The organism is Shewanella frigidimarina NCIMB 400, from assembly GCF_000014705.1.
GTDB classification, from domain to species: domain Bacteria; phylum Pseudomonadota; class Gammaproteobacteria; order Enterobacterales; family Shewanellaceae; genus Shewanella; species Shewanella frigidimarina.
Map to the genome: position 1 here is coordinate 1,499,170 of NC_008345.1, position 115,343 is coordinate 1,614,512.

Below are 115,343 nucleotides of genomic sequence, written 5' to 3' on the forward strand. Positions count from 1 at the left end.
AAATGGATGTGGCAGTAGTATTGTCTGAAAAAAATCGTAACCCAATAGGCGTGGTTGATAATCATGTTTTAGCTTTTTGGCACAGTCCATTTTTAAATACCGCAGCAGAACGAGCAGCAGATAGAAGCTTACTGAATAAACGTGTACATCAAGTGATGGTGCATAAAATGAATATGATTATCGATCATACCATTTTGAATGATGCCAAACTGACGATGGAAAAAACTAATGCCAGCTATTTAATCGTCCAGAATGATAAGCAACAAGTTATTGGTATGTTGACCTGGCGAATTTTAGCGGCAGCATTACTCAATCGATAACGTCATTGTGAGATGACTCAATATAACGCTGTTTCAGGACCTCATAAAAATCATAACATTCCACAGAATTCATAGTGCTTATGGCAACAAAAAAGGCTCCTAGGAGCCTTTTTTAGATTATTGTTGGATAATATAATTAATCAACAATGCGTAATAGTTCATTGATACCCACTTTACCGCGAGTTTTAGCATCAACTTTTTTGACAATAATCGCTGCATATAAGCTGTATGTGCCACACGCTGATGGTAGGTTACCTGATACGACAACCGAGCCAGCAGGAACACGACCGTAATGCACTTCACCGGTTTCACGATCAAAAATTCGCGTGCTTTGACCAATGTAAACGCCCATTGAAATTACGCTGCCTTCTTCAACAACAACACCTTCAACGATTTCGCTGCGAGCACCAATAAAACAGTTGTCTTCAATAATGGTTGGACCTGCTTGTAATGGCTCTAATACACCGCCAATACCAACACCGCCAGACAAGTGTACGTTTTTACCTATCTGCGCACACGAACCAACAGTGGCCCATGTATCAACCATAGTGCCTTCATCAACATAAGCACCAAGGTTAACGTAGGATGGCATTAATACCGTGTTCTTACCAATAAATGAGCCTTTGCGAACCGTTGCTGGTGGCACAACTCGAATGCCTTCTGCTTTGAAACGGGCTTCATCATAATCGGCAAATTTTTGCGGAACTTTGTCGAAATATTTGGTGTCGCCACCTTCAATCACGCCGTTATCAAAAATGCGGAAAGACAGGAGTACGGCTTTTTTAAGCCATTGGTGTACATGCCATTCTCCGTCAATCTTTTCAGCAACGCGTGCTTGGCCTTTATCGAGCATATTGATCACGGTTTCAACATCGGCGCGAACACTAGGTTCTACGCTTGAAGGTGAGATATCTTGACGTGTTTCGAATGCTGCTTCAATGCGTTGGCGTAAAGCCTCCATTGTTTTCTCCCGGTATTAAATGATTAGTAGCGTAAATTTATGGTTTAAAATTAGTTAGATGATTTTAACGCCAGTGTTAGCGCATCAGATAATTGTTGCTGTTGTGGCTCATCTAGGGCCGTTCCACTTTGGTTTTGTAATATGAAAAAATCTTCTGCACGTTCGCCAATAGTGGTAATTTTGGCTGCTAATAATGTCACGTTGCAACGATAGAGCGTATCACCGACTTTGGCTAATAGGCCTGGGGTATCGAGGGTGATTAATTCCATCATACTTGTACCATGGCGAGCACTGGGTAAGAAACTCACATGAGTCGCAACATTAAAAGGTTTCATGATCCGGGCTAGTTTTCTAAACTTCGGCAGTTTTGGATTTTCACTGGCCAAGGCTTTTTCAAGTGCTTTACGAATACTTTGAATGCGTGACAATTGGATAATTGGCTCGCCATCTTGTTCTAAAATCACAAAGGTGTCGAGTGCATAGTTATCTTTTGATGTCATGATATTAGCGTCATGAACATTGATATTTTTGTTGTCTAAAACGGTCATGACGGTGGCAAACAGTTTTGGTTTATCTTTGCTATAGACAAAAAGCTCCGTCCCACCCCGCGTTGTATGTTTAGACATTAACACTAATGGTTCGTCGTGATGATGTTTTAGAATAGCCTCTGCATGCCAAGCCACTTGGGTTGGCTGATGACGTAAAAAATAGTCAGATTTGAATCGAGACCAGAGTTCATCCATGTCTTTTTCTTTGAGGCCACGACGAATAAGTTCTTTTTTAGCTTTGGCTTGGATCTCTTTTACGCGTGCTTTAGCATCGATAGGTTTTTCTTTTCCCCGAGCTAATACTCGTTGAGTTGAAAAATACAAGTCGCGTAATAACGAGCCTTTCCAGTTATTCCATGTTTTCTCATTAGTGGCACAAATATCGGCTACTGTGAGGCAATATAAATAACTTAAGTGCGCTGCATCGCGTACTTTTTCAGCAAATAGTGCAATCACTTCAGGGTCTGAAATATCTCTGCGCTGAGCGGTGATTGACATCACGAGGTGATTTTCAACTAACCAAGCCACTAAGCGACCGTCATGATCATTCATGCCATGTAATTTACAAAAATCGATGGCGTCTTTTGAACCTAATTTGCTGTGATCGCCGCCACGGCCTTTAGCGATATCATGAAAGATGGCCCCGAGGACTAATAGGCCTTTTTTCGGCAACTGATTAATTAAGATGGCGCCTAGTGGAAATTCATCTTTTTGTTCAGCCTGTGAAAAGCGGTCAATATTGAGCAGTAATCTATGGGTGTGTTCGTCAACCGTATAGGCATGAAATAAATCAAACTGCATTTGGCCTTCAATCTTGCGCCAAGCCGGTAAGTAAGACGATAAAATCCCGTGTTGATGCATGAGTGAAAGCGCGGTAATACCTCGGGGATGTTTTAATATCTCCATAAACACTTTACGACAGGCGGGATTTTCTTGTAAGGGTGATGTTAGAGCTCTACGGGCATTGCGCAGTAATCGTAACGTTGGCGCGTAAATTTCTTGAATGTTAGAGTTTTTCGCCACCAGTAGAAATAAACGTAATATTTCTTCGTTTTGGCGGCTAAATAAATCGTCATCTAACACTTCAATATAACGCCCGCGACGTTGATAAGCCTCACTTATCGGCTGGATTTCTAGTGCTTGAGTGTGACCTAATGTTGCACGCTTAAACAATTGCAGCAGCATTTGATTAAGCTCCATCACCCGGCGAACCGTACGATAGTAGCGTTTCATCATTTGTTCGACGGCTAATTGAGTTGCATCTTCGTAACCTAATAAACTGGCTATTTGTCGCTGTAAATCAAACAATAATCTGTTTTCGTTGCGATTAGCGGTGATGTGAAGTGCAAAACGGATTTCCCACAGAAAATTTTGGCATTCAATTAATTCTGCCAATTCTGCTGGTGATAAAAAGTCGTGTTCAACAAGCTCTTCAAGCGTAGCTGCATCAAAGTGGCGCATTGCGACCCATGCGATGGTTTGAATATCACGCAATCCGCCGGGGCAGGTTTTAATGTTAGGTTCTAAATCAAAGGCACTGGCTTTACTATGGCGAGCAGTTTGTTCATCTTTCTTGGCGTTATAAAAGTCATAAGAGGGCCAAAAGTCTTGTTGGCGAATAGCATCGTATAACACGTCAAATAGATATTCATTACCTGTGAGCAATCTGGCTTCAATGAGATTTGTGGCAATGGTGATGTCTGCTTTACCTTGCTCAATGGTTTGCGCAATTGTGCGGACACTGTGGCCTATTTCAAGCCCAGTATCCCAAAGGTAAGTAATGAATTGACCCAGTTTAGTTTCAGTCTCAGGTGATAGTTGTTCATCGTCGACCAAAAAAAGTAAGTCAATATCTGAATAAGGATGCAATTCACCACGACCATAGCCACCAACGGCAACTAAGGCAAGATGGTTATTATGTAAGCCAAAATCTTGCCAAGTTTGTGTTAGTAAAGCATCAACAAATTGACTGCGGTGTTTAACAATATCAGCAATAGGGTGTTTTGCAGTGTACTGCTCAACTAAGCGCTGGTTTAAGTCAATTAATGCGTTTTTGGCGGCCAGCGCAGTATTCATTGATATCCTTACTAATTTGAGTCTTTAGTGATTAATGATACGTGGAAAGTCTTCTTCTTCACGCAACGTTAGCACTTCTACACCTGTTTGGGTCACTAAAAGTGTGTGTTCCCATTGTGCAGAGTTTTTACTATCAGAAGTTGTGACAGTCCAATTATCACTTTTATCCAACACAGTAGTATGACGACCTGCATTGATCATTGGTTCAATCGTGAAGCACATACCGGGTCTTAACACGGTCTTGTCATTATTTTTATAATGAACAACTTGCGGTTCTTCGTGGAAACCTGTGCCAATACCATGACCACAATAATCTTGTACGATGGAGTACTTATCAAGCCCTGTTTTACTTGTTTTGATGAATTTTTCGATGGTTGTACCAATTTCGCCTAATTTTAAACCAGGACGCACTTTACGAATGGCTAAATACAAGCTTTCTTGGGCAATGCGGCTCAAACGTTTGTCTTTTGCTGATACTTCACCGATTAAAAACATTTTCGAAGTATCACCATGATAACCGTCTTTGATGACAGTAATATCTAGGTTAATCATATCGCCATCTTTCAACACGTACTCAGAAGGAATACCGTGGCATACGACTTCATTTACCGAGGTACAAATAGACTTCGGAAATCCGTGATAATTAAGCGGTGCAGAAATAGCACCTTGCTCTTCGGTGTATTTAGCACAAATTTCGTCTAACTCATTTGTGGTCACTCCAGCCTTAACATGTGGAGCTACCATTTCTAATACTTGCGCCGCTAATTTACCCGCTGCACGCATTTTTTCTATCTCGTCTGCATTTTTGATCACAATACTCATGAAAACTCTCTATCTTTTTGGCGGTCAAAATAGGCTTGTTTTATCCAAGGATTTTACGGCAAAAATTTGTATTTACATGCCGTTTATGGTATAAAGCGCGCCGTTATGTGTAAGATCGTTGTTGTACGGTTCGAGTTAATACAATGTCAATCGCTGCTTTTTTAGCAAGGTATACATTGTGTTCGGCAAATCGTAAAATATGGCGGTCATTATACATGGCAATTAACTTAAATACTAAATCACACACGTATCGACACATTTTTCGGGGTGCTTTCTCATTCTTAACAGAAGTTAGAAAGTCGAAACATGGGATGCGTGGAGGTCTAACCCCTTACATTAAGGTAAATACAATGACTACTGTTTCAATGCGCGACATGCTACAAGCTGGTGTTCACTTCGGTCACCAAACTCGTTACTGGAACCCTAAGATGAAGCCTTTCATCTTCGGCGCTCGTAATGGTGTACACATCATCAACCTTGAGCATACAGTACCAATGTTCAACGAAGCTCTAGCTTTCATTAGCAACATTGCTTCTAAGAAAGGTAAAGTATTATTCGTAGGTACTAAGCGCGCTGCTGGCGAAGCTATCAAAGCATCTGCACTTTCTTGTGATCAGTATTATGTTGATCATCGTTGGTTAGGCGGCATGTTAACTAACTGGAAAACTGTTCGTCAGTCAATCAAGCGTCTTAAAGAGCTAGAAAGCCAGTCTGTAGACGGTACTTTCGACAAGTTAACTAAGAAAGAAGCGTTAATGCGTTCACGCGAATTAGACAAGTTAGAAAAGTCTTTAGGCGGAATCAAGAACATGGGCGGTTTACCTGACGTATTATTCGTTATCGGTGCTGACCATGAGCATATCGCGATTAAAGAAGCAAACAACCTAGGTATTCCAGTTGTTGCAGTTGTTGATACCAACTCTGCACCAGACGGTGTTAACTACATCGTTCCTGGTAACGACGACGCAATGCGTGCTATCCGTTTGTACACTTCTTCTGTTGCTGCAGCTGCTAACGCTGGCCGTGGTCAAGATTTAGCTGTTCAAGCTGAGCAAGACGGTTTCGTAGAAGCTGTTTAATAAGGCGTGATGATTATCATCCCCCTTATTTGCCAATAAGATAATTGGTGAACAGGGGCCTTTTGGCCCCTGTTTTATAAATGCAATATTAGACGAATTAAATTAGAGGATTTAACAATGGCAATTACTGCTGCCCAAGTTAAAGAACTTCGTGACCGCACTGGCGCTGGCATGATGGACTGTAAGAATGCACTGACTGAAACTGACGGTGACATCGAACTAGCGATTGATAACATGCGTAAAAGCGGCGCTGCGAAGGCTGCTAAAAAAGCAGGTAACATCGCTGCTGACGGTACAATTCTAATCAAGAATGGCGAAGGTTTCGCTGCACTTTTAGAAGTTAACTGTCAAACTGACTTCGTTGCAAAAGACTCAAACTTCCTAGCATTTGCTAACGCAGTGCTTGATGTTGCTGCTGCATCTAAAGTGTCTATCGAAGACTTAAAAGCACAGTTTGAAGAAACTCGTGTTGCGCTTGTAACTAAAATCGGTGAAAACATCAACGTTCGTCGCGTTGAGTATATCGATGGTGCAAACCTTGCGTCTTACCGTCACGGTGATCGTATTGGTGTTGTTGTTGCGGGTGAAGCTGATGAAGAAACACTAAAGCATATCGCAATGCACGTAGCTGCTTCTAAGCCAGATTTCGTAAACCCTGAAGATGTGCCTGCTGAACTTGTAGAAAGAGAGCAAGCGCTTCAAATCGAAATCGCGATGAATGAAGGCAAGCCTGCTGAAATCGCTGAGAAGATGGTTGTTGGTCGTATGAAGAAGTTCACTGGTGAGATCTCTCTTACTGGTCAAGCTTTCATCATGGAACCAAAGAAAACTGTTGGCGAAGTTCTTAAGTCGAAAGGCGCTACAGTAACCAGCTTTATTCGTTTAGAAGTTGGTGAAGGTATCGAGAAGAAAGCAGAAGATTTCGCTGCTGAAGTAGCTGCGCAAATCGCCGCTACTAAAAAAGCGTAATCGCTTTAATCTAAATACCCTAAGACCGCAGCAACCGCTGCGGTTTTGTTATGATCAGGATGAAAATTATGAGCACCAATCCAAAACCAGCGTTTAGACGTATTCTGCTTAAATTAAGCGGTGAAGCATTAATGGGTGAAGAAGGCTTCGGCATTGACCCTAAAGTACTTGATCGTATGGCACAAGAAGTGAAAGAGCTTGTTGAACTTGGTATTCAAGTTGGCGTGGTTATTGGTGGTGGTAATCTATTTCGTGGCGAAGGCTTAGCAAAAGCTGGTATGAACCGCGTGGTGGGCGATCACATGGGTATGTTAGCAACCGTAATGAATGGCTTAGCCATGCGTGATGCCTTGCACCGTGCATATGTTAATGCCCGTCTTATGTCTGCTATCCCACTTAAAGGTGTGTGCGATGATTACACTTGGACAGAAGCAATTAGCCTATTAAAGTCTGGTCGTGTGGTTATTTTTGCTGCCGGTACGGGCAATCCTTTTTGTACAACCGATTCTGCAGCATGTTTACGCGGTATTGAGATTGAAGCTGAAGTGGTACTAAAAGGCACCAAAGTAGATGGTGTATACTCAGCAGACCCAATGAAAAACCCTGAAGCGGTTAAATATGACACGCTTAGTTTTGCCGAAGTCCTTGAATCAGAATTAAAAGTAATGGATCTTGCTGCATTTACTATGGCACGTGATCATAATATGCCGATTCTTGTATTCAATATGAACAAGCCAGGTGCACTTCGCCGCGTTATTATGGGTGAGAAAGAAGGTACGATTATTAGCAGTAAACAACCTGCTTAATCACCGACACAGAAAATATTTATATTATATAATTTAACTGTTTGAGCGGTTTTATTGCATGTGTCATTCTTAGGCTAATGCTCAAACACACATGAATTTGTGACAAAAAGGAAATTATTGTGATTGATACTATTATGTTAGATGCGCAAGAGCGCATGAGTAAATGCGTTGATGCGACTAAAAACCAAATGGCGAAAGTTCGCACCGGTCGTGCACACCCAAGTTTATTAGATTCAATTCAAGTGTCTTGCTATGGCTCTATGTCACCACTTAAGCAAGTGGCAAACGTGGGTGTAGAAGATTCTCGTACGTTAACAGTAAACGTGTTTGATAGATCGATGGTTCAAGCGGTAGAAAAAGCAATCATGAGCTCTGACTTAGGTTTAAACCCTATGTCTGCTGGTGCGACTTTACGTATCCCGTTACCTTCGTTAACTGAAGAACGCCGTAAAGACTTCATTAAAGTGGTACGTAACGAAGCGGAAAATGGTCGTATTGCCATTCGTAACGTTCGTCGTGACGCAATCAGTGAAGTGAAAAAGCTTGAAAAAGCAAAAGCATGTACTGAAGATGATGTTCGCCGTAGTGAAGATGAAGTGCAAAAGCACACTGATTCATCAATCAAAAACATCGATCAAATTCTAGCAGCGAAAGAAAAAGAGTTGATGGAAGTATAATCTCTCAACTTAGACGCTAGAGTTAACACGCCGTGTAAGGGTATACTACACGGCGTTTGTTTTTATAAAGGATTGTCGTAGATGTCGTCTACAGTTGAGTTTGAATCAGACCCTAAAGCCGATTCGGAGCAAATGACTTCGCAATTGTTGCCGGGACAATTATCTGATGTAGTAAAACAATCTCTGCCCAAACATGTTGCGATTATTATGGATGGTAATGGCCGTTGGGCACAACTGCAGGGTAAAGCTCGGGTTTTCGGTCATAAAGCCGGTGTTAAAGCTGTGCGCCGTGCGGTAAGTACTGCAAGTCAACTTGGTATTGAATCACTAACCTTGTTTGCATTTTCAAGTGAAAATTGGCGCCGACCAGATAAAGAAGTCAGTTTGTTGATGGAATTGTTTTTTACGGTGTTACAACGTGAATTGAAATTGCTCGACAAAAACCAAGTTAAGCTCAACATTATTGGTGATACCAGCAGGTTTTCTAATCGTTTACAGAAACAGATTGCCGGTGCTCAAGAGAAAACAGCAAGCAATACTGGTCTGATATTAAATGTGGCAGCGAACTATGGCGGACGTTGGGATATCTTACAAGCTGCACAAAAATTAGCCGAAAAAGTTGAAAGTGGCGAAATCACCAGCAGTCAGATGACCGAAGAAGCATTAAATGAACATTTGTGCATGCAAAACCAGAGCGAAGTTGATTTAATGATCCGTACAGGCGGTGACTACCGCATTAGTAATTTTGTTTTATGGCAGGCCGCTTATGCCGAGTTGGTGTTTACTGACACCCTATGGCCTGACTTTGATGAGCTAGCATTTCGTGATGCTATTGCCATTTTTGCCAGTCGGCAGCGCCGTTTTGGTTTGACGGGTAGTCAAATTGAAGAGATACGCGCAATATAAATATTAAGAGGATTAGTTTTTGCTAAAACAACGAATAATAACAGCATTGTGGTTAATCCCAATTGTACTCGGGGCAATATTTTTACTTCCAGCAAACTTGTTTGCTTGGGTGTTAGTGCCAGTGTTTTTAATTGCAGCAAAAGAGTGGGGCAGTTTCATTGACCCAAGCTGTAATGTCACCCAGTGGTCTTTTACTGCTACCCTGGGTCTGTTAATGATAGCGCTTAATTTATCAGTACCCATAGATGTGTTGTGGTTTAAAGGGCAATTACATCCTATTTATCTAGCCATCATCACTATCGGTGTATTTTGGTGGATAGTCAGCAGCGCATTGGTGTTCAGTTTTCCTAAAAGTGCCAAAATATGGAAAGACAGCCCTATGCTGAAATCCATGTTTGGCCAGTTAACTCTCATCCCGTGTTTTGCCTCTTTAATCGCACTCAAATCGTTAAGCAGTAACGTTCATCCCTATTATGGTGGTGCATTAGTGTTTATCGTTATGTTAGTGGTTTGGGCGACTGACACCGGTGCTTATTTTGCTGGGCGTAAGTTAGGTAAACATAAATTGATGCCGAGTGTGAGTCCTGCCAAGACGCTTGAAGGTTTAGCCGGTGGTTTAATTACCACTATGGTTGTAGTTGCGGGCATTATGTATGTTGCGCCAGAACAAGAGCTAGGCTTACTTATTGTGGTGACACTCGTTACGGCTCTGGCTTCTGCTTTTGGTGACTTGTCTGAAAGCATGTTCAAACGCGCTGCAAACATTAAAGATTCTGGCACCATTTTACCTGGTCATGGTGGTATTTTAGACCGTATCGACAGTCTGACTGCAGCATTGCCAGTATTTACCTTTATCTACATTGCCATGTGGATGTGATGCCAATGCAAAATATGGTGATTTTAGGGGCTACTGGCTCAATAGGCGCTAGCACCTTAAGTGTGATGGTAAATAACCCTGCCGATTTTCATGTCTATGGATTAGTGGCCAATGCCAGTGTTCAAAAAATGCTGGCCTTGTGTATTACCCATCAGCCTGAGTATGCTCATATGGTGGATGAGAACGCCGCTATGGAGCTTAAATCATTATTACCTAATCACTGCGTTACTCAAGTGACTACAGGTGCTGAGGCGTTAAATGCGTTAGTGACCGACAGTCGTACCGATACCGTTATGGCGGCTATTGTTGGCGCTGCGGGTTTAGTACCGACATTTGACGCTGTTAAAGCAGGTAAGCGGGTGTTGCTAGCCAACAAAGAAGCACTGGTTATGTCGGGTGAGTTATTTATGCACACGGCTAGAGCATCAGGTGCGACAGTGCTACCTGTCGACAGCGAGCACAATGCCATATTTCAATGTTTACCAACCAATGTCCAAGCGCAACTCGGTTATTGTGACTTAAGTGCCAATGGCATATCACATATTTTATTAACAGGTTCTGGTGGACCGTTTTTAAACACTGATTTAGCCACCTTAAGTGCGATGACACCTGCTCAAGCTTGTAATCACCCTAATTGGTCCATGGGGCCTAAAATCTCCGTTGACTCAGCCACGATGATGAATAAAGGCTTAGAGTTTATCGAAGCGCGTTGGCTGTTTAATACGCAAGCTGAACAGCTCAAAGTGGTGATCCATCCTCAAAGCGTGATCCATTCAATGGTGCAATACCGTGATGGTTCTGTTATTGCGCAAATGGGCAACCCCGATATGCGCACTCCTATTGCTCATTGTATGAGCTATCCGCAAAGAATTGGCGCTGGCGTTGAACCTTTGGATTTTTTCAAAGTCGGACAGTTAAGCTTTTGTGAACCTGACTTTGATCGTTTTCCATGTTTACGCTTAGCGATGCAAGCGTGTGAGCAAGGGCAAGAAGCGACCACAGTATTGAATGCAGCTAATGAAATTGCTGTCGATTCATTTTTAAAAGGCCGAATTCGTTTTACTGATATTGCTAACGTTAATTATCGTTGTTTAGACTCGGTGCAACAAACACGTTTAGACAGTATTGAAGATATATTACAGCTTGATGAGCAAGCACGTGCCACGGCAGTGTCCGTTATCAGCACACTAAATTAATTCAGGGAAATAATGATAGATTTTTTTTGGAGCTTGGGTTCATTTATCGTCGCATTGGGTATTTTGATTACAGCCCACGAGTATGGCCATTTTTGGGTTGCCCGTCGTTGTGGCGTTAAAGTCGAGCGTTTCTCTATCGGTTTTGGCAAAGCGATTTGGCGTAAAGTGGGTAAAGATGGCACTGAATATGTTGTCGCTATGATCCCCTTGGGTGGTTATGTCAAAATGCTTGATGAACGCGTTGAAGACGTCCCAGCCGAGCTAGTCGACCAAGCCTTTAATCGTAAAACGGTTTGGCAACGTATTGCGATTGTATCTGCAGGCCCTATTGCCAACTTTATTTTTGCTATAGCAGCGTTATATGTCATGTATCTTATTGGTACTCCGTCGATTAAGCCGGTCATTGACAGTACTAAACTAAATAGCCCAGCTAGTGTTATTCAGTTGGTTGAACCACAACAAATTATAGCGGTATCAGGACAACCGGTACGTACTTGGGAAGAAGTTAATTTAGCCTTAGTAGGTCATATTGGTGATGACAGTATTGAGTTATCCCTAGCACCATTACCAGAGTTGTCTGGCATGGATATGCCAGTTCGCACCGTAAAACTCGATACGCGAAATTGGATATTTGATCCAGAAAAAGAGTCGCCGATAACTGCACTCGGTTTGGGGATATTTCGTCCAGGGATTGATCCAACGATAGCGGCAGTGAGTAAAGACAGTGCGGCAGAGCAAGCGGGCATTAAGATTGGCGATAAACTCGTCAACATCAATGGCACTCAATACAGCGATTGGAATGCGTTTGTTGATGTGGTACAAAGCTCTGCCAATAAAAATATTAATATGACATTGATGCGTCAAGGTGAACTTATCAATGTTGATGTTGTGCCAAAAGCACAACAAAATTCTGATGGTAAAACTATCGGAATTGTTGGAATTAGCCCAACCCAAGCCCAATGGCCTGATAATATGCGCTTTGAGCTTGAGTATGGCATAGTAGATTCTGTTATCGCTGCAACTGACAAAACATGGCAACTCGTTGTCGTCAGCTTCAAGATGATTGGAAAATTATTTACCGGCGATGTGTCGGTGAAAAACCTTAGTGGTCCTATTTCGATTGCACAAGGCGCAGGCGCCAGTGCAAGTTACGGCTTAGTGTATTTTCTAGGGTTTATCGCGCTCATCAGCGTTAACTTAGGCATTATTAATTTAATGCCTCTGCCAGTGCTCGATGGGGGACACTTGCTGTATTACTTTGTAGAAGTGATTACTGGTAAGCCTGTACCCGAAAAGGTACAGGAAATAGGATTCAGGTTTGGCGCAGCTTTGCTGCTAATGTTGATGGGCGTAGCCTTATTCAACGATTTTGCCCGACTCTGAGCAAGGACAGACTAATAATTAGAAGTGCTCTATGAGATTTAATAAAATTTTTGCCTCGATGTTATTCGTCGGCGCGTCTTTTTCAGGGAATGGTTGGGCAGAGTCTTTCCAACCTTTTGAAGTGACCGACATCCAAGTAGAAGGTTTGCAACGAGTTGCTCTCGGTGCAGCACTATTGAGTTTACCTGTGAAAGTAGGTGATACAGTAGATGAAGTTAAATTACAGCAAGCGATTAAGAGCCTTTACGGTTCAACCAATTTTGAAAACATCAGTGTCAGTCATGAAGACGGTATACTCTATGTAACGGTTAAAGAACGTCCAACTATCAGTATTATCTCGTTTGACGGTAATAAAGATATCAAAGACGAGCAGTTACAAGAAAGTCTTGACGGTTCTGGTGTTAAAGCTGGCGAATCACTTGATAGAACCATGTTGTCTGGCATTGAAAAAGGCCTGCAAGATTTCTATTACGGTGTGGGTAAATACGGTGCCAAAGTTGAAGCGCAAATCATCAACTTACCTCGTAACCGTGTTGAGCTTAAATTTAAGTTTACCGAAGGTTTAGCGGCTGAAATCCGCCAAATTAACGTGGTTGGTAATACTGTATTCTCAGATTCTGAGCTCATCAGTATGCTTGAGCTTAAAGACTATGTGGCATGGTGGGATTTGTTTGGTGAGCGTCGCTACCAAAAGCAAAAGCTACAAGCTGACTTAGAAACCATTAAAACCTATTACCACAATCAAGGCTATATTCGCTTTGAAGTGACTTCAACACAAGTGGCGATGACACCAGACCGTAAAGGTTTGTACATCACTATTAACGTGAATGAAGGTGAAAAGTACAAGGTGAAAGAAGTTAACTTAATTGGTGACCTAATGGGCCGAGAAGAGTTAATGAGATCTATTTTGCCAATTAAAGCGGGCAATATGTACAACGGTGCGGATGTGACATTCACCGAAGAAATGTACAGCAAATACCTTGGCCGCTTTGGTTATGCTTATCCTGAAGTAAAAACCTATCCTGAAATTGATGATGAAACCAAAGAAGTGGTACTCAACATCAATGTTAAACCGGGTAAGCGCGTGTATGTTCGCTCAATTAACTTCACCGGTAACACAGTTACTAAAGATGAAGTTATGCGCCGCGAATTACGCCAAATGGAAGGTGCATGGTTGAATTCTGCTCAAATTGAACAGTCTAAGCTACGCCTTAACCGTTTAGGTTATTTCGAAACGGTTGATGCTGAAACCATTCAAGTACCAGGCAGTGACGATTTAGTTGATGTCGCAGTAACTGTGAAAGAGCAACCGTCAGGTTCGTTCAACGCAGGTGTCGGTTATGGTACTGAATCTGGTGTGAGCTTACAGTTTGGCGTTGAACAAAATAACTTCCTTGGTACTGGTAACCAAGCTGGTTTTAGTGTCAACACTAACAAATACTCAAAAAGTGCCAACTTGTCTTATACCGACCCATACTTCACTAAAGACGGTGTCAGTTTAGGTGGTAGCGTTTACTGGAATGAGTTTGATGCTAATGAGGCTAACCTTGAGCGTTATAAGAATAAATCTTATGGTGTTGCATTAAACTCAGGATTCCCGATTAACGAATATAACCGTTTGAACGGTGGTATTGGTTATCGTCATAATACTATTTCAGAAATCTCTGCTTATGAACAAGCATTGCGTTTCTACAATGTGTATCGTGAAACGGATGATCCTAATTCAGACTTAAGTTTTGATAACTTTGAATTGAATGCCGGTTGGTACCGCAGCACACTTAACCGTGGTACGTTCCCGACAGATGGTTCGTCGCAACGTTTAAGCGGTAAAATGACCGTGCCAGGTTCTGACTTACAGTACTTTAAAACGGATTTTGACACCAACTTCTACTTCCCACTGACACCTCAGCATGGGTTTGTATTATTGGCTCGCGCCCGTTTAGGTTATTCAAACGGTTATGGTCAGTTTAACGACAACGATCAAATCTTACCGTTCTGGGAAAACTATTATTCTGGTGGTAGCAGTTCGTTACGTGGCTTTAAGTCTAATTCAGTAGGCCCTCGTTCGTTCTATTTATACCGTGGTAGTGAGCAATGTGCGCCTGATGTTTCAGGTGATGGTTGTAGTTTGCCAGGTGACCCAAATACCATTCAGGTGAGTTCAGGCCGTTCAATTGGTGGTAACGCCATTGCAACAGCAAGCTTTGAAATGATTGTTCCGACACCATTCCTCGATGAAGCTTACACTAACTCAGTGCGAACAAGTTTCTTCGTTGATGCAGGTAACGTATGGGATACTGAGTTTGATTATGACTCATATCGGACTTTACCCGCGGATCAGTTCTCTAAGTTAGAAGACTATAGCGATCCAGAGCGCTTACGTGCCTCATGGGGTATGAGCGTGCAGTGGCTATCGCCAATGGGGCCTATGGTATTCAGCTTAGCTTGGCCACTGAAAGAATATGAAGATGACGAGACAGAGATTTTCTCGTTCAATATTGGCAAAACGTTCTAAAACTAATACACTCGGCAGGTTTTGCTGATAACAACAAGTTTAACAAGGAGTCTACTTTGAAAAAGATGGTAAATCGCGCATTAATTACATTGGCATTGTTTGCTACCCCTATGCTAGCCCAAGCGGAAAAACTCGCAGTGGTTGATATGGGTGAAGTGTTCGAGCAGTTGCCACAGCGCGAGCAAATTTCTAAATCATTAAAAGCTGAGTTTGGTGATCGTGTTGCTGAAGTCCAAAAAATGCAGGAAGAAATGCGTTCTTTGGTTGAAAAGCAACAACGTGACGGCGCCTTAATGAGCGATTCACAAAAGACTGAATTAGTACGTAAAATGGAATCATTAAAGTCTGAATTCCAGTTGAAAGGCAAAGCACTAGATGAAGACATGCGTCGTCGTCAAGGTGAAGAGCAAAACAAACTATTAGTTCAAGTTCAAAAAGCGATTAATACCATTGCTGGTAAAGAAAAATACGACATGGTGCTACAACGTGGCGCAGTTATTTTTGTTAAACCAGAAGCTGACATCAGCAGCAAAGTGGTAGAAGCCTTAAGCAAAGGCAAATAATAAGTATGAAAGTGACTTTAAAAGAGCTTAGCCAACTATTGGGTGCAACGATTAAAGGTGACGCAACACTGGAAATAACCAGTGTCGCTACCCTTGAAGATGCAACCCAAGGCCAACTCTCTTTTTTAGCCAATAGTAAGTACCGTGCTCAGCTTGAGGCAACTCAAGCTAGTGCGGTATTGCTGAGCGAAAAAGAAGCAAGTTGTTATCATGGTAATGCCCTTATTGTTAGCGATCCTTACGTAGGATTTGCTCGAGTAGCGCAATTACTAGATACCACCCCAAAAGAAACGCCTGGTATTCATCCTTCAGCTCAAATAGATACATCAGCCATTTTAGGTGACGGTGCCGCTATTGGTGCAAATGCGGTGATAGGTGCGAATGTTATTTTGGGTGAAAATGTTCAAATAGGTCCAGGTTGTGTGGTGGGTGAATCCAGTATTATTGGTTCAAACACGCGTCTTTGGGCTAATGTAAGTGTTTATCATAATGTCCATATTGGTCATGATTGCATCGTCCATTCAGGGACGGTAATTGGCTCTGATGGTTTTGGTTATGCCAATGAACGCGGTAACTGGGTTAAAATTCCACAAACAGGCGGCGTTCGGATTGGTAATCATGTTGAAATTGGCGCATGTACTTCTATTGACCGTGGTGCGTTGTCGCATACCGAGATCCACGATGGTGTGATTATCGACAACCAAGTTCAAATTGCTCATAATGTCGTTATCGGCCAAAATACCGCAATGGCTGGTGGCTCTATTATTGCTGGAAGTTCTACCATTGGTAAATATTGTATTATCGGTGGTGGTAGTGCTGTTGCTGGACACCTTAGTGTCGCTGATGGTGTACACATATCAGGCGGAACGAACGTGACCAGTGTTATCCGTGAAAAAGGTGTGTATTCGTCCGCAACCATCGCAATGGAAAACAAATTATGGCGTCGAAACACTGTTCGTTTCCGTCAATTAGATGAATTATTTAGCCGAGTTAAAACCCTCGAGAAAAGTGCTAAGGGCTCAGAATAATTGTAATTCTGCCTTATTTAAGGAATGTAGTGTGTCAAACCAATTAAACACCATGGATATTAAAGAGATACTTAAATATCTACCTCATAGATATCCATTTTTGTTGATCGATCGTGTATTGGACTTTACCGTAGGTGAGCACTTACATGCGATTAAAAATGTCACCATTAATGAGCCTTTTTTCCAAGGACATTTTCCTATACAGCCTGTTATGCCTGGCGTGCTCATTTTAGAAGCCATGGCACAAGCAACGGGTTTACTTGCCTTTAAAACCATGAGTACAGAGCCGTCTCCAGAGGTGCTGTACTATTTTGCTGGTATCGATAAAGCGCGTTTTAAACGTGTTGTTGAGCCAGGCGACCAAATACATTTTCACGTTAAAATGATTAAAGAGCGTCGCGGTATTGGTGTGTTTGTTGGTGAAGCCTTGGTTGATGGTGAACTGGTTTGTTCTGCTGAAATCATGTGTGCACGTAGAGAGATTAAGAAGTGATAGATAAATTAGCGTTTGTTCACCCAACAGCCAAAATTGGTAATAACGTCACTATTGGTCCTTGGACCTACATTGGTGAAAACGTTGAAATCGGCGATGACACATGGATAAGTTCTCATGTTGTGGTTAAAGGTCCAACGGTTATCGGTAAAGGTAATCGTATTTTTCAATTCTCTTCAGTTGGTGAAGAGTGTCAAGATAAAAAGTACGCAGGCGAACAAACTCGCTTAATTATCGGCGACAATAACATCATTCGTGAGTCGGTTACCATTCACCGAGGTACGACTCAAGATAAAGGTGAAACTCGCATCGGTTCTAACTGTCTGTTTATGGCGTATGTTCATATTGCCCACGACTGTTTTGTCGGTAATAACGTTATCATGGCTAATAATGCTTCAATTGCCGGTCATGTACATGTTGGTGATTGGGTTATTTTGGGCGGCATGACTGGTGTGCATCAGTTTGTACACATTGGCGCGCATGCCTTTACCGCAGGTGCTTCACTTATTTTGCAAGATGTTCCCCCATTTGTAATGGCTGCTGGTTCTCCTGCAGTACCACGTGGATTAAACTTAGAAGGCTTAAAACGCCGTGGTTTTACCAAAGAAAACCAGCGAGCAATTTTGAGTGCGTATAAAGCGGTTTTCCGTAAGAGTTTAACCATTGAAGAAGCTAACGCTGAATTAATTGAGGCCGCTGAAAAAGACATCAATGTGAAAGCATTTATGGAATTTATCAACCACTCTGCTCGTGGCATTATTCGATAGACGGAAACAATGACCAACTCTCCTTCAAAAGTATTCGCCATTGTCGCCGGAGAAATCTCCGGCGATATTTTAGGTGCCGGTTTAGTTAATTCACTCAAAAAACGCTATCCTGATGCGCGCTTTATCGGCATTGGTGGCCCTCGAATGCAAGCTCTAGGGTTTGAAAGTTTATTTCCAATGGAAGAACTGTCGATCATGGGCTTAGTCGAAGTGTTATCACATTTACCTCGACTGCTGCATATTCGTTCAAGCCTAGTGAAACAAATTACTGAATTAGCGCCAGACTGTTTTATTGGTATTGATGCGCCCGATTTTAATATTGGTGTAGAGCTTAAATTAAAAGCCAAAGGGATTAAAACAGTCCATTACGTCAGCCCGTCAGTATGGGCTTGGCGTCCAAAACGTATATTTAAAATTGCTAAAGCGACCAATATGGTGTTGTCGCTATTGCCGTTTGAGAAAGCGTTTTACGACCAACATCAAGTGCCTTGTACTTTTGTTGGGCATACACTTGCGGACGATATTCCGATGCACAGTGATAAGCTAGCTGCTCGGCAATTATTAGGATTAGATCCTAATGCTGAATACTTGGCGGTATTGCCTGGTTCCAGAGGCGGTGAGCTAAAGCAATTAGCTGAGCCGTTCGTCAAAGCAGCTCAATTAGTTAAGCAAACCTTTCCAGACATCAAATTTGTCACCCCAGTGGTTAATGATGCTCGTCGACAACAGTTTCTTGCTGCACTTGAGGAGTTTGCTCCCGATTTAGAAGTCACTATTGTTGAAGGCCAATCTCGCGAAGTCATGGCTGCTGCTGATTGTATTTTATTGGCATCTGGCACAGCGACTTTAGAGGCCATGCTGGTTAAACGTCCTATGGTTGTGTCGTATCGGGTCAGCCCAATTACGTATGCCATCGCGATTAAAATGATGAAAATCAAAAACTATTCGTTGCCTAATTTGCTCGCAAACGACACCATTGTGCCAGAATTGATGCAAGCTAATTGCCAGCCACAGTTAATTGCCGATGCGATAATCAAGCAGCTTAATCAAGATTTTGCACCGCTAAATACCCGTTTTGAAGAATTACATCAATTGCTAAAGTGTAATGCCAGCGAGCGAGCGGCAGATGCTGTAGTAGCATTATTACAAACGCCGTAACCTGACTAGGATAAGCTAATATGTCGACATTATCGGTTGTGATAAAAGATATTACCCCTGAACAAGTAGCCATTATTTCACAAGGGCTTGTTGCTGGTGTTGATGAAGTCGGGCGTGGTCCACTGATTGGTGATGTGGTCACCGCCGCGGTGATATTAGATCCGAATAAACCGATTGTTGGCCTCAATGACTCTAAGAAGCTCAGCGAGAAACGTCGTAATGCTTTGTATCAACAGATTATGGATAACGCGCTAAGTGTCAGTGTTGGCCGTGCTAGCCCTGCTGAAATCGATGAGCTGAATATTTTGCATGCCACCATGCTGGCCATGCAGCGCGCAGTAGCTGGGTTATCCATTTTGCCTGAACGAGTACTGGTTGATGGCAATCGGGTACCGGATTTTGGTATTGCTAGTCATGCGATAATTAAAGGCGACGGCTTAGTGGCAGCGATTAGTGCAGCATCCATTATTGCTAAAGTCACTCGTGATGCCGAAATGGATACGTTAGACAGTCAATATCCACAGTATGGCTTTGCTAAACATAAAGGTTATCCAACCAAAGCACACTTTGAAGCGCTAGCCTTATATGGTGTGTTGCCTGATCATCGTAAAAGTTTTAAACCTGTTGCGGACCGCATTTTACTCCAAAATACATTTTGATCATGACCAGATTAAACGAGTTTATCGTTGGATAACGTCGCTTAGTTTGGTAGTCTAAATCCCGCATTTTCGTGTTGTTTCATTCATCTTTTTCGAAGAAAAAATATTCTATGTCCGATCCTCGTTTTGTTCATTTGCGCGTCCACAGTGATTATTCAATGTCAGATGGCGTTGCTAAAGTTAAACCTATTATTGCTGCTGCTGAAAATCAGGGGATGGCAGCAATAGCGTTAACTGATCAAAACAACTTTTGTGGTTTGGTTAAGTTTTATGGTGCTTGTAATGGTGCGGGAATTAAGCCGATCATTGGCGCCGATTTTTGGGTGCAAACCCCTGGATTTGAAAAAGAATTCTGTGCCTTAACCATTATCGCGATGAACAATGAAGGTTACCAAAACCTGACCCAACTGATCAGTGAAGCCTATCTTCGCGGTCATGTTGATAACCGTGTGGTGATCGACCAAGATTGGTTAGTCAAATACAACAGCGGTTTGATCATTATCTCGGGGGCCAAAGATGGCGATGTCGGCAAAGCATTATTAAAAGGTAATCAAAACCAAGTCGAGTCGTTGATTGCCTTTTATCAACAACACTTTGAAGACCGCTATTACCTAGAGCTTATTCGTACTGGCCGAGCACATGAAGAGCGCTATTTACACATGGCGGTTGAGTTAGCATCAATAAAAGGTTTACCTGTTGTTGCCACCAACCAAGTGGTGTTTTTAAAACAAGATGATTTTGAAGCCCATGAAATCCGGGTCGCTATTCATGATGGTTTTACTTTAGTCGATCCACGTCGCCCTAAAACCTATAGCGATCAACAATATCTGCGCACCGAAGATGAAATGATTGCATTATTTGCTGATATTCCGTCAGCAATTCAAAACAGCGTTGAAATAGCGAAACGCTGTAATGTCACCATTCGCCTAAATGAATACTTTTTGCCTAATTTCCCTACCGGTGACTTATCCATTGAAGATTTCTTGGTTAACGTGTCCGTTAAAGGCTTAGAAGAACGTCTTGAGTTTTTATTTCCAAACCCACAAGTTCGAGCCGAAAAGCGGGGCGAATATGACGAACGTCTCGAGATTGAATTAAAGGTAATTAACCAGATGGGTTTCCCTGGTTACTTCCTTATCGTGATGGAGTTTATTCAGTGGGGCAAAGACAACGGCATTCCAGTTGGTCCCGGCCGTGGTTCTGGTGCGGGATCGTTAGTCGCATACGCGCTTAAAATTACCGACTTAGATCCACTAGAATACGATTTACTGTTCGAACGTTTCTTGAACCCTGAACGTGTATCCATGCCCGATTTCGACGTCGACTTTTGTATGGACCGACGCGATGAAGTCATTGACCACGTAGCAGAACTATACGGTCGAGAAGCGGTATCACAGATTATTACCTTTGGTACCATGGCGGCCAAAGCCGTTGTGCGCGATGTTGGCCGCGTATTAGGTCATCCTTACGGGTTTGTTGAACGTCTAACTAAATTAATCCCCGCAGAACCAGGGATGACATTGGCGAAAGCCTTTGAAGTTGAACCCGCGCTGCCTGAAGCCTATGACGGTGATGAAGACGTTAAAGAGCTTATCGATATGTGTCGCCGCTTAGAAGGGGTAACACGTAACGCGGGTAAGCATGCCGGTGGTGTGGTTATCGCCCCGACTCGAATTACCGACTTTGCACCGTTATATTGCGATGCCGAAGGCTTAAACCCCGTTACACAATTTGACAAAAATGACGTTGAAACTGCTGGTCTGGTTAAGTTCGATTTCTTGGGCTTACGTACCTTAACCATTATTGATTGGGCATTGCAGATGATTAATCCGCGCCTGATTAAAGAAGGTAAAGACCCCGTTAGTATCGAAGCCATTCCGCTTGCCGATCCTGCTTGTTTTAGATTACTGCAACGCTACGAAACAACCGCGGTATTCCAGCTGGAATCTCGCGGTATGAAAGACCTGATTAAACGTCTGCAACCCGACTGTTTTGAAGACATGATTGCGCTCGTGGCACTTTTCCGCCCAGGTCCTTTGCAGTCAGGCATGGTTGACAACTTTATTGAACGTAAGCACGGCCGTGAAGAAGTGTCATATCCAGATGCTGAATATCAGCATGAGTCACTAAGAGAGTTATTGTCACCGACCTACGGCATTATTTTGTACCAAGAGCAGGTGATGCAGATTGCTCAGGTATTGTCGGGTTACACCCTAGGCGGCGCGGATATGCTCCGTCGTGCAATGGGTAAGAAAAAACCTGAAGAAATGGCCAAGCAGCGCGGCACGTTTAAAGAAGGTGCAATTAACAACGGCGTCGACGGCGACTTGTCGATGAAAATCTTCGACTTGGTGGAAAAGTTCGCCGGTTACGGTTTTAACAAATCGCATTCTGCCGCTTATGCACTGGTGTCGTATCAAACGTTATGGTTAAAAACCCATTTCCCATCGCAGTTTATGGCCGCGGTAATGTCTGCCGACATGGACAACACCGACAAAATCGTCACCTTGGTTGATGAATGTGAACGCATGGGCTTGCCGCTAATTCCGCCTGACGTAAACAAAGGCTTATTCAAGTTTACGGTCGATGACGACCTCAATATTGTTTATGGTATCGGTGCGATTAAAGGCGTGGGTGAAGGTCCGGTAGATTCTATTTTAGAAGCCCGTAAAAATGGACCGTTTACCGACCTGTTCGATTTTTGTGCTCGAATTGATTTGAAAAAGCTCAACAAGCGAGTGATTGAAAAGCTTATCCTTGCAGGCGCCTTAGACACATTAGGCCCGCATCGAGCATCAATGATGGCGACCTTGCCTCAAGCGATTAGTGCAGCGGCGCAACATGCTAAAGCAGAAGCGACTGGTCAAAATGACATGTTTGGTTTACTCAATAGTGAACCTGAAGACAGTAAGCAAAACTTTGTCCATTGTACTCCGTGGCCAGACAAAATTTGGTTGGAAGGTGAGCGCGAAACATTAGGGCTTTACCTTACTGGTCACCCCATTAATCAGTATTTAAAAGAACTTAAGCAATACACTAATGGCCGCTTAAAAGACATTCACCCAACCGAGCGCGGTAAAACCGTTAAAGCGGCTGGTCTAGTGGTGGCTACGCGTGTGATGATCACTAAGCGTGGCTCAAAAATGGGCTTAGTCACATTAGATGACAAAAGTGCTCGCCTAGAGGTGATGCTATTTACCGAGCCGTTTGAGAAGTTTGGTCATATGCTTGAAAAAGACCGCATTCTTATTTGTGAAGGTGATGTCAGTTTTGATGATTTCTCTGGCGGCAATCGCATGAACGCCCGTAATATCATTGAAATTGGCGAAGCACGCAGTCACTTTGCCAAAGCGGTTGAAATCAATGTTCATGGCGATGATGTCACGCCTGACTGGTTACAAACCTTTGAGCAAACATTAACACCGTGGCGTAAGGGCGCCGTGCCTGTGGTGATTAACTACACCAAACAACAAGCCAGCGGCAAAATCGTGTTAGGTGAAGAGTGGCGAGTTAACCCTAGTGATGAGTTAATGTTAGCCCTCGAAAGCATGCTTGGTTCAACTAACGTCAAAATCGTGTTTAATTAGGCGCGCATCATGATTGAAAAGTCTTCGTTAACAGAGCAAATAAGTGCACCACAACTGCTAAGTTTGCTCGAACAAGCGATATTACCCCTTTATCAAATGAGTGTGGTTAAAGGTGAGTCATCGCCTAAGTTAGTACTGGCTTACAGTGGCGGCGTTGACTCAGAGGTGCTCGCGTGTGGATTAAGTGCCTTGGCACACAAACATCCGCATATTGCTTGCCTGCTTATTCATGTTCATCATGGGCTAAGTGCCAATGCTGACATTTGGGTACAGCACTGTATCACTCGAGCCAATCATTATCAGCTGCCAGTGCAGATTGAGCGAGTTAAGGTTGAAAAGGGCCCTCGGCAGAGTCTAGAGGCGCAAGCCCGCGATGCTCGTTACCAAGCATTTGACCGTTATCTTAATCCCGGTGACATTTTACTGACCGCCCATCATCAAGATGATCAACTTGAAACCTTATTACTCGCGTTAAAACGTGGTCAAGGCCCAAAAGGGTTGGCGGCAATGGGGGCGATACAAGCTTACAAGCAAGCTTGGCTAGTTAGACCGTTATTGGATATCAGCCGCGATCAAATAGAGCAATTTGCGGCGCAAAAACAACTATCCCATATCGAAGATGAAAGTAACCAGGACGACAGCTTTGATAGAAATTTTTTACGCCTGGATATCATTCCAAGATTAAAACAGCGTTGGCCAAGTATTGCGACCACCGCAGGGCGTAGCGCCGCATTATGTGCCGAGCAGCAACAGGTTATTGATGACGAAGTGAGTCATCGCTTACCCGAGTGGTTAATAGTGCCAGGCGATACAAATGCATTAATGACCGAATCAACCGGGTTTAAACTCACCGGGTTTGGTCAATTGAGTGCCGCTTGGCAAGCATTACTGTTTCGCGGTTATTTAATTTATTGTGGCGTTAATTTACCGTCGCAAGCACAATTACAGCAGATCCTGTCACAACTGTTAGCGGCTAAAGACGACGCTAATATATCGATTCAGTGGGGCGATTATCAGGTTAAACGCTTTGCTGGTATCGCTTATGTTGTTAGCCATAAAGAGCTCGACGCTATTGATGCAAGTGCAGTGCAACAACAATTTGAGCAACTGCTTAAAGGCGAGCTGCAACAAACAGTGTGCCGAGTTGGGCACAAGCAATGCCAGATCGGTCTGCAAATCGCCACAGACAATACGCCGCTTCTTGCTTTACCGAATAATACCGTTGTGAGCATACGTTTTGGCGCTGCAGGTTCAATTAAATGCCAGCCACAATTTGCCACATCACAACGGCAAAAAGCGCGCGAATTAAAGAAATTGTGGCAAGAATGCAATATCCCGCCATGGCGAAGACCACAAATCCCGTTAGTTTTTTATGGTGACACCTTAGTGGCCGCCGTTGGTTTATGGGTCGACAAACGCTACCTTGCCCAAACCGGTGATCAAGGGATTTGTATACCGCTTTTGAACACCCGATGAAAAGTGATTACGGTAGATCAAGACAGTAACAAGCGGTAACCGTCGGTCAAGACGATCACAAGCGATAACAAGCGATAACAACGAGTAAAGCGCTAGGTGCTAGGCCGCTTCGCGACTAGATGCGATAAAAGCGGTAGTACTGCTGATGGCTTCAGACTATATTATTGAATTCGGCCTTTATTGCCGCTAAGCGTTCTAGCAGGACGAAGTCCACTCTCGTCCCTAGCATCTGTTACAATAAATTTTCTTAATACTCAACAGAGGATGTTGTCTGTGAATACCTTTCGTTTATTAGCCGTGTTTGGTGTGTTGCTTCTGCCAAGCGTAAACGCTACCCCATTTCAATTTGATCAAAAAACCTATCGTCAAGATGTGCAAACCTTAGCAAGTGATGAATTTGAAGGCCGTGGGCCGTTATCTCATGGTGAAAAACTGACGGTTGAGTATTTAGAAAACGCCTACAAAGCAATGGGACTCGCTCCAGGTTTTGGTGACAGTTATCGTCAAGCTGTGCCAATGGCTAAAATTACTGCTGATCAAACAATGCAGCTGAGTATGGGCGATTTAGTGTTTAACAACGGCACTGACTTCACCGCACGTACTGAACAAGTTCAGCCTCAAGTGAGTGTAGATAACAGCGATGTAGTGTTTGTTGGCTATGGTATTAATGCGCCGGAATATCAATGGAATGATTACGCCAACATTGACGTTAAAGGCAAAACCGTGATTATGCTGGTCAATGACCCAGGCTTTGCGACTCAAGATCCTGCCATCTTTAAAGGCAATGCCATGACCTATTATGGCCGTTGGACTTATAAGTATGAAGAAGCAGCAAGGCAGGGCGCCAAAGCGGTGTTTATTGTCCATGAAACCGCACCCGCAGCCTACGGTTGGAACGTCGTTGAAAACAGCAACACTAATACCAAATACACTTTAGTTGATGACCACAAAAACCAATCACACATTGGCGTCATGGGCTGGATCCAACACCAAACCGCGCAAAAAGTGTTTCAAGCAGCAGGCTTAGACTTTGATAAAGTAAAACTCACCGCAGCAAAAGCAGGTTTTAAGTCTATAGCACTTAAACTCAAAGCCAATTTAGCAGTAAAAAATACCATTGAATTAGCCACATCCTATAACGTAGCAGGGCTGATACCAGGTACCAGCCAAGCCGACGAATGGTTGGTCATGCATGCCCATTGGGATCATTTAGGTAAAACCGTGCAAGACGGTAAAACAGTAATTTTAAACGGCGCTGTCGACAATGCCTCTGGCGTGGCAGGTGTGTTACAACTTGCTAGTCATTTTAAAGCACAAAACAAAGCACCTAAACGCTCTATTCTGTTTACTGCATTTACCGCCGAAGAAACCGGCCTTATTGGCGCGCAATACTTTGCTGCCAATCCTCCGGTACCGACTAAACAACTGGTATCGTTTTTAAATATAGATGGCATGAATGTAGGCAAAGGTGTTAATTACATCCTGCGTTATGGCCAAGGCGTATCAGAACTTGAAACCTATTTAGATGATGCCGCCAAAGCACAAGGCCGCACCGTAAAGGCTGATCCTCGTCCACAAAATGGTTTAATGTTCCGTTCAGACCATTTTGCTTTAGCACAACAAGGCGTCCCCGGGTTAATGTTCATGAGCTTAGGCGACACCGACCCAGACTACATTGCCCATAAGTACCATCAAGGCGCAGACGATTACGATGCCAGCTGGAATTTAGGCGGGGTAGAGCAAGATCTAGCTTTAATCAGCGACATCATTGAAAAGCTAGCCAACAACAACGACTGGCCAAAATGGATTGAAGATTCAGACTTTAAAAAGCGTCGAGCGACGGACGGTAAATAACCGTAGTGTATTTTTATTTGAAATGGCCTACGGCCACAAAGGTCGTGGCGCTTCGCCCACACCAGACTATTTCAAACTTCGTTTGAATTAAGATCGCAAGGTTCCACCCTACATGGGCTGATACATATGGCCTGCGGCCACCAACGTCGTGGCGCTTCACCCACACCAGACCAAGAGGAAACCAACGGCTGTTCCCTCTTGGAACTCCCAGCCGCCCCGCAACATTTTCGCTATTTACAAAACAACAGCTGCGAAAAGGTCGCCATGGGGTCAGATTTAACTTTGATCGGCATTTGTAGACGGCTTCGGACTTATTCGAAAATGCTAACGCTTCCGATGGTACATCCTGTACCGCGAAAGCTAGCCTGACATCCATGTCATGCTCACGCTATTTTCTTCAACGTGCTCAAGTTCAAAGTTGAATCAAATCTATTGACAAAAAAGTGTTTAAGTTTAACTAAAACAGTTGGTTAGGTTTGTTTCGTTACGCATTGCAACCAACCATTTTAGTCCGCTTAACGCGGTGTTGAACGAAGCCGCTGCACGGAGCCAAATGACGCTTCAATTGGACGTATAATCCTCATTGAAATCGTTGGGCTTAAAGATGTAAGATAGAAATACAATGAAAAGGAATTTCAATGAAAAACTTATCTACTACTCGATATCAATTGACTCTAAACTGCTCTGTAGCCCATAGCCAGCATCAAAAAAAGCAAATTCCTATAGCATAAGCGTACCAATTAACCTGGACTCGGCATCGGCCAAGTCCAACAAGCGATTTGTGCCATGTAAACGGCGCAACTCACAAATACTAAAACGTTAGGCTTCTCAGCGTTCAATCTACAAATGGAGGTGATCATGACAGAATCTAAAAAACATCATTATGTCCCTCAATCTCTACTTAGAAATTTCAAATACGATAAAAATAAAATATTTGTTTTTGATAAAAAAAGAAAAGTTAGCTATCCCTCCTCAATAATAGATGCAGGTAGTGAGAATCATTTTAATACTGTTGTGCGAAATGGAGAAAGATTAAACTTTGAAGCATTGTTTCAAAAAAACGATGATGACCTAGCATGTTTAGTTGAAAAAATAATAGACAATAGAAACACTCATTGCTTGACAGTTCTAGACAAGGAAAAATTACTTAGCGTTGTAGTCGTTCAAATAATAAGAACGAAAATGTATAGAACTTCAATGAAGTCTGTTTCTGAACAGTTAATGCGACAATTTTCAGAGAAAGAATGGGATTTAGATTTAGAAATACCAACGGAAAATGATGTTAGAGAATCATCACTTTCATCATATAAATATTTTAAATCTCAAATGGAGGCAATTAGCGGAAAGGTAGGGTTCCTCATTCGAAGCAATACTAATGAAGATTTCATAATTTCAGACAATCCAATTACCCGTCATAATACATTCCCATATGGAGGGGTTGGATTATCATGTCATGGTATTGAGGTATACTTTCCTATTTCACCTAATCTAACTTTCGCATTGTATTGTCCTACCATTATAAAGAAAATGAATTCCTACGTAGTATATCAACCTGAAAGTCGAACTAAAACATTATATCAAAGCATACTAAAAGGAATCGACACAGGGGTTCCCGTAACATTAGGTAAAACCACATCTAAATTTTTAAACTCACTACAAGTGAGTAATTCGTCCAGATTTTTATATTCTAATTCTAAAGATTTATTTTGTAATGCTAATGAAATAATTAATAAAAACCCAGACCTTGCTGAAGTCAAAACACAAATTACTGTAGGTGAAATGGGGAAAGCACCTATAAATAATAAAATGCCAGATGGTGAGTGGGTGGTAATTCATAGTACACATGATCATCATATGTTCCCTGTTTTTAATGTTTCTAATGAAATTGGTGATTTTAAATTTAGTATTAAAAGAAACAACGATATTGAAGGGGTTTTAAGCTCTATGAATATCAAAGAGATTTCATTATTCAAAAATGGCTCTGAAGTTTCTCATATGAAGGATGTGCGGTTAGAATTTAGTATAAAAAACACGTCAGAATTAATGATTAAGGTTTTACATAAACTAGACTTTTTAAATAAGATTATAGCTAGTAAAAAAGAAGCCTAACACATATGAGCCTTCCACCAGTCAATAGGCGAGCCTAACTTATTTGACTGCTTTTGCAGTCAAATTAAAATCAATCAACAAATTCATCTACTTCGTCTGTCATTTAGCTGTCAAATCATCGTTTACAGCAAACACATATAGAGGCTCTCTTAGTGCGATCTTATCGCTGCCTGACTCTTTTCAATCCGTTGAAATATCAGGGGCACTAGACATTTATCGGTTAACCCTAAGATGGCACTATTCAAGTCAGAGGTGCTTTTTGCACAGTTAGTTTCAGGCTCATTTAGGGTGTAAACGACTTTGTTGATTGTATTTATCAATGCGCGCCAATAAGGTGTCTAATCAAGGCAATGTAGCTTAAATAGCATTTGGCATAGTGATGATGGTGAGAAGTCATTGCTTCATTAGCCACATCATTCACGGTCATGCTCGCTTCTCTTTTTAAGAGTATCTAGTTAGACGTTCAGCTCACCTTATTGCGCGACTTATCCTTTTAAGAATCGTTGTTCATCAAACACCGTTTTGTTCTTCAGCATGAAATAGACGCAGCGACCAAGCTTATGTGCCAGTGCAGACAACGCCTTTGCTTTACTCATTCGTTTTTGTAATCGATTAAGGTAGTTACGTGCTTTGTCATTGCCTCGCAGGTACAGCACCGCTGCTTCTGAGAATGCCCATTTCAAATGAGCATTACCGATTTTATTGCCATTGGTGCCATAGGTTTTACCCGCTGATTCTGCTTTGCATTTGACCAATCGAGAGTATGAAGCAAACTTTTGTACTGATTCAAATCGGCTGATATCACCGATTTCATAGAGGATTGTCAGTGACAAAATCTTGCCAATACCTGGTACTGTTTTCAGTAATTCTAAATAGACGGGATTATGGTTTTTGGCCTGTTTTTCAATGAACCATTCAACCTGTGCGAGTTCCTTTGCATAACAATCAAGTAGTGCCATGTCTAAATCAATGTTGCGTTGGACGATAATGTCTTGATATTGCTCGCGAAGTTTTTGTCTTGCAGAGATGTTTTTAAGGTTAAGTTCAGTGGCAGGTAAATTGTATTGGCTGTTGGTGTTAACCACATGACCTTTGAGCATGGCCCCGTGACGGACAATCTTCATTCTTCGGCGCAGTAGATCACGAGCTGCGCGCATTTCACTTGGATAATCATAAGCTATTGGAAAGTTACCACCACGCAGTAGTGTGGAAATTTTAAAGGAATCGACTTTATCATTTTTGGTTTTACCACCGTGAATCGCCTTCATATAAAGCGCATGACCTAAGATAAAATCAATCCCAAGTTCAGCACACCAGTCTGACACCCAATACCAGCAATGCATGCACTCAACCCCGACAATTACATTGCCGATATAAGGTTCTAGAATGAGTAATAAGTCATCTTTACTGGCACCTATCTTGTTATGAGCTACAACTTCCCCTTTAGAATCAATGATACAGACATAAAGTAAACGTGCATGTAAATCGATACCACAGTAGTATGGATGTGAGTTATTATAAAATCTCATTGAGCTTTCTCCTGTTGGTTTAGTCACCTTAAGCATACCGCTGATGCGGCTTGCTAGGGAGGGGGCTCAATGAGTATCAAGTTGTTAAACAAGGACAAAAAACAGTTGGTTTTTGCTCCTTCGTCGCTAATTTTAACCAACTGTTTTTTGCCTGTTAACAGGGCGTTAGTATAAATTCACCATACTTATCCTAATGTGAATTATTGAATGTTGAGTTAAAGATCTAACTCATTTCTGTCCAAAAACGAGTTAGTTTTTTATGAAAATGCATAGATTCAACTCTGAACTTGAGGCCGTTGAAGAAAATGACGTGAGCTAGCCAAGGATGGCGAGCTAGCTTTCGAGGGGAAGGGACGCCCCATCGGAAGCGTTAGCATTTTCGAGTAAGGCCGAAGATGGCTAAATACGAGGTCAGAAGCTGGATTAATTTCCGTCGCAATTTTTTCGCTGCTGTTGTTTGGTTAAAAAGCGAAAATGTTGCCGGAACGGCAGGGGTGATCCAAGAGGGGATTGCTGTTGATCCCCTTTTGGCCCGTGCAGGGTGGAACCTTGCGATCTAAATTCAAACGAAGTTTGATAAATCGGGTGTGGGTGAAGCGCCACGACGTTAGTGGCTGCTTGCCATAAAAAGCTTAATCATCTTAAGCCAAAGATGATTTAACCACTAAACAAGAAACCTGTTTCTGCTTCCCATATTGCATCACTTGCGCCAGCTCTGACTGACTAATTGGTACATACGCCGCATTAATCGCATCCTTTTGTGCTTCAACAAATGGGTCGTGAATAAACATAAACTGCTCGTTGTAACCGCTCAACACCACCCAATGCGGGCCTTTCTCACCATTAAAGCGATAAGTACTTATCATCAGCAAAACGGCATAACCACAATCTATCCAATTACGAAGTTGAGCCAAACTTGGTGAGGTATTGTGGATCTCAATACCTTGCGAAATCAATTGTTGGCAAAAGTCGTCATGCACAATCGTGATGACGGCTTTTTTATTACTATCACGAACGCTATCAATAAAAGGAACCGAGGTTGATTGGCTGTACATTTCAATCTGTAAGCCACGCTTAATTGCTGCTAAGGCTAAGCCATGAACACTGCAACCGCCGTGGCCGCTGGTCATAAAAATAGTGGTGGCTTCGCGCCAAATGCTCAGCTCATCAACTCGACTTGGATTATATTGCGGCTTTACCGCACTCATGGCCATCATTAAGCAGGCCGCGCCACAGGTAAATGGGGTGGTTTGTACATACAAAGGCATCTTGATGACTTTGCTTGGCCCTGGTGGGTCTAGGCGTTTGTGCATACGCACGCCATCGGCCAAGTCATCATAATAATGCACTAAGGTCTTTAGGACTTTATAACCCATTTTTAAATAAAGATTTTTGGCGGCGATATTGTCGTTTCGTACTTCTAGGCGTAATGTAATGAAACCACGCTCGACCACCGTGTGCTCACATTGTGTGACCAGTTCAAAGGCAATGTTGCGGCCTCTAAATTCGCTTGCAACGGCAATAGAGTACAACCTGGCTAGCCGAGTACCACGATGAAACAGCACCAGAGCATAGCCTGCAAGTGTGCCGTCTATTTCGGCCACTAATAAGCTGTCCAGAGGTGAATTGATAAAGCGTTTCATCTGCCGAGAACTGATTTTATCGCCACTAAATGCATTGTTTTCGATGTGGTTTAGTTGCGGTAAATCGCTGGGGGTTGCTTGACGAATAAGCATGAGTCGGCTCGAGTTGGCAAAACATGATAGTGGCTTAATTTACGCGCTAAACCGCACAAGAGGCAACAGATATTTATGGCTCATTTTTTAATTGTCACCGACGATGTTAATGATTGGCGTCCCTATTTGCCCAGTGACCATATGGTCACGGTTCATGATTATTTAGAAATGGGCGCATTTGCAGATCAAAGCGCCATGCAAGTGATTAACTTGTGTCGCAGTTATGATTATTTAAGCACAGGTTATTATTGCTCGCTCATGGCGGAAGCTCGCGGGCATCGAGTGATCCCTCGGGTAATGACCATTAATGATTTATCTCAGGACCGCTTTTTTAGTTTGCCGCAATCAGGCCTAGATAAGTTGCCAGAGTCGGTGAATGAAATCAGCATGAAGCTGTATTTTGGCTATTGTGATAATCCGTCGCTAGACAAGCTTGCGCGTAAAATATTTGAGCGTTTTACTGTGCCTGTATTACAGGTGAGTTTGTTAAAAATGTCAGGTAAATGGCAAGTTAATACCATTGAACCGGCTGCGTTTCAGGATTTAACCGAGCCAGAACAAGATTTATTTGCCAAGTATCTTGAAGTGTTTTCACAAAAAGTATGGCGTTTACCGAAACCGTCGAAACGTTATCGTTACGAAATTGCCATGCTGGTGGATGAGCATGAGAAAATGCCGCCATCAGATAAAGCCGCGTTAAAGTTATTTACTAAGTCGGCTAATCGTATTGGCATGGATTTAGTCCAAATTGGTTCTCATGATCTGGCTCGGTTAAGTGAATTTGATGGTTTGTTTATTCGCTCAACCACTAATATCAGCAACTTTACTTATCGGTTTGCTAAAGCGGCTGAGCAACTTGGGCTAGTGGTAATGGATGATCCTGAATCCATTATGAAGTGTACTAATAAGGTGTTTTTAACCGAGCTATTAAACAAACATAAAGTACCCGTACCCAAAAGTTTGATCTTTAAAGCCTCAGATAAAAACTGGGCCGATAATGTTATTGATACCATAGGATTACCAATTGTACTGAAAGTACCCGACGGCGCATTTTCGCTCGGGGTTGTTAAAGTAAAAGACCGTGAAACCCTACTCGAACAAGCGGCGATAATCTTTGAGCACAGTGCGTTAATTTTAGCGCAGGCGTTTATGCCAACCGATTATGACTGGCGTATCGGCGTGTTAAATCGCCAACCTATTTATGCCTGTCGTTACTTTATGAGTCGCGGTCATTGGCAGATTTACCAACATCATCAAAGTGGTCGCGTCAGTAGTGGTGATTTTGACTGTATCGATTTGAAGATGGTGCCACAAAATATTGTCGATGCAGCGGTTAAAGCATCTAATTTAATTGGTGCAGGCTTGTATGGTGTCGATTTAAAAGAAATCGATGGTAAAGCTTATGTGATTGAAGTGAACGACAATCCGAGTATTGATCATGGAGTAGAGGACTTGTTTTTAGGTGATTTAGTGTATGACCGCATAATGACTGAATTTTTAAGGCGTATTCAGCTTCGCGGCATGTAATTACCAGGCAATAATCAACCAATAAAAAAGACCTGTTAAGGTCTTTTTTATTAATTAGTTGTTAGTACTACATAGATAGAAGATTGTGCTAATTAGCACAAATTCGGTAGCAGTTGCGTCCGGCAGCTTTCGCAGAATACATGGCTTTATCGGCACGCTCATATATATTTTCGGCTTGTTGCTGCGGTTTTGACTCCGCAATGCCTAAACTGCACTGAATGTTATATTCGGTAAGTTCTGAATGTTTTGGCATCATATCAATGATACGTTGGCATACTATTGCAGCGGCCTGGGCATCCCCTTGGGTAACGATCACAAACTCATCACCGCCAATTCTAAAGGCTTGGTCTGTATTACGAATGGCTTCATTAATTAACGCGGCAAAGCCCACTAATACATAATCACCTACTTTATGGCCATGCGCATCGTTAAGTTGTTTAAATTTATCTAAATCTAATACAATCAAAGATACTTGGCCTTGTTGGCGATTAGCTCGCGCTAATGCGATGTCGATTGCCTGGCGGTAATAATAACGATTACCTAATTGGGTTAGTGCATCAAACATGGCTTGATTAGACATATTTTGATACTTCAACGCATTATTCAACGGTTGAATTAATATGCCTTCAAGTTGCCCTAAAGTGTGTTTTTGCGCCGAACTAAGTGGTACAGACAACTGATAGGTTATGATAAACGTATCTTGGTTATCGTTAATAGTACGTTGCAGTTCAATACCGTAGTGACGTCCCCAAACAAACTTTTGTTTGTCTAGGCTCAATTGTAGTCCTTTAATCGGCAAATGTTGTCCTAGGATTTTGCCGAAGCAGGCAAAAACTGTCCGAGGATCTAAACTTCCATGTAGTTGTTGAATCACTTGAATAAGGTCCAGTTCGGGTTCCATATTCAAGTAAGCGTCTGAACGGTACCAGTAATCTTCAGGATATAATTCTGTCGCTATTGAAAAATCCATTATATTGGTTCCAGTACGTTACAACTAATTACCGTATTAATAGCAATAATCGTGCCTATGAAAAATTTTCTATAGTTATTAATTGGTTGTTGTTTTACTGTAGTACTAACAAACCCTTTTATTTCCCTTTTGACAGTTTTTTGACAAGGAGCCAAAGCGACAATGGAACACAGCATTTTTATCCATATTTTGTTGATGCTTGTGATTGCTATTGTGGCGATTGCATTGTTACGTCGACTCGGCTTACCGGCCATTCTAGCTTATTTACTCACCGGGGTTGTCAGTGGCCCCAGCGGTTTTCATTGGTTTACCCAATTACAAATGCAATCAGTGGCAGAGTTAGGCGTAGTGCTACTGATGTTTACCTTAGGACTGGAGTTTTCGGTACCAAGGTTGTGGGCAATGCGCCGAACCGTTTTTGGTCTGGGTAGCGCCCAAATGCTGGTAACGGCCTTTGTGGCAGGCGGTATAGCCATGTTGGTTGGGCAAAACTTAGTGGCAGCGGTGGTGATTGGTTCGGCTATTGCGTTGTCGTCAACGGCCATTGTGTTGAAGCTGCTTAATGAACAAAACTGGTTAAGGCGCAGGCACGGCGAGCTGTCGGTCAGTGTGTTGTTATTTCAAGATCTAGCGGTGGTGCCGCTATTGATTTTAATGCCACTACTCGCGAAAGGCGGCGCTGAAATGAGCTTCAACAGTATCGCGTGGGGATTACTTACCGGTATTTTGGCATTTCTAGGGTTAATGTCATTTGGTAAATGGATATTGCCACGTATTTTTGACGAAGTGGCACGATCACGTTCAAATGAGTTATTTGTACTGTCGACCTTAGTGGTGGCTTTGGTGACTGGCGCGTTTACCCAATGGCTTGGATTGTCGATGGCATTAGGAGCATTTATTGCTGGGATGTTGCTTGGCGAAAGCCAGTATCGACGCCAGTTAGAGGCTGACATCAGGCCATTTCGTGATTTATTAATGGGTTTGTTTTTTATTTCCATCGGCATGCTGCTGGATTTCAATCTAGTGATGCAATATTGGTGGCAAGTATTATTGATTTTGGCTGGGGTGGTACTCACCAAAATATTAATCGTGCACGGTTTGCTCAAGCTTGTGGGTGAAAATACTAAGGTATCACTCAGTACCGCAATCAGTTTGGGTCAAGTCGGTGAGTTTAGTTTTGTGTTACTGGCATTAGCAGTTAATTATCAATTACTCGATACCGAAGTGAGCACTGTGTTAGTGGCCGTAGCGGTGATCTCTATGTCAATGGCGCCTTGGCTTATTCGCCACAGTGTTGATATTGCCAAAAAGGTTAGCGGCAATAAGCTGCCACCTAAAAATGAACCGATTGAAATTGTATTGCCTCATGCTGATGAAAGTGATGTGGTACTGATTTTAGGTTACGGCCGAGTAGGGCAAACGATTGCACGCTTTTTGAAAACAGAAGCTGTGCCTTATATGGTGCTTGATTTAGACCCCACCAGAGTGACAGAAGCGAGAGCCGCAGGCGAAAATATTCATTTTGGTGATGCTTGCAGAATGGCGCTATTGAAGAAGATGGGCATTCGCCAAGCGAGCTTAGTGGTGGTGACATTTTGCGAACCAAGGCAATCTGAAGAGTGTTTAGCAGTGGCGCGTAAACTGGCTCCCGATGTAAAAATATTGGTGCGCACTCGCGATGATGCCAACTTACATGAGCTTAAAGAAGCGGGGGCGACTCAAGTTATCCCTGAATCACTTGAGGGCAGCTTAATGTTGGTGTCGCAAGTGTTGTTTAAATGTGGTGTCCCCTTAGCGCGGATTATTAAACGCTTGGAATCTGAACGACGTAATCATTACCAATATTTACACGGTTTCTTTTCAGGCACCGAAACTGATTTCACCTTAGATTTACTCCATGCCGTGTCACTAGCTTCAGGCGCTAGTGCGGTGGGGAAAACCGTTGCAGACATTCCATGGCAAGCTTTGGATGTTGAGCTTAGAGCTGTGCGGCGTAAAGGCGAGGAAATCGATCCCCCTCCACCGGAGTGGATATTAAGGCGTAACGATATTTTAATGCTGGTGGGTAAACCGCGCAGTATTGAGAAAGCTGAAGAGTATTTACTGCAAGGTTAAATATAGCTTCATATGATTCTACCAAGCACCATGCTGATAAGTGATGGTGCTTTTTATTTTATTTATTTTGCATCCAATATTAGCTTTGGTTCGTATAAACACTATTGGGGCTTTTTTATCAATATATGCGCAATTAGCCTGTATCAACTATATCGAACCATCATGGGGAAACGTGGCAGATTATGGATCAAGACACATTACTTAACTTATTAAGTGCTAGTGCAGATGGAGATAAACAAGCGTTTGCTGATTTATATCAATCTACCAGTGGCCAGTTATTCGCGGTTAGTTTAAAAATGCTCGGTCGACGTGAGTTAGCCGAAGAGGTACTGCAAGAAGCCTACGTAAAAATTTGGCATAACGCGACAGAATATCAACACGGAAAAGGATCGGTTCTCACGTGGATGATCAGTATTGTTCGTTACCGAGCCTTAGACATGTTGCGTTATCAAAAGGTCAGAAAGGAAGATCCACTTGAAGATGGCCAAGAAGCCATTTTTGAAGAGCATATCAATGATGACGGGCCTCAGGTTCATAAAAATAAACTCGACCAGTGCATGGGAGAACTCGAGCCTCAGCAGAAACAAGCAATTCATCTCGCTTACTATAATGGTTTATCGCATCACGAAGTTGTGGGGCACTTAGATTTACCATTAGGCACTATTAAGAGTTGGATCCGTCGTGGTTTACAACAATTACAGAGGTGTTTATCGTTATGAATTATCGTGATCCTCAATTAAAAGACGCATTAGCAGCAGAATATGTGCTTGGTACATTGCGTGGCCAAGCTAGACGTCGGTTTCAAAAATTAATGATGCAAATTCCCAGTCTGCGTGAAAGCACTTGGTTATGGGAGCAACATTTACATGGCATGAATCAATTGTTAACGCCGATAACCCCAGATGAACGGGTTTGGCAACAAATCAGTATGTCGCTAGGGTTTGTTGATAATGTGGCCCAAGCACCATCGCCAGAAACCTCAAATGTGGTGCCTATGGCAACACGTAACCGTTTATGGAAGGGATTGGCTTCAATGGCAAGCGCAGCAGCCATTGTTATGGCTGTTTTAGTTGTGAATAATCAGCCTGTACCAGTTGCTACATCGCAGCAAGTTGCGGTAGTGCAAAGTGCACAATCTAAAGCATTATGGCTGATTGAAGTCACCTCCAATACGATTGAAGTGCGCTCTACCAGTAACCTAAAGCCACTGGCGAATAAAGACTATGAGTTATGGATGGTGGCTAAAGGTGTCGAAAATCCAATTTCATTAGGCTTACTGCCTAAGTCAGGCAAGTTAACATTGGTGAAAAATAGTCAATTTGATGACATGGATATAGTGGCTCTGGCGGTGAGTTTAGAGCCTTTGAACGGCTCACCAAATGACTTACCAACAGAGGTATTGTATACCGCAGAGCTAGCAATTTTATAAAGCCTTAATGATAAGGTGATGCTTCAAAGCATTGATGTGTTACCCCGCTGACATTTAAGCGGCCAATAGTGAGACTATTGGCCGCTTTTTTATGGCTGCAACTATCTATTGGATCCATTGGCTATCGATGAATCATCGGTTAACGGGAAATTGTATAGAGGGGTTGCATTGAAAGGACCATATTGATTGTTCATTATGCAGGAATTAACATTTTCATTAAATTAGTAAAAATAGTTTATTTATAAATCATTTAAATTCAGTGTGTTAATTTTTTATTTAATTTATTTCAACAATAGTTGCTAAAACCTGCATCCAAAATGGAACCTGAGCCGTTTACTGATATGACTCTACTACATAACAAGGAAATGGTCATGAAAGTACTAAAAATATCCCTAATCGCCAGTATCGTATGCAGCACTTTATTAGGCGCTAATGCATTTGCGTCAAGTCACCGAGAAGCACCCAATATCACTCGTTTTCCAACATTAGACTCTACCGACTTCTACGCCTTTAATAGCTATGAAGCAGGACGTGAAGATTACGTCACTCTTATCGCCAACTATATTCCACTGCAAGATGCCTACGGCGGACCTAACTATTATGCGATGGATCCTGCTGCGGTATACAGCATTCATATCGATAATGATGGTGATGCTATAGAAGATTTAACCTTCCAATTTAACTTTACCAATGAACTTGCCAATAATAATCAAGGTATTGCGTTAACGGTTGGTCCTGCTGACAATCAACGTAGTGTGTCAGTACCGCTTAAAAATATTGGTGGCATTACTGCTGCGGATCAAAGTGCGGCAAACTTTAGCGAGTCGTATGAGTTAACACTTGTTAAAGGACCACAAAATAGTGGTAGCGCAACAGCGTTAACCAATACTTCAGGGGCGATGTTCCATAAGCCGCTGGATTACATTGGTAATAAGAGTTTCGGTGATAGCAGCGCGTATGCAAGTTATGCGGGTCAATTCATCTACGAATTTAATCTCGATGGTTGTGCAAGTCCTGGCAAAGTGTTTGTTGGCCAACGTAAAGACCCTTTCGTGGTTAACTTAGGCAAAACCTTTGATTTGGTCAACTATGTGCCTGTAGAAGGTGATAGTGCACCGGGCGCTGGCGACCAAGGTGGATTTCCAGGTGGCATCACTCAATCTGTTGATAATGATGATTTGATGGATAAAAATGTCACAGCTATTTCAATTGAAGTGCCAAAGTCTTGTTTAACCACTCAAGGCAACGGCACCATTGGTGCATGGACTACCGCCAGTTTACCGCAAGCGCGTATTTTAAATCCAAATGCCAAAGTTGGTAAAACTGAAGTCAACGGCGGTGCATTAACTCAGGTATCTCGTCTGGGTAACCCGCTAGTGAATGAGTTAGTGATTGGCTTAAAGGATAAAGACACCTTTTCGACTTCACATCCTAAAGATGACACTCAGTTTGCTGACTATGTAACACACCCGAGTTTACCAGAGTTGCTTAACATTCTATTCAAAGACGCGGTTAATCAAACGTTGGGAACAAACATTGAAACGTTAGCGCCAACTAACTTCCCTCGTACCGATCTTGTTACTGCATTTCTAACTGGTTTTGCTGGTGTTAACCAACTTGAAATGGTGACTCCTTCAGAAATGTTGCGTCTTAATACCGGTATTCCTGCAAAATCACGTGATATGCAGTCCGCTTTTGGTGTTGCTGGTGATGATTTAGCCGGTTTCCCAAATGGTCGTCGTCCTGGTGATGATGTGGTTGATATTGCACTGCGCGTGGTAATGGGACGTTTATGTTACCCCATCCCAGTCAATGGTACAGACACTGATTTAGGCCTTTGTACCAGTGATGATGCCAGCGTTGGTAACGTGCCATTTACAGATGGTGCCCCTGTTGACGCGACCATGATGATGGATCACTTCCCTTACTTAGCGACGCCGCTTTCGGGCTCAAAATAAGGAACATAAAATGAATACTTCTTTACGATATGCGACGCGTCAAGCGCTTAATAATCTCGCTAAACCAGTGGTATTAATCAGTGTGCTCAGTGGCGGTTTTTTAGCTGGTTGTAACTCAGATGATGATGCGATGACCATGGTTAAAAACAGTGCGCCAATGGTGAACAGTATAATGCTCTCCACTGTGACTGAAACGCCGGTGACAGAACAATTGATAGCCACCGACAAAGACGGTGATGCACTAACGTTTACTGTGATGAATGAACCCACGCTTGGTACGGTTAGCTTAATGCCAAACGGCGAGTTTACTTATACTCCCGTCAATGAAGTGACTGGCATGGACAGTTTTACCGTTGCTGTGACCGATGGGGTAAACGACCCTGTCGCGGCAATGGTGAACATTTCCATTGATGCTGAGCAAGTGATGTTTTCAAGCTTAAGTCGTCAGGCATTTTTACAACCAAGCCAAGCTGCACCTATACGTATTAATGGCCGCGTGGTTGAAGATGATGTATCAACGGCTGATTTTTACAACGACTTATTACTAGATTAATAGCGCGAGTTCTATTAGCTAGCTTAAGTTTATAATAGGACGAAATATCTATCTTATTCATCCTATTAATTATTATCTCAGCTGAGAGGTAATGACTAATTAGATCGATATTCATAGCCAAGGATGGCATCAAGGAGGCGTTATGCAAGTGATATCAGGGCGATTAACACCAATGATTAAGTACCTAAAGTTTTACCTTAACATTCAATTTCACATCAATCTTGTGGTGGTTACCAGTGTATTTTTTTTGATGGTAGGTAATAGTATTGCGGCGCCATATACGCCAAAAGATACCAGTGAAGTTATTGCGACCTGGAAAGTGTTTAATGCTACCGATAAGCAAATGAGCTTAGACGACATCAGTAATTTTATAGAACAAGGACAATATCCTGGTGAAGCTGATTATCGCTATGGTCGTGCAAAAGCTTGGTTACAAGCCAAAATGGCCAATGCCAGCCCCGATGCGCAGACCTATTATTTATATGCTCGAGTATTACAGCATCAACACCAATTTGATCGGGCGATAAAGGCGTTAGAGCGCTCCATTGAATTAAAACCGACTGCGATAAATAGTTGGTTATTAAAAGCCAATATTCATCTGGTACAGGGCGATATTGTTGGTGCAAGGCAAGCGTGTTTAACCCTAATAGGTAAAGCCGATATTTTATTAATTTCTACCTGTGCATTGGAGGTCGCGAGTCAAAATGGCAAGTTAGTCGAAAGCTATCAAGAGTTAGCTCGATTGTATCAATTATATCAGCCTAATGATGAACCAGAAAAACGTTGGATAGTGCAAATTCTTGCTGACATGGCATTTAAGCAAGGTATGGCAGAAGAAGCATTGAGTTATTTAAATCAATTAGATATGGACAATGCTCCGGTCAGTTTGTTAGCGTTATGGTCTGATATTGAGTTGGCATTGAATCAACATCAACAGGTGTACGACACTCTCTCCAGTATTGTTAGTCGAAATGCTGTTCAAGACGACGCACTATTATTGCGCTTGGCGATAGCGGAAAAATCCCTTGGCAATACTGTTAAATGGCAATGGAGTTTTGCCCAAAGAGTTAAACTGCGTGAGCAAAGACAAGACAGTTTACATGCATTCGATCTGGCAAAATATTATTTAAATGTTGATATACAGCCCAAAAAAGCTCTTTACTGGGCCAACATAAACTGGCAGGTAGCACGTCAAGACAATGATCGGATACTTTTAGAGCAGGCTAAAGCATTGTTGAGAAAGACTAAAAATGATAAAAAGTCAGTACAAGTCAGTCGAAATCTCTCTGTCGACCATGTAGTAAGTTAAGGATAAACCAGTGAAGGCATTTACACGTTTTTTTTCGGTGATGAAAGGTGGATTATTACTGCTAATGTTGCTGTTCAGTCAGAGCAGTTTAGCCCATCAAATGAGCACCAGTTATTTGTCTGTTCATTTAGATAAATACGGACAAATTCAAGGCGATTGGCAAGTGCGCTTTTTTGACATAAACCAGGTTGTCCCTATTGATGATAACCAAGATGGCGAGCTTGCGTGGGGGGAGCTGCAAGCTCATCAAATTGCGATAGTAGATTATTTACGTTCATCTTTGGCAATCAGCCGAGAGCAAGATTGTCCACTGAGTTTTAACCCAACGCAGCAAGTTGACCAGCATTTTAGTGAAGGTTATCTAGTCAGTTCATTTCAGGCTGAATGTGATAGCCCCGGAGTGTTGACCATTAATTATCAAGCTTTCTTCAATATAGATACTGATCATAAAGTTATTACCACCATTGCCACGCCCGATCATCAATACACGCGAGTGATCAGTAACGATAACCCGATCATATTGATTAATTTAGCTGAAAGTCAGTTCAGCGATACATTTACTGAATATGTTTACCAAGGTGTAATTCATATTTGGAAGGGCACTGATCATATCTTATTTTTATTAGCGTTGTTGTTAACCTGCGTATTGGTGCGTGAACAACAGAAATGGCACGCGATAGATAAGCCTAAGCAAATATTTAAAGATACCGCGTGGATTATTACTGCCTTTACTTTGGCACATTCGGTAACGTTAACCGCCACCGCATTGGGGCTTATTAATTTTAGTAGTCACTGGGTTGAGCTGGGCATTGCATTGTCGGTATTGTTTGCGGCACTAAATAATGTGTGGCCGATTGTATTGCGTTTAGGTTGGATTACGTTTGCGTTTGGTTTGTTACACGGCATGGGATTTGCCGGAGTATTAGGCGAACTTGGCTTGCCTGAAAATCAAAAACTATTAGCGATTCTTGCGTTTAATGTTGGCGTTGAAATCGGCCAGTTGGCGATTTTAGCGCTAGTGCTGCCTGTATTGATGTTTCTACGCCATACACTTTGGTATCGACATTGGGGCATGCAGCTCGGTTCAATTGCGATTGGGCTCATGGCGATTCAGTGGTCTGTAGAACGTTTTTAGTGTTTGCCAATGAACTAGTCAGCTTTGGATAGTGGCTAGTTCATTGAGATTGTATTGCCCAAGTACCCTTGTATTCGACCGTGGCTAACTTATGCTCGGCTTACATTTGGCATATGTTCTATTTATGTTTGAGACGGTGTACAAATAACCGACGTCAGTAGTCATTAGTCAGACATTCGCCCACCTTAAATTCCTCTTGGTAATATCTCCCAACGACTCAAGTTTAAAATTGGCTTTAGTGGTAAGCAAACTTTTGTGTATGTTAATTCGTATGATGATACAGATTATTGCTGTATCTGAGCTTTAGCGACCACCCAATATGTGTAATCGCAATAATATAGCGTGTTTGAACGAGTTATTTGTTCGAAAGATCAGCAAAGCCTAGATATTGCCTGCTTTCTTCCATAGAATGGCAAGTTAACTTTTTTATCAGCAGCCATTGTTTATTTTGCTGCGGTTTTATTAGGTGTATTGATGTCGGCGAAACTGTTTAATCTCCCCATTAAGCTTTCATTAGAGATGATTGCGAAACTGTTTTCGGCCACCCAAATTCAAAAAGCGCAAAACTATTTGATCCAAGGTCGAGTTCTAGAAGTTACTGCCAGCAGTAATAATCATGATATTGAGGCCTATGTAGAAGGCTCTGCTGCTGAACCCTATCGTCAAGAAATCACTCTGGTTAATGTTAATCACAAAATTGTGATGCGTTCACATTGTACTTGCCCTGTTAGAACAAACTGCAAACACGTAGCTGCTGCGATGCTGGCACTGGTCGATAAAAAACCGGTTGAAGAGCAACGTATCCACCAATGGTTACGCCAACTTGACGAGCAAAAAACGGTTGCCGAATTTGAGGAAGAGGACGAAGAAAAAGATCGCATTATTTATGTGTTATCCAATGATCCTCATGGTATTTTTGTCGAATTTAAACGCAGTAAATTAAATAAAAAAGGCCAATACAATAAAGGCAGCAAGCTGGCATTAGCCGATATTCGCTATAGTATGCCGTGGTGGATAGACCCTGAAGATAAACAGATTATCAGCTTGTTACTGTCATCAAATAATCATGGCTCTAAAATTTATATTGAAGGTGAGATTTCATTTTTAGCACTGACTAAAATGCTCACAGCCGAAGTGTGTTTTTGGGAAGAAAACCGTATTCCCCTGACATGGGCTAAATCTGTTGTACCTGAATTTGTCTGGTGTGAAATTGATAAAAAACATACCCAAATGCAAATGCGCATGCCTGGGCTGGATAATTGGGAGTTTATTGCTACCGAGCCACCTTTGTATGTTGAATTAGACTATTTGCATCTAGGTAGAATAGAAACTGATTTACCAGTTAAAAAGTTAAGTTTATTGCAACACATGCCGCCAGTGCCCTTGGCTCAAGTAGATGCCATTAGTCATAAAATGCTCCAGCATTTTTCACCTAAAACGGTGCCTGTTCCTAGTGAAATTGATTTTTGCGAGATAACAGACTCACTGTTAACACGCTTAACCTTTACGCGTGAGCTCATTGCCAACAACCCGATTCTGCAACCGGTTATTCGTGTTGATCATTGTTACGGTGAAATTACCTTTAATGCATCGACTAAACCCGAACGCATAAGCTTAGTCAAAAAAAATCAAGTTCAATATCAAGTGCATAGACATGTCGAGCAAGAACTCGCGGCATTACAGTCATTAGCGGATATAGGCTTAGTGACGCTTGAGCCAGACGCTACGCTGGCCAGTTCACAACAACCCTATTATGTCAGTGTCGGGTTATTACCCGAGTCGATTTTTGAATGGTCTGAATTGACCGAAAATGGTCTTGATGCATTAACTGCCCTGGGGATGGAGATTCATTTTGATGATGACTTCGACTTACAAATTACCGATGCACAGTTAGATGTCGACTTAGTTGACGATGATGAGTCTGGCTGGTTTTCATTATCGCTCAGTGCCGACATCGATGGCCAAAGTGTACCGTTATTAGCCTTAGTTGCCCGTTGGTTGCAGCAAAATGGTGAGCCGGCAGACGATGATGAATTGTTATTACCTGGCCCTAACGGTGGTTTTATTAAAATAAAAGCCAAAACCATTAAGCCGCTGATTAGTATTATCCAAGAATTATTTAATCGTCATTCTGGTGATGTCATTTCGATACCACGCAACCGTGCGCATATTTTGAATGATTTATCTGCCAGTGACGTGCGTTTGCTTAATGGCGAACGTGTGCGCAATTTAGCCGCCAAACTCGCAGAGTTTAAAGGGGTGGTTCCGGTTGAGTTACCTGATGGCCTAAATGCGACATTACGTGATTATCAAAAACAAGGTTTTGACTGGTTGTGTTTTCTTAAGGAATATCAACTAGGTGGTATTTTAGCCGATGACATGGGCTTAGGTAAAACCGTACAAGCGTTGGCATTTTTACTCAAAGCCAAGCAAGACGCTACCGAGCGTCGCACCAGTTTAATTGTTTGCCCCACTAGCTTAGTGGGGAACTGGTTAAAAGAAGCCAATAAGTTTGCTCCGTCGCTGAATGTGGTGGTGATCCACGGCAATAAACGCCAACCTTTATTAGATCAAATTAATCAGTTTGATGTGGTCGTGACAACCTATCCATTAATGTTACGTGATGAAGCCATTTATTGTGAATATGTGTTTGAGCATATTATTTTGGATGAAGCACAACAAATTAAGAATGCCCAAGCAAAAGTCACCCAAGTGATTAAAACTCTAAGAGGTCGATTCCGCTTATGTTTATCGGGTACGCCGCTTGAAAACCATTTAGGCGAATTAAAATCATTGATGGATTTTTGTTTGCCAGGTTTATTAGGTCAGCATACCTACTTTAATAAGCAGTTCCGTGGTCCGATTGAGAAGCAGGCCGATGTTGAAAAGTCGCAGTTACTGAGTCAGCGTATTGCTCCCTTTATGCTGCGCCGCACTAAAAAAGAAGTGGTGTCTGAATTACCTGAAAAAACCGTGATTATTCAAACTCTGGAACTTGAAAGAGATCAACGTAATTTGTATGAGTCTATCCGTTTAGTGATGGAGAAAAAATTGCGTGAACTGTTTGCCAAGAAAGGGGTGTCGAGCAGTCATATTGAGTTTTTAGATGCATTGTTGAAATTACGTCAAGCCTGTTGCGACCCACGTTTAGTGAAGCTTGAACAAGCTCAACAAGTTAAAGACAACGCAAAAATGACCTGGTTAATCCAAAACCTGCCTGAAATGATTGAAGAAGGTCGTAAAATCCTTATCTTCAGCCAATTTACTGGCATGTTAGCGTTGATTGAAGACGAACTAAAACGCTTAACAATTAGCTACAGTAAATTAACGGGACAAACTCGCGACCGTCAAACCCAGATTGATGCTTTTCAAGAGGGGGATAACTCGGTGTTTTTGATCAGTTTAAAAGCGGGTGGAACCGGGCTTAACCTCACTGCCGCAGACACGGTTATTCATTTTGACCCGTGGTGGAACCCTGCAGCGGAGCGCCAAGCGACCGATCGTGCTCATCGTATTGGCCAGTTAAACCCGGTGTTTGTTTATAAACTGATTGCCCAGGGCACCGTTGAAGAGAAGATTCAAGAAATGCAGCAGCACAAACAAGGTTTGGCTGACAGTATTTTATCTGATGGGACTCAAGGTCCATGGCAGGGCAGTGCGAACGATTTATTAGCATTGTTGAGTTAATCGTTGCGTTAATAGTTGAGTTAATGACACGGAAATCACTTGAACTAGCGTGTAGATTCGCGAAGCTCAAGTGATTTAGCGGTTATCAATTACCCTAGATGAACTCGATAACATTGGCTTAAAAACGTTGGCTCGATACATTTTGGCTCAATAAGCTTTGACTCGATACACTTTGATTAAATAAGTATGGACTCGAAAATGGAGATGAACCTTGGTTGCGGTGTACTTTAAACGTGGCTCATCAGCGCCAAGAAAACGGCGCTCATCCCGTGCAACTCCTGCTGAGCATACTGCTTATTTTGAACAGGTATTTGCCGAGCTTCGGCTTCATCCTGAAAAAATTGCTATTGTTAGACATAATATTGCTGAGTTTCAAGCTCAACCTTATTTGAAAAAAGGCCTGCACACGGCAATTGATCGGTTACTGTTGGTGTTTGAAGACGATAACGACATCGAACTGTTATATCGCCAAGTAATGAGTGATGATATTGGCCAACGGGTAAGACGCTACCCGCTGATTTTTAAAGGCATCATTTCAATAGATTCAAATGCTGTGTAATCTCATTCAGCGAGTGCTTTATCAAATATAAGCACTAGTGCCATGAGCGTTCAATAAAGCTACCCGTCAGTCGTTTAATAAATGGTTATGCCAAATAGCTTTGCGCTATTCTTGTTCACTTTGCCATTATTAATAACGATGTTGTTTACTGCGCCAAAACCATACAGCACAGCAATCATGCCGTTGCCATTAAATACCTAAACCGATTATCTATATTTTGCCTATAACCCTATTGTCATTGCTCTTTTAGCTTGAGTCCTTTGACCGCTTTTAGTCGTTCCCCCGATACCGTGGTATCTAAAATATTCGTTAGGTTAATTTACCGGATGGCACACTTCGCTTAGCAGCAATTATTTCGTTGTATTTATTTAGCTGTAATTATTGCTAGTAGTCATCATATGGCTACATATTAGCCATATATTTGAGCGAAATAGGATTGAGCGTTAAACAATATTCATATTGTGGATAAAATACTCAAAATATTTACGTTTGATGGTAATAATAGTTGAGTCGTAATGTTCAAGATGCTTGGGTTCATCTTTTTAACTAATTGAAGCTATGCTGATAGTGATAAATATTATCTCAACGAGGTCGTTTAAATGATCTTTACTAAAGTCATCTTCGATTAATACCAGCTTTGAATAACATCACCCTAGATTAATATCCTAGGGACAGATCCGTTATTAGTACGATGTTGTGAAACTATTTTGTGAATTTTTAATAAGGAGTTTCAATATGTTAAGGATTGCTAATGTACTTTTCAATTTACCCATAAAACAAATGATTGATGATCGTTTTTCTTTGAAAATTTTAGTAAATCTCGTGGTATCACTGTTTTTAGTTTCATCGGTAAATATTGCTTATGCAGAAACGCCAGTATCCAAAACTGATGGCAAGTCGTTCTCCCATGACAGCGTCGTAGACGTTGCTCGAAAACTGTCCCAGACTCCCTTTATTGAACCGAAAAAAGCCCCTGAAGCGCTGGCTAAAATAGACTATTCAACCTATCGACAAATTAATTTCCAACAACATGCTGCTATTTGGGGCAATGCGCCCACGCCTTTCTCAATACAACTATTTGCTCCCGGGTATATTTATAAACAGTTAGTTGATATTGACGTGGTCGAGAATGGCAAATCATTTCCGGTAGAAGTCTCTGAATCATCCTTCAGAGTGCCAGATGAATCAATTGGCAAATTACTGGAGCAAGTTGGCAAATATGCAGGGTTTCGTTTGCATTACCCAATTAATCGCGATGATTATAAAGATGAATTCCTTGTGTTTCAGGGCGCCAGTTATTTTCGCGGAGTATCTAAAGGGCAAGCGTATGGGATATCTACCCGCGGACTTGCCATCAATGTTGCCGATCCTAAAGGTGAAGAATATCCTTTGTTTAAAAAGTTCTGGATTGAACGTCCATCCAGCCATCAAAAGGCGATTGTGGTCCATGCGTTACTAGACAGTGTAAGCGTGGCGGGTGCATACCGTTTTGCTATTTACCCTGGCGATCCGACCCGAATGGGTGTCGATGTTAAGCTTTTCCCAAGGCAGGATGTTAAGAATGTGGGTCTGGCACCGTTAACGTCAATGTTTATGCATGGCGGCATAGATCGCGCTGATACTGCTGATTACCGTCCAGCGGTACATGACTCTGAAGGCTTGCTAATGGAAAAAGGCAATAGTGAGAAAATTTGGCGGCCACTGAATAATCCTCGTGGATTACAAGTGAGTTCTTTTATGGATGAGAATCCTAAAGGATTTGGTTTAATCCAGCCACATCGAAAATTAGATTATTATCAAGATCTTGAAGCAAATTATCATCTTCGTCCATCTGCGTGGGTTGAACCAACAGGTGATTGGGGCAAGGGCAGAGTCGAACTGGTTGAGATCCCATCGGATTCTGAAGCCAATGACAATATTGTTGCCTATTGGAAGCCAGAACAAGGCTTGAAAAAAGGTCAGCCATTCACTTACTCATACCAATTGACCTGGGTGGACCAGATCCCTAAAACCGAAGGCAAAGTAAAAGTGGTTCGAACTGCTGGGGGCCGTAAATTATCGACAGATAAAAATGAGATCGTTATCGATTACAGTCACATTAATGCCAACGATGTCAGTCATATTCGTGTCGATGCCAGTATCAGCAGTGGTGCTATTTTAGAATCACGTATTGAGTCTAATCCCAGTGTTGATGGTGCCAGAGTTTTTATCACGTTCGATCCTCAAGATGCTGAGGTTGCAGAGTTACGTGTACAGCTAAGCAACAAAGATAAACCGCTTGGTATGACATGGCTGTATCGATTTACTGCAGAGGACTGGCCTTTATGATAGCAAATGATGCTCAAATTACTGATCATGGTGAACGTGCATTGCCTGACGAATCGCCACTGTTAATGAATCGTCATGAGGTTTCTGAACCGGGTCATAGATTAACTCCGAATCAACAAACTGTGTGGTTTACGCTGCGCACATTTGTTGCACAGTTATTTGTGTTTATGGTTACAGCAAGCTTATCGACTTATGGCATAAGAGAAATGTATTTGGTGCTTAACACCAATGCCATTACCAGTTTGCAAATGGTTTTTTTGGTGTTGTTTAGCATTAACTTTCTGTGGGTTACTTTTGCTTTTTCACAGGCACTATTGGGTTTTCTGTTGCATCTCAAACCGCGCCTGATTAAAGAGAATGAGACAGAACCCGATTTCAAAACGGCGGTATTGCTACCGATTTACAATGAAGATCCGCTGCGTATTCGGGCCACAATAGAGGCGATGAGTGCAGATTTAATCGCTACCGCACCGGGTAAATATGCTTTCTTTATTCTCAGTGACACTAATCGAGCAGATGCATGGATTGCTGAGGAACAGACTTTTCTGGATCTTATCAATAACAGCCAACCACAGTGTCCGGTTTATTACCGTCGTCGTCACCAAAACAGTGAACGTAAAGCCGGTAATATCGGCGACTGGGTTCAGCGCTGGGGCGGTGATTATGAGGCAATGATAGTGCTTGATGCTGACAGCATCATGAGCGCAAAGTCGATGGTGACATTATCACGTCGTTTAGCTGGCGCACCTGGCGTCGGTCTTATTCAAACCTTACCGACACTGGTGTTTGCCAATACGCTTTATAGCCGTTTACAACAGTTTGCCAATCAATGCTTTGGTCCTATTTATGCCGAGGGTTTGTCGGCTTGGCATGGTTTGTCATCAAACTTTTGGGGCCACAATGCCATTATTCGCACCAAAGCATTTGCTGAGTCCTGTCATCTGCCTATTCTGTCCGGTAAAGCACCTTTTGGCGGCCATGTATTAAGTCATGACTTTATCGAAGCGGCGTTGCTGCGTCGTGCAGGTTGGGGTGTACGTTTTGATACCGATATTGAGGCTTCATTTGAAGAAGCTCCACCGTCGTTAATTGATGTGATGATCCGTGATCGACGCTGGTGTCAGGGTAATTTACAGCATTCAGCATTTATGTTTGCTCGCGGTTTTTCATTGCCGACGCGATTGCATCTTTTGTCTGGGGTGATGTCTTACCTGAGCGCCATTTTTTGGTTAGCGCTAATTATGGTCGGGCTTGCGATTGCGGTTCAGGCGGCATTTATACGTCCGGAGTATTTTGCTAATCCATCGCTGTTTCCAACCTGGCCAGTGTTTGATTCTGAGCGCGCGTTAAGTCTGTTTGTGGTGTCAATGGCCATTGTGCTGGCACCTAAAGCATTTGGCTGGTTTGCTGCCTTGATTAATATTCCGCGGTGTTTACAATTTGGCGGGCCAATACTGTTAACTCTGAGTACCTTGTTGGAAATGGTCATGTCTGCTCTGTATGCACCTATTCTGATGGTGTCGCAGTTTGGCGTGGTGTTGTCTATATTTCGAGGCAAAGACAGTGGCTGGATGCCACAATCTCGAGACGATGGTGCATTGAGCTGGATGTCAGTAATGCGTGCTCATCTTGGTCATACCGTGTTTGGGGTTGCGCTTGCTTTGACCGCACTATCGCTCAGTACAGAACTCTTTTACTGGTTATTACCGATTACGATAGGGTTGATGCTATCGATCCCTTTGTCGTGGTTAAGCGGCGGCGCGAGACGAACTAAATGGATTAAAACAGTCGGATTACTGCGAGCGCCTGAAGAAAAAAAACCAGTTAACATTTTGGTTAAAGTGAAGGAAAACGAGGCTAATTTGCCCCATCTTCGACACATACATCCGTTCAGTCGGTTGGTTAATAATCCTTTATTACTTAAATGGCACCTTGCTCAGTTACCAGACGTAGGTGAACAAAAACCGACGTTTTATGCCCCTAGAATTATTGCGGAATGGAAATTAAATCATGCTGAAAGCTTACCGCAATTAGAATCATGGTTGGAACCCGCAGAGGTGATAGCATTATTAAGCAATGCGGATTATCTACAGAAATTGAAAATAATCGGTAACTAATTTCTATCACTCGTCTTTGCTACACGTACTAAAAAAGCCCCTCTATAACGCGTTATAGAGGGGCTTTTTAGTACTTAATACTCAGCAATTAAGATTAGATTTAGGTTCCAGAGCATCATTTAGCGCGAGCCATTGCTGATGTTACTGCATTATTTATGTTGAGCCATCACTCGGATTGCAAACTCACTTGGTCCGGCCAAAATAGCCCGGCCTACTGCCACTAAATCGACTTGCTTCGTCGCTAAAATCGTTTCGATGTAATCAATACTTTCAATGCCGCCGACACCAATTACTGCAGCGGTGGTTGTGCCTGTCAGCGGTGCTGCATCTTCAACTAAAAAGCCCTCGCCGCGTTTGTCTTTAGGGCGATTCCAGCCACCAATGCCTGATGAAACATTAAGTATTTCAACCCCCGCATCAACTAGCCATTGGCTAACGTGGCCCATATCGTCATGAGACAAACCACCAGGGTAACCGTCTTGCCCAGGAATACGCGTCATTACTGCTAATCTTGGCGCCGCTTGTTTTATTTTACTGACTATTTCGAGCAATATTCTGGCGCGATTTTCAAGGCTGCCACCGTATTGGTCTTGGCGTTGATTTGTGAGTGGAGATAACCATTGATTAATACCGTAACCATGGGCGCAGTGCAGCTCGACTAAATCAAACCCTGCTTTATCCGCTCGAATAGCACCATTAACAAAGTCTTGTTGCCAAGTCTCGATATCATCCAGTGTCATGGCGCGAGGAGTGGGTAATACACGATCGTATGCTGGCACGGTTATGCCTGACGGCCCCATAATATCTGCGCTAATACCTGCACTGTCTTTGCCGCCGCAATGGGTAATTTGTAAGCCTGTTTTTACCCCTGCATTATGTAACGTTGTGGCAATTTGGTTCAAACCGGGTAAGCAAGTATCATCATGTGCCCCAAGCTGATTAGACTCACTTCGTCCTGCTAAGTTGATGTGGCTGTATTCCACCATCACTAACCCTGCACCAGACTGGGCTAAATTATGGTAATGATTGATAGTTGTTTCGGTGGCTAGGCCATTTAAGTCTGCGGTTTGTGACGCCATTGGCGGCACCACTAAACGGTTTTTAAAGGTCAGTCCGTTTGTCAAAGTCAGTGGGGTAAAGCGTAACGCGGTCATTGCAACATCCTATATATTTATGGCGATCAATATGCCAGCAATCAACATAATACTGCCTGCAGTTCGATTCATTATCGTTGCCGCTTTAGGGGAGGTAAATACCTGTTTTGCACTTGACGCCAAATAAGCATAAGTGAGATTAACGGAACCAAATGCCAAGGTGGCTGTGGCGAGTATGATCATCACATCGGTAAGGTCTACATGGGCCATTGGCACAAAAGCAGGAAAAAAGCTGACGTAAAATATCAACGCTTTTGGGTTGCCCACGGCAATAAGCAGCCCCGTGATTAAATTTTTAAATTGGCTCACTTTCGGTATTGTCGCTAATTGAACACCTTTGGCGGTTGCACGCAACATACTGAAACCTAACCAGCATAAATAAAGCGCACTGGCGTACTTTATCAGCTCGAAAGCAGGGCCCATGGCATTGGCAATGGCGGCCAAACCGAACAAGGCTAATAGGATATAAGCAAAATCTCCCATCAGCACGCCAAGGGTAATAAATGCGCCATGCTTAAACCCATTTGAAAATGCTCTTGATACCACGGCAAATACAGCCGGACCCGGCAGTATCGCCAAAATTAACATAGTGAAAAATAATGCAATAACTTGCTGTAGAATCATTAAATATGAACTCGGGTTTATGGGTAAAATACGTGGGGTATAATCGATTAGCTAACTCACCCATTTTGCTCATCGATTTTTCGAGAGTATATCGTATTTTCATATTGTTAATGTATCGGTCTATAGTAAGCAGTCGTTTCAGTTGGTTGAATAGCGTTTATAGACGTTATAATTTTTATTACTTTGGTATTGCGGTATGTCATTACGGCGTTAAGCGGTTTATTTTATAGGTGTTATTTTTAAAATTATGTTGAAAATTATTTTACTAACGCATTCGCGAGAAATGGATCGTGCTAATAATACCGGCCAATTAGTCAAACAGGTTTTAGGCGATAACGCGCGAGTGGTTGAGTGGCACCGCAAACAGCCCGATGCTGAATTATTGGCTGCGATTGAAGCGGGTAAAGTAGGCTTAGTGTTTCCAAGTGATGAAATTACGCAAGAGGCTGGCTTGTCATTAGCGTCGCCTGAATATTTAGTAATTATCGATGCCACTTGGCAAGAAGCGCGCAAAATGTTTAATCAGAGCCCTTATCTAAAGGAATTGCCTAAAGTGTCTTTAGTGAATCCACCTAAGTCGATATACCCACTAAGGCGCAATCAAATTGAAGGTGGTTTATGCACAGCAGAATGTGTGGCATTACTGCTTAACCATGCGGGTGAAAGCGCATTATCGACAAGGTTAACCGAACAACTAATGGCATTTGTTGAGCGTTAACGTTTTGGTTCTGCCTGCGCCAACACGATGTGGCGCAGGCAGTTTTTGGTTTTAAGATATTAAAATGAACCGCTACGGTTTGGCTTTATGTTGGTAATCAAAGGTTTTACGTAAACGAATATCGGCAACTGATGCGCCAATCATCACTTCAAATTGACCTGATTCAGCGAGCCAATTATTGGTATTAACATCCCAAAATGATAAGTCGCGTTGGGTTAGCGTAAAGCTAGCTGTTTTGGTTTCACCGGCCTTTAACCATAACTTATCAAAGCCTTTTAGCTCTTTTGCTGGACGCGGTACGCTGGCTTTAACGTCGTGCAGATACAATTGCACTACCTCGGCACCATCGACTTTACTGGTGTTCGTGACATCGACTTCAACGGTGATAATGTCATCGTCAGCAATGTCATCATTTGCCATGTCATTATTTGCAATGTTAGCGCTTGAAAGACGGATGTTGCTGTAATCAAATTGGCTGTAAGACAGGCCGTGGCCAAAGGCAAATAACGGCGCAATATTTTGTTGTTCAAACCAGCGATAACCAATAAATACCCCTTCGCTATAAAGTGATTCAGTGGCGTTGTAATCGTTTAACGCGATTGGCGCGGTGTCAGTGAGTTTTTTCGGTAAGGTTATTGGCATTTTACCGCTAGGGTTTTGATTGCCCAATAACATATCCGCGTAAGCATTACCGGCTTCCATACCGCCATACCAGCCCCACACAACCGCTTTAGCGTTATCTGCCCACGGCATTTCTACCGCAGAGCCGCCAATCATAAACACCACAGTATTTGGATTCACTTTGAGCAGTTTGGCGATGACCTCATCTTGTTGGCCAGGCAATACCATGTCAGGTCTGTCGATAGACTCGCGGTCATCAGCATGACTTAAGCCACCAAAGTAGATCACCGCATCAGCTTTCTTGGCTGCGGCTAAATACTCTTGTTCGGTATTGTACAAACTGTTGGGCGTTTCCCAGCCTAAGGTGGCTTGCTTGTCGCCTTGGTAACGTAAACTCACTGCGTAAGTCTCACCAGCAGTTAAGGTCATGGCTTTACTGATAACATGTCTTTGGTCTGCTTGGGTGGTGGCAATTAGCGGTTTATCGTTAATGTACAATGCTACTTGGCCGTCAGCTTTTATGTTAAAACTGTGGCTGCCCGTTTCAAGAGGTTTGATGTTGGCTTTAATGTCGACAAACTGTTTTTGGCCTTTGGCATTAAATTGCGGATCGGCTATCCATGACTCACTGGCAAGCTGGGTCATCTTGTTGTCATTGTAATAATTAATTTGCCACGATGGCGTGCCAGTCCAATGACGTGTGGTTAAATAGTCATTGGGTATCGGCATAAATTGGCTGCTGGCTGGACGCATTAGTTGAATGTCGACCTTGTCACCCAGCTTGGCTTTTAAACCAGCTAATGGGCTGATTTCGTAGAGTGCTTTAACTTCTGATGAGCCGCCACCAAATCCATGGCGTTTATCGGCATTAGGACCAAGTACCAAGACATGTTTAAGTTTGTCAGCATGTAGCGGTAATACCTTGTTATCGTTTTTAAGTAATACAATGCCATTTGCAGCCAGTGTGCGGGCATCATCACGGTGAGCTTGAGTGTTACGCTCGCCGGATAAACGGTGTTTATCCATCATGCCGATGCTGAGTTGCACCCGTAAAATACGGCGGACTTTATCATCAAGTACCGATACTGGTACTTTGCCAGCGTTAATCATCTCTAGTAGCGGTTTTGCCATAAAGTAATCGTCAAAATCAGCGACATCTGTGCCCATTTCAATATCAAGGCCGTTCATGGCGGCATCATAAGTGTTGATGTCGACGTTCCAGTCGGTAAGCAACACCCCTTGAAAGCCCCACTCGCCTTTTAAAATAGTATTGACTAAGTGCTCGCTCTGATTGGCGTTAGTGCCTCTAAATTCGTTATAGGCGCCCATGATGGCATGTACGTTGGCTTGTTTTACCGCCGCTTCAAACGCTGGTAAATACACTTCACGCAAGGTGCGCTCATCAGGTTTGGCATTTACTTTTGTGCGGTTTAGTTCTTGGGTATTAAGGGCATAATGCTTTACGGTGGCGCCGACATCATTGGCCTGAATCGCTTTGATTTCGGGCACCACTAAACTCGCCGCTAAAAACGGGTCTTCACCCATGTATTCAAAGTTACGCCCGTATAACGGTAGGCGCGCGAGGTTTACACCAGGGCCCAAAATAAGATCTTTATTGCGATGACGTGCTTCGGCGCCAAGCACATTGCCGTGCAGCGTGGCCATGTTAAGATCCCAACTGGCGGCGATTGCGGTTAACGGCGGTAAATAGGTCGAGTAATCGTTAGTCCATCCTGCGGGTGCCCATGAGTTGCGATCGATCTCGTAGCGCACACCGTGTGGGCCGTCTGACATCCACATTTCATGTATGCCTAAGCGCTCAATAGCAGGTATATGAAACTTGCCCGCGGCATGCACCAAAGACACTTTTTCCTCTAAGGTTAACTGAGGCAATAAGCGGTTAATGTCATCTTCGACTTGGCTAATACGATCGCCAATACGCAGCTTTTCATTATCTGGTAACACCGTTAATGCATGTAAGGTTTGTGGGGTAATGGTTGGGTGTGCTGCTAATGCAGCATGGCTGACACCTAAGTATATAAGTGATGAAACACATGCTGTAAGCGCTTTCTTTTTATGATTTGACGAGATGTTGCCGTGCTGTGGCTTAGCCATAACGAGGTCCCTGTGTTATTTGAAATTGATAAAGATATTCGCGGTAAGTCGTCCCGTTTTAGGACTGCTATCGATGTCGGTTACTGGGTTGACTAACGTCGAGTGGAGTAGGTTACCGGGATAAATGACTAAGCGGTTTGGCCGATAATGAACCTGATGATAAAGGGTGTAGTGATCATTACTATCAACCACATAATCAGGCATCAGCGTTTGTTGTGCATCGACAACCGGCTGTGCCTGATTAAAGTAATGGTCAATGTTATGTGGTGATATCTGCTCATATTGCGTGGTGTTATGGCGAAAAAATCCGGTATCACCATGGTCGCCATTATTGAGATAGTGCAGAATCGCAAAATAGTGGGGGTCTGGGGTGTCAAAGTGTGGCATGCATTGCAGCGGCAATAAACGTTGAGCAGGCTTGTCGATAACCGAAAACACGCATTGTTGGGGCTTTAAGCGTAACGAGTGTGGCACCTTGTAGGTGTCATATATCAACTGATATACCGCATTAATTACGTCGATTACATATTGTTTGGGCAGCGGTGCGCGCTGCCCTGGATAGTATGAACCTTGGTCTTGATTAAATTGACTATCATCTATCGCAATATCAATTAGCTGCGACAGATCTGCGCCAAAGTCATCAATGATAATCACCGGCGTTTGCTGTTGGCCAATAAATTCAATATGGGGCGTAAATGGCCCCACATTGATAATACTCTTGCTTGATAGAGTACTCTTGCTTGATATCGTTCGGTTGTTCGATGAGTCGGTTGTCATGCTACAACCTTACATGCTGGTTGATTTACAGTAATGCTGCACAAAATCATGGTGTGCTGGCAAGGTATCTACTTTACGTTTTACCGTTGCTTTAATGCTGTTTAAAAAGCTGGTTAATTCCGCTTCGTCCATCATGTCGACAATAGGGTGATATTCTTTTGGCATTAAGCCTTGGCCCATCATCACTTGGATCCACGAGCTTTCGCCAAACAATTCATTGCCGTATTTATAGACTTTGCCTGATTGACTGAACATGTCTATACGATGTTGTAATGAGGCTGGAATCGGCATGTTTTTACAGTAACGCCAAAAGCGACTGTCTTCGCGATCGGTGACCTTGTAATGCAAAATAATAAAGTCGCGAATGTTATCCATTTCAACTTTAGTTTGTTGATTAAATTCAGCAATATCGGCATCAATAATACCTTGCGACGGGAACAGCTGTAATAGGCGCACTATGCTGCGTTGGATCATATGAATGCTGGTGGATTCTAAGGGCTCTAAAAATCCGGCAGATAAGCCAACAGCGACACAGTTTTTGTTCCAATGTTGGCGACGAGTACCGGTTTTAAACTTAATCACCCGAGGTTGATTAATCGGCGCGCCTTCAATGTTGTTAAGCAGTAACTCTGTTGCATCGGTATCAGAGATGTACTTGCTACAAAATACTAAGCCATTGCCAGTGCGGGTTTGCAACGGGATACGCCATTGCCAACCAGACTCACGGGCAATCGAGCGAGTATAAGGAATAGGCTTTTGTACCGCTTCAGTTTGTACTGCAATGGCACTGTCGCACGGTAACCAGTGGCTCCAATCTTCAAAGCCAGTGTTTAAGGTTTGTTCAATAAGCAATGCTTTAAATCCGGTGCAGTCGATAAATAAATCGCCTTCAATTAACGCGCCATTTTCAAGCTTTAACGCGCGGATATTACCCGTGTCGTCATGTTGTAATACGTCGGCAATTTTACCTTCGATGCGGGTCATGCCATGGTGCTCGGCAAATTTACGCAAAAACTTAGCGTAAAGGCTCGCATCCATATGGTAAGCATGGTTGTAATCTTGATTGGGTAGCACGGCAAATCGGCCTTGGCGAGCAGCTAAATGCTCGGTGCAATAGTCGCCAATGTCACTAACCAGGCCTTGTTGTTTGCCCTTAAGCCAAAAGTGTTGAAAGCCACAAGCCCAGCAGTCTTTACCTAAAAAGCCAAATGAATGCAGGTAGTCTTTGTTGACGTCATGCCAGTTTTCAAACTGGATACCGAGCTTGAAGGTAGCATTAGTGGCCGCCATAACATCTTGTTCTTTTAAGCCCAGTAAACGATGGAAAATATGCAAGGTTGGAATGGTTGCTTCACCGACACCAACAGTGCCAATTTCGTCAGATTCTACTAATACAATTTCAAGATTTTTGCCCAACAGTTTGCTAAAGGCGGCTGCGGCCATCCAACCTGCGGTTCCACCACCGGCAATGACAACTTTTTTGATTGATTTATTCATCTTGGGCATCCTGTTTGGCTTGATATCTTGCTGTGTTCAGCATTATCGTTTTAATTTATTGATTAAGTCTGCGCGTATTTTGCGGGCCGTTAATTCGTCTAATGGCTTAGTTTGCATGCCTTTCACATTGTCGGGAATATGACTGTCATCGACATCGTCATGATCGAAAATGTAGTGTTCAAATATCGATTTCCATGCTTGGCGCTGAGCTTTAGGCAGAGAGCGTAAGCTTAATATGCTGTGCAATAAGGCATTGTTAGGGCGGCCTAAAAAGCCAGGAGTATCGCGCCACCAGTGGGTAATGAGTACGTTAAAATCATCGACGCCGCGAACATGGTGCCACCACATGCTGGGAATAAATAACACATCACCAGGGCTTAGCTCTGCTGTTAGGCTGGCGTCTAATGCGTGCTGAAAACGCGGGAAACGTTCAAAGTCGGGGTTCGCCATATCAACGAGACTGATGTCTTGGCCACCGGGTGCCAGTTCCATTGGGCCAACATACAAATTACTAATTTGTTCGGGTGGAAATAGGGTAAAGGTACGTTTTCCGACCACGTTACACGCTAGGTTTAGCGGAAAGTCATAATGAGCAGCGACCTTGGTTTGATTGCCCAACCAAATACTGGTTAAGGGTTGCATGGGCGCTAAATCTAAACTGTTTTGTGCCCCTAAACCGGGTAAACATTGGTGAATGTCGGTCGAGCCCATGTACATTCCGGCAGGCATGTCTTTAATCATTTCTTGGCTTAATCGGTCAAGCAGTTGATTAAAGTCCAATCGGCCAGCTTGATAATTAAAACCATCAAGTTGTTCATTGTAAAACACTCTACCGTGTTGTTCTGGCGGGACATAATATGCGGTAACAGGCATGCCTTGATAAAACTGGCGCAGGTAAGTCATCGCGCTTTGTGCTGACTCTAATCCTGCCTGGACTAACGGCCAATGGTGACACAACCCCTTAAATACCATAGGTTTGTCGGCATCACGGATTAAATCAATGACACTCTCTAATGTACATTCATTGATGTGTTCGACGTGCTGAGTATTGGCCGCTGTCATCACTATTAACCTTGAGCATTCTTGAGGTTAAGTAAGTCTCGTACATTGCTTTGCGAGGCTAATGTCATGTAAATGGCTTGCAAGTAACCTTGCTGGTGCAGCTTTGCTAATGCATCAGCAGACAACCCGGCTAAGGTTTCTTCATTGATGGTATAAAAACCGATCATCTGATTTTTTTGACCGTTGTCTAACTCAATATCTAAAGTGAAGGATTCCAGCAATTGATGTTCAATCAAGGCATCGACAAAGCGTTGACCATCTTGTAAACCATGATGGATGACCTCGAGAATTTCGCCGACTTCATCGAGTAATGGGGTGTTACCACCGTAAGGTAAAAACAAGGCTTCACCCTCGGTTTCGCTGACTCTAGGGTGGTCTAAGTCCACATGAATAACGCGTTGCTGACGTTCTACACCATCTTCTAGTACGGTTTGTTGGCCAATTAGAAAAGGTTGGCGACGCACAGTAAGCGGCACGTATGATGCGCTCCAACCTTGATCGCTTAAAAACACGTTGTCATTCTGCTGAAAACCAAAAAGTGCCACCGCGTAAAATTGGCCTGTGGCAGTATCTTTATGAAAAAAGATAGGATAGTGGGCTTGCACGCTGCGAAATTCTTGCGGGAATGTCACGCTGTACCAAAGGTTATCGCCTAGTGCAGCAGAGCGATGAGTCATCACTTTTACGTCTTTATGTTCAATGCTGTTTAGTAATACATGTTGGCTCATTTTGATGTCCTATCTTGTTCGTTCAAATACGTCGTATTTTTATGATTATTGTACGTGAATCTTGCTTGTAATCTTATTGACGTTGTTATCGTGATTATTTATGTCATGTCTTAAAGCTTAGGGAAACCATATTGCGCCACTTTATCGAGTAACTCGCGATTAGTCGGCAGATTTTTACTAAGTGCTTGGGTGCGTTGCTGGTTGTCATTAAACAGTCGCTGTGCCAATTGCTGCATCGACGGTTTTACATGTGTGGGTAATTGGGTGTTAAAGCTCATACCATAAAGCACATATTGAAAACTGGCTGCCGGAAATAAGGCTTCTTTATAACTAATATCTTGTTGGCTCGGTGTTTGATAACGCCATAATTCCAGCATGGCTTGTAAGCTGTCGGGTATTGAGTTTGACTCACGATGGTCGCGCCAATAGCGATCCTCTTGACGTTGACTGATGACATAATGCAGTTTTAAAAAATCGATAATTTGTTGCCAATGTTGCTGATAACGCTCGTTAACTCGTGCCGAAATAGTATCCATCACCATGCGGTTTGGCGGTAATTGCTGGGCCAAGGTAGATGCAGTCCATTCGATTAATGCCAAAGCCGACGCTTCTAGTGGTTCAATAAACCCTGCCGCCATCCCGATAGCAATACAGTTATTTTGCCAGCATTTAGCACGATAACCTGGATTAATGGCCAGTTGTCGTGGCTCCAATTTGTCTGCTGCCGCGCCATCAACACCGAGGTAATTAAACAGAGTTTTCTGGGCATCTATATCGTTAGTGTGGCTTGATGAGTATACATAACCGACACCTTTACGTGTTGGTAGGCCAATATCCCAAATCCAACCGTTTGGCTGTGCAGTTGAGTGGGTGCAAGAGGCAATAGGGCTATTTGCATCAGAATAGGGGACTTGTATCGCTAGTGCGCGATCATTAAAAAGCACCGATTTTTGGCTTAAAAAGGGCACTTGTAAATGTTCACCTAACAGTAGTGATTTTGCGCCGGTGCAGTCGATAAATAACTGGCCACTAATTTCGCCATTTTGCTTGGTAATGAGTTTTTCGATGTCACCATGCTGGTTATTAATAATTTGGCTGACATGGTCGCGAATATGGGTGACGCCGAGTTTTTGAGTGCAATGCTCGGTGAGTAACTGGCTAAACTTGGCGGCATTAAGGTGATAGCCGTAGTTATTTTGAAAATGATACTGGGCTGTGACAATGCTTTTGGGGGCTAAACCAAGCTGAGTTAATACTTGCTGGCTGCAAACGGCTTCGGCAAAGCTGACTTGTTCTGCATGAGGCAACCAGTATGGGCATAAGTCGAGTTCTTGGTGACCGTGAGGCAAACTAAATGGGTGCAAATAACTGTCTGCGACGTTGCTTTGTGGGTCCTTGCACCAATTGATAAACCGAGAGCCCTGTTTAAAGCTGGCATCACATTGGCGAATAAAGTCGTTTTCATCGATACCAATTTTGCTCAGGGTTGAGCGCATCGAAGGCCACGTGCCTTCACCTACGCCAATAGTGGCCACATCCGGTGATTCGATTAAGGTAATATTGAGTTTGGGAGAGTGAGCTAAAACACCTTTATCAACATTATGTTCAGCGGCTAACAAACCGGCAGTTATCCAACCAGCGGTGCCGCCTCCAACGATGATTATTTCGGTTATTGGTTTTTGCATCATCTTTACCTACGCTTTTGGCGTGATTATTATTTTTATTCTGATGAATCTAAAAATCTGATTGCTTATAGAACATGTTAGGTAGCATTCAATAAAATGTAAGCACATTCAAGTAATAGTTTTTTTATGTTTTTACGTACATGGTTTCAAACTGTTTAACGCAAAAAATAGTAACGTCCTTGTTACTCAATGTATTGCAATAAAAGGAGGTGACAAAAGTTGGCACCTCAACGACCTGAAAGGGTACTTGAGTGAATTCCGTCTAACACTTGAGTGTTAGCCGAAATATCACTCAATGACTATTGCATTATCGGTTAGAAAGTATAACGAGCACCTAAACTATAACGTGCGCCAGTTTCGGTTAGGTTTAACACTTGCTCGTCAGCACGACCGTGAACACGGATGTACTCTTCAGTAATGTTAAGTCCTTCGAAAAACACCGTTAAGCCTTCAACAGACTCGACATCATAGCTAACAGACAAATCGATTTGCGAGTAAGCTTCTGTGTACTGTGGGTTAGCGCCAGTACCTTGACCTGTAGAGTTTAAGAACTCATCACGCCAGTTGTATGCGATACGGGCTTGGAAACCATAATTCTCGTACACGAATACCGCGTTAGCGGTGTCACTAATACCGATTAATGCTGATTGTGCATCAAATGAGAAGTTGTCGTAAGCCTGATCACTATTAACCAAGGTGTAGTTGGCTATTACACCAAATCCGCTTTCGCCGAAGAAGTGTTGTGCCGCAAACTCCCAACCATCAATGACTGAGTTATTAGAGCTGTTTGATGGCGTCGAAATATTAAAGTTCAACAATTCATCATTATTAGCAGCACTGCCGCTAATAATTTGATTCGTGACATCTACAGCAGCATTATCAGCATAATTTGCGAAAATATAATCACGAACAGCCCCTGCTTCGGTTGTACCCGTTGCGGCCACAGCAGCTTTATATAAATCACCAGATGCTGGGTTATAAATGCCGTTAGTGGTTTTAACTGTTTCAGAACTGATAAAGTTTTTAGTGTCTTTACGGAAGTATCCAACAGACACATAGCTTGATGGGGCGTAATACCACTCAGCAGAGAAGTCGATATTTTCTGATTCTAATGGCAACAATGTAGGGTTACCTGCAGAACCACCACCATTACTTCGATTGGCAAGCGTCGCTAATACCGTACCGCCTTGAATATCTGTGTAGCTAGGACGACCAATGGTTTCACTGTATGCCGCACGAAGCATGACATCTTCTACTACTTCAATATTAAAGTTGAAGCTTGGTAGTAAATAGTCGTAATCACCGGTTTTGGTTTCAAATACTTGCTCACCAGTACCCACTAATGCAATTTCAGTTTCAGCAATCCAGTCAGCGCCATTATATCCTGCAACGGCAGCGGTCGAGGTGACATCAGTTTGCTCATAACGAAGTCCGAAATGCACATCATATGGCATGCCGGCAATTTCATTATCGTAGTTGTACTGTACATAAACGGCTTGTGATTCTTCTTCAGTATAACGATCTGTTTCAGCTGCATAATTAGTAGAAGGGCAGAAGCCATTACCACAATCACCGCTTACTGCAGAAGCATAGTTTGCTGCTGCAAAATCACGTACTGATGCAAAATCCCACATGAAAATGGTATCTAAAACGTCAAAGTTACCGTCTGACAGAGAGAAATCGCCGCCATTAGCGTCAAATTTGTCATGAATGGTATCAGCTGGGAACCATGCATCTTCAAAGTCACCTGCAGAACCTACTCCACCCCAATCGTTACGCTGAACGTTGACGCTTTGTGAGTGGTTGTTAACGTTAGTTAGCGCTACACCAAAGTCGATGCTACCTGCATCTTCAAATAAGTATTCACCGTCAAATTGGTATTGATCAATTTCAGACTTATTACGTGCGTTACCAAAAACAGAACCGGTAAGCATCATGTCTGCAGGTGTCACTGCATTACCACCACCAACAGCAAGTACAGGTAAGTCACCGCTAAAGTCAGTTGCCGCGCTGGTACGCACAAACGCTGCAGTACTTAAATTGTTGTTTGAACCATAAAGGTTATTCGGTTTGTTTTCAGCAACCGAGTTGTGCGCATCAAATGTCAGCTTTAAGTTATCTGTTGCTTGCCATTCAAGGTTAAAACCTAAAGAACCACTTTCGTTACGTACGCCATAGTCACCAGCAGCCATAGATAAATCAGCAGGTGAATCATAAGTTTCAGAGTAAATAAGTGGTGAGGCGATAGGGCCATCAGACCATACGTTTTCAGACGGAACGAAGTTAAACCATGCTGATACGTCATTCGATTGAGTGTCGATGTCGTTACGCATGTAGGTATAGTCTACGCTTGCGACTACACTATCAACCGGGCTGTACTGTAATACTAACTGGCCGTTAGTACGGGTACGTTGTTGTTCTTCAAAACGATAAACAGTGGTTTGCGGAACGGAATAAATATCGCTATCACCAGGACGATTAACTTGGGTGCTGTCTTTAGCCACTCCGCCCCAATCACTGTTGTCAGCAGAACCTGGGAAGCTACGCCAGCCTGTGCCAACCTGTGCTTGTTGGTTACCACTTTCACGCTCTTGGTAACTGGCCGATAGTGAAATACCAAATTTATCATCTGCAAACGTGTTTGAGTACAAACCAGATAATTCAGGGGTTACTGAGCCATTATCTGTTGATTGGTCATCAACCGCTTTTACACCAAAAGTGGCTTTCAACCCCGGAGAGCTGAATGGCTTGTGGGTTAAAATATCGATAGTAGAACCGATACCACCGGTAGAATCTGAGGCTTGGCTGGTTTTATGAACTTCTACACCGCTGATACTTTCAGATGCGATGTTAGCAAAATCAAATGAGCGCGAGCCTGTAGTGACGGGCATTTGACGACCATTGAGGGTGATCAAGTTGTAATCAGGACCAAAACCACGCACTGATACTTTACTGCCTTCACCGTTAGAACGGTCAATCGATACACCTGTAATACGCTGTAACGATTCAGCTAAGTTAGTATCAGGAAACTTACCAATATCTTCAGCAGAAATAGAGTCAACGACTCCACTTGATGAACGCTTCACATCCATTGATTTAATTAAACTGCCACGAATACCAGTAACCGAAATAACTTCGATATTTTCGTCACTGACTTCATCAGCAGCATGAGCTGGTAAGATACTGCTCATACCAAGGACAAGCGATAAACTGGTCGCAAGCTTGGTTTTGTTAAATGTTCTTGTTTTCATCTAGGAAATCCCCATTGACTAGATTTTACTTCTCTCAATATTGCGGGTTAGGCGCAAATCGTTTTTTTTAATTCTCCATCGGCGCGGTAAACATTATTTATAATTAGTTGTCATATAAAACATCAAATGTAAGCGCTTACATAAAACTAGTGTAAAATGTGACCGCAGTCAACAAAAACAAGTTTTAATTATTACATTTCATTAACCGAGATGTTTACTTAATCATACACTAGTTTTTTAGCTGTTGTTTTTAAATGGTTTTCTATTTATGGGTATTTTGCGTAAAAATGTAAGCGCTTTCTTTTAGTGGCGTAATTGTTAATGATTTAATTTGTAAATTGTCTGATAAATCGGCTGACAAAGAGGGATCTAAAACGATTAAGTTGGCCGTTCAATAGATAAGGATTTTCGGGAATCATATTATGCGGAGGCTTTTTACATAAAAAAGCACAAGCAATATACTGCTTATGCTTTTTCTGTTTAGGCTAAGTCTATTAATCGTGAGAAATGGCTTGAGATGAACTTCGTATAAATAACTCTGGCTTAAATGAACTCTCAACAATTACTTCTTTGTCATTATAGACTTCTTGAAGAACCCATCGTGCCGCCATTTTGCCCATTTCGTGAATAGGGTTACTCACGGTAGATAACTTGGGCGAAATATACTGTGGGAAGGGGATGTTATCGTAACCAATAAATGAAATGTCATCAGGTACGCGGATTCCGTGTTCTAAACACACCGCAATAGCCCCAGAGGCCATTTGATCATTCGCACACACAACTGCAGTGATGGTTTTATTCATCGACAATAAACGTTCCATCGCCTCACAACCGCCAGCTTCTTTAAAGTCACTTTCAATGCAAAGGGTGTCATCAAAATCGATATTGTATTGTTGCAATGCTCGTTTATGCCCTTTTAGACGATCTCTCACGTCGAGCTTAAACAATGGCCCTGAAATGTATGCGATGTCTTTATGGCCAAGTGATAAAATGTGCTCGGTAGCCATGAAACCACCTTGTTCATTTTCAAGATAAACACAGCGTTCTTTGATAGCGTCGATATAGCGGTTAATAAATACCACAGGTGTTGAGCCTTTACTGAGTTCAATCAAGTAATCGTCTGATACAGCCTCAATATCCAAAATAAGGGCATCACAGCCGCGACTCATTAAAAACTCAACCCCTTCTTTTTCTTGCTTCTCGTCACTATGACCAGCAGCAATAATCACGTGCTTGTTAGCTGTTCGAAGGGCTGTTTCAATTTCTGTCATCATAGGACCATAAAAAGGCCCGTCAAGCTGAGACACCAAAACCCCGACACTGTTTGAACAGTTCGAGGCAAGCGACTGTGCAATGGTATTAGGTCGGTAACCTAAGGCTTTCATTGCATCGAGTACTTTTTGTTTGGTTTTATCGCTGACTTTGGTGTTGTTGTTCATGACTCGGGACACAGTCGCCAGAGACACACCAGCCATTACGGATACATCGTAAATAGTTGCCATATAATGAGTATTTAAAAGCCATCTTGGAGCACATGGCTCCAAGACTAACATGCTTTTATTTTGCTTCTCTATTTAATTCTAAGTGAATTTGGTCCACTTTTTGATTATCTAAGGTGTACCAACGCATTACAAAAGCCACCACTAATGAACCAATAGCAGGGTAAATAGTGAATGATAATAATATTCCTTGCTGAGTATGCTCCGTCTGCATGGTATCAGGCTGATAACCATAACCCGCTAATAACCACCCCGCAGAAGCGCCACCAATGGCGACACCCAGTTTGATAAAGAAAATCACTGAAGAATAAATCATCCCGGTAATACGAACGCCGTTTTTATATTGGCCATAATCGACAACATCAGCCATTTTTGCCCACAATAGTGGGGTGGCCATGTTGAAGGTAAAGCCCCAGATAATAAACATGCCAAAGGCGAGTACGACTTGATCGCTAGGTACAAAGTAGCTCACTACGCACATCGCTGCCGCAAGGAGTTGCAAGGTGATATAAGCTTTAACTTTACAAAAGCGTTTAGCCAAAGGCTCAGCTAAAATACAGCCAAATATATTACCGACCATTCCTAGGGTGATAAAGAGGGTGATGGAGTCTGGCATGTTAAGGAAATATTTAACGTAGTAAATGGCTAAACTGGTGCGTAACACCATGCCTGATAATAAACATACTGCTGCAATAGCAAGCACACGCCATTGGTCATTTTTGAGCATGTCGGTAAAGTCTTTCTTAAAGCTAGATTGTTGATCAACCGGCGGGTGTAGGCGTTCCTTAGTGCCCCAGAAACAGGCTAAAAACATCGCAACGCCTAAGATGCTCATGGCGGTAATCGTCAGTTGATAACCTTTAGCTTGGTCGCCTTCACCTAAGTACTCAACAAGGGGTAAGGTTAAGCCTGAAACGAGTAAGCCGCCCAACATCGCAAATACAAAACGGTAAGATTGTACTGACACTCGCTCTTTTGGATCGGCCGTTAACACGCCGCCTAATGCACAATAAGGGATATTAATGGCGGTGTAGACCATCATAAGTGCGGTATAAGTGACGAAGGCATAAATCATTTTGCCGTCTTCGGTTAAGTCTGGGGTGGTAAAGGCTAAAACACTGATAAAACCAAAGGGTAGGGCAAACCACAAAAGATAAGGTCTAAACTTACCCCAGCGGGTATTGGTGCGGTCTGCTAGCGCGCCCATTAACGGATCGGTAACCGCATCAATTAAGCGTACTGCTAAAAACATGGTGCCGACAAATGCTGGCGAGATACCGAAAATGTCGGTATAGAAAAAAGTTAAAAACAGCATGACTGTTTGGAACACAATATTACTGGCAGTGTCCCCGAGTCCGTAAGCTATTTTTTCTCTGGTGCTTATCATACATGCCTCAATTATTGTTATTTGTTAAAATGATGCGACCGTTTGAATAGAACAAAGCCGTTTATACAACGGCTTTGTTCTGATTAACATATTATTTTCGTGCGTTAATAAAATCTCTATAAGCATGTGCACTGGCTTTTAAGGTGCGTTTTTGAGTTTCGTAGTCTACATAGACAATCCCAAAACGTTTTAAGTAGCCTTCAGCCCATTCAAAATTGTCCATTAAACTCCATGCAAAATAGCCGACAACATTAACACCTTGTTCAATGGCATTATTTACTGCATTTAAGTGGGCGTTATAGTATTCGAGTCTGTCTTGATCATCCACTTTACCTTCTATCAATTTATCGTCCATTGCTGCGCCGTTTTCGGTAATGTAGATCGGCGGTAAAGGATAAAGTGCATGCAGTGAAGTCAATAAATCGGTAAAGGATTGTGGGTATATTTCCCAGCCGATATCCGTTTTAGGTTTGTCGACCATATCAATTTGGCTAAAACCAGTGGCTGGATCTGCTTTGTACACTGCTCGGGTGTAAAAGTTGATGCCTAAAAAGTCGATAGGTTGAGCAATAATATCAAAGTCGCCTTGTTCAATAACGGGCATATCTTCAGTGGCGAAGTCATTAATAATCTCAGGGTAGCAACGGTCAAACAGTGGTTTGATATACCATTGATTAAAGTATTGGTCGGCTTTACTGGCTGCTTCAACATCTGCGGCAGAGTCTGTTGCGCTATAACAAGGCGTGAAGTTAAGCACGATACCATTTTGGCTATTAGGGCTATTTTTTTGCAATACTTTCATGGCTAAACCATGAGCCAATAATAAATGGTGTGCAGATTGACGACCAAATGCTTTAGTGGCTAAACCTGGTGCATGAACACCAATTTCATAGCCTAAATATGAACTGCAAAATGGTTCGTTAAACGTGGCGTAAGAATACACTCGATCGCCAAATGCTTGAGTAATTTTGTCGGCATAGTCTGCAAACAAATAAGCTGTTTCACGATTTAACCAGCCACCATTATCTTCAATATGTTGTGGTAAATCCCAATGGTATAAGGTCACAAAGGTTTTAATGCCACGACGATTTAGTTCATCAAGCAAATCAGTATAAAACGCGACACCTTGTGGATTGAGGCTGCCATCTTTATGCATTACGCGTGGCCACGAAATGGATAAGCGATAAGCGTCAACGCCCAGCGACTCAATTAAATCGACATCTTCACGCCATAACTTTACATGCTCGCATGCTTGCGAGCCGTCAGAGTTATCACGAATTTTACCTGGCGTGGCACAAAAGGTATCCCATATACAAGGAAGACGATAATCCACTGCGCCTTCAATTTGAAAAGAAGCAGTCGCCACACCAAAGGTGAACGCTTTTGAATGCATTTTGGAATCGGCTGGTAACATAATTTTCATATTTAAATTCACTTAGTATTAATTAATTGTGTCTATTTTTATGACTAACTTATTACGTTGAAACACCCTGATAAAAGGCCTTGTGCTACGTTAGCTACGCAGTAAAAAATAAGCTCTCGCGTTTAAAAATCGTTGACATCAGTTATCGATATGTTAAAAATGAAAGCGCTTACATTGAGATTAGTGATTAATTATCCAAAGGTCAATAATTGATTTGGCTAATTATTAAATCCTCATCTGCTTGCACAAGTGTGGAAATGATCATCAGTTAAATGTCTAGGGTTTACGGGGAATTAACTCTTGGCGTGAGATTATTGGTATCCATTCAATGGCGTTATGTACTGCAACCCAAGATAACTATTAACAACAATAAGGGAATGTCATGGCGACTTCACCGCTTCAACCTGAGTTGGCAAATGCCGATTCAACTCACCAGCAGGGTAACTTTCGTTTTGCCTTGATAGCGTTAACCTCGTTATTTTTTATGTGGGGTTTTTTAACGTGTTTAAATGATATTTTAATCCCTTACTTAAAAAACATGTTCGACCTTAATTACACCCAAGCAATGCTAGTGCAGTTCTGCTTTTTTGGTGCTTACTTTATTGTGTCAATTCCTGCTGGCGCGTTAGTGGGTAAGATTGGTTATCAAAAAGGCATTATTACCGGGTTAGTGATTGCTTGTGTGGGGTGCTTACTGTTTTATCCGTCGGCCAGTTATGGCTCTTATAATATGTTTTTATTCGCGTTTTTTATTCTTGCATCGGGTATTACTATCTTGCAGGTGTCAGCAAATCCTTATGTGAGTGTGTTAGGCCCAGCCGAAACCGCATCGTCGCGGTTGACCTTAACTCAAGCATTCAATTCATTAGGCACCACAGTAGCGCCATTTTTTGGTAGCTGGTTAATTTTGTCGACCGTTGAACATGACAGCAAAGTCACTGAGGTTGGCGAAGTCATCGGTCAGTTGTCTGTGCAGCAGCAAGCGAGTGCAGTACAAACGCCTTACCTTATTTTAGCCGCTGCATTATTCGTATTGGCATTCATTTTTATGCTGCTCAAACTACCTTTGTTGGGCAAGCGCGATACTCAATCAACTGCTGCGGTAAAAGGCAGTGCATGGCAATATCCGCATTTGGTGTTGGGTGCAGTCGGTATTTTTGTTTATGTTGGCGCAGAAGTCGGCATAGGCAGTTTTCTTATTAGCTTTATCACTAAAGATGGCACCGGTGGAGTGTCTGAATCGCAGGCGGCGCATTATATTGCCTATTATTTTGGTGGTGCTATGGTCGGCCGTTTTATCGGCGCTGCAGTGATGCAAAAAATCAAAGCAGGCAAGGTGTTAGCATTCAATGCGTTATGTGCGTGTATTTTAGTTGCAGCGGCAATCTTGAGTGCTGGTACGGTTGCGATGTGGGCATTACTGCTGGTGGGCTTGTGTAACTCAATTATGTTCCCAACCATTTTCAGTTTAGCGCTACAAGATTTAAAACGACACACCAGTCAAGGTTCGGGCATTTTATGTTTAGCTATCGTTGGTGGGGCGGTTCTACCGTTATTGCAAGGCATGCTAGCTGACAGCATGGGAATTCAATTTGCCTTTATTTTACCTTTATTATGCTACGGGTTTATTGGTTATTACGGTTTGATTGGATGTGATGCAAAACGTCCAGTATTCGCAGATAAGGTATAAGGAAAGATCATGAGATTAACTCAATTACCGCTTACTGCTAGCGTCAATAAGCCTACTAAAACAAGCTTAGTTGCTTTAGGAATATTGCTGGGATTAAGTGGATGTGGCGAGAATAACAACGTCAATCAACAAGATAAACAAACTGCAGTTACCCCAGCCATGGTTGATGATACAGCGGCTAAATCTTCGTTAGCCATTTGGCCTGATCTTAAGCCTGCTATCGCCAAAGATGATGCTTTAGAAGCCAAAATTGATGCGTTAGTGGCTAAAATGACCATTGAGCAAAAAGTCGCGCAAATGATCCAACCTGAGATCCGTGATATTACCGTTGAAGACATGCGTAAATATGGTTTTGGTTCGTATCTTAACGGTGGTGGCGCATACCCTAACAATGACAAACACGCGACACCGGCAGATTGGATTGCGCTCGCTGAGTCTTTGTATCAAGCATCAATTGATGACAGTGTTGATGGGATTAATATTCCAACCATGTGGGGCACCGATGCCGTACACGGTCATAACAATGTTATCGGCGCGACGTTGTTTCCGCATAACATTGGTTTAGGAGCAGCGAATAACCCTAAGTTAATTGAACAGATTGCCGCTATAACGGCAAAAGAAGTGATGGTGACCGGTATCGATTGGGTATTTGCACCCACAGTTGCCGTAGTGAGAGACGATCGCTGGGGTCGAACTTATGAAGGTTATTCTGAAGACCCACAAATCGTCAAAGCCTATTCTTACGCCATCGTTGAAGGTCTACAAGGCTCAGTTAATGGTGACTTTTTATCTGATCAACATGTGATTTCAACCGTTAAGCACTTTTTAGGCGATGGCGGCACTGAAAATGGCATCGATCAAGGCGATAATATTGCCAGCGAACAAGACTTATATGACATACATGCACAAGGCTATGTGGGGGGACTCAATGCTGGGGCACAAAGTGTTATGGCATCATTTAACAGCTGGCATGGGGTTAAAAACCATGGCAATAAATATCTGTTAACCGATGTGCTTAAAGATAAATTACATTTCGATGGTTTTGTTGTGGGTGATTGGAACGGTCACGGACAAGTCGCTAACTGTACCAATGAGTCGTGTGCGCAAGCCGTTAATGCCGGTTTAGATATCTTTATGGTGCCAACGGTGGCGTGGAAACCTTTATATGAAAACACCATAGCGCAGGTAAATAATGGCGACATTAGCCAAGCGCGTATTGATGATGCGGTTAAGCGTATTTTACGGGTTAAGTTCCGTGCGGGTTTATTTGATAAGCCAAGCCCTGCCAATCGTCCATTATCGGGCAAAACAGAATTAATTGGCCAAGCAAGTCACCGTGACGTTGCCCGTCAAGCCGTTCGTGAGTCATTAGTGCTGCTTAAAAACAATCAAGGTTTATTGCCTTTAGCACCAAACGCAAAGGTGTTGGTGGCGGGGGATGCCGCGGACAATATCGGTAAACAATCTGGTGGTTGGTCAATTACGTGGCAGGGCACTGATAATCAAAATAGCGACTTTCCTGGTGCGACATCAATTTACGCTGGTATTAATAAATTGGTGACTCAAGCTGGCGGTAAAGCAACATTGAGTGTTGCAGGTGAATTTGATCCACAGCAGAAACCTGATGTTGCGATTGTTGTGTTTGGTGAAGAGCCGTATGCAGAAGGTAACGGCGACATTGATAACTTAGAATATCAACGTGGAGACAAGCGTGACCTTGCTTTACTGCATAAGTTAACAGCGCAAGGTATTCCCGTGGTATCTGTGTTTATCAGTGGCCGCCCCATGTGGGTTAATGCTGAGTTAAACAGCTCTGATGCATTTGTCGCCGCTTGGTTACCAGGCTCTGAAGGTCAAGGCGTAGCAGATGTTTTATTCACTCAGGCTGATGATAAAGTTTCGCACGATTTTGTCGGTAAATTATCATTCTCATGGCCTGCGACACCACAGCAAACTCAAGTGAATGTGCCATTAGCTCAACACAATACCGAACAAGCACAAGCTGATTATCAGCCGCTTATACCTTATGGCTATGGCTTAACATATCAATCTACTGCCAGTGATGCGGTTGTGTTAGATAATTTGTCGGAAGACAATTTAGCTGCAACGCAAACTCTAGTCGACTTACCTTTGTTTGAGCGTGCAGTTAAATCACCGTGGTCAATGTACATTGCTAACGCGTCTGAGCGTCAAGGGTTAAGCAGTAGCGTTGCGCAAAACAGTGCACTAACCATTCGTACTATGGATCGTGTCGTTCAAGAAGATGCGCGCTTAGTGTCTTTTAATGGCAGCGAGCAAGGTACCGTAGGCTTAATTAGTAATTTTCCACGTGATTTAAGGGCTTACAGTAATAGTGATGCCGCGTTATCTGTGAGTATTAATGCAACTCAAGCACTGCAAAAGCCGTTATGGCTTGGTATGGCATGCGAAGGTGATTGCCGTAAGCAAATTGATATTGCCACGCAGGTGAATACTCAAGTCGGGGAATGGCAGAGTTTAAGCTTCTCATTGGCATGTTTTGCTGATGAACCAATGGACTTTGCTAAAATTGTCATGCCATTTTACCTTGCCACCGACGCGGCAGCTGAAATTCGTTTCAGTGATGTGGTTATTCAAGCTGCATCAACAGAAAATACCATCAAATGTAACTAACTTATCGCGAATTAGCCCTATCTGAGTCATCTGATAGGGCTAGTTTCACTAACGTTATATCGTAATAGTTGGCGACGTTTGTTGTTTGTTTTACTACAGCGTTAGGCAAAGAAAAAACGGTAAATGGGTAAGAACAAAAATGCAAAATCTCAATAAACATCATTCATTTGTATCCAGCTTAACCGCGTTAACTTTGTCGGTCATAGTTCTGTCTGGCTGTAGTGCTGATGATGCAACAGAACAAGCAACAGATACCGTGATAACCAATATCGAAGCTTCAGGTTGGCAACTGGTTTGGCAAGATGAGTTTGAGGGTAACCAAATAGACACAACCAAGTGGAGCTTTGCTGTTGACTGTTACGGTGGCGGCAATGATGAGGCTCAGTGCTATACCGCACGGTCTAAAAATGCTGCAGTTAGTGGTGGTCTTTTATCGATTACGGCATTACGAGAAACCTTTTCTGGGCCTGCTGTAAATGATTCTGATCCAAGCTATGACGTAAACGATACATCGAAAACATTAGATTACACCTCTGCTCGTTTAGTATCGAAAAACAAAGGGGATTGGAAATACGGCCGTTTTGAAATTCGCGCAAAATTACCACAAGGTCAGGGAACTTGGCCTGCGATATGGATGTTACCGACAGATTGGGTATATGGCCCTTGGGCTGGTTCAGGTGAAATAGACATTATGGAGGCCGTAAACCTCAAGGTTGTTACCGACGGTAAGACGCCAGAGTCTGCAGTACATGGCACATTACATTACGGTAAACAATGGCCCAATAATGTTTATACAGGGCAAGGGTATCATTTACCCAATGAACTCAATCCTGCGGATGCCTTTCATGTTTATGCTGTTGAATGGCAGCAAGATGAAATTCGTTGGTATGTTGATGATGTTCACTTTGCCACACAACAATCCTCTGGTTGGTACAGTCAATATATTGATGGCAATGGTGATTTGGTTAATGCTCCTGATGATGCACCGTTTAACCAGCCATTTCATATGCTACTCAATCTTGCCGTAGGTGGAGCATGGGCTGGAACCGTCAATAACACAGGTATCGATGAGTCAGTTTTTCCGCAATCGATGTTAGTGGATTACGTGCGTGTATATCAATGTGCTATTTCGCCGAGTTCGGGAGCAGGTTGTGAGACTATTGATAATAGTGTTGTACCCGTAACGGGTAAAAAAATGCCTGATATTGTTGAGTGAATCGGTTTACTTTATTCACTTAAGTTGTGTGAGGGGCGACAAATATAAATACACCATAAAGGGTGTTTAAAAATACGAATGTTAAGCGGGTTGCATCAACCATAATGTTGAGCCTGTTAAGTTACTATCGTTAGTTGTTAATTGTTCACCCAGTAGCTGAATACGAATGCAAAGATGCACTGTTTGCTTTGAGCCACGCTGCGGTTAGCTTAGTATCGAGCAGCATTTGTGGTGTTTTGGGGATATTGAGTCAACGTGATGGCTTTGTCACTTAGGTTTTTTAAGTCGTTTTTGATTGAAGTGCAATCAAATTGTTATCAATCTATGATGCTAACAATGGCATAATGTCATATCGATACTGTGTTGATGTTTAACGCGATATGAATTTGATAAGGAATTGATTTGTCTAACATTGTATTTTCTAAAACAGACTTACAGAAGATAGTGGCGATTGCCAAGCAAGCAGGTGAAGCCATTATGCAAGTTTATGCTCAAACTGATTTGCAGATTGAGGTTAAACAAGATGATAGCCCTGTTACTGCAGCCGATATTGCCAGCCATAATGTAATTGTTGCCGGCCTTAAACAGCATTTTGCTGAGATTGCCGTAATGAGCGAAGAAGCGGCTGACATCAGCTGGGCAGAACGACAAACGTGGCAAACGTATTGGTTGATCGATCCGCTAGATGGCACCAAAGAATTTATTAAACGCAACGGTGAATTTACGGTCAATATTGCGCTTATTCACCAAGGCAAAGCGATTGCTGGTGTGGTGTATGCACCAGTATTAGGCAAATGTTATAGCGGCATTGTTGGTCAAGGTGCGTGGCTTGAACATAATGGACAAGTATCGGTATTGGATATTAGTGACACAGCAGTGCAATCGCCACCTATCGTAGTCGGAAGCCGCTCTCACGTTAGCCCTGATGTTGCAGCATATTTACAGACTATTGGCGAACATCAAATGTTAAGCGTCGGCAGTTCATTAAAATTTTGTATGGTGGCAGAAGGCCAAGCCGATGTGTACCCAAGATTAGGCCTAACCAGTGAATGGGATACCGCCGCAGCGCAAGCAGTATTAGAAAGTGCTGGTGGGCAGGTGGTTGAATATCCAGCGCTTACACCGCTGCAATACAACCAAAAAGAAAATATTTTAAATCCGTATTTTATTGCCGCATCGTCGGCATGGTTTGCACGCAAATAGCGCTAATCGTTATCAGCCTTTGTAAACCAAATATGGAACCCCAATTAATAATAAGCAAATGGAGTGACAAGTTATGATGCGCATGGGCGTCGATCTCGGTGGTACAAAAATTGAAATAGTGGCTTTAGCCGATGATGGATCTGAAATATTCAGAAAGCGCATTCCAACGCCAAAAAACTATCCTGGTACCATAGAAGCGATTGTCAGCTTAGTGGCTGATGCAGAATCAGAAACGGGTCAAACCGGCTCTGTTGGTGTTGGCATTCCAGGTGTTGTGTCACCGTTTACTGGCTTGGTAAAAAATTCAAATTCAACGTGGATTAACGGCCATCCGCTTGATAAAGATTTAAGTGAAGTATTAAACCGTGAAGTACGCGTTGCCAACGATGCTAACTGTTTTGCAGTCTCTGAAGCCGTTGATGGCGCAGCCGCTGGTAAAGGGGTTGTGTTTGGCGGCATTATTGGTACCGGTTGTGGTGCTGGTATTGCGATTAATGGCCGTGTACATGGCGGCGGTAATGGCATTGGCGGCGAGTGGGGACATAACCCATTACCGTGGATGACAGCAGATGAGTTTAATACCACTACTTGTTTTTGTGGTAATCGTGACTGTATTGAAACCTTTATTTCTGGCACAGGCTTTGTCCGTGATTTTCGTGAAGCGGGTGGCGATGCCACCAGTGGTATTCAAATTTCTGAGATGATGCAACAGGGCGATCCATTAGCCACAGCGGCATTTGAACGCTACATTGATCGTCTAGCGCGTTCACTCGCACACGTGATTAATATGATGGATCCAGACATGATTGTATTAGGTGGCGGTGTATCAAACATCGAAGCTATTTATACTGAATTGCCTAAAGTGTTACCCAAGTATGTTGTGGGCCGTGAATGTGGTACCCAAGTGGTTAAAAATAAGTTTGGCGCATCATCTGGTGTTCGCGGTGCTGCATGGTTGTGGGGCAAAGACGAGAAGTAGTCTTAATTCAAAACTAGCAAAAGTAATCTCGAATAATCTCGTTGAGAACGTGTTTTGCAAATCAATTAAACGGCACCTAAACAGTGCCGTTTTTTGTTTTGAGTTTGTTTTAGGCGGCTATAACGATAAACTAGCCGCAATAATGATAAACAAAGTGAATGATTAATGTTTTGGCTTAAAAAACTCTTGTCACAATTGGTGATGCCAATTCCTTTTAGCATAATGTTGTTAGTTCTGGCAGCCGTTTTATGGCGAACGAATCGTATAAAGCTACTGCAATTTGGCCGAATGCTCTTGGTTAGCGCTATCGTGGTGCTAACATTAACAAGCCAATCGCAAGTGAGTTATTTTTTAGCTAATTCATTAGAATCGCAACATAACGTTAATCATCAACCGATTGCTGGTTCTTGTGTTGTGATGGTATTAGGTTCAGGTAATAGTGAGCAACAGGGTCATACAGCAGTGCAGCAGCTATCATCAACAGCACTGGCTCGTTTAACCGAAGGCGTTCGTCAGTTCAGGCTGGGCCAGCAATGCACTTTAATTGTGAGTGGTTGGAGTGGTGGATACTTGAAGACAGCTCATGCGACCATTATGGCTCAAGCTGCAGAAGAGTTAGGGATCCCCAAAGCCAGCATTGTGGCCTTTAATGAACCCAAAGATACCATTGAAGAGGCCCATGCTTTACAACAGTTAATTGGGCTGCAACCATTTCGATTAGTGACTTCAGCAACTCATATGCCGAGGGCGATGATGATATTCACCTCATTAGGGATGCAACCCCAGCCTGCACCGAGTGATTTTATTGCACATCAAGGTTTCTGGTGGCGTTTAGATGCAGATCAACTGCTAGCATCGCAAAAATCAATTCATGAATATGTTGGCATGCTGTGGCTTCATATTAAAGGCATGGCTGCTGATTAAATGATTTAGTGAAGATTAAATGTATTCGCCAAGAGGCTTAAGCCGATGTATCAAACCTTATTTATTCTATTCAGTTTAAAGGACAAACCGTGGTCAGTGACGAGTTATTAATTAGCCCTTTTGCCAAACGAAATGGCATAACCTTAACGGTAGTTGGTGCCATTAGTTTAATGGCTAGCTTGATTATTTTTATCGGACTTAGCGGTTTTTTTGCCGTTGGAATGTTGTGCTTTGCATTAGGCTCCGTGGCATTTATTTTAGGTGTCGCTAAAGTGTATCAGCCAGCGGTTAGTTTTAAGCTAACTGCTGCAGGTGTGGCATTTTTTCATCGCCGCGGCCAAGTGTTTATTGAATGGCATAATATTCAACGAGTTGATTGTGCGAGAGTAAATCAAAACTTGGAGTTGATTGAGCTACCTTATATTGGCGTTAAGCTTAAGCAGATTAATCCCATTTTAGACTGTATTTCACCTCGTCTTGCCACTGGTTTACTGACCGAACAGCGGCCATTACTCATGACGGCGGCCACCCAAGATGAAGATTTACAAAGTTTAGAAGGTTATTTGGGGGCTGAATTTACGCCGCTAGTGGTAAACGGTGAGCGTTACCGTGGGGTATTGGCAATGTTTGGTCATCGCTGTCAAACGTTGAACGAACAGTTGGGTTACCATGTGTATTTATCGATTGATAGTTTAGACCGAGAACCGAAAGAGTTTGTTGCCTTGTTGCGCCAATGGCAACAGCAAGCCCTGCTGCATACGGTATCGGCGACAGATATCGAATGACACGACTCATAATCAATTAGCAGGTGTTCAAATGGTATTACAAGGCGGTTGTTTATGCGGTGCGATACGTTACCAAGTTAACGGTATGCCATTTGATGCCGATCATTGCCATTGTAATCAATGTCGTAAAAGCGCTGGTGCGGTAGTAATGAGTTGGATGGATTTTCATCATGAACAAGTGCAGTGGTTGCAGGGGCAAGTAAATGAATTTGCTTCATCAGATAACATTCGACGTGGTTTTTGTCAGCGCTGTGGCTGTTCATTGACTTATCGACATTTAGATTACCCACAATACACTTCATTGTCGATAGCCTCTTTAGACCAACCAAACCTAGTACGGCCGACTTATCATATACACACTGACGAGCAGGTTAGTTGGTTAAAAATAGATGACTCTTGTCCGCGCTATCAGGCAGGTAAAACAGCTGTTAAACAGCCTGATTAACTTTCTGAGGGAGTTTTAGTAAGGGGCTCTCTGTGACGATAACCCAAAAATTGGCCGCCATCTAAAATTTCAATATTTTCACAATAAGCATCGCCTTCAAAAATACCTTGTTCATGGAGGGTGATTTTTTTACAGCGTGCTTTACCTGCTAATTGTCCCGCAATCATTAACTCTCGACATAAAATATCACCATCGACAGTGCCATTAGGCTCAATAGTCACATTGCCCTGCGCTTTGATATCACCACTAACATGACCTGCAATTAGCACATCACCACTGAAAATGAGTTTACCGGTTAAATGGCATTCTTGGGCGATAAAACTGAGTGGATTAGCAGGTTGCTTTTGACGAAACATCTTAGTGATCTCATGTTTGTATTATGTCGGTAATATAGCGTGATAGGTTGAAAAACAAATCAAAACCGCTAATCGTATTTGTAAAACGTTAATTTTTTGTAGATAAACTAGCTTTGTAAATAAATTAGTTTGGATGACCTATAAGTATCGCATCAGCAGGGCAAGGAGATACGCAAGCACCACAACCAGTACAGGCATCAGTATCTATCACGGGTTTAGGCACTTGGCCTACAGCCATGATAAAGCTAATTGCGCGTGGGTCGCAGGCATCTTTACAGCTCTGACACCAAACCCCTTCATGGGTTAAACAGTTGTCTTTTATCGCAGCCGTAATTGACCAAGGTAAGGATTGGTCGCGATCAAATACAGGCTCTGGGCACACATCAACGCATTGCTTACAGAAGGTGCATTCATCTTTAGTGAAATCTATTTCAGGAAAACCACCTTCACCGCGTTTAATTATTTGGGTTTCGCAGGCGGTAATACACTTGTCACAGCGTGTGCAATTGTCAGTAAACTCTTGATCCGTTTTGCTCCAAGGCGGGCGGGTGACATTGGATTTTCTGCGACTAAATAGATTACGACGACTTTGATTAATACCTTGGTTCATTTCGGTTCCAATTGAGCTTAAATATATTTGCTGCAGCCAATATTAGCATTAACTGCAGCACAAAATTGTTAAGCGCTTGGCAATAAATACCAATAATTAACTGTTCATTCAGCGAGAATTTTGCGCCTTATAGGCAAGAATAGGATTGTAGGCATAGTGTCCTCCGTCAAAATACTACTAAGTAGCATAGAAGGCGCATAAAATCGCCCTTCTGGAGTCACTCAGGCTTTCCATTTTTATGTTGCATTATTTCATAAGGGAATAACTATTCTTTCAACAATGCGCCTTAAACTGAAAAACCTGAGTGGCTCTGATTGGTCACTTAATTATTGGAGTTGGTATTATACCCATCAGGATTATTTGATTGCCATTTCCAACTGCTATTTGCCATATCTTCAACGGTATGGGTTGCACGCCAATCCAATTCTGTAGCGGCAAAACTTGGGTCGGCATAACACGCTGCAATGTCACCAGGGCGGCGAGGACTGATTTGATAAGCAATGGTTTTACCACAAGCTTTCTCAAATGCCTTGACCATGTCTAACACGCTGTAACCTATGCCTGTACCGAGATTGTAAGTCACTAAACCAGGTTTGGTTTGCAGTTTTTTAAGTGCTTGTAAGTGGCCCATAGCTAAATCAACAACGTGAATATAGTCGCGTACCCCTGTGCCATCGGGGGTGTTGTAATCATCACCAAAAACGCTTAATTGTTGACGTTTACCAACAGCAACTTGGGCAATAAATGGCATCAAGTTATTAGGGATATCGTTAGGGTCTTCGCCAATCAAGCCACTTTCGTGAGCACCTACAGGATTAAAGTAACGTAAACGAGCTATATTCCAGCTGTTATCCGAATTATGTAGGTCAGCTAAAATATTCTCAACCATCAATTTTGACTGACCATAAGGGTTGGTTGCGCCCGTAGGAAAATCTTCTTTAATGGGCAAGCTAGCAGGGTCGCCGTAAACGGTGGCCGATGAGCTGAACACTAGGTTTTTGACGTTATTTTCAGCCATGACTTGGCATAAAATGATAGTGCCAGTGACGTTATTTTCGTAATATTTTAATGGTTGTTCGACTGATTCACCGACCGCTTTTAATCCTGCAAAATGAATGACGGATTCGATGCTGTGATCGGTAAAAACTTTTTGCAGTAAGGCTTTGTTTAGAATGTCGCCTTGATAAAACGTGACATCTTTACCCGTAATGGCTCGAACCCGCGCCAATGCTTCAATACTGGAGTTTGATAGATTGTCTACGATGACCACTTCCTGTCCGGCCTTTAATAGCTCTACTACGGTATGTGTACCAATATAGCCAGCGCCACCGGTTACCAAAATTGTCATAGTTTAATCGTCCTGTGAATTAATGAATCAAGTTATAGGGCTGGTTGATTTTTGGTGATCAACATTTATCAGCTTAGTTAGATAAAGGGCCTCTCATGTATTGTAAATTATCACAGCTCAATCGTCAGTTAAATTATTGATAGAACGTTTAAATTAATACTGGTTAGCTTGCCTAAAAATAGATTCAAAAGTGGTTCGAAAACAGCTTGATAGAGAGTGATAAAATGACGGTTGTATTTATTTGTTTACGATTAGTACTACATTATGGCAGGACAATAAACTGTGAGGGAGTTAACAAAACATCAGCCTTAGCACACTATGTAGGGAGTGAAGTTGACGTAAAGTGGAACCTATGAGTACAGCAACAAAGTATATTGCACACCAACCTGATGCCCAAGGTTACATTGATTACTCAGAGCATGAGAATCAATTATGGCAACAATTGTATCAGCGCCAAGTGACGAATATGCCGGGCCGTGCATGCCAAGCCTATTTACAAGGCTTAGATGCATTAGGCATGTCAGTTGATCGCATTCCACAATTGCCTGAAATCGATAAAGTGCTGCTTGATGCTACAGGTTGGAAAACCGCTGCAGTGCCAGCACTGATTTCATTTGGTCGTTTCTTTGAGTTACTCGCTAATAAAGAGTTTCCAGTTGCAACCTTTATCCGCAGTAAAGAAGAGTTTGATTACTTACAAGAGCCTGACATATTCCATGAAATATTTGGCCATTGTCCATTATTAACCAATCCATCATTTGCGCATTTTTCGCATATGTATGGCCAGTTAGGACTAGCGGCATCGAAAGAAGAACGCGTATTTCTGGCACGATTATATTGGTTCACCATTGAGTTTGGTTTGGTTCAGGCAAAAAATGAATCACTGCAAATATACGGCGGCGGCATTTTAAGTTCACCGGGTGAAACTATGTATGCATTAAGTGACAGTCCTGAACGTAAGCCGTTTGATTTACTCGACGTAATGCGCACACCGTATCGTATTGATATCATGCAGCCAATTTATTATGTTATCGATCATATTGACTATTTAGATGAAATTGCCCGTATGGACATTATGAGCATGGTGACCAAAGCGCGTCAATTAGGCATGTTTGAGCCTAAATTTGCTCCAAAAGTCAAAGCCAGTTAACGATTTATTGCAGCTGAGCTTTAGCTCAACAATCTGCAAGTGAGACACTATTTAATTTAGCCAAGGAGTACAAATGAACGCATTAACCGAGATGAAGTGTGAAGCATGCCAAGCAGATGCACCAAAAGTAACGGATGCAGAGTTAGCAGAGCTTGTCGGTATGATCCCAGATTGGGGCGTTGAAATTCGTGACGGCATTATGCAGTTAGAGCGAGTATATAAATTTAAAAACTTTAAGTTAGCGATGGCCTTTACAAATAAGTTGGCCGATTTAGCTGAAGCTGAGTTCCATCACCCAGGTATCTTAACCGAGTGGGGTAAAGTCACCGTGACGTGGTGGTCACACTCAATTAAAGGGTTACACAAAAACGATTTCATTATGGCTGCCAAGACCGACCAGTTGTTAGACTAGTTACTATCGCCATCTATTTCAGCATGTTACGTTAACGTAACATGCTGAAATAGTTTCTCTGTTACAATTCTACTGTAAACTTCACTTGCCACCGAAGCCATATCCCTCTAACGTAATGCCAAATTTCCGCAATAAAACATTAATAAATAGGGAATCGTTACATTATGCGTTTGGAAGTCAGCTGTATCGATCGCGTGGGTTTAGCGAAAGACATCCTCGTCGTGCTTGAAAAACATGGTATTAACTTAATTGCCATTGATGCTAGTAATAAAGGTTTCCTGTTTTTGCAGTTTGCAGAAATCAGTTTCGAAACCCTGCGTGAGCTTATGCCACAAATTCGCAAAGTCGAAAGTGTGCATGATGTCCGTACCGTATCTTTTATGCCGTCAGAGCAAGAACATTACGCCCTAAAAACCTTACTTAAAACCTTACCCGATTCGGTGTTTTCAACAGACGCGAAAGGGCGGATCCGCATAGCCAATGAGTCGGCTTTATTGACGCTTGGTATGGCTGAACATGAAGTGGTGGGTGAGTCACTTAATCATTGGGTGCAAGGATTTAACTTTGCTCGTTGGATGAGTGAAATACCGGTGTTGGCGCAAGCCACACGAGTACAAATTAACTCGAGCGAGTATTTGGCTGAAATGCTGCCAATTTACTTACCCGATGATGATGATAAAACCATTTTAGCGGGTGCGGTTATCTCGCTAAAGTCACCTGCTAGAGTGGGTAAACAGTTTAATGCCCTGCAAAATCAAACTACTGGTTTTGATAATGTATTGGCTATCAGCGACAAAATGAAAGACATACTCAAGCAAGCCAAACGTATGGCGCAACTTGATGCACCGTTACTTATCACCGGTGAAACGGGAACGGGTAAAGAGTTGATGGCCCGTGCGAGTCATGACGCCAGCATGCGCCGCGAACATCCTTTTATCGCGATTAACTGTGCCGCTCTGCCTGATAGTGTTGCTGAAGAAGAGCTGTTTGGCTTTGTCAGTAATGGCACAGTCGTTAAACGTGGTCTATTTGAAGAAGCAAAAGGCGGTACGGTATTTCTTGATGAAATAGCCGAGATGTCCAAAACCGCACAAGTTAAATTATTGCGTTTATTACAAGACGGGACTTTTAGACGGATTGGTGGCGATGAAGAAGTGCGCGCCGATGTACGAATTATTTGCTCAACCCAAAAACACTTAGCTGAACTTTGCCAATCCGGTGAGTTTAGAGAAGATTTGTATTATCGAATCCATGTTTTAAGTTATCACATGCCATCACTGCGTGAGCGTCGCGTGGATGTGATTCCATTAACTGAGATGTTTTTAGAGCATTATAGTCAGCAGTTATCGAGTCCCTTAAGGCGTATATCGGCAAGTTGTCGCGATTACCTATTTACCTACGCATGGCCGGGTAATGTGCGCCAATTGAAAAATGCGATTTTTAGAGCGGTATCAATGTGGGATGGCTCAACAGAATTGACTGTTGAACAACTTAAATTACCTTCATATGCCGAAGGATTTGGTTATTTCGATGAAGAGTTTGAGGGCACGTTAGACGAGGCGATGAAAGAATATGAAGCCAGTTTATTACGTCGGTTATATCCCGCGTACCCAAGTACACGCCAATTAGCCAAAAAGTTAGGTGTGTCTCACACCGCTATTGCTAACAAGTTGCGTGATTACAGTATTAGTAAGAAAAAGTAATGTAACGATTTAATGCCAGCCAAGCGCTGGCATTTTGGTCATTTTAACGCTGACAATCAGTGCTGACGTGGCCTTTTATGTTTTGTAACGAATAATTTACAAATCACGATTAGCACCACAAAAATGTGATTTGGTACTTACTATAGGATTTTCCGTCTCGATCGGTTATTTCTATGGTTAGATTGAGAGTCTTGTCTCTAGTAGGACGCAGATCTCACCCAGAATTTAGGAGCAGTAATGAAACTTGCAAGTTATCACAACGGACGTCGCGACGGCCAATTGATGTTAGTCAGTAAAGATTTGACCAAAACAGTCGCGGTACCCGCTATTGCCCATACTATGCAGCAATTATTAGATGCTTGGGATTTGTTATACCCACAACTTAATGAGTTGTATGAAGCACTAAACGCCGGTCAGATGGACAATGCAGTAGATTTTGATGAAGCACGTTGTTTATCCCCTTTACCCCGAGCCTACCAATGGGCCGATGGCAGTGCGTATGTTAACCATGTTGAGTTAGTACGCAAAGCACGTGGCGCTGAAATGCCAGCATCGTTTTGGACTGATCCATTGGTGTATCAAGGTGGTTCTGACAGTTTTATCGCCCCTAAAGCGGATATTCAAATGGCCAGCGAAGAATACGGTATCGATTTCGAATCAGAAATCGCTATTGTTACTGATGATGTTGTCATGGGTGTTAACAGTGAAGATGCAACTAAGCACATCAAATTATTGATGTTGGTTAACGACGTATCACTGCGTAACTTAATCCCTGGCGAATTAGGCAAAGGCTTTGGCTTTTTTCAATCTAAGCCATCTAGTGCATTTTCGCCCATTGCGATTACCCCAGATGAATTAGGTGATAAATGGCAAGACAGCAAAGTACATTTGCCGTTAGTGACTCATTTAAACAGTGAACTATTTGGTCGCCCGAATGCTGGCGTTGACATGACGTTTAACTTTAGCCAGTTAGTAGAGCATGTGGCTAAAACACGTCCATTAGGCGCAGGTGCAATTATTGGTTCTGGTACTATTTCTAACTACGATCGCAGTGCAGGTTCAAGCTGTTTAGCGGAAAAGCGAATGCTTGAAATCATTGCCGACGGTAAAGCCTCAACGCCGTTCATGCACTTTGGCGACACGGTTCGCATTGAAATGTTTGATGATAACGGTGTGAGCATCTTTGGTTCTATCGATCAAAAAGTGGTTGAATACAAAGCTTAATATTTTGAAAGCGATGTAAATCGAAATATAAAGGCAATAGCGGTTAATCGTTATTGCTTTTTTATTAGGCTGAATAAAACAAAAGTAAGGGAATTGACATGAAACTCTATGGCTATTGGCGTTCAAGCGCGGCATATCGGGTGCGTATTGCGTTAAATTTAAAGCAGTTAACTGCAGAACATATTTCAGTTCATTTGGTTAATAATGGTGGTGAGCAACACTCAGAGGCTTATCATCAACTCAATCCCTCGGATCTTGTGCCGACCTTTGTCGACAATAATGAGTCAGGCGAGATTAACTTATCGCAATCGTTAGCGATTATGGAATACCTCGACGAAAAACACCCTCAGCAACCGTTACTTCCCAGTAATATTGAGCACAGGGCCATTGTGCGCAGCATGGCTCAAGCGATTGCCTGTGAAATTCATCCTTTAGATAATCTACGAGTATTACAATATTTAGTTAACGAAATGGGCGTATCAGAAGCTGATAAAATGCGTTGGTATCACCATTGGATACACCTTGGCTTTGCTGCTTTAGAACAGCAGTTAAGTCGATATTCTGGACGTTTCTGTTTTGGTGATACTCCTTCGCTGGCCGATATTTGTCTGATCCCGCAAGTGTATAATGCCAAACGTTTTAATCTAGAGCTTGCTGCGTATCCTAATATTGTCAGAATTTGGGATGAGTGCCATAAGTTACCTGCATTTGTTGATGCTGCGCCAGAACAACAGCATGACGCGACATAATCAAACTTTGTTTAATCTGCCCTTGTTTAATCAGCACCAGTTTAATCCGCCCCAGTTAAATCAAGTGGCCATTGATCAGTTACAACAAGGACAGGCTAAACGATTGTCTTTGTTGTGGCTGTGGTTGCAACAAGATGAAACCAGACTGGCTGCGTTAATGGTGTGCCAGAAAGTGATGCAACAACAAGGGATCACCGACTGGTTAATTAGCGCGGGTTTTATACGCAATTTGATTTGGGATAATTTGCACAGCATGACCTCACAGCCCTTAAACGACATTGATGTCATTTACTGGCGTGATAACAACCCATCTTCTGCAGAAGACCAGGCGATTGAAGCTTTACTCGTTAAGCAGATAGCTCTGCCATGGTCGGTGAAAAATCAAGCCAGAATGCACCTTAGAAATGGTGATATGCCCTATATTTCTTGTGCTGATGCCATGTCATTTTGGCCAGAAAAACAGACGGCTATTGGAGTGAAATTAGCTTCAATTGATGACCTAACATCCGCTGAGTTTCAATTACAGGTGACGAGTGTGTTTGGGTTATCCTGTTTGTTTGATTTGTCGTTAAGTCCAAATCCAAAGCGTGACAAGGCTATTTTTAATCATCGCGTGTCCCAAAAGGGATGGTTAATACATTACTCCAAACTATTGGTTACAGAATAGTCATCATCAAAAATTCGCTTGATCAACCTCACAAAACCTAACTGTTAAATACCTCTTTCATCTCTATACGCTCTCGTTTTGTGATCCAAATCAACAGCCTAGCATCTAATTAGGTACCTCTATAGTAGTACTGGTGTTTTGTTGATCTAAATCAATGATGTTAGCGATTAACTTCAGTAGGTTAACCGCAAATGTTGAGGATGCACAGAATTGCATCTAGTTGTCATTGCCAAGGAGTGTTAAAAAATGAATAAGAAAATTACCCTAAGTTTAGTTGTTGCTTCTTTATTAACTGCTGGTTTTTCATTTGGTGCTGCGGCCCATCAAGCTGGTGATATTATAGTTCGTGCTGGTGTTGCGATGGTTGCTCCAAATGAGTCAAGCCCAGTAGTCGCAAATATTGCTGAATTTGGCGTGGATAATGATGTCCAATTAGGGTTAAATTTTGGTTATATGCTAACTGATAATTTGGGCATTGAATTATTAGCCGCATCGCCTTTTAGTCACGATGTGTCACTGGGTGAACTCGGTAAAATAGCCGATTCAAAGCAATTGCCTCCAACGCTGGTAGCGCAATATTACTTTGGTGATTCACAGTCTGCTTTACGTCCCTATATTGGTTTAGGGATTAACTTTACTAACTTCTATGACAGTGAATTTACTCAAGAAGCGAAAGATCTTGGCTTAGATAATTTGAGCTTATCTAACTCTTGGGGCGTTGCAGCTCAAGTTGGACTTGATTATCAAATTGACAAAAAATGGTTAGTTAACGCGTCTGTTTGGTACGCACAAATTTCAACGGATGTGAGCTTTGACATGGGGGCAGACCATGTTGTGGTTGATACCGACATTGATCCTTGGGTTTACATGGTCAGCATCGGTTATACTTTTTAAGCTAGCGTAAAATACGTTAGAGAAGAAACAAGAATATGAAAAACAGGAACCTGCGGGTTCCTGTTTTTGTTGATGGCGTTTATTGAGACTTTTTACGCGGTTTCCAATGGCGGGTATTGTAAATGTACTCTGGTAATAAACGATTTATCCAAGCGACAACACGCCAGCGTTTAGTGACATAAACTCGCCGTTTGCCTTTTTGTAATGCCGTGATGATTTGTTTAGCCACTTTATCGATAGGCGACAGGAGCAGTTGTGTATTCAAATGAACGGCTTTATCAAATAACCCTAATTGAATATCACTAATGGTAATAGGCAGCTTCAATCGTTGCGCATGCATACTCAAGCCTTGCAGGTAATTTTCAGCAAAGGCTTTGGAGGCATGATAAGCCACATTAGGGCCTCCACGTTGACCGGCTATTGAGTTAATGGCGGCTAGTTGGCCATAACCTTGATCGCACATTAATTTAAAAATACAGTTATTGGCAGCAGCAAATCCCATAACGTTAATTTCGATGGCGAGCTTATCAATTGCCCAAGGCAGAGAAGGGTCGTAGTCATTGACACCAGTATTAACAATCACCAAATGGGCGCCATTATGTTTGGTCCAAGCAGTATTAAGCTGTGTAATTAGCGTATCAGGTTGATCAATCGCTAACGGATAAACACTCACTTCACCTGGCAGACTTTGACTAAACTCGTTAAGTGATTCAGGGTCGTTAACAAAAAGCACTAGCGAAACTTGCTGTGCAGATAACTGTCTGGCTAATGCTTGGCTCAGTTGCGAGCTGGCACCAATAATCATCGCTGTCGCTGTAGACATGATTCATCTCATCAAAAATAATGACTCATAATAGAAATAACATCAGTTGATAACAAGTAAGAAAAAAATTCAACTTAAGACGTGTAGACTTCTAGCCATCCGAGTGTATGATGGTTATCTAACAGATTGACCGCTATTAACGTTAACAATAAGCCATTCTGCCGCGTTGTAGACTGGGTGAGCATGCTAATGATGTTTGCAAGCGACAGTAGCCATTCGATGATGGCCACGGTTTTCAGCAAAAAACTGAATGTTGAAACTGTGACATAACAGACATTAACGTTATTGTGAAAAGGCTGGTTGGTTAACCGAACATTGGTTAATCAGGTACATGTATTTAATTAATCTAAAGGTGAGACGTATGCCGGTTCGAATTCCAGATAACCTGCCTGCAGCAGGTATTTTAGAGTCAGAAAATATCTTTGTGATGTCTGAAACCCGAGCTGCTAATCAGGACATTCGTCCAATGCGGGTATTAATCTTGAATCTAATGCCTAATAAAATCGAAACAGAAACCCAGTTATTGCGATTACTGGGCAATACGCCCTTGCAAGTTGGGGTCGATTTATTACGCATTCATGATAAAGAATCAAAGCATACATCAGTGGATCACATGAATACCTTTTATCGTGATTTTGAAGACATCAGAAATAACAATTACGATGGTTTGATTATTACTGGCGCGCCGTTAGGGCAAATTGATTTTAAAGATGTTGTGTATTGGGACCACATTCGCGAAATTATTGACTGGTCACAACAACATGTCACTTCGGTGCTGTTTCTATGCTGGGCAGCTCATGCCGGTTTGTATCATCTTTATGATTTACATCGTCAGTTATTAGCTAATAAACGTTCAGGTGTATTTAATCATCGTAGAACCAGCGACCCACACCCACTATTGCGTGGTTTTGATGATGAGTTTTTTGCACCGCACTCACGATTTGCAGAAATGGATATTGAACAAATTCGTCAACATCCAGATTTAGAAGTACTGGCTGAATCAGACGAGGCTGGCGCGTATATTGTGCTGAGTCGTGATAATCATAATGTGTTTGTTATGGGACACCCAGAGTACCAAAAAGACACACTGAATGAAGAATATGTGCGCGATGTTGGTGAAGGCCTCAATCCAGATATTCCACAAAATTATTACCGTCAAGATGATCCCACACAAGATACTATTGTTCGTTGGCATAGTCATGGCAGCTTATTAGTCAGTAATTGGCTCAATTATTATGTTTATCAGCTAACGCCATATGACTTGTCTGATATGAATGCTAAAACACCATGGGAAAGTAAAAAGTAAATTTGAATATAGTTTCACCAGCGTTTTAACGTTGACTTCGTTTCGATAAAAGCTATTGTTAAACTTAGATGTTTTTATTGTAAGGTCGAGGTTAAATGGTTAAAACCAAGTTGATGATATTATTGGTGTGTGCAATGAGCTGGCCGCTAATGTCTTGGGGGGCCAGTGACGCTAATGCAAATGACACTGGAATGAATGGCGCCAATGTTAGCAACAATAGTGATAGCGCAACAATTACTGATATCAAACAACAGTTAGCCACATTAAACTTACCACAACAACGAATTGATTTTTTACTACAACAGCTACGACAAAGTGCTCAATGGCCGATTGAACAGCAAGGCCAGTTGTTGCATTTGCTAGCAATAGAGCAAGAAGTTAACAGTGATCTTGTCGCGGCAATTGACAGTTATACTCAGGCAATTAAATTACTTACACCACATCCTCTTAGTCAAGAACTGGTCAAAAGCTATCTCGAACGCTCATTCATACTTTACCTTCAAACTAACGACACCCAAGTTTATTGCCCAGATCGTGAAGTGGCGATTACATTAGCCCGTCAGCTTGGAAACGTTGATATCTTGGCCGAAGTGTTAGCTCAAAGCGCGTATTGTTATAATAAACCAAGTGATTTTGGCGAAGGTCTGAAAAGGTTAAATGAAGCATTAGCGTTAGCACAACAGCATCAATTAGGACTGAGCCGCCAAGCGATGATATTTAATGCCACCGCTGCTATCTATCGTGACAATGGTTTAAACCGTAAAGCCTATGAATATTTTAACAAAGCTTATGGCTTTTGGGAGCAAGCCCAAGATAAACAAGACATGTTTAATATGTTGCATAACATGGTGGGTGAATCGATTAAATTGGCCATGTGGGTGGAAAATAAAGCCCATTTAGCCCAAATGCAGCAGTTAGTTGAACAATCGCCAGAGTTTGCTGACTTTGATTTTTTCTATCAATTTAATACTGGCATTAGCTGTTGGGCCCAAGGTTTATTTCAAGAAGGTATTGATCATTTTTTACGAGCATTAGCGGTGCAAGATACAACCCAAGAAAAATACTTTGTCGACGCCACGCATGCATGGTTGGCATTGAGTTATTTTCGCCAACAACAACCAAATAAAGCTTTTAAGTATGCTGAAATATTTTCTGGTTCGGCGACTTATGACGGCCATTCCAATGAACTGAAATTGATGATTGCTGCCATTATTGATTACGCCAATGGGTCGAGTAATCTTGGTATGAATAAGCTTTTGGATACCATCGATTTACAAAAAAAGAACTTTGCTAATATTATTAATAATGATGTGGTTAATTCATCATTAGACCATAATCTTACCGTGGCTGAGTTCAATAATCGTCTGCTCGAAAAGCAATTGGCAATCAATAAACTGAATTTAGAGGCCGAAATTGATTCTCAAAAAATTACTAACTTATCAATGGCAATCGCAGTGCTAATTGCATTGGTGTTATTGGTGGTGGTCATTTTCTTGTGGCAATCTCGCCGACAATTTAAACGCCGCTCTCAAACTGATTATTTGACGGGTATTGCAAATAGACGTCATACCTTTGAACAGGGTAAAAAGCGCTTTTATCAGGCTAAAAAACATAATCGATCACTAGCCGTTATTATGTTCGATATCGATAACTTTAAAGCCATTAATGATCATTATGGTCATGATATTGGCGATTTAGCCATAAAAGCGTGTGGTAGACGAGCACGCAATTGGCTCAAGAAAAACGATATTTTAGGTCGCATCGGTGGCGAAGAGTTTTTAATTATTTTACCTGATACAGAGCAAGCACAAGCCGTTGAAATAGCCGAACGATTGCGAACCAGTATTGAGTCAAACCAGTTTGTGTTTAACGATGTTAAAATGAATTTCACTATCAGTGTGTCTGTCGCGATGTTAACCCCGCAAACTCATGAGCTTGTCGACATTATTAAACAAGCCGATTTAGGCTTATATCAAGCAAAAGACAACGGCCGTAATCAAGTCGTGGTTGTCGATCATTAACCCTCCCTAAGTGCCGATGCAGTTGTTTGGTCGCTTCGGCTACTTTCTACTTAGACTAAAGTTTTACGCTCAATAAATCACTCAACAGTAATCATGTTACTGATAAATAGGTATTGATATATATCATAAAAACAATATCTTACATCAAATTTAAATGTGACATTCTTAAACTGTAAATCTTCACTGACAATTCCTATTAATTAACATCTGTATTTAGACCATTTTTTACTTGCTTTACGTTCGCGTCAACGTCAAAGTGATATCCATATTATTGATGTTAATTTTTTAAGCGCAGTAAATTGGAGTGGTTATGAGTACAGAGCAAACAGGTCAAGATATCGTTATTGTTGCCGCGAAACGTACACCAATGGGTGGGTTTCAAGGCGCATTGTCTGAGGTAGCTTCTCCAGTATTAGCTGCAACCGCTATCAAAGGTCTTATCGCCCAAACGGGGATCAGCGTTGATGCTGTTGACGAAGTATTGATGGGTTGTGTATTGCCAGCCGGTTTGGGCCAAGCACCTGCTCGCCAAGCGACGCTAGGTGCGGGTTTACCGTTAAGCGTTGGCGCAACAACAGTCAATAAAGTTTGTGGTTCTGGTATGAAAACCGTCATGTTAGCGCACGATTTAATTAAAGCTGGTAGCAGCCAAGTTGTGGTTGCTGGTGGCATGGAAAGCATGAGCCAAGCACCATATTTACTCGATAAAGCACGTAGCGGTATGCGCATGGGCCACGGCAAAGTCATGGACCACATGTTTTTAGACGGCCTTGAAGACGCTTATACCGGTGGTGCAATGGGCACATTTGCCCAAAAAACCGCTGATGACTTTGGTTTAACTCGTGAGCAAATGGATGATTTTGCATTAGGTTCGCTCGAAAAAGCCAATGCAGCGATTAACTCTGGCGCATTTAAAGACGAAGTCGTGCCAGTAACCATTAGTACGCGCCGTGGCGACGTGACGGTAGAGATAGATGAACAACCTGGTAATGCTCGTCCTGAAAAAATCCCGACATTACGCCCTGCATTTACCAAAGACGGTACGATTACTGCGGCCAACTCAAGTTCAATTTCGGACGGCGCTGCAGCGTTAATGTTAATGACACGCGAAAAAGCACAGCAATTGGGCTTAAGCGTATTAGCGACCATTAAAGGCCACACCACTCATTCACAAGAACCGTCAATGTTCACCACCGCACCCGTTGGCGCAATGCAAAAACTGTTCGATAAAGTGCAGTGGAACAAAGATGACGTCGATTTATACGAAATCAACGAAGCGTTTGCCATGGTCACCATGTTAGCTATTTCTGAGCTGAACTTAGATGCCAACAAGGTCAACGTTAATGGCGGTGCATGTGCAATGGGACACCCAATTGGTTGTTCTGGAACGCGTTTGTTAGTCACATTGATTTATGCCTTAAAAGCACGCGGCCTTAAGCGCGGCGTGGCATCGTTATGTATTGGTGGCGGCGAAGCCACAGCAATGGCGATTGAAGTGTAAATAGACAATACAAGTTAAGTTCGACAAGACCACCGCACAGGTAGATGTACACGCAGCCACTGTTAGTGAGACTGACAAACACAACAAATCGCGTCACCTGTGCAGTAACTCAATACGAGTGATGTTATTCACTCATAAGATGTCCAAGGATCGAGGAAAACAACATGATCACACAAGTTAAGCATTATATTGATGGCGAATTCACTTATGGCAGCGGAGATCGCAATATTGATGTGACCAACCCGGCCAATAATAGCGTTATTGCTAAAATTAATTGCGCTACCACTGCCGAAGTTGAGCAGGCCATTCACAGTGCTAAAGAAGCATTTAAAACGTGGAAAGAAGTCCCTGTGTCTGAACGTGCGCGCGTCATGTTGCGTTACCAACATTTACTCAAAGAGCATCACGACGAACTGGCGACCATTTTGGCGCAAGAAACCGGTAAAACATTTGAAGATGCTAAAGGCGATGTATGGCGCGGCATTGAAGTAGCTGAACATGCTTGTGGTGTTGCGTCGTTAATGATGGGTGAAACTGTTGAAAACGTCGCTCGAAATATCGATACCTATAGCTACACTCAACCATTAGGTGTGTGTGCGGGTATTACCCCATTCAACTTCCCAGCAATGATCCCGCTATGGATGTTCCCGTTATCGATTGCTTGCGGTAACACGTTTATTTTAAAGCCGTCAGAACAAGATCCTATGACGCCACAGCGTTTAGTTGAATTGTTTGTTGAAGCAGGCGCGCCAAAAGGCGTGTTGCAACTTATTCATGGCGACAAAACAGCAGTAGACATCTTGCTAAGAGACCCAGCCATTAAAGCGATTTCGTTTGTTGGTTCTGTGGGGGTTGGTCAATACATTTACAAAACCGGTACCGACAATCTAAAGCGTGTGCAAGCGTTTGCAGGAGCTAAAAACCATTGCGTGATCATGCCTGATGCGAACAAGCAGCAAGTGATCAATAACATGGTTGGTGCCTCTGTTGGTGCTGCCGGTCAGCGTTGTATGGCGATTTCAGTCGCTATTTTTGTGGGTAAAGCTAAAGAATGGATCCCTGAATTAAAAGAAGCGTTAGCTAAAGTTCGTCCTGGTTTATGGGATGACAAAGAAGCTGCTTACGGTCCAGTTATCAGTCCAGCAGCAAAAGAGCGTGTACTAAAACTGATTGCTCAAGGTAAAGCTGAAGGTGCTGATTGCTTACTCGATGGAACCGATTTTACCGTTGCAGGTTACGAGTCGGGTAACTGGGTTGGCCCAACCATGTTTACCAATGTCACCACCGACATGAGCATTTACAAAGAAGAAATATTTGGCCCAGTACTGTGTTGTATGGAAGCGGATAACTTAGACGATGCTATCGAACTGGTTAACAACAGCCCATACGGCAACGGCACTTCAATCTTTACTGCATCAGGCGGCGCAGCGCGTAAATATCAACATGAAATTGAAGTAGGCCAAGTGGGTATTAACGTGCCAATTCCTGTGCCATTACCTTTCTTCTCGTTCACTGGATGGAAAGGCAGTTTCTATGGCGACCAACACGCCTACGGCAAGCAAGCGGTGCGCTTCTGCACCGAAACCAAAACCATCACAACTCGTTGGTTTGACTCAGAAGCCGTTAGCGGTCCTAACATGAGTATTGATCTTAAATAGGAATGATGTTTATTGCCGTGACGCCGTCACGGCAATATTTTTCGCTAAACAACAAGACCACCTTACCTCCCATTGCACCTAGTAATGAGTTAACTGCTTAAAGCGGTATGCGGCTAAGGCAATAAATGACCCAAGAGTCATCCAAGACAATATTAGGAGTCCAGCATGGATTTTAATTTAAACGAAGATCAGCGTCAGTTTGCTGATTTAGCCCGTCAATTTTCTGCCGAAGAACTCGCGCCATTCGCCGCCAAGTGGGACGAAGAACATCACTTTCCTAAAGACGTGATTCAAAAAGCTGGTGAGCTGGGGTTCTGTTCTTTGTACTCGCCAGAATCAGAAGGCGGTATGGGCTTATCTCGGTTAGATTCTTCGATTATTTTTGAAGAATTAGCCCATGGTTGTACAGCCACCACAGCAATGCTAACAATTCATAATATGGCCACTTGGATGGTGACTACGTGGGGCACTGAAACCTTACGTAAGCAGTGGTCAGAAGGCTTAACCACAGGGCAGTTATTAGCCTCTTACTGTTTAACAGAACCTGGTGCTGGCAGTGATGCAGCTTCATTGCAAACCAAAGCTGTGCGTGATGGTGATGATTACTTGATCACCGGTTCAAAAATGTTTATCTCTGGTGCGGGTGAAACCGAGCTTTTAGTGGTGATGTGCCGCACAGGTGAAGCAGGCCCTAAAGGGATTTCAGCGATTGCCGTACCTGCCGATGCGGCCGGTGTTACTTACGGAAAAGCTGAAGATAAAATGGGTTGGAACGCACAGCCAACAAGATTAATTAGTTTTGAAAACGTGCGCGTGCCTGCCGCTAACTTACTTGGCGAAGAAGGCCAAGGTTTTACCTTTGCGATGAAAGGCCTAGACGGCGGACGTATTAATATTGCTACCTGTTCAATAGGTACAGCGCAAGCTGCACTAACTCGTGCAACTGAATACATGAATGAGCGTAAGCAATTTGGTAAACCGCTAGCGGCATTCCAAGCATTGCAGTTCAAACTGGCTGATATGGCAACAGAATTGGTTGCTGCTCGTCAAATGGTACGTTTAGCGGCGTTTAAATTAGACACCCAAGACCCAGAAGCCAGCGCTTATTGTGCCATGGCGAAACGTTTTGCGACCGATGTAGGTTTCCAAGTGTGTGACGGTGCACTGCAAATTCACGGTGGTTACGGTTATATCCGTGAATATCCGCTAGAACGCCATTTCAGAGATGTGCGCGTGCACCAGATTTTAGAAGGCACTAATGAAATTATGCGCCTGATTATTGCTCGTCGTTTGCTCGCTAGCGATGCTCATCCAATCCTGTAATTAGCTGATCCACTCGTGACTCACTAGCTCTAGCATAAGGACATAGCATTATGACTGCACACCCTGCGATTCTTAAACATATAGTCGGCCACACGGCCATTTTGACCTTGAACAATCCGCCAGCCAACACCTGGACAGCAGACAGCTTGCAAGCACTGAAACACACAGTACTTGAACTGAATCAAAACAAGGACGTTTATGCCCTTGTGATTACCGGTCAAGGTGACAAGTTTTTCTCAGCAGGCGCTGATTTGAATTTGTTTGCCGACGGCGATAAACAAAATGCAGCCTCCATGGCAAAACATTTCGGTGAAGCGTTTGAAGCATTAAGTGCATTTAGAGGTGTTTCGATTGCGGCCATTAATGGTTATGCCATGGGTGGCGGGTTAGAAGTGGCATTAGCCTGCGATCTACGTATTGCAGAAGCGCAAGCCCAAATGGCATTGCCAGAGGCCTCAGTGGGGTTACTACCTTGTGCTGGTGGCACCCAAAACCTAACGGCTTTAGTGGGGGAAGGTTGGGCAAAACGGATGATTTTATGTGGCGAACGTATTGATGCCGCCAAAGCGGAGAAAATAGGCCTTGTTGAAGAAGTCGTAGGACAAGGTCATGTCTTAGATGCTGCAGTGGCATTAGCCGCTAAAGTGGCTAAGCAATCACCTAGCAGTGTCAGCGTATGTAAAACCCTTATTCAAGCCGGACGAACTATGCCGCGGGCTCAAGCATTGCCGTTTGAGCGCGAAATGTTTGTGGACTTATTTGATACCGAAGATCAGGCTGAAGGTGTGAATGCCTTTTTACAAAAACGCACTCCAAACTGGAAGAACTGCTAATGACTCAAGATGTAATATTTCAAACCCTGGGCACGTTATCAGGTCAATCTATTGGCATGGTAACTCTGAATATTGAAAAAGCACTAAATGCATTAACCCTCGACATGGTTGCAGCAATGCAGGCACAACTCACCAAGTGGCAACAAGACGACAGCATTGCGTGTGTTGTGTTAGATGGCGCCGGCGAAAAAGCCTTTTGTGCTGGCGGCGATGTGCGCGCTATTTACCATGCATCTGTCGCCAACCCAAACAACATCACCACAGAAGCGTGTGAGTTTTTTACCCAAGAATACCAACTTGATTATTTACTGCATCAATTCGGCAAACCCGTTTTAGTATGGGGTGATGGTATTGTTATGGGCGGTGGACTTGGGTTAATGGCGGGCGGCAGTCATCGTGTTGTTACCGAGCGAAGCCGTATTGCAATGCCAGAGGTGACCATTGGTTTATATCCAGACGTTGGCGGCAGCTACTTTTTAAACCGTATGCCAGGTAAGACAGGATTGTTTTTAGGCTTAACCGCTTACAACATGAACTGTGCAGATGCGCTGTATGTTGGTTTAGGAAATCACATTCTTAATAGCGATGAAAAAGAGCCACTATACAATGCCATGGCTGAACTCGCTTGGAGTCAAGATAGTGAGCAAAATCATCAATTGCTAAGCGGATTGTTGACCAATATGAGTCAGCCGCATTTAGCGGCATTATCTGTTAGCCCACTGCAACAATTCCAAGCACAAATCGATTTGTTGATGTCGGGTGACATCCTTGATGTGCATCATCAATTATCGTCATTAAACACTGATCTGGATTGGCTAAAACGAGCACAAAAAACCGCCTTAGCAGGTAGTCCAATAAGCTGGCATTTAATTTTTGCTCAGGCAGCACTTGGCACCGAAATGAGTTTGGCAGACTGCTTTAAGTGGGAGTTAGGTGTGAGCGTCAATTGCTGCTCTATGGGTGATTTTTGCGAAGGTGTTCGCGCCTTATTGATTGATAAAGATCGTCAACCTAAATGGTTATTTGCAGATGTAGACGCAGTGGATGCGAATAAAGTGACCCAATTGGTTACCTCGCCTTGGGCTGAAGATAAACACCCATTAGCAGACTTTACTTAAAAAGGATTAACGACATGGCAACAGTAGCATTTATTGGTTTAGGTAACATGGGTGGCCCAATGGCGGCCAATTTAATTAAAGCGGGTATGACAGTCACAGTGTTTGACTTAAATCCTACAGCAGTCGAAGCGTTAACAGCGCAAGGTGCACTCAGCGCTAAAACAGCATGCGGCGCAGCGGCAGCCGCCGATTTTGTGATTACCATGCTGCCAGCAGGCAAGCATGTACGCAGCTTGTACCTAGGCGATGACAATAATAAAGGTTTGTTAGATGTCGTGTCTAAACAGGCATTATTGATAGATTGCTCAACCATTGATGCCGACAGCGCCCGTTTAGTTGGGGCAAAAGCCGCTGAAAAGGGCATCGAATTTATGGATGCGCCAGTATCTGGCGGTACAGCAGGCGCAGCTGCCGGTACCTTAACCTTTATTTGTGGTGGTAGTGAAGCCGCCTATCAACAAGCCCAAACGGTATTAACGGTTATGGGTGGCAATATATTTCACGCCGGTGCAGTAGGTGCAGGTCAAATAGCAAAGATTTGTAATAACATGCTGTTGTCTGTATTGATGGTGGGTACTAGCGAATCGTTACAACTTGGTTTGGATAATGGTTTAGATCCTAAAGTGTTGTCTGATATCATGAAAGTCAGTAGCGGCGGTAACTGGACGTTAGAAAAGTACAACCCATGCCCAGATGTGATGGAAAATGTGCCGTCGTCAAAAGATTACCAAGGTGGTTTTATGGTTGACTTGATGGTTAAAGATTTAGGGTTGTCGCAAGAAGCGGCAGTCGCCTCTAATTCAAGTACACCTATGGGGTCCTTGGCTCGTAGCTTATATGTTAATCATGCTCGCCAAGGCCATGGTCGTCGCGATTTTTCGAGTATTTTTGAACAATTTTCAAAGAAAAAATAAAGGATTCAGTTGATGGAATTAAAAGATAAGGTTGTCGTCATTACTGGCGGAGCAGGTGGGTTAGGTTTAGCTATGGCGCATGATTTAGCTGCCCAAGGTGCTAAATTGGCGCTTATCGATGTTGATCAGGCTAAACTTGAACAAGCTTGTGCTGATTTAGGTTCTGTAACTGAAGTTCAAGGTTATGCGTTAGACATTACCGATGAAGAAGATGTGGTCTCTGGCTTTAAATTTATCGTTGAAGACTTTGGCAAAGTGAATGTATTAATTAACAATGCCGGTATTTTACGTGATGGGCTAATGATTAAAGCCAAAGATGGCGTAGTCACCGACCGCATGTCATATCAGCAGTTCCAATCTGTTATCAATGTTAATTTAACGGGCACCTTTTTATGTGGTCGCGAAGCTGCAGCAGCGATGATTGAAACCAAGCAAGCTGGGGTTATTATCAATATCTCTAGCGTTGCTAAAGCCGGTAACATGGGACAATCTAATTATTCAGCGTCTAAAGCGGGCGTTGCGGCTATGTCGGTGGGTTGGGCAAAAGAGTTAGCTCGCCATAATATTCGCAGCGCAGCAGTTGCTCCTGGAGTTATTGCTACCGAAATGACCGCAGCAATGAAACCAGAAGCATTAGAGCGTTTAGAAAAAATGGTCCCAGTAGGGCGCTTAGGTCAGCCAGAAGAAGTGGCTGCAACGGTGCGATTTATTATCGAAAACGATTACGTTAACGGTCGTGTATTTGAAATTGACGGCGGTATTCGCTTATAAGCGATAGAGTGATGCTTTTGCTCATTATCTGTTCGCTCAGAGCAATATAACGCGTTGAGCACTTTCATATAATGAATGTGATTGGTATTCCCTGTATTCAGTTTGTTATGATGTTGTCACGCCGAGCTTATGCTCGGCGTGGCTTTTTTACTTTTAAGGATTAATGACGTGGCGAAGTTAGAATACCTGCTAAAAAAAATCATGCTAATTGTAGGCATTCTGGGCGTGATTATTATCTATGGCGGATTTTTGTATTTATTATTTTCAGGTCGCTCAACTGCTGCGCTACCGTGGTTTTTACTCCTTTCACCGTGGATTTGTGTTTACTTTGGTTTAACCCACGTACAGCAAGTGGCTGTAATACAGTGGTTTACCCATAAATTTAGTTTCAAAAAATCGACTAAGTAACTCTGTTATGTCTAGCTTATCCGCATTTTTATCAAGGTTTTCTATCGCTTTGTATACCTTAATTGCCTTGGTCGCGTTTGCTGCCAATTCAGTTTTGTGTCGCATGGCGTTATCGACTCAACAAACTCCGGCACTCATCGATCCCAGTAGTTTTACTGCTATTCGTTTAATCGCAGGTGCGTTGGTATTGTGGTTGTTAATGCTGTTGCGAAGTACTAAAACCACAGTGAGTAACTCTACTAGCCGTGGCAGCATGTTTGCAGGGGCATTGTTGTTTATCTACGCGGTGACTTTTTCATACGCCTATGTGTTACTTGATACCGCGACCGGAGCACTAATTTTGTTTGCCGCAGTGCAAATTAGCATGATGTTAATCAGCTATTTTCAAGGCCAGCGGTTAACGCTACTTGAGTGGATAGGCGCATTATTGGCATTCAGTGGATTTGCTTATTTAGTATTACCTGGCGTAAGCGCGCCTTCGATGACCGGATTAGTATTAATGGCGATCAGCGGTTGTGCTTGGGGCGGGTATACTTTGTTAGGTAAAAAGTCAGTTAACCCATTATTTGATACAGGTTATAACTTTATTCGCAGCCTACCTTTGGTTGTGGTGATGATATTGGTGGTGTGGCTCCTGCCTCAATTAACCTCAGCGACACAATTAGTCTCAATATCACAAGTAACAGTATTGTCTGCTAAAGGTATATTGTTAGCAGTGTTATCGGGTGCAATGGCATCGGGTATTGGTTATGCGTTGTGGTATCAAGCATTGCGCGGACTCACATCAACCCATGCTGCAGTTTTACAATTAACGGTACCTGTGATTGCCGCAGTGGGCGGTATTCTCTTTTTAGATGAAGTGCTCAGTTTTCATCTTAGTGTATCGGCGGGCATTATTTTTGTTGGGATTGCATTGGTTATTTTTGCTAAATCCCATCCAGTTAGCCAGTAAAACGGCATATAAGTAAACAAATAGTTGAGCAATAAACATCAGTTAAAATCAAGTGACTTACACATACATAACTCAATAAAATAAACGATTAACGAGGTTATATGAGCAATTCAACACCGTATCCAATTGGTACACCAGGTCAAAAATGGACCGACGCAGACAAAGAACAATGGTTGGCACAAGTTGCCATAAAGCGCTCATATCAAGATGAAGTAGTGAGTAAACTGGCTCAGATTAATGGTCCGTTTGAACAGGTACAATACGGCGCATTATCTTATGACGCTAATAAATATCCACTGTTTGCTTTTAAATCTCAGCAATGGGATAGCAATAAAAAAACCATTCTGGTGACTGGTGGAGTACATGGTTATGAAACGAGCGGCGTACATGGTGCTATTCAGTTTTTAGCCACTAAAGCACAGGATTATACTCAGTATTTTAATGTGGCCATCGCGCCGTGTGTTAGCCCGTGGGGTTATGAGACCGTTAACCGTTGGAATCCTAAAGCCATCGATCCTAATCGCTCTTTTTATGCTAATAGTCCTGCAGAAGAGTCTGCCGCGCTGATGGCATTTGTGGCAAGTTTGGGAGATGTATATGCCCATATCGATTTACATGAAACGACTGACACTGATGAGTTAGAGTTTAGACCTTTGCTGTCTGCACGTGATGGCGTTGAATACGATAAAGGCATTATCCCTGATGGTTTCTATTTAGTCGGCGACAGTGATAACCCAACTCCAGCCTTCCAAAAAGCAGTGATTGATTCTGTGGCTAAAGTAACTCACATTGCGCCTGACGACAATGGACAGTTAATTGAAGTGCCGATAGAGCAATTTGGGGTGATTAATTACCCGGTTAAAAAGCTCAGTTTATGTGCCGGGATTACTGACAATCACTTCAATACCACTACTGAGGTTTATCCGGACAGTCCACACGTGACAGCACAAGAATGTAACGATGCTCAAGTTGCTGCCATTACTGGTGGATTAGATTACATAGTGGCTTATTTAGAACTGTAAAACGCTTATGCGGCTAGAGTTAGCGGTATTTCTACAAAACGTTTTACATCTTAGCGTTAGGGCGCAATCTGCGCCCTCATCTATAACTGCACTTTGAGTGGTAGCGGGGTGAATACTCGTTACCACTCTCATTAAGTGTCCTGCCTTTATTTACCATCTTAGCCCTACAGCATTTAAATTTTCTAGCAGCATGTCGCTTTGGTGTTGATGCTTGTTAGCTTAGAACAGTTGTGCTCAAGTTGTGCTCATGCCCATTTTGTAACGAGTTAAGTCTGACCTCAAATGGTAGCCTCCTCCATTTTTAACAGAGATTAAAAGTAGAGACTTAAACCACTGTTGTCGACCGCAGAATATATTTGGGTATAATAACCCTGAATTGTTAGTCGAAAGGAATCAATACAAGACTAACTGCGCATACGTAAATCCATAATTTACTTTTTGTTATTGATTGGTATTAAATACCAATCGCATATTTTTTATTCATAAAGGATTAAAATGAAAAATACTCTGTTTCTATGTCTATTTCTTCTCGTTATTGCCCCTAATGCTGCACACGCTAAAGCAGGCTTAATTTCATTTGGTGGCGAAAATATTGTCCCTGTAGTGGAATTGCCAGATGATGAACGTTTTCAAACCGTTGATGGGGATTATGTTGATATTGGTTATATTTATAAATCAGTTGAAATACTCTTTATCCCCCTGTGGAATTATGACGGTCGGTTTGCTGGCATGCTGCCACAACAAGACGCGTATATAGACCTCACTCCTTTGCAAGTGACAGGGCTGACTTTGGAAGCTGGTATGGTGCTTCCTGAAGCGCCATATCTTGATTTTTGGCATCGCATAGGCGGCAAAATAGTTTGTTTAGTTCTTTGTGGAGCATTAGCGCTTTACGTTAGACGTAATATGCAGAAAAAAGCGTCATATTTTAGCTCGTTGCCCACAGGCCGAGAACGATTAAAAGATATCTTAGTGAATAGCAATGAGTTTGTTGAGTTAGCGGTATCAGTGCTTGAGCAAGACGATAAATTCAAAGTACAAGGTCTCGAGTTTATTGCGGCGAAAAAGTATTTTAATAATGTCATTTCGATATCGGTATTCGATATGAGTAAGGTCTCGATTGAACAAGTTCAAGCACAAAATGATGACTTATTTAATCGATTGCTAGGGCTGAAAAAAATGCTCGCCATGAAATCGCAAAATACGATACATTATCTTTACTTTACCTTCGATAGCTCGCCAACAGCTGCAGAAATCACCACATTGAAAAAATTGAGAAAACGTAAAATATCCAAAGCAAGCAATCTTATTCCGATTATTATCGATTTTGAAAAGCAGGTTATCGAGAGTGCTATGGGTGTTTATCCATCTAAAAAGATTCTACAGAACTGTTTTACCCAAGCAGAAACTCACTTAGATGAAATTGTAGAACCTGCCAGAGTATAACAATTGACAAGTTTGTTATGGAATACGCCAAAATGGCACATTTTGGCGTGATCATTCGATTCCTTAGCCCAAGTTAATGTTAGAAACAGAAAAGTTATTGCCGGCACCGAAAGGCAGATTTAGTTTTCGGCGTTAAAGGTAGGCCATCACTTTATTGCCATTACAACATTCACATAGATGATCTCATACCGGTTCACATCGAAGCATTATCATAAAAGTCGATTGAATTTGTATAGCCTATTCTTTATTGCTAGGTTGATAATTAGGCCAAAAATCCTTACACTGTCGCGCTTCGTATTTACCTCGGCTCTGCCGTATGCCAGTTTCAATATCATTTTTGTTCGCTTGAGTCATATAGACGTCAACTCGAGCAAGTAGACTACAATTTGATATGGGCTTTAACACACAACACGATTTGGAATTTCATTTTGATTACAACAGCTAACATCACGATGCAGTTTGGCGCTAAGCCACTGTTTGAAAATCTCTCAGTAAAATTTGGTGGCGGTAATCGCTACGGTTTAATTGGCGCGAATGGTTGTGGTAAATCCACCTTTATGAAAATCCTTGCCGGTGATTTAGAGCCATCAAGCGGTAACGTCTCTATAGATGTTAACGAACGCATGGGTAAATTAAACCAGGATCAGTTTGCCTACGAAAGTTTTTCAGTCGTTGACACCGTGATCATGGGCCACAAAGAGTTGTGGGAGGTCAAGCAAGAGCGTGATCGTATTTATTCTTTACCTGAAATGAGTGAAGAAGACGGAATCAAAGTTTCTGAGCTTGAGATGGAATTTGCTGAAATGGACGGTTACACTGCCGAATCTCGCGCAGGTGACTTACTTTTAGGCGTGGGCATTGCCATTGAACAACATTTCGGTTTAATGAGTGAGATTGCACCAGGCTTTAAATTGCGGGTGTTATTGGCGCAAGCATTATTCTCAAACCCAGATTTACTGTTACTTGATGAACCTACCAACAACTTGGACATCGATACTATTCGATGGTTACAAGACATGTTGAACCAACGTAACAGCACCATGATTATTATTTCGCATGACCGTTATTTCTTAAACTCAGTGTGTACTCACATGGCTGACTTAGATTACGGTGAACTACGAGTGTTCCCTGGCAACTACGACGAATACATGATGGCTGCACAGCAATCACGTGAACGTTTAATGAGTGACAACGCCAAGAAAAAAGCGCAAATAGCTGAATTACAAACGTTCGTCGCACGTTTCTCTGCCAACGCATCTAAAGCTAAACAAGCTACATCACGCGCTAAGCAAATTGATAAAATTAAGCTTGATGACATCAAAGCATCGAGCCGTGTAAACCCATTTATTCGTTTCGAACAAGAAAAGAAATTGTTCCGTAATGCACTTGTGGTTGAAAATTTAGCCAAAGGTTACGACAAACCATTATTTAGCAAGCTTAACCTAATGGTTGAAGTGGGTGAGAGAATTGCTATCTTGGGTCAGAACGGTATTGGTAAAACGACTTTATTACGCACTTTAGTTCATGATATTCCACAAGACGAAGGAACGATTAATTGGTCTGAAAATGCCAATATTGGTTACTACGCACAGGATCATGAAGCTGATTTTGCTAATGACATGACTTTGTTCGAATGGATGAGTCAATGGCGTAAAGAAAACGATGATGATCAATCCGTTCGCGGTATTTTAGGTCGTATGTTGTTTGGTGCAGATGACATTAAAAAGTCAGTTAAAGTGTTGTCTGGTGGTGAGAAAGGCCGTATGTATTTCGGTAAACTTATCATGCAAAAAGCCAACATTTTGTTACTCGATGAGCCAACCAACCACATGGATATGGAATCTATTGAGTCATTAAACAATGCGCTTGAAAAATACGAAGGCACCTTAATGTTCGTCTCACATGACCGTGCATTCGTTTCATCTTTGGCCACACGTATTATTGAAATTACTGAAACCGGTATTAATGATTTCAAAGGCTCTTACGACGAATTTTTGGCAAGTAAAGGTATCGACGCGTAATTTTCATTTACTGCGAATAACCGTTATACCCAATAGCTACGTATTAACACCATTAGCCCTGAACAAAAGTTCGGGGCTTTTTGTTTTTATTTACCCTGCTAAGCCATATACTCTATTGATATAAATCAATGGTATTACCTACAACAGGCATCTATTTTATGAGCATCACCCATGAGCAAGTCGCATCAACCTTGAATGATTTGAAATGTCGTACTAATTTTAATATTAAGAATGTCACCGAATACATGCTGCCTGAGTTAAAAGAGCCTGTTTATTTGCATGTAGAAGGGAAAACGCCATTACTGATTATTCGTCCGGCATTTGAAGTGTTTTCGACTGAACTGGCTACCATTGACGGGGTACACGCTAAATATGATTACTATCACAATGCCCAAATGACCCGATTCCCAACCCGTCAAAACAAAGGCTTAAATGAAATTCACTACGGTTTAGCCTTTCGATTTGATACCACAGATGCCATTAAATTATTTATTAATAGATTGATTGAAATAGTAAAAGGATAAGTGACTCATTAAGGGAGCCCAACATCATGACAGAGCAATTTAATATTAATCAGTTTAATTGTTCCATCAGCGGTAAAGGACAAACTCTTATTTGGGCTCATGGTTCAACAGGCTGTATTCAAAGTGAAGATGCGATTGGTTTATATGCTTGGCATCGATTTCCTAAAAAATTGCAGCTGATTCGTTATGACGCAGTTGGTCATGGTTTGTCTTCTGCCGGTAAGTGCGTAGAAGACTATTTATGGCCAGAACTGGCCAATGACATGATAAGTGTAGCGACGCATTGTAAAGCAACGTCAGAGCTTATTTTAGGTGGCCAATCAATGGGCAGTGCCACAAGCTTATATGCAGCGTTGAAGCATCCAGGTATGGTAAAAGGATTGATCTTAATGAATCCACCAAACGCATGGCATTCACGGGCGGCACAAGTGGATGAATATCATAAAATGGCAAAAGCAGCTCGTATTTTTGGTGGTAAAGGTTTAGCTAAAATAAGTGCTAAACATTGGGATAAATTACTTCCCAATTGGCTGATTAATGGTCATGAGCACAGCGTGCTAGGAATGCTCGATGGGTTAAAACAGATGACTAGCCAAACTCTTGATCAGTTGTTTCGTGCCGCAGCCCTTAATGATTTGCCAAATAAGCAACTGCTTAGCGGATTGACAATGCCAACGCTTATTTTAGCCTGGCATGGCGATAAGACCCATCCGGTTGAAACCGCCATTGAATTGCACCAAACATTACCCAATTCGACTTTACACATTGCTGACTCAGTAGATGAAGTCAATGAATGGCCTGAATTGATCAGCGAGTTTTGTTTTCGTTTATAAATCGTTATCGATAGTGAGAAGAGTCGTTTTCAGTTGATTTTATCACGGTAGCTTTACACGCTAAATTCATTCACTCAATTTCATCGTCTGAGATGCAGATTGCATTGGGTTCACGCAGGAGAAAAGATAGTAACTACTCAATTATATGTATTTAAAGCATTATTAAATTAAAAGAAACTAAATTAGCTGTGAGCTAGATCTGAGTTTGTTGTAAAGTCTTTACCAAAATCTATCAATGTGGTTTATGGTTTGGTGTAGAAAAACGTATTTACCGAAAGAGTTTTAAAAGGATGATGTATGAATTGGCAATGGATTAGCAACCTCAAAATTTCGCGTAAACTGGCTTTACTTGTAATCCCCCCGTTATTAACCAGTATTCTATTTGGTGGTATGTACCTTAATAATGAATACAACACTCAGCATCGGTTAGCACTGATTATTGATTTAACCCAGGTTGCTATTATCAATAGTTCATTAGTACATGAACTGCAAAAAGAGCGTGGCATGAGTGCCGGTTTTCTCAGTTCTAAAGGCCAAGCATTTAAAGACAATTTAACTAACCAACGTGCTGAAACAGACATACAAATTCAACGTTTTAATCTTGTTGCTCAGCAAGAGAATTTTCCTCAACAACTGCAATCCACATATAGTGAAGTTGCCGCTGCATTTAATCAGCTAAGCCAAATACGTAAAAATGTCACAGCGCTAAACATTAGCGTCGCAGAGCAGGTTAGTTATTATACCCGCATCAATACCCTATTATTATCAATGGTTGATAATGCTGCTAGCCAGAGTTTAGACAGCCAAATAGCCATAAAGCTCAAAGCATTTGCGGCATTTTTACAATTAAAAGAACGAGCAGGAATAGAGCGTGCTGTCCTCAGTACCACTTTTGGCCGCAGTGAATCTCCCCCTGGGTCATATCGAAAATTTGTCACGCTAGTGGCAGAGCAACAAACTTATGCAGAACGGTTTATTGCCGCTGCCAGCCCAGAAAACATCCGTATTTTTAAACAAGCACAACAAGACAGTGCTATGGCGAGTGTTGACCAACTTCGTGAAATTGCCTTTGCACAAGACAGCGTCGCAATGGCACAACAAAGCCCAGAAGATTGGTTTAAAATATCGACGGCACGGATTGAATTGCTAACTCAACTAGAAAAACAATTCAGCCAAGACTTGTCACAGTTAAGCCAAGATAAATTGTCACAAGCAACTGAGCATATGTATCTCACTGGCGCTGTGTTATTGCTGGCTCTTATTTTTGCTATTGTGATGAGCATGGTTGTTTCTCGCTACTTACATCGTAGCTTAAGTGTGCTACACAAACAGGTGCTACATGCAGGCACTCAATTTGATTTAACCACTCGCTTAAGCCATCAGTCAGATGATGAATTTGGTCAAATTTCGATAGCATTCAATCAAATGATGGCAGAGTTTGAACTTGTTATTACCCAAGTGCGTCGTAATGCATTGAGTTTGGTTCATGCGGTTGAAAAAATGAATGGTTTTACTCACTCAATGCAAGCAGATGTTGAACAAGGTTCGTCAGAAGCTGAGCAAGTCGCTTCTGCGATGACTGAGATGAGTGCCACGGTCCACGAAATTGCCGCTAATGCAGTGCAGGTTTCAGAAGCATCAGCCAATGCCAATATCGAAGTGCAGAGTGGTAACAACGACGTTAGTAAAACCAGTGATGCGATTCAATTGTTGGCTAAAGAAATTGCCAACGCTGCGCAAAGTATTGAACGTTTAGATAAAGATGTACAAGATATTGTGACCATTTTAGCGGTCATCAGCTCTATTGCTGACCAAACTAATTTACTCGCATTAAATGCGGCAATCGAAGCAGCTAGAGCGGGTGAGCAAGGAAGAGGTTTTGCCGTTGTTGCAGATGAAGTGCGTACCTTAGCTCAGCGCTCACAACGTTCAACAGAAGACATTAAAGCGATGACCGAGCGTCTTAAAGCGGGGGCGGCCACTGCCGTCAGTGCTATGCAGCGAGGCCAGGTACAAGCACAACAAAGTGTTACAGAATCTCAACATGCAGGCAATGAGCTTAAATTGATTGCTCAACACGTTGGTGTGATTGACAGCATGAACCAACAAATTGCCGCTTCAACACATGAACAATCAGCCGTGGCTGAGGAAGTGAATCGTAATGCGATGAAAATCACTGAGATCTATCACCATACGCAGGAGATATCACAACAGATTGCTTTGCTAAATGATAATTTATTGAGTGATGCCAGTGACATGTCACAACAAGTCAGCAAATTTATCTTATCTACTACGACAAGCTAAAACGATAACGAGCGAGAAAAGCGGTAACGTCGATGACAATCTACGCGAAGATGACAAGCGAAAACACAGCGAACAAGCCTAGAGGCTAAAACGCTTGTCATCGCTCGTTATCGTTTTCATCACTTGCTCGCTTAATCTGCTTTTATAGCCGCGCAGCGATCTAGCAGGACGAAGTCCGCCCTAGTCTCTAGGCTATAAATTGATAACAAGCGGTAAGGGCGATGACAATCTAAGAAAGATAGCAAGCGAACAAGCCTAGATGCTAGAACGCTTCGCGGCTAGAGGCTATAAAAGCTTGATCAACCAAGTCTGAAGGTTTTTTGCTACACCACGGAGCCAACTGTTATCCGCTTTTATAGCAGCGCAGCGATCTAGCAGGACGAAGTCCGCCCTAGTCTCTAGGCTGTTAATCGCTTGTCATCGCTAGTCACCGCTCTTTATCGCCTGTGACCTTTCTCAACTCATTTGGTGCAATGTTGCAGTAATTGGACAAAAAAATCGCTTCCTTTACGTTCAGCAAACGCAATATTTCGCTCGGGAATAGATTCAGGATCATTATAGTTGGCTAATGCCATTTCCATGCTGGCTTCGCGGATAATATGCAGGCAAGGGTAGGGGGAACGATTGGTAAAGTTAGCGGCACTGTCTTGTGGTTCACCTTCAAAACAATAGTCCGGATGAAATGTCGCTAATTGATAAACACCCTCATAACCTTGTTCAATTAGTTCATCTGTAGCGTAATCAACTAAATCTAAATAAGGGTAAAAACCTTCAAAACCTCGAGGCAAAATAAACAGGGTTGTTTCAGTGTCAGGATGATTATCTAAGTATTGGCATTCTTCAATCAACGCCTTTAGCACAGCCTTTGTTTTAGTTTCTTCAATGGCAACATAGCGAATACTTGCACGTTCGACTTCTCGACGGGCAAATGGGCAAATGTTGTATTTCATAATGACATCTTTTACCCAAATTTCGGTATGAGCAAGACATTCATGTTGTTCCATTACTTAACCCTTTATCGCTATTAAATTGATTAGTGTGTTGTTGGCGGCAACATCATTGGGATGATCGATGCCACTAATAATAATGCCATAGTGATATTAAAAATACGTTGTTGACGCTCATTTTTAAGTAACCGTTTTAGTGCCACCCCAAATCCTAACCAGACAATCGCACAGGGAAAGGCGACACATAAAAACACACTCGCTATGGTAATCACCTGGCTATTAAGTTCTTGTTGTACTGAGGTAAATGTTGCTATGGCACCAACAGCCATAATCCAGCCTTTCGGATTAACCCATTGAAATGCAGCAGCTTGTAAAAAAGTAAATGGTTTACTCACCTGCTTGCCTTCCATTTTATTGCTGCTATTAGCGATGAGCCATGATAAATACAGCAAATAGCTAATTCCAATTACTTTAATCACAATATGAATGAAAGGATAAGCTTGAAATATTGCACTTAACCCAAGCCCGACCGCTAATATCATGGTCGGAAATCCTAAGCTAATACCCATTAGATGAGGAATGCTGCGTTTAATACCAAAATTCACACCTGAGGTCATCAACATGATGTTGTTTGGGCCTGGAGTAATTCCGGCAGAAAAAGCAAATAAAGCAATGGCGAATACTAACTCCATGAACAAATCTCTTTGGGTTATATTTTTTAGAAGCAGAATTTTAGGGGATTTTAGTCATTCACCATAATGATTTTTTTAGCAGTTGCGCAAATTAATCGTTTTATAAGCGCTACAACTGGCTTGCTGCTGTGTTTCTTCGCCAACATCTGGCAATAAAGCACAACAGCAAGCAAGTAAGTTAATAGCTCACTTCGATTTCGTAAGATGAGAATTTACGAATATTAATCACACCAGTATCAAAAATAAGGTATTGGCCTTTAATGCCCTGCAAAATACCTGTTACTTCAGCAATTTTATCAAAATTATGCGATTTAACTTTAATAGGAAATTGCGTTATTGGGTAACTAATGGCTTGAATGTTCGCGTCTAGACGTTCAATAACAATGTCCTGGTATTCGGCCGCGAGAGCTTGCAGTTTATCTTCAATTAACGGGATAAGTTGGGCTGCTTGTTCAACCAAATCGACATCATCATTATGACCTTTTAGCATAGCCTGCCAATGGGTTTTGTCGTTAATGAATTTGGCTAATTCAATTTCAATTAAGCCTGACATTTTACGTGTCGACACTTTAAAAATAGGTAAGCCTTGGGTTGCGCCTTGGTCTATCCAACGGGTTGGGATTTGAGTATGGCGGGTAATACCGACTTTAATGCCTGAAGTGTTCGATAAATAAACATAGTGGGGTACAAAGCAATTTGACATGGCCCATTCTGGCTCGCGACAAGTACCTTGATCAAAATGGCATGTTTCTGGTTTCATTATACACAAGTCGCAACTGGCCAGTTTTGACATGCATACGTAGCAGTGACCTTGAGAATAACTTTTCTTGGTCTTTTTACCGCAGTTGCTGCAAAAAATATTACCTGTATGAGTCATGGTTAATGACTTACCAATAAGCGGGTTAAGGGCTAAACGCGCTTCACCAACAGGTAAATGGTATTCCACCTCATGGTTATCATTGAGGTGGGTTTTCAGTTTTGATAGCGTTCCAAACATGGTTAATCCATTTTTATCATCATTATTTTGTGGCAGTTTAACAGATGATCAAAATGGATTTTAGGCTTAATTCGTTCTAAATGTTCAAATCAACTTATGCCGATTTACTCAGTTTATCTAATACAACATCATCACCCATTTCATACAGTGATGCTGTAATTTGCTCTTCTTGGCTTGGGTCGGTTAACCCTAATGCCATCGTTGCTCTAAATAATGCAATACCGGTGTGGCTTGCTGTTTCATATTGGCTACTAAATTGTTCTATATTTACGCCTAGAGCATTCATTTTATTAGATATATGTAACACAATCCCAGGACGATCATATGCGACTAAGTTATAGTGCAAATGTTTAATCGGTTTAGCACTTAATGTTGTTTTAGCAAAGGTTAAGGTTAAGCCGTCAATGCATTCTAAGGCGTCAATTAACTCATCCCATTTTAGAGCTGGAACTTCTAATTGTAATATTGCAGCAAAAATACCGTCTATATGGCGCATTTCAGAGTCTAGCCAATTGCCACCATGGCGACTAACTACATTAGCAATTTGTTCTACTAAGCCTTTTCTATCAGGTGCTTGAAGAGTAATAAGATAACGCATCATTCGATATTTCTCCTATAAGTAATGTCTGTAACACAAATGTCATATTTACGTCATATAATCGCAGCCACTTAAGATTGTGTTATTGTTTTACTGTGGTTTACTTTCATTTATTTAGTCATAAATAATTATTGTTAGCATAGTAGACTACACATTCAAAGCGCTAATTATGGCATCGATTAATTATTAGAGGTTCTTAATGGAAAGTCAGGTCAATAAACCTGGTTCTGCGGAAAAAAGTCTACTCGTTGATAGACATGCAACCCGCAGAGCATTTAAGGATAAAGCAGCAGAGATTGGGGTAACCGTTGGTGGCACATTAGTGTTTGTCACCCTGTTATTAATATTTTTCTATTTGCTGTATGTCATCAAGCCCATTTTTGATGGAGCGCATATAGAACCTGTTACCAGTGTGAGTTATCAACATACTGATGCGAAAACCTTAACTGTTGGCAGTGATGAACAAAACGAAGTGCTTTATCGAGTGACCGAATCGGGTGTCGTTGATTTTTATTCAGCCGCTAGCGGTGAATTGATTTCATCTTTTAAGCCAAAAATCCCTGAAGGCACAACGGTAACCAGCAGCGCAAAATCAAGCCCAAGCGAGCAACGTTTTGCATTAGGGCTGAGTAACGGCCAAGTGATTGTTGTCGGCATTGAGTTTGGATTAACTTACCCAGACAATAAACGTGTCATTACACCCTCTTTGCGTTATCCGATGGGTGAAACGCCTTTGACGATTAATAGTGACGGTGCGGTTTATAATCTGGTGTTTGATTTTAGCGACAGTCGCATGAGCTTTGCATACCAAGACGCCAAAGGTGCTTGGAAGCTTAATCGCCAAGAAGGCGAAGAAAACATGATGACTGAAGAAGTTGAATGGTCATCTGTTGAAGTATTTATAAGCGATGCTCCTAGTAATGTTATATCAGCGATAATGACTCCTGATCACCGTCAGCTTATTTTGAGTGCTAATAATAAACTGTTTATTTATAACACTCG

General features: G+C 42.4%; 93 protein-coding genes (2 of these 93 only partly in view). 67 read left to right on the top strand and 26 right to left on the bottom strand.

Features of this window, described 5'->3' with window-relative positions:
* Positions 1-320: the 3' end of an HD domain-containing phosphohydrolase gene (locus SFRI_RS06515; RefSeq protein ID WP_011636740.1), read on the top strand. Its footprint begins 1,576 nt before the window's first position; only the last 320 of its 1,896 coding nucleotides appear in the window; its start codon lies beyond the left edge, outside the window; the stop codon is at positions 318-320.
* Between the two features lie 136 nt (positions 321-456).
* Here the strand turns inward: SFRI_RS06515 and dapD are convergent, their stop codons facing one another.
* Genes dapD through map form a run of 3 tightly spaced genes read right to left on the bottom strand, consistent with a single transcriptional unit; the run spans position 457 to position 4,727 of the window.
* On the bottom strand, positions 457-1,281 hold the full coding sequence (gene dapD, locus SFRI_RS06520) for a 2,3,4,5-tetrahydropyridine-2,6-dicarboxylate N-succinyltransferase (RefSeq protein ID WP_011636741.1): 825 nt from the start codon (positions 1,279-1,281) through the stop codon (positions 457-459).
* Positions 1,282-1,331: 50 nt separating this feature from the next.
* The gene (gene glnD / locus SFRI_RS06525; RefSeq protein ID WP_011636742.1) at positions 1,332-3,905 is read right to left on the bottom strand and encodes a bifunctional uridylyltransferase/uridylyl-removing protein GlnD; all 2,574 of its coding nucleotides are present in this window, start codon (positions 3,903-3,905) and stop codon (positions 1,332-1,334) included.
* Between the two features lie 24 nt (positions 3,906-3,929).
* Positions 3,930-4,727, bottom strand: a complete 798-nt coding sequence (gene map / locus SFRI_RS06530) for a type I methionyl aminopeptidase (RefSeq protein WP_011636743.1) — start codon at positions 4,725-4,727, stop codon at positions 3,930-3,932.
* 350 nt (positions 4,728-5,077) lie between these two features.
* On the opposite strand from map, the gene rpsB reads away from it, so the two are divergent.
* The 19 genes from rpsB (at position 5,078) to SFRI_RS06625 (ending at position 28,829) form a co-directional block, all read left to right on the top strand.
* The gene (rpsB, locus tag SFRI_RS06535; RefSeq protein ID WP_011636744.1) at positions 5,078-5,806 is read left to right on the top strand and encodes a 30S ribosomal protein S2; all 729 of its coding nucleotides are present in this window, start codon (positions 5,078-5,080) and stop codon (positions 5,804-5,806) included.
* A 117-nt stretch (positions 5,807-5,923) separates the two neighbouring features.
* Complete coding sequence (gene tsf / locus SFRI_RS06540) at positions 5,924-6,775, top strand: translation elongation factor Ts (RefSeq protein ID WP_011636745.1); 852 nt, start codon at positions 5,924-5,926, stop codon at positions 6,773-6,775.
* Positions 6,776-6,843: 68 nt separating this feature from the next.
* Positions 6,844-7,581: a UMP kinase gene (gene pyrH, locus SFRI_RS06545; RefSeq protein WP_011636746.1), complete on the top strand. Its 738-nt coding sequence runs from the start codon at positions 6,844-6,846 to the stop codon at positions 7,579-7,581.
* Positions 7,582-7,715: 134 nt separating this feature from the next.
* A complete protein-coding gene (gene frr, locus SFRI_RS06550; protein WP_220491834.1) occupies positions 7,716-8,258 on the top strand; it encodes a ribosome recycling factor in 543 nt (180 codons plus the stop codon).
* Positions 8,259-8,339: 81 nt separating this feature from the next.
* A complete protein-coding gene (gene uppS / locus SFRI_RS06555; RefSeq protein WP_011636748.1) occupies positions 8,340-9,164 on the top strand; it encodes a polyprenyl diphosphate synthase in 825 nt (274 codons plus the stop codon).
* Positions 9,165-9,183: 19 nt separating this feature from the next.
* The gene (locus SFRI_RS06560; RefSeq protein ID WP_011636749.1) at positions 9,184-10,041 is read left to right on the top strand and encodes a phosphatidate cytidylyltransferase; all 858 of its coding nucleotides are present in this window, start codon (positions 9,184-9,186) and stop codon (positions 10,039-10,041) included.
* A gap of 5 nt (positions 10,042-10,046) precedes the next feature.
* Positions 10,047-11,237 (top strand): 1-deoxy-D-xylulose-5-phosphate reductoisomerase, encoded by a 1,191-nt coding sequence (gene ispC / locus SFRI_RS06565; RefSeq protein WP_011636750.1) that lies wholly within the window; start codon positions 10,047-10,049, stop codon positions 11,235-11,237.
* Positions 11,238-11,249: 12 nt separating this feature from the next.
* The gene (gene rseP / locus SFRI_RS06570; protein ID WP_011636751.1) at positions 11,250-12,620 is read left to right on the top strand and encodes a sigma E protease regulator RseP; all 1,371 of its coding nucleotides are present in this window, start codon (positions 11,250-11,252) and stop codon (positions 12,618-12,620) included.
* A gap of 31 nt (positions 12,621-12,651) precedes the next feature.
* Positions 12,652-15,135, top strand: a complete 2,484-nt coding sequence (gene bamA, locus SFRI_RS06575; protein WP_011636752.1) for an outer membrane protein assembly factor BamA — start codon at positions 12,652-12,654, stop codon at positions 15,133-15,135.
* 65 nt (positions 15,136-15,200) lie between these two features.
* Complete coding sequence (locus SFRI_RS06580; RefSeq protein WP_011636753.1) at positions 15,201-15,698, top strand: OmpH/Skp family outer membrane protein; 498 nt, start codon at positions 15,201-15,203, stop codon at positions 15,696-15,698.
* Positions 15,699-15,703: 5 nt separating this feature from the next.
* Positions 15,704-16,726: a UDP-3-O-(3-hydroxymyristoyl)glucosamine N-acyltransferase gene (gene lpxD / locus SFRI_RS06585; protein ID WP_011636754.1), complete on the top strand. Its 1,023-nt coding sequence runs from the start codon at positions 15,704-15,706 to the stop codon at positions 16,724-16,726.
* A gap of 31 nt (positions 16,727-16,757) precedes the next feature.
* Positions 16,758-17,219, top strand: a complete 462-nt coding sequence (fabZ, locus tag SFRI_RS06590) for a 3-hydroxyacyl-ACP dehydratase FabZ (RefSeq protein ID WP_011636755.1) — start codon at positions 16,758-16,760, stop codon at positions 17,217-17,219.
* Positions 17,216-17,986 carry an acyl-ACP--UDP-N-acetylglucosamine O-acyltransferase gene (gene lpxA / locus SFRI_RS06595; RefSeq protein WP_011636756.1) on the top strand — a complete coding sequence of 257 codons (771 nt, stop codon included), beginning with the start codon at positions 17,216-17,218 and terminating at the stop codon, positions 17,984-17,986. The genes fabZ and lpxA overlap by 4 nt, the downstream gene beginning before the upstream one ends.
* A 9-nt stretch (positions 17,987-17,995) precedes the next feature.
* A complete protein-coding gene (gene lpxB, locus SFRI_RS06600) occupies positions 17,996-19,144 on the top strand; it encodes a lipid-A-disaccharide synthase (RefSeq protein ID WP_011636757.1) in 1,149 nt (382 codons plus the stop codon).
* A 20-nt stretch (positions 19,145-19,164) separates the two neighbouring features.
* Positions 19,165-19,803 (top strand): ribonuclease HII, encoded by a 639-nt coding sequence (rnhB, locus tag SFRI_RS06605; RefSeq protein ID WP_011636758.1) that lies wholly within the window; start codon positions 19,165-19,167, stop codon positions 19,801-19,803.
* 110 nt (positions 19,804-19,913) lie between these two features.
* Positions 19,914-23,390, top strand: coding sequence for a DNA polymerase III subunit alpha (gene dnaE / locus SFRI_RS06610; RefSeq protein WP_011636759.1), 3,477 nt, complete (start codon positions 19,914-19,916; stop codon positions 23,388-23,390).
* Between the two features lie 9 nt (positions 23,391-23,399).
* Positions 23,400-24,866: a tRNA lysidine(34) synthetase TilS gene (gene tilS / locus SFRI_RS06615; RefSeq protein WP_011636760.1), complete on the top strand. Its 1,467-nt coding sequence runs from the start codon at positions 23,400-23,402 to the stop codon at positions 24,864-24,866.
* A gap of 264 nt (positions 24,867-25,130) precedes the next feature.
* The gene (locus SFRI_RS06620; protein ID WP_011636761.1) at positions 25,131-26,720 is read left to right on the top strand and encodes a M28 family metallopeptidase; all 1,590 of its coding nucleotides are present in this window, start codon (positions 25,131-25,133) and stop codon (positions 26,718-26,720) included.
* A gap of 858 nt (positions 26,721-27,578) precedes the next feature.
* Positions 27,579-28,829 carry a DUF4238 domain-containing protein gene (locus SFRI_RS06625; RefSeq protein ID WP_041412853.1) on the top strand — a complete coding sequence of 417 codons (1,251 nt, stop codon included), beginning with the start codon at positions 27,579-27,581 and terminating at the stop codon, positions 28,827-28,829.
* 485 nt (positions 28,830-29,314) lie between these two features.
* Here SFRI_RS06625 and SFRI_RS06630 read toward each other — a convergent pair whose 3' ends face one another.
* On the bottom strand, positions 29,315-30,358 hold the full coding sequence (locus SFRI_RS06630) for an IS110-like element ISShfr7 family transposase (RefSeq protein WP_011636763.1): 1,044 nt from the start codon (positions 30,356-30,358) through the stop codon (positions 29,315-29,317).
* Between the two features lie 395 nt (positions 30,359-30,753).
* Between SFRI_RS06630 and SFRI_RS21650 the strand changes: the two genes are divergently transcribed.
* The gene (locus SFRI_RS21650; RefSeq protein WP_167526087.1) at positions 30,754-30,918 is read left to right on the top strand and encodes a hypothetical protein; all 165 of its coding nucleotides are present in this window, start codon (positions 30,754-30,756) and stop codon (positions 30,916-30,918) included.
* A gap of 81 nt (positions 30,919-30,999) precedes the next feature.
* Here SFRI_RS21650 and SFRI_RS06635 read toward each other — a convergent pair whose 3' ends face one another.
* Positions 31,000-32,094 (bottom strand): GNAT family N-acetyltransferase/peptidase C39 family protein, encoded by a 1,095-nt coding sequence (locus tag SFRI_RS06635; protein WP_011636764.1) that lies wholly within the window; start codon positions 32,092-32,094, stop codon positions 31,000-31,002.
* 75 nt (positions 32,095-32,169) lie between these two features.
* Between SFRI_RS06635 and SFRI_RS06640 the strand changes: the two genes are divergently transcribed.
* Complete coding sequence (locus SFRI_RS06640; RefSeq protein WP_011636765.1) at positions 32,170-33,621, top strand: RimK family protein; 1,452 nt, start codon at positions 32,170-32,172, stop codon at positions 33,619-33,621.
* 88 nt (positions 33,622-33,709) lie between these two features.
* Here SFRI_RS06640 and dgcS read toward each other — a convergent pair whose 3' ends face one another.
* A complete protein-coding gene (gene dgcS, locus SFRI_RS06645) occupies positions 33,710-34,591 on the bottom strand; it encodes a diguanylate cyclase DgcS (protein WP_011636766.1) in 882 nt (293 codons plus the stop codon).
* Positions 34,592-34,753: 162 nt separating this feature from the next.
* Here dgcS and SFRI_RS06650 point away from each other — a divergent pair, with 162 nt between their 5' ends.
* The 11 genes from SFRI_RS06650 to mdoH all read left to right on the top strand — a co-directional run bounded on the left by SFRI_RS06650 (position 34,754) and on the right by mdoH (position 51,781).
* On the top strand, positions 34,754-36,706 hold the full coding sequence (locus SFRI_RS06650; RefSeq protein ID WP_011636767.1) for a monovalent cation:proton antiporter family protein: 1,953 nt from the start codon (positions 34,754-34,756) through the stop codon (positions 36,704-36,706).
* Between the two features lie 182 nt (positions 36,707-36,888).
* Complete coding sequence (locus SFRI_RS06655) at positions 36,889-37,425, top strand: sigma-70 family RNA polymerase sigma factor (protein ID WP_011636768.1); 537 nt, start codon at positions 36,889-36,891, stop codon at positions 37,423-37,425.
* Positions 37,422-38,135 carry an anti-sigma factor gene (locus SFRI_RS06660; protein ID WP_011636769.1) on the top strand — a complete coding sequence of 238 codons (714 nt, stop codon included), beginning with the start codon at positions 37,422-37,424 and terminating at the stop codon, positions 38,133-38,135. Before SFRI_RS06655 ends, SFRI_RS06660 begins: the two co-directional genes overlap by 4 nt.
* Positions 38,136-38,506: 371 nt before the next feature.
* Entirely contained in the window at positions 38,507-40,093 is a 1,587-nt protein-coding gene (locus SFRI_RS06665; protein ID WP_011636770.1) for a DUF4331 domain-containing protein, read from the top strand.
* Positions 40,094-40,103: 10 nt separating this feature from the next.
* Complete coding sequence (locus tag SFRI_RS06670) at positions 40,104-40,646, top strand: Ig-like domain-containing protein (RefSeq protein WP_011636771.1); 543 nt, start codon at positions 40,104-40,106, stop codon at positions 40,644-40,646.
* A 142-nt stretch (positions 40,647-40,788) separates the two neighbouring features.
* Positions 40,789-41,955 (top strand): tetratricopeptide repeat protein, encoded by a 1,167-nt coding sequence (locus SFRI_RS06675; protein ID WP_049763526.1) that lies wholly within the window; start codon positions 40,789-40,791, stop codon positions 41,953-41,955.
* A 10-nt stretch (positions 41,956-41,965) separates the two neighbouring features.
* Positions 41,966-43,090, top strand: a complete 1,125-nt coding sequence (locus SFRI_RS06680) for a HupE/UreJ family protein (RefSeq protein ID WP_011636773.1) — start codon at positions 41,966-41,968, stop codon at positions 43,088-43,090.
* A 474-nt stretch (positions 43,091-43,564) separates the two neighbouring features.
* Positions 43,565-46,777, top strand: a complete 3,213-nt coding sequence (locus SFRI_RS06685; RefSeq protein ID WP_011636774.1) for a DEAD/DEAH box helicase — start codon at positions 43,565-43,567, stop codon at positions 46,775-46,777.
* A 211-nt stretch (positions 46,778-46,988) separates the two neighbouring features.
* The gene (locus SFRI_RS06690) at positions 46,989-47,336 is read left to right on the top strand and encodes a hypothetical protein (RefSeq protein ID WP_011636775.1); all 348 of its coding nucleotides are present in this window, start codon (positions 46,989-46,991) and stop codon (positions 47,334-47,336) included.
* Between the two features lie 735 nt (positions 47,337-48,071).
* Complete coding sequence (locus SFRI_RS06695; protein ID WP_011636776.1) at positions 48,072-49,664, top strand: glucan biosynthesis protein G; 1,593 nt, start codon at positions 48,072-48,074, stop codon at positions 49,662-49,664.
* The gene (mdoH, locus tag SFRI_RS06700; RefSeq protein WP_011636777.1) at positions 49,661-51,781 is read left to right on the top strand and encodes a glucans biosynthesis glucosyltransferase MdoH; all 2,121 of its coding nucleotides are present in this window, start codon (positions 49,661-49,663) and stop codon (positions 51,779-51,781) included. The genes SFRI_RS06695 and mdoH overlap by 4 nt, the downstream gene beginning before the upstream one ends.
* Positions 51,782-51,930: 149 nt before the next feature.
* Here the strand turns inward: mdoH and SFRI_RS06705 are convergent, their stop codons facing one another.
* Both SFRI_RS06705 and SFRI_RS06710 read right to left on the bottom strand, forming a co-directional pair.
* Positions 51,931-52,935, bottom strand: coding sequence for an NADH:flavin oxidoreductase (locus SFRI_RS06705; RefSeq protein ID WP_011636778.1), 1,005 nt, complete (start codon positions 52,933-52,935; stop codon positions 51,931-51,933).
* 9 nt (positions 52,936-52,944) lie between these two features.
* Positions 52,945-53,559, bottom strand: a complete 615-nt coding sequence (locus tag SFRI_RS06710; RefSeq protein WP_011636779.1) for a LysE family translocator — start codon at positions 53,557-53,559, stop codon at positions 52,945-52,947.
* Positions 53,560-53,806: 247 nt separating this feature from the next.
* Between SFRI_RS06710 and SFRI_RS06715 the strand changes: the two genes are divergently transcribed.
* On the top strand, positions 53,807-54,277 hold the full coding sequence (locus tag SFRI_RS06715) for a tRNA-uridine aminocarboxypropyltransferase (protein ID WP_011636780.1): 471 nt from the start codon (positions 53,807-53,809) through the stop codon (positions 54,275-54,277).
* Between the two features lie 72 nt (positions 54,278-54,349).
* On the opposite strand, the gene SFRI_RS06720 is transcribed toward SFRI_RS06715, so the two are convergent.
* From SFRI_RS06720 to SFRI_RS06765, 10 genes are all read right to left on the bottom strand, one after another.
* On the bottom strand, positions 54,350-57,013 hold the full coding sequence (locus tag SFRI_RS06720) for a beta-glucosidase (RefSeq protein WP_011636781.1): 2,664 nt from the start codon (positions 57,011-57,013) through the stop codon (positions 54,350-54,352).
* Positions 57,014-57,028: 15 nt separating this feature from the next.
* Positions 57,029-57,790 (bottom strand): DUF6445 family protein, encoded by a 762-nt coding sequence (locus tag SFRI_RS06725; protein WP_011636782.1) that lies wholly within the window; start codon positions 57,788-57,790, stop codon positions 57,029-57,031.
* Between the two features lie 9 nt (positions 57,791-57,799).
* A complete protein-coding gene (locus SFRI_RS06730) occupies positions 57,800-59,287 on the bottom strand; it encodes a tryptophan halogenase family protein (RefSeq protein WP_011636783.1) in 1,488 nt (495 codons plus the stop codon).
* Positions 59,288-59,329: 42 nt separating this feature from the next.
* A complete protein-coding gene (locus SFRI_RS06735; RefSeq protein WP_011636784.1) occupies positions 59,330-60,349 on the bottom strand; it encodes a cupin-like domain-containing protein in 1,020 nt (339 codons plus the stop codon).
* A 5-nt stretch (positions 60,350-60,354) separates the two neighbouring features.
* Complete coding sequence (locus SFRI_RS06740) at positions 60,355-61,077, bottom strand: SapC family protein (RefSeq protein WP_011636785.1); 723 nt, start codon at positions 61,075-61,077, stop codon at positions 60,355-60,357.
* 110 nt (positions 61,078-61,187) lie between these two features.
* Positions 61,188-62,765: a tryptophan halogenase family protein gene (locus SFRI_RS06745; RefSeq protein WP_011636786.1), complete on the bottom strand. Its 1,578-nt coding sequence runs from the start codon at positions 62,763-62,765 to the stop codon at positions 61,188-61,190.
* Positions 62,766-63,076: 311 nt separating this feature from the next.
* A complete protein-coding gene (locus tag SFRI_RS06750; RefSeq protein WP_011636787.1) occupies positions 63,077-66,013 on the bottom strand; it encodes a TonB-dependent receptor in 2,937 nt (978 codons plus the stop codon).
* Positions 66,014-66,507: 494 nt separating this feature from the next.
* Positions 66,508-67,515 (bottom strand): LacI family DNA-binding transcriptional regulator, encoded by a 1,008-nt coding sequence (locus SFRI_RS06755; protein WP_041412857.1) that lies wholly within the window; start codon positions 67,513-67,515, stop codon positions 66,508-66,510.
* A 55-nt stretch (positions 67,516-67,570) separates the two neighbouring features.
* Complete coding sequence (locus SFRI_RS06760) at positions 67,571-68,899, bottom strand: glycoside-pentoside-hexuronide (GPH):cation symporter (protein WP_011636789.1); 1,329 nt, start codon at positions 68,897-68,899, stop codon at positions 67,571-67,573.
* Between the two features lie 91 nt (positions 68,900-68,990).
* Positions 68,991-70,322 carry a GH1 family beta-glucosidase gene (locus SFRI_RS06765; protein ID WP_011636790.1) on the bottom strand — a complete coding sequence of 444 codons (1,332 nt, stop codon included), beginning with the start codon at positions 70,320-70,322 and terminating at the stop codon, positions 68,991-68,993.
* Between the two features lie 382 nt (positions 70,323-70,704).
* Here SFRI_RS06765 and fucP point away from each other — a divergent pair, with 382 nt between their 5' ends.
* The 8 genes from fucP (at position 70,705) to SFRI_RS06805 (ending at position 80,216) form a co-directional block, all read left to right on the top strand.
* Positions 70,705-72,012 (top strand): L-fucose:H+ symporter permease, encoded by a 1,308-nt coding sequence (fucP, locus tag SFRI_RS06770; protein WP_011636791.1) that lies wholly within the window; start codon positions 70,705-70,707, stop codon positions 72,010-72,012.
* Between the two features lie 9 nt (positions 72,013-72,021).
* Positions 72,022-74,664: a glycoside hydrolase family 3 protein gene (locus SFRI_RS06775; RefSeq protein ID WP_011636792.1), complete on the top strand. Its 2,643-nt coding sequence runs from the start codon at positions 72,022-72,024 to the stop codon at positions 74,662-74,664.
* A gap of 139 nt (positions 74,665-74,803) precedes the next feature.
* Positions 74,804-75,880, top strand: a complete 1,077-nt coding sequence (locus tag SFRI_RS06780; RefSeq protein ID WP_011636793.1) for a glycoside hydrolase family 16 protein — start codon at positions 74,804-74,806, stop codon at positions 75,878-75,880.
* Positions 75,881-76,282: 402 nt separating this feature from the next.
* The gene (gene cysQ / locus SFRI_RS06785) at positions 76,283-77,083 is read left to right on the top strand and encodes a 3'(2'),5'-bisphosphate nucleotidase CysQ (RefSeq protein WP_011636794.1); all 801 of its coding nucleotides are present in this window, start codon (positions 76,283-76,285) and stop codon (positions 77,081-77,083) included.
* 73 nt (positions 77,084-77,156) lie between these two features.
* Positions 77,157-78,062 (top strand): fructokinase, encoded by a 906-nt coding sequence (mak, locus tag SFRI_RS06790; RefSeq protein ID WP_011636795.1) that lies wholly within the window; start codon positions 77,157-77,159, stop codon positions 78,060-78,062.
* A 165-nt stretch (positions 78,063-78,227) separates the two neighbouring features.
* The gene (locus tag SFRI_RS06795) at positions 78,228-78,986 is read left to right on the top strand and encodes an ElyC/SanA/YdcF family protein (RefSeq protein ID WP_011636796.1); all 759 of its coding nucleotides are present in this window, start codon (positions 78,228-78,230) and stop codon (positions 78,984-78,986) included.
* A gap of 89 nt (positions 78,987-79,075) precedes the next feature.
* Positions 79,076-79,771, top strand: a complete 696-nt coding sequence (locus SFRI_RS06800; protein ID WP_011636797.1) for a DUF2982 domain-containing protein — start codon at positions 79,076-79,078, stop codon at positions 79,769-79,771.
* 31 nt (positions 79,772-79,802) lie between these two features.
* Complete coding sequence (locus SFRI_RS06805) at positions 79,803-80,216, top strand: GFA family protein (RefSeq protein ID WP_011636798.1); 414 nt, start codon at positions 79,803-79,805, stop codon at positions 80,214-80,216.
* Here SFRI_RS06805 and SFRI_RS06810 read toward each other — a convergent pair.
* The 3 genes from SFRI_RS06810 to galE all read right to left on the bottom strand — a co-directional run bounded on the left by SFRI_RS06810 (position 80,213) and on the right by galE (position 82,530).
* The gene (locus tag SFRI_RS06810; protein WP_011636799.1) at positions 80,213-80,572 is read right to left on the bottom strand and encodes a bactofilin family protein; all 360 of its coding nucleotides are present in this window, start codon (positions 80,570-80,572) and stop codon (positions 80,213-80,215) included. The genes SFRI_RS06805 and SFRI_RS06810 overlap by 4 nt on opposite strands.
* Positions 80,573-80,696: 124 nt before the next feature.
* Entirely contained in the window at positions 80,697-81,182 is a 486-nt protein-coding gene (gene napF / locus SFRI_RS06815) for a ferredoxin-type protein NapF (protein WP_011636800.1), read from the bottom strand.
* Between the two features lie 322 nt (positions 81,183-81,504).
* Entirely contained in the window at positions 81,505-82,530 is a 1,026-nt protein-coding gene (gene galE, locus SFRI_RS06820; RefSeq protein ID WP_011636801.1) for a UDP-glucose 4-epimerase GalE, read from the bottom strand.
* Between the two features lie 352 nt (positions 82,531-82,882).
* Here galE and phhA point away from each other — a divergent pair, with 352 nt between their 5' ends.
* The 7 genes from phhA to ompW all read left to right on the top strand — a co-directional run bounded on the left by phhA (position 82,883) and on the right by ompW (position 89,329).
* The gene (gene phhA, locus SFRI_RS06825) at positions 82,883-83,680 is read left to right on the top strand and encodes a phenylalanine 4-monooxygenase (RefSeq protein ID WP_011636802.1); all 798 of its coding nucleotides are present in this window, start codon (positions 82,883-82,885) and stop codon (positions 83,678-83,680) included.
* Between the two features lie 73 nt (positions 83,681-83,753).
* Positions 83,754-84,092, top strand: coding sequence for a 4a-hydroxytetrahydrobiopterin dehydratase (locus SFRI_RS06830; RefSeq protein ID WP_011636803.1), 339 nt, complete (start codon positions 83,754-83,756; stop codon positions 84,090-84,092).
* 164 nt (positions 84,093-84,256) lie between these two features.
* Entirely contained in the window at positions 84,257-85,795 is a 1,539-nt protein-coding gene (gene tyrR / locus SFRI_RS06835; RefSeq protein ID WP_011636804.1) for a transcriptional regulator TyrR, read from the top strand.
* A gap of 237 nt (positions 85,796-86,032) precedes the next feature.
* Positions 86,033-87,019 (top strand): fumarylacetoacetate hydrolase family protein, encoded by a 987-nt coding sequence (locus SFRI_RS06840; protein WP_011636805.1) that lies wholly within the window; start codon positions 86,033-86,035, stop codon positions 87,017-87,019.
* A gap of 98 nt (positions 87,020-87,117) precedes the next feature.
* Complete coding sequence (gene maiA / locus SFRI_RS06845) at positions 87,118-87,768, top strand: maleylacetoacetate isomerase (protein WP_011636806.1); 651 nt, start codon at positions 87,118-87,120, stop codon at positions 87,766-87,768.
* Positions 87,755-88,435 carry a nucleotidyltransferase family protein gene (locus tag SFRI_RS06850; RefSeq protein WP_049763527.1) on the top strand — a complete coding sequence of 227 codons (681 nt, stop codon included), beginning with the start codon at positions 87,755-87,757 and terminating at the stop codon, positions 88,433-88,435. The genes maiA and SFRI_RS06850 overlap by 14 nt, the downstream gene beginning before the upstream one ends.
* Before the next feature lie 246 nt (positions 88,436-88,681).
* Positions 88,682-89,329, top strand: a complete 648-nt coding sequence (gene ompW / locus SFRI_RS06855) for an outer membrane protein OmpW (protein WP_011636808.1) — start codon at positions 88,682-88,684, stop codon at positions 89,327-89,329.
* Between the two features lie 79 nt (positions 89,330-89,408).
* Here ompW and SFRI_RS06860 read toward each other — a convergent pair whose 3' ends face one another.
* Positions 89,409-90,152, bottom strand: coding sequence for an SDR family NAD(P)-dependent oxidoreductase (locus SFRI_RS06860; RefSeq protein WP_011636809.1), 744 nt, complete (start codon positions 90,150-90,152; stop codon positions 89,409-89,411).
* A gap of 361 nt (positions 90,153-90,513) precedes the next feature.
* Here SFRI_RS06860 and metA point away from each other — a divergent pair, with 361 nt between their 5' ends.
* From metA to SFRI_RS06945, 17 genes are all read left to right on the top strand, one after another.
* A complete protein-coding gene (metA, locus tag SFRI_RS06865) occupies positions 90,514-91,458 on the top strand; it encodes a homoserine O-acetyltransferase MetA (protein WP_011636810.1) in 945 nt (314 codons plus the stop codon).
* 95 nt (positions 91,459-91,553) lie between these two features.
* Entirely contained in the window at positions 91,554-93,479 is a 1,926-nt protein-coding gene (locus tag SFRI_RS06870) for a GGDEF domain-containing protein (protein WP_049763528.1), read from the top strand.
* A gap of 310 nt (positions 93,480-93,789) precedes the next feature.
* Positions 93,790-94,980 carry a thiolase family protein gene (locus tag SFRI_RS06875; RefSeq protein ID WP_011636812.1) on the top strand — a complete coding sequence of 397 codons (1,191 nt, stop codon included), beginning with the start codon at positions 93,790-93,792 and terminating at the stop codon, positions 94,978-94,980.
* A 164-nt stretch (positions 94,981-95,144) separates the two neighbouring features.
* Complete coding sequence (locus SFRI_RS06880; RefSeq protein ID WP_011636813.1) at positions 95,145-96,638, top strand: CoA-acylating methylmalonate-semialdehyde dehydrogenase; 1,494 nt, start codon at positions 95,145-95,147, stop codon at positions 96,636-96,638.
* A gap of 165 nt (positions 96,639-96,803) precedes the next feature.
* Positions 96,804-97,961 carry an acyl-CoA dehydrogenase family protein gene (locus SFRI_RS06885; protein WP_011636814.1) on the top strand — a complete coding sequence of 386 codons (1,158 nt, stop codon included), beginning with the start codon at positions 96,804-96,806 and terminating at the stop codon, positions 97,959-97,961.
* Positions 97,962-98,011: 50 nt separating this feature from the next.
* Positions 98,012-98,794 (top strand): enoyl-CoA hydratase, encoded by a 783-nt coding sequence (locus SFRI_RS06890; RefSeq protein WP_011636815.1) that lies wholly within the window; start codon positions 98,012-98,014, stop codon positions 98,792-98,794.
* On the top strand, positions 98,794-99,912 hold the full coding sequence (locus SFRI_RS06895; RefSeq protein WP_011636816.1) for an enoyl-CoA hydratase/isomerase family protein: 1,119 nt from the start codon (positions 98,794-98,796) through the stop codon (positions 99,910-99,912). Before SFRI_RS06890 ends, SFRI_RS06895 begins: the two co-directional genes overlap by 1 nt.
* Before the next feature lie 14 nt (positions 99,913-99,926).
* Complete coding sequence (gene mmsB / locus SFRI_RS06900) at positions 99,927-100,826, top strand: 3-hydroxyisobutyrate dehydrogenase (protein WP_011636817.1); 900 nt, start codon at positions 99,927-99,929, stop codon at positions 100,824-100,826.
* Between the two features lie 12 nt (positions 100,827-100,838).
* Positions 100,839-101,597 (top strand): SDR family oxidoreductase, encoded by a 759-nt coding sequence (locus SFRI_RS06905; RefSeq protein ID WP_011636818.1) that lies wholly within the window; start codon positions 100,839-100,841, stop codon positions 101,595-101,597.
* Between the two features lie 201 nt (positions 101,598-101,798).
* The gene (locus tag SFRI_RS06910) at positions 101,799-102,005 is read left to right on the top strand and encodes a hypothetical protein (RefSeq protein ID WP_011636819.1); all 207 of its coding nucleotides are present in this window, start codon (positions 101,799-101,801) and stop codon (positions 102,003-102,005) included.
* A gap of 7 nt (positions 102,006-102,012) precedes the next feature.
* The gene (locus SFRI_RS06915) at positions 102,013-102,957 is read left to right on the top strand and encodes a DMT family transporter (RefSeq protein ID WP_011636820.1); all 945 of its coding nucleotides are present in this window, start codon (positions 102,013-102,015) and stop codon (positions 102,955-102,957) included.
* A gap of 101 nt (positions 102,958-103,058) precedes the next feature.
* Positions 103,059-103,979, top strand: coding sequence for a M14 family metallopeptidase (locus SFRI_RS06920; RefSeq protein WP_011636821.1), 921 nt, complete (start codon positions 103,059-103,061; stop codon positions 103,977-103,979).
* A gap of 495 nt (positions 103,980-104,474) precedes the next feature.
* Positions 104,475-105,425, top strand: coding sequence for a hypothetical protein (locus tag SFRI_RS06925; protein WP_011636822.1), 951 nt, complete (start codon positions 104,475-104,477; stop codon positions 105,423-105,425).
* Between the two features lie 428 nt (positions 105,426-105,853).
* Entirely contained in the window at positions 105,854-107,446 is a 1,593-nt protein-coding gene (locus SFRI_RS06930) for an ABC-F family ATPase (protein WP_081430125.1), read from the top strand.
* Positions 107,447-107,604: 158 nt separating this feature from the next.
* Entirely contained in the window at positions 107,605-107,970 is a 366-nt protein-coding gene (locus SFRI_RS06935) for a hypothetical protein (protein ID WP_041413484.1), read from the top strand.
* A 26-nt stretch (positions 107,971-107,996) separates the two neighbouring features.
* A complete protein-coding gene (locus SFRI_RS06940; protein ID WP_011636825.1) occupies positions 107,997-108,803 on the top strand; it encodes an alpha/beta fold hydrolase in 807 nt (268 codons plus the stop codon).
* 297 nt (positions 108,804-109,100) lie between these two features.
* Positions 109,101-111,107 carry a methyl-accepting chemotaxis protein gene (locus SFRI_RS06945; protein WP_011636826.1) on the top strand — a complete coding sequence of 669 codons (2,007 nt, stop codon included), beginning with the start codon at positions 109,101-109,103 and terminating at the stop codon, positions 111,105-111,107.
* A gap of 461 nt (positions 111,108-111,568) precedes the next feature.
* On the opposite strand, the gene SFRI_RS06950 is transcribed toward SFRI_RS06945, so the two are convergent.
* The 4 genes from SFRI_RS06950 to SFRI_RS06965 form a co-directional block, all read right to left on the bottom strand.
* Positions 111,569-112,111, bottom strand: a complete 543-nt coding sequence (locus SFRI_RS06950) for a DUF1415 domain-containing protein (RefSeq protein ID WP_011636827.1) — start codon at positions 112,109-112,111, stop codon at positions 111,569-111,571.
* Positions 112,112-112,140: 29 nt separating this feature from the next.
* Complete coding sequence (locus tag SFRI_RS06955; protein WP_011636828.1) at positions 112,141-112,746, bottom strand: LysE family translocator; 606 nt, start codon at positions 112,744-112,746, stop codon at positions 112,141-112,143.
* 178 nt (positions 112,747-112,924) lie between these two features.
* A complete protein-coding gene (locus tag SFRI_RS06960; protein WP_011636829.1) occupies positions 112,925-113,743 on the bottom strand; it encodes a DUF2797 domain-containing protein in 819 nt (272 codons plus the stop codon).
* Positions 113,744-113,837: 94 nt separating this feature from the next.
* The gene (locus tag SFRI_RS06965; protein WP_011636830.1) at positions 113,838-114,344 is read right to left on the bottom strand and encodes a glycine cleavage system transcriptional repressor; all 507 of its coding nucleotides are present in this window, start codon (positions 114,342-114,344) and stop codon (positions 113,838-113,840) included.
* 196 nt (positions 114,345-114,540) lie between these two features.
* Here SFRI_RS06965 and SFRI_RS06970 point away from each other — a divergent pair, with 196 nt between their 5' ends.
* Positions 114,541-115,343: the start of an ABC transporter permease subunit gene (locus SFRI_RS06970; protein WP_011636831.1), read on the top strand. 1,453 nt of this gene lie beyond the right edge of the window; 803 of the gene's 2,256 nt are visible here — the first part of the coding sequence; the start codon lies at positions 114,541-114,543; its stop codon lies beyond the right edge, outside the window.

What these genes read in the sequence shown, in the direction of transcription:
- SFRI_RS06730 (WP_011636783.1), bottom strand. Translation starts at nt 59,287, where the DNA reads ATGAATAAATCAATCAAAAAAGTTGTCATTGCCGGTGGTGGAACCGCA.
- SFRI_RS06920 (WP_011636821.1), top strand. Translation starts at nt 103,059, where the DNA reads ATGAGCAATTCAACACCGTATCCAATTGGTACACCAGGTCAAAAATGG.
- SFRI_RS06665 (WP_011636770.1), top strand. Translation starts at nt 38,507, where the DNA reads ATGAAAGTACTAAAAATATCCCTAATCGCCAGTATCGTATGCAGCACT.
- SFRI_RS06935 (WP_041413484.1), top strand. Translation starts at nt 107,605, where the DNA reads ATGAGCATCACCCATGAGCAAGTCGCATCAACCTTGAATGATTTGAAA.
- dgcS (WP_011636766.1), bottom strand. Translation starts at nt 34,591, where the DNA reads ATGGATTTTTCAATAGCGACAGAATTATATCCTGAAGATTACTGGTAC.
- SFRI_RS06915 (WP_011636820.1), top strand. Translation starts at nt 102,013, where the DNA reads ATGTCTAGCTTATCCGCATTTTTATCAAGGTTTTCTATCGCTTTGTAT.
- SFRI_RS06860 (WP_011636809.1), bottom strand. Translation starts at nt 90,152, where the DNA reads ATGTCTACAGCGACAGCGATGATTATTGGTGCCAGCTCGCAACTGAGC.
- SFRI_RS06765 (WP_011636790.1), bottom strand. Translation starts at nt 70,322, where the DNA reads ATGAAAATTATGTTACCAGCCGATTCCAAAATGCATTCAAAAGCGTTC.
- SFRI_RS06710 (WP_011636779.1), bottom strand. Translation starts at nt 53,559, where the DNA reads ATGATTCTACAGCAAGTTATTGCATTATTTTTCACTATGTTAATTTTG.
- SFRI_RS06880 (WP_011636813.1), top strand. Translation starts at nt 95,145, where the DNA reads ATGATCACACAAGTTAAGCATTATATTGATGGCGAATTCACTTATGGC.
- metA (WP_011636810.1), top strand. Translation starts at nt 90,514, where the DNA reads ATGCCGGTTCGAATTCCAGATAACCTGCCTGCAGCAGGTATTTTAGAG.
- SFRI_RS06655 (WP_011636768.1), top strand. Translation starts at nt 36,889, where the DNA reads ATGGATCAAGACACATTACTTAACTTATTAAGTGCTAGTGCAGATGGA.
- SFRI_RS06965 (WP_011636830.1), bottom strand. Translation starts at nt 114,344, where the DNA reads ATGATGCGTTATCTTATTACTCTTCAAGCACCTGATAGAAAAGGCTTA.
- SFRI_RS06940 (WP_011636825.1), top strand. Translation starts at nt 107,997, where the DNA reads ATGACAGAGCAATTTAATATTAATCAGTTTAATTGTTCCATCAGCGGT.
- SFRI_RS06750 (WP_011636787.1), bottom strand. Translation starts at nt 66,013, where the DNA reads ATGAAAACAAGAACATTTAACAAAACCAAGCTTGCGACCAGTTTATCG.
- glnD (WP_011636742.1), bottom strand. Translation starts at nt 3,905, where the DNA reads ATGAATACTGCGCTGGCCGCCAAAAACGCATTAATTGACTTAAACCAG.
- SFRI_RS06950 (WP_011636827.1), bottom strand. Translation starts at nt 112,111, where the DNA reads ATGGAACAACATGAATGTCTTGCTCATACCGAAATTTGGGTAAAAGAT.
- dnaE (WP_011636759.1), top strand. Translation starts at nt 19,914, where the DNA reads ATGTCCGATCCTCGTTTTGTTCATTTGCGCGTCCACAGTGATTATTCA.
- SFRI_RS06955 (WP_011636828.1), bottom strand. Translation starts at nt 112,746, where the DNA reads ATGGAGTTAGTATTCGCCATTGCTTTATTTGCTTTTTCTGCCGGAATT.
- mmsB (WP_011636817.1), top strand. Translation starts at nt 99,927, where the DNA reads ATGGCAACAGTAGCATTTATTGGTTTAGGTAACATGGGTGGCCCAATG.
- SFRI_RS06695 (WP_011636776.1), top strand. Translation starts at nt 48,072, where the DNA reads ATGTTAAGGATTGCTAATGTACTTTTCAATTTACCCATAAAACAAATG.
- fucP (WP_011636791.1), top strand. Translation starts at nt 70,705, where the DNA reads ATGGCGACTTCACCGCTTCAACCTGAGTTGGCAAATGCCGATTCAACT.
- SFRI_RS06925 (WP_011636822.1), top strand. Translation starts at nt 104,475, where the DNA reads ATGAAAAATACTCTGTTTCTATGTCTATTTCTTCTCGTTATTGCCCCT.
- SFRI_RS06635 (WP_011636764.1), bottom strand. Translation starts at nt 32,094, where the DNA reads ATGCTTATTCGTCAAGCAACCCCCAGCGATTTACCGCAACTAAACCAC.
- SFRI_RS06945 (WP_011636826.1), top strand. Translation starts at nt 109,101, where the DNA reads ATGAATTGGCAATGGATTAGCAACCTCAAAATTTCGCGTAAACTGGCT.
- SFRI_RS06755 (WP_041412857.1), bottom strand. Translation starts at nt 67,515, where the DNA reads ATGGCAACTATTTACGATGTATCCGTAATGGCTGGTGTGTCTCTGGCG.
- SFRI_RS06805 (WP_011636798.1), top strand. Translation starts at nt 79,803, where the DNA reads ATGGTATTACAAGGCGGTTGTTTATGCGGTGCGATACGTTACCAAGTT.
- SFRI_RS06625 (WP_041412853.1), top strand. Translation starts at nt 27,579, where the DNA reads ATGACAGAATCTAAAAAACATCATTATGTCCCTCAATCTCTACTTAGA.
- SFRI_RS06870 (WP_049763528.1), top strand. Translation starts at nt 91,554, where the DNA reads ATGGTTAAAACCAAGTTGATGATATTATTGGTGTGTGCAATGAGCTGG.
- tilS (WP_011636760.1), top strand. Translation starts at nt 23,400, where the DNA reads ATGATTGAAAAGTCTTCGTTAACAGAGCAAATAAGTGCACCACAACTG.
- SFRI_RS06810 (WP_011636799.1), bottom strand. Translation starts at nt 80,572, where the DNA reads ATGTTTCGTCAAAAGCAACCTGCTAATCCACTCAGTTTTATCGCCCAA.
- lpxD (WP_011636754.1), top strand. Translation starts at nt 15,704, where the DNA reads ATGAAAGTGACTTTAAAAGAGCTTAGCCAACTATTGGGTGCAACGATT.
- tyrR (WP_011636804.1), top strand. Translation starts at nt 84,257, where the DNA reads ATGCGTTTGGAAGTCAGCTGTATCGATCGCGTGGGTTTAGCGAAAGAC.
- maiA (WP_011636806.1), top strand. Translation starts at nt 87,118, where the DNA reads ATGAAACTCTATGGCTATTGGCGTTCAAGCGCGGCATATCGGGTGCGT.
- SFRI_RS06740 (WP_011636785.1), bottom strand. Translation starts at nt 61,077, where the DNA reads ATGAGCCAACATGTATTACTAAACAGCATTGAACATAAAGACGTAAAA.
- SFRI_RS06640 (WP_011636765.1), top strand. Translation starts at nt 32,170, where the DNA reads ATGGCTCATTTTTTAATTGTCACCGACGATGTTAATGATTGGCGTCCC.
- SFRI_RS06745 (WP_011636786.1), bottom strand. Translation starts at nt 62,765, where the DNA reads ATGATGCAAAAACCAATAACCGAAATAATCATCGTTGGAGGCGGCACC.
- SFRI_RS06905 (WP_011636818.1), top strand. Translation starts at nt 100,839, where the DNA reads ATGGAATTAAAAGATAAGGTTGTCGTCATTACTGGCGGAGCAGGTGGG.
- SFRI_RS06885 (WP_011636814.1), top strand. Translation starts at nt 96,804, where the DNA reads ATGGATTTTAATTTAAACGAAGATCAGCGTCAGTTTGCTGATTTAGCC.
- SFRI_RS06725 (WP_011636782.1), bottom strand. Translation starts at nt 57,790, where the DNA reads ATGACAACCGACTCATCGAACAACCGAACGATATCAAGCAAGAGTACT.
- SFRI_RS06685 (WP_011636774.1), top strand. Translation starts at nt 43,565, where the DNA reads ATGTCGGCGAAACTGTTTAATCTCCCCATTAAGCTTTCATTAGAGATG.
- SFRI_RS06910 (WP_011636819.1), top strand. Translation starts at nt 101,799, where the DNA reads ATGCTAATTGTAGGCATTCTGGGCGTGATTATTATCTATGGCGGATTT.
- SFRI_RS06650 (WP_011636767.1), top strand. Translation starts at nt 34,754, where the DNA reads ATGGAACACAGCATTTTTATCCATATTTTGTTGATGCTTGTGATTGCT.
- SFRI_RS06890 (WP_011636815.1), top strand. Translation starts at nt 98,012, where the DNA reads ATGACTGCACACCCTGCGATTCTTAAACATATAGTCGGCCACACGGCC.
- SFRI_RS06780 (WP_011636793.1), top strand. Translation starts at nt 74,804, where the DNA reads ATGCAAAATCTCAATAAACATCATTCATTTGTATCCAGCTTAACCGCG.
- rnhB (WP_011636758.1), top strand. Translation starts at nt 19,165, where the DNA reads ATGTCGACATTATCGGTTGTGATAAAAGATATTACCCCTGAACAAGTA.
- SFRI_RS06895 (WP_011636816.1), top strand. Translation starts at nt 98,794, where the DNA reads ATGACTCAAGATGTAATATTTCAAACCCTGGGCACGTTATCAGGTCAA.
- SFRI_RS06720 (WP_011636781.1), bottom strand. Translation starts at nt 57,013, where the DNA reads ATGGCTAAGCCACAGCACGGCAACATCTCGTCAAATCATAAAAAGAAA.
- SFRI_RS06830 (WP_011636803.1), top strand. Translation starts at nt 83,754, where the DNA reads ATGAACGCATTAACCGAGATGAAGTGTGAAGCATGCCAAGCAGATGCA.
- SFRI_RS06875 (WP_011636812.1), top strand. Translation starts at nt 93,790, where the DNA reads ATGAGTACAGAGCAAACAGGTCAAGATATCGTTATTGTTGCCGCGAAA.
- map (WP_011636743.1), bottom strand. Translation starts at nt 4,727, where the DNA reads ATGAGTATTGTGATCAAAAATGCAGACGAGATAGAAAAAATGCGTGCA.
- SFRI_RS06735 (WP_011636784.1), bottom strand. Translation starts at nt 60,349, where the DNA reads ATGACAGCGGCCAATACTCAGCACGTCGAACACATCAATGAATGTACA.
- mdoH (WP_011636777.1), top strand. Translation starts at nt 49,661, where the DNA reads ATGATAGCAAATGATGCTCAAATTACTGATCATGGTGAACGTGCATTG.
- SFRI_RS06670 (WP_011636771.1), top strand. Translation starts at nt 40,104, where the DNA reads ATGAATACTTCTTTACGATATGCGACGCGTCAAGCGCTTAATAATCTC.
- SFRI_RS06580 (WP_011636753.1), top strand. Translation starts at nt 15,201, where the DNA reads ATGGTAAATCGCGCATTAATTACATTGGCATTGTTTGCTACCCCTATG.
- phhA (WP_011636802.1), top strand. Translation starts at nt 82,883, where the DNA reads ATGAGTACAGCAACAAAGTATATTGCACACCAACCTGATGCCCAAGGT.
- SFRI_RS06795 (WP_011636796.1), top strand. Translation starts at nt 78,228, where the DNA reads ATGTTTTGGCTTAAAAAACTCTTGTCACAATTGGTGATGCCAATTCCT.
- SFRI_RS06840 (WP_011636805.1), top strand. Translation starts at nt 86,033, where the DNA reads ATGAAACTTGCAAGTTATCACAACGGACGTCGCGACGGCCAATTGATG.
- ompW (WP_011636808.1), top strand. Translation starts at nt 88,682, where the DNA reads ATGAATAAGAAAATTACCCTAAGTTTAGTTGTTGCTTCTTTATTAACT.
- uppS (WP_011636748.1), top strand. Translation starts at nt 8,340, where the DNA reads ATGTCGTCTACAGTTGAGTTTGAATCAGACCCTAAAGCCGATTCGGAG.
- SFRI_RS06760 (WP_011636789.1), bottom strand. Translation starts at nt 68,899, where the DNA reads ATGATAAGCACCAGAGAAAAAATAGCTTACGGACTCGGGGACACTGCC.
- rseP (WP_011636751.1), top strand. Translation starts at nt 11,250, where the DNA reads ATGATAGATTTTTTTTGGAGCTTGGGTTCATTTATCGTCGCATTGGGT.
- tsf (WP_011636745.1), top strand. Translation starts at nt 5,924, where the DNA reads ATGGCAATTACTGCTGCCCAAGTTAAAGAACTTCGTGACCGCACTGGC.
- dapD (WP_011636741.1), bottom strand. Translation starts at nt 1,281, where the DNA reads ATGGAGGCTTTACGCCAACGCATTGAAGCAGCATTCGAAACACGTCAA.
- SFRI_RS06630 (WP_011636763.1), bottom strand. Translation starts at nt 30,358, where the DNA reads ATGAGATTTTATAATAACTCACATCCATACTACTGTGGTATCGATTTA.
- lpxB (WP_011636757.1), top strand. Translation starts at nt 17,996, where the DNA reads ATGACCAACTCTCCTTCAAAAGTATTCGCCATTGTCGCCGGAGAAATC.
- galE (WP_011636801.1), bottom strand. Translation starts at nt 82,530, where the DNA reads ATGACAATTTTGGTAACCGGTGGCGCTGGCTATATTGGTACACATACC.
- ispC (WP_011636750.1), top strand. Translation starts at nt 10,047, where the DNA reads ATGCAAAATATGGTGATTTTAGGGGCTACTGGCTCAATAGGCGCTAGC.
- rpsB (WP_011636744.1), top strand. Translation starts at nt 5,078, where the DNA reads ATGACTACTGTTTCAATGCGCGACATGCTACAAGCTGGTGTTCACTTC.
- bamA (WP_011636752.1), top strand. Translation starts at nt 12,652, where the DNA reads ATGAGATTTAATAAAATTTTTGCCTCGATGTTATTCGTCGGCGCGTCT.
- pyrH (WP_011636746.1), top strand. Translation starts at nt 6,844, where the DNA reads ATGAGCACCAATCCAAAACCAGCGTTTAGACGTATTCTGCTTAAATTA.
- frr (WP_220491834.1), top strand. Translation starts at nt 7,716, where the DNA reads ATGTTAGATGCGCAAGAGCGCATGAGTAAATGCGTTGATGCGACTAAA.
- napF (WP_011636800.1), bottom strand. Translation starts at nt 81,182, where the DNA reads ATGAACCAAGGTATTAATCAAAGTCGTCGTAATCTATTTAGTCGCAGA.
- SFRI_RS06675 (WP_049763526.1), top strand. Translation starts at nt 40,789, where the DNA reads ATGCAAGTGATATCAGGGCGATTAACACCAATGATTAAGTACCTAAAG.
- SFRI_RS06715 (WP_011636780.1), top strand. Translation starts at nt 53,807, where the DNA reads ATGTTGAAAATTATTTTACTAACGCATTCGCGAGAAATGGATCGTGCT.
- SFRI_RS21650 (WP_167526087.1), top strand. Translation starts at nt 30,754, where the DNA reads ATGGCTAAATACGAGGTCAGAAGCTGGATTAATTTCCGTCGCAATTTT.
- SFRI_RS06660 (WP_011636769.1), top strand. Translation starts at nt 37,422, where the DNA reads ATGAATTATCGTGATCCTCAATTAAAAGACGCATTAGCAGCAGAATAT.
- SFRI_RS06775 (WP_011636792.1), top strand. Translation starts at nt 72,022, where the DNA reads ATGAGATTAACTCAATTACCGCTTACTGCTAGCGTCAATAAGCCTACT.
- SFRI_RS06620 (WP_011636761.1), top strand. Translation starts at nt 25,131, where the DNA reads ATGTTGTCTGTGAATACCTTTCGTTTATTAGCCGTGTTTGGTGTGTTG.
- mak (WP_011636795.1), top strand. Translation starts at nt 77,157, where the DNA reads ATGATGCGCATGGGCGTCGATCTCGGTGGTACAAAAATTGAAATAGTG.
- SFRI_RS06960 (WP_011636829.1), bottom strand. Translation starts at nt 113,743, where the DNA reads ATGTTTGGAACGCTATCAAAACTGAAAACCCACCTCAATGATAACCAT.
- SFRI_RS06705 (WP_011636778.1), bottom strand. Translation starts at nt 52,935, where the DNA reads ATGACCGCGTTACGCTTTACCCCACTGACTTTGACAAACGGACTGACC.
- SFRI_RS06850 (WP_049763527.1), top strand. Translation starts at nt 87,755, where the DNA reads ATGACGCGACATAATCAAACTTTGTTTAATCTGCCCTTGTTTAATCAG.